Here is a 115,000-nt window from a genome sequence, read left to right on the forward strand (position 1 = left end):
TCCGGCTCACAAATGGGCCCTTAGACGGTCTCACCGTCTCGTAGCGGCGGCCGACCACCTCCACCGGAGGAGCGTCCCCCTGGACAGAGCCCAGCCACGTGTGGCGGGTGGGGGTGCCCCATGCCGGCCGTAAAACACCTGCGGGCCGTATGACAAAGGCCCGCAACGCACGCGCGGAGACCCGCCACGTGAGGGGGCCCGCCACGTGAGGGGATCCGCCACGGAGGGGGATCCGACACGCGCGGAGACCCGCCACGGGAGACGGCTTCTCGCACGAAGCCGCTTGCCATGCGGGATCGCCGGATCAGGGCAGGTTGGGACGAGATCGCCAGAGGCCGATCGCGGTGACGCGCGAGTCCACGCCGAGTTTGGCGTAGATGCGGTTGACATGGTTCTTGACCGTTTTCTCGCTGAGAAACAGCCGCTGCGCGATCTGCCCATTCGACTGTCCAGTGGCGATCAGGTCCATGACCTCGGTTTCGCGCTTGCTCAGGGACGTGAACACGCTATCGAACGCTGCGTCTTCGACTCTCATCCGGCCTCCGGGGGCGCGCGCAGACGGTCAGATCGCCGAGGCCCCCGCGCATCCGGCGTAAGCGGTAGACAGCGAGCATAACTCGCAATGTCATGTTTTGGGGACGTTGCCGTAGAAAAACGACAACGGCCGGTCCCGAAGGACCGGCCGCGTGCATGGGGTGAGTGAAGGGACTTGAACCCTCGACATCCAGGACCACAACCTGGCGCTCTACCAGCTGAGCTACACCCACCATCGGCCGCCGACGTGGCGGCACAGGAAAAGTGTAGCGGTCTTCGGGAGTCTTTACGCCACTCGATTAGCCGCTGACACGCTCGGCGACCGCTCTGGCGGTGGCCGAATCGGGGCCGGGCTGTCCGACGAAGATGGCCGCCCGGTAGTAGCGCAGCTCCCTGATGCTCTCCGTGATGTCGGCCAATGCGCGGTGCCCGCCCTGCTTCTCCGGGGCCGCGAAGTAGACCCGGGGGTACCAGCGGCGGGCCAGCTCCTTGATCGACGACACGTCGATCATCCGGTAGTGCAAATAGCCGTCGACCACGGGCATGTCGCGCGCGATGAACGTGCGGTCGGTGCCGATGGAGTTGCCGCAGAGCGGCGCCTTCTTCGGCTCGGGGATGTGGCGGCGGATGTAGTCGAGCACGAGCGACTCCGCCTCCGCCAGCGTCACCCCGCCCGCCATCGCGGGCAGCAGCCCCGAGGCGGTGTGCATCTCGCGGACCACCTGCGACATCTGCTCCAGCGACTCGGGCGGCGGCTTGATGACCACGTCGACGCCTTCGTCCAGCTGGTTGAGCTCGCTGTCGGTGATGATGCACGCCACCTCGACGAGCGCATCGCGACCCAGGTCGAGCCCGGTCATCTCGCAGTCGATCCAGACCAGCAAGTCACTCATTCGATCTCCTCGCCCAAGCGGCTCGGAGCCATCCGCCCGCCTGAATACCCCACCAGCCTAGTGCCACCGGTTACGCGGGCTTGAGCGAGCTGAGAACCTTCTCGACCACGTCGGTGCCCAAATTGTCCGGAACTGACACGTATACGAGGGCTGGGCTCTGGCCCGCGCCGCGATCCATCACCACGATCGCGCCGTTTTCCTTGTTCCACTTGTAACCTTTGGCCTTCGACTCCTTCGAGAAGTCGAGCTGGAACTGGAGCACCCAGGCGGACTTGTCGCCGATTTTGAGTGCTTTGTCCTGAATGATCTTGTTGGTGTGGGTGACCGGGTAGTACTGGGCGAAGTCCACGAACACCGTCTTGGCCACGTCACCCAGCCCGGCCGTCCCCGTGTAGGGGTATTTCTTGTTGAGCAGCCCCGTGTAGACGTTGCCGCTCCAGTCGTCCTTGCCGTTGTACTTCTCCTGCGAGGTCGCCCCCACGCCACTCGACCAGCTCTGCTGGGACGGGTCGGTGCCGTTCAGGGAACCGGCGGCCGGCACCTTCCAGCCTTCGGGCACCTGGTACGACAGGTTCGCCTGCGGGTCGGTGATGCGGCCGTCCTGGGGCTGTGGCAGCTCTGTGACGGTCGGTGGCGGCTCGGTGGTCTCCTGCTGCTGCGGCAGCTGCTCCGTCTCGCTGGGCGTCGGCGACGAGGCGAGGGTGCCGTCGGTGTTGCGGTTGACGAAGAAGATCCCGGCCACCACGATCAGGCCGACCACCACCAGCGCCGCCAGTCCGCCGAACACCCACGGCAGCGGATTGCTCTCCTTCGGCGGCGGACCGTAGCCGGGGCCGGGCAGCGGCGTGTCACCCCACTGGCCCTGCCCGTAGGGGCCCGATCCCTGACCGGGCTGCCCATAAGAGCCCTGCGAGGGCTGGCTGTAAGAAGGCTGGCCGTACGCGGGCTGGTCCTGCGTCGGTTGCCCGTACGCGGACTGTCCATATGTCGGCTGCCCGAACTGCCGCGTCGGGTTCGCCGGCGTGGCGGACCAGGCGGGGCCCGACTGCGGCTGCGGTCCGGACGGCGGTTGCTGCTGCGGTGACGCCCCCTGCTCCAGCGGGTGGGTGGCGTCCGTCCACTGGCCGCCGTCCCACCAACGGAGTTGGGGCGATCCGTACGGGTCGGGGTACCAGCCCGCGGGGGTCTGCGTGGTCATGTTCGTCAGCGTAGTAACAACAGCTTTGATATGCATTGCTGGCTCGGCATCAACCAGCACTCGGATCAGCCCGCGGCATCAGCACTTGTACGTGAAGCTCGCCTTGTCCGTCCTGAGCGGGCCGGGAGACAGCACCCGCAGAGTGGCCGTGGCCTTGACGGTGCTCTTGCCCTTGAGCGTCCACCGGAGCGGCACGGTGTAAGAGGTCTGGCCGGCGGTCGTCCGGAGCGTCTGCTTGACGACCTCCTTGTCCAGGTTCTTGCGCCACTCGTAGCTGATCTCGCCCGCCTCACCATTGGTGATGATCTTTCCGGTGACGACGACGGCACTGTCGCAGCCCTGCGTCTTCTTCGGGGCGACGACGTCGATCGACTTGATCGCCAGCTCCGGCGCGCCGCTCAGCTTGAGCCAGGCCAGGATCGCACCGCCCATGATGACCGCGAACAGCACCGCCGCGAGGATGGTCCGGCGCCGCCTCGCCCGTGCCGCCTTGCCCGGCTTGCCGCCGCGCTGGACCGTTCCGAGCCGCTCCCGCCCCTCGCGCCAGATCCGTTCGGCCGTGGTGCCGGCCTGCGGCGACTCCGTACTCACCCCTGAGCTGACACCGGGCCCGAAGTGCACCGGCGCCTGGTGGGGGCTGGGGACGGCGAGCAGCGTGACGATGTCGCCCTCGTCGAGCGGCGGCTGCGCCTCCACGGGAGGATGCGCGAACGCCGACCTGCCGCGGGCCGCCTGGGCCAGCCGATCGTGCCTGATCGCCCCGCCGGGCAGCGCTGCGGGCTCGGAGAGCACGACGGACCTGGCGGCGCCCAGGCCGTGCGTCGTCGTGGTGACCGCGGCCCGCTCGAACAAGGCCGCCGCGCGCGGGGCGCTCCGCGTGACCGAGGCGGCCAGCGCGCGCGCCAGGGACGCCCACCCCGCCACGTCCCGCTCCGGTGGGGAGACCTGGCCGCGGATGGCGTCGGATAAGCCGCGTTCCGACAGCAGCGCAGCGCCGTCGGCGGTGATGACCACCGAGCCGGGGTGCACCGAACCGTGGGTGACCCCGGCCGCGTGCAGCGCGAGGAGGGTCTGGGCGGTCTCCGCCAGTACGGACGCCGCGCCGCTCGCGTCGATCGCCCCCGAGGCCAGCAGGTCCGACAGCGTCGGGCTCACGGCCTGCGCGGTGAGCAGCCAGACCTGCTCGCCCGCCGCGACGACGTCGGCGACGGGGATCAGCCCGGCCAGGCCGCCCAGGACCAGCCGCTGGTCGGTCAGAACCGTCGCCACGACGCGCTCGCGCACCCCGGGCAGCCCGATGATCTTCGGGTCGAACAGCAGGGCCCCGGCCCGGCGTCCGTCGGGCGAGATCGCGTCGATCCAGTTGCCCAGTTCGGTGATCCACGTGTGCTCGGTGAGCCGGAAGCCGGCGATACCGTTTCTCGGGTTGTCCATCGCCGTAGCCCCCCGACGCCTTTCTAGCGCTTCCTCCGATGTCGTCCCGCCATGCGGCGCTCAACGGCAAGTGTGACGGGAAGTGAGCCGGACGTCACCAGCAGGAGCCCCAGGAGGGCACCGTCCTGCGGCGACGGAGTCCGCGTGGACCCTTCCCCGCTGCCGGGGCTGCTCGGCGGGTCGGAGGAGGGGGCCGGGCTGCTGAGGGTACGCGTCGGGCGGACGGTCGGCGGCGCGGTCGTGGGCGGCTTCGTGGCGGCGGTCGTGGCCCCCGACGGCGGGTCGTCGACCGTGCCGGTGATCTCGGGCTCGGCCGACTCGACCGGGGGCGGGGTCTTGATGGTGGTCTTCGACGGCCGGGGCTTCACGGTCCTGGTGGGCTTGCGTGTCGGCGTGGGCGTGGGCGTGGGCGTGGGCGTCGGCTTCGGCTTCGGGGTGGCGGTGGTGACGGGCGGTGGCGCGGTGCTGGCCGGGGTCGTCGGCTCCGGCGTCGTCTCCTTCACCGTCGGCGTGGGCTCCTCGGAAGGTTCCTCCTCCTCGGCCGCGGCGGACGGCTCTGGCGCCGTCGTGGTGGGCGTCACCTGCGTGGTCTGCGCCTGCAGGGCGGGCTCGCCGGACATCGTCTTCACCAGGACGACCGCCACGCCGATCAGCAGGCCCGTGCAGGCGGTGCCGACCAGGATCTTCGTGGAGAGCCTGCTCAGCAGGCCGCGCGGCTCGGTGAACCGGGTCTCGGCGAGCGAGGTCTGCGCCTCGGCCGGCACCTCGGGCGGGCTGGGGAACAGCATGAGCAGCAGGCCGGACAACCGGGCCAGGCGGCGCCTGCCGCGCTCCTCCCAGTCGGACCCGTACGCCCTGGCCGCGACCGCTTCCAGCTCCGTCAGGAACGCCTCGGCGGACGGCGGGCGGTCGAGGGCGTTCTTGGCCAGGCCGCGCTCGACCAGGTTCCGCAGCGGGCCGGGCACCTCCTCGATGGGCGGTGGCGAGCTCTGGTGCTGGCGGGCCAGCGCCGCGAGGTTGGGCGAGCGGAAGGGGCGGGTGCCGGTCAGGCACTCGAAGAAGACGATGGTGGCGGCGTACACGTCGGTGGCCGGCGCGGCGGAGGCGCCTGACCACTGCTCGGGCGCCATGTACGGCGGGGTGCCGGCGGCGCTCGCCTCCTCGCCGGTCCGGACCGCGATGCCGAAGTCGACGAGCTTGCTGGAGCCGTCGCCCTGGACCATGACGTTCTCGGGCTTGAAGTCGCGGTGCACGACGCCGATCGCGTGGGCCGCGGCCAGGCCCTGTAACGAGCCCTTGAGCACCAGCAGCGCGGCCTCCGGGCCCGTGGGACCCTCCGACCTGAGCAGCTCGCGTAACGAGACCCCGTTGACGAGCTCCATGACGATGGCCGCGCCCGCGCCGCTCTCGACATAGTCGATCAGGCGGGCGTTGTGCGGGCTGCGCATGGTGCCCAGCAGCCGGGCCTCGTGCCGGAACCGGGCCACGAAACCGACGTCGGACCGCAGCTCGTCGGACAGGTACTTGACGGCCACCTCCACGCCGTCATGGTCCCGCCGGGCCAGCACGACCCGCCCGGCGGATCCCGCGCCGAGTTGGCGAATCTCGGTGTAGCCCGGGACCCCCCACTGACCATGGTCGTCGTACATGCGGTCTCCCTCTGCGGTCCTCTGGGCCCCCACCCTCATCAGACGGACCGTAGCTTAACCAGAGGCGACCGCTTTCCCACAGTTAATGTCCGGACACAGTATGAATCCGGAGGTCAACCGATGGTTCCCGAATCGTCGTCCGAAGGAGCGTCGGGGGCCGGGGTCTTCGGTCCGTCCTTCGTGGGATCGTCCTTCGGCGGGTCGTCCTTGGGCGGGTCGTCGTCCGTGGGCGGGTCCTCCTGGCAGGCCGCGGTCGTGCCGCCCGAGCTGTCGCCGCCGCTGTCCGCCGCGGGCCGGGTGGCGGCCGTCACGAGCCAGGACGTGCCGCACGGCACCTTGTCGAAGGTGTAGCTCACGGTCCTGGTGTAGGAGGTGTCGCCCGACAGGGTCAGGGTCTCGGTGTGCGCGATCCGGCCGCCGAGGGAGAAGGCGACGTTGAGCCGTACGGGCTGGTCGTTGTCGGTGGTCACGGCGACGACCGCGGTGGCCGGGCCGTGCGGGCTGAGCGAGGCCCGCACGATCGACACCTTCCGCACGCTCGCCGGGCAGGTCACCCTGGTCCGGGCGGTGGCCGTCCGGTCGCCGGCGCGGACCACGACGGAGACGGTGGTGTCGCACGGACGGGACCTGAAGGCGTAGGTGAACGTCCGCGAGTAGGCCGTCCGGCCGGACAGGGTGGCCGAGCGGGTGGCGACCTGGTCGCCGTTCAGCGCGAACGCGGCCTCGACGGGTACCTCGGCGGTGCCGCTGGTGCTCACCCTGACCCGGGCCTGAGCCGTACGGCCGGGCGAGGCGGCCAGGTCGAGCGAGACCCGCAGGCCCGTCACCCGTGTGGGACAGGGCGGTACGTTCACCGTGGCCGTCCGCGCCCCGCCGGGAGCGGCGGGGAAGGTGGTAACGGTCAGCGTGACGGTCTTGCCGCACGGGCGCTCGTCCGCGGTGTAGCTGAGCGCGCGGTCATAGGACCGGTCGCCGCTCAGCCGCAGGGTCTGGCTGCGGACGCCGACGCCCCCCACGGTCCAGGCGGCGGTCGCCGTGACCGGTCCCATGCCGGTGGTGCGGATGGACAGCGAGGAACCGGCCACGTTGTCGTCGTTGAACGTCAGCCCGCCGAGCGTGAGCCCCGCGACCGAGGTCACCGGGGCCGGCGTCGGGGTCGGGGTCACCGTCGGCGTGGTCACGGTGACGACAGGCGTCGGCGTGATGGTCTTGGGCGGCTTGGGCGTCTTGGTCGGTGTGGGCTTACCGGGCTTGGTGACAGTGACCTTGGGCGTGGGCTTGGTGGTCGGTGGCGTGGTGGCCGCCACGGGCTCGGCGGTGTGCGGCTTGGGGCTGGGGGACGGCACGGCCAGCGCGGTCGGCTCGTCGCGGGGCAGGCCGACCGGGGACTCCTCGGGCGGCTGGCTCAACGTGACCGGTGTGGCCGGCGGGGAACCCTCCTCGGCCGGGCCCTGCGACTGCGAGGGCCTCGCCAGGGCCACTTCCACGGCCCGGTCGCGGCTCGACAGCACGACGATCACGGCGATGGTCGCGACCGCGGCCACTCCAACGCCCATGGCCAGCCGGGCCGCGTTGTGCTTGGCCGTACGGAGCGTCGTACGGAAGACGGTCTGCGCCAGCGAGGTCGTGACCTCGGCAGGAGGCGTCTGGGGCACGGGCAGGAGCAGGGCGAGCAGGGCCACCAGCCCGGCCAGCCGCCGCCTGCCGCGCTCCTCCCAGTCCTCGCCGTACGCGGCCCGCGCCGCCGCCTCCAGCTCGATGACGAACGCGGCGGCGCTGACGGGCCGCGCGGCCGGGTCCTTGGCCATTCCGCGGGTGATCAGCTCGCGCACCGGCTCGGGCGCGTCGTGGATCGGGATCGGCGCGTGCATGTGCTGGTAGCCGAGCACGCTCGGCTCGGTCGACCGGTAGGGCCGGTGCCCGGTCAGGCACTCGAAGAACACCGCCGTCGCCGCGTACACGTCGGTGGCGGGCGAGGCGGGCATGTTCTCCCACAGCTCGGGCGCCATGTACGGAGGCGTGCCCTCGGGGCGCGAGGCGGTCCCCTGCTGGACGGCGATGCCGAAGTCGACCAGCTTGCTGGCCCCGTCGTCGCGGACGATCACGTTCTCGGGCTTGTAGTCCTTGTGCACCAGCCCGTGCGAGTGGGCCCGGCCTAGGCCGAGCAGCGAGCCCTTGAGCACGGCCAGAGCCGCCTCCGGCCCCGTCGTCCCGTGCTCGCGCAGCAGCGCCCGCAGGGACACGCCGTTGACCAGCTCCATCACGATGGCCGCGCCGTAGCCGTCCTGGATGTACTCCCACAGCGTGGCGATGTGCTGGTCGCGCAGCGTGGTCAGCAGCCGCGCCTCCGACTGGAACCGGGCCAGGGCCACCGGATCGCCGAGTAACCGCTGCGAGAGGTATTTGATCGCGACCTTGACGCCGGTCTCATCGTGCACCGCGAGCACGACTCGGCCGCTGCCGCCCGCCCCGAGCTGCTTGATCTCCGTATAACCAGGAGCGTTCCACTCCATCGCCATCCCCCATCAGGAGTCGGGCCCACCTGATGAGACGTGTGATCAAGGAGAGAAGTTTGCCAGGTGGTTCCTGATTTATGGAACTACCTCCGGCCGCCGATGTGAACAGGTACGTCCATACCTTCTGGGAGTGCCGAATCCGGCTGGGGCTCGCCCCAGGACGTCACGAGCGGCAGAACCCCGGCCCAGACGGGCAGCTCATAGTCCTCCTCCTCGTCCAGGGGCCCGCCGCGCCGCATCTTCACCGACGCCTCTTCGAGCGACAGGGCCAGCACCGCCGTCGCGGCCAGCTCCTTGGGCGTCGGCTGCCGGACGTAGTCCCACTGGCCCGGCGCGAGCTGCTCGGAGACCGCGCGGAGCCCGGCCAGCCGCTCTTCCGGGTCCGTCAGCAGCCGGGCGCGGCCGTAGATGATCGCGGAGCGGTAGTTGACCGAGTGGTGGAAGATCGACCGGGCCAGCACGATGCCGTCGAGGTGGGTGACGGTGACGCACACGTCCGTGCCCTCGCTCGCGCGCAGCGACCGAGCCCCGGTGGAGCCGTGCAGGTAGAGGGTCTCGCCCAGGCGCCCGTATCCGGTGGGCACCACCATGGGGTGGCCGTCGACCACCACACCCAGGTGGCAGATCAGCCCGGCGTCGAGCACCTCGTACAGGTCGTTCCTGTCGCTGCTGCCACGCTCCTTCGAGCGGCCGAGCGTGGTGCGGGGAGTGGTGGAGAGCATGGGACCACGGTAATGAGAAAGTGGACATAGCTTGTAGGGCCACTAATGACCGCTTCCCGGAGACCACTTTCGTGCGCACCCTCGTCGACCTGCCCGTATCCCTGTCCAGGGAGTCGGGTGTCCCGCTCTCGGCACAGCTCACCGGCTGGCTGCGCCAGGCCATGCTGGCCGGGACGCTCCCGCCGGGGGAGCGCCTGCCGTCCTCGCGCGGGCTCGCGGAGCAGCTCGGCGTGAGCAGGACCGTGGTCACGGAGGCGTACCAGCAGCTGTACGCGGAGGGGTGGCTGGAGGGGCGGCACGGCTCCGGCACGTTCGTGGCCGCGCTGGAGACGTCACATCTGGCCGTCGAGCCCCCGGCCGCGCCCGAGCCACCGCCGCGCCCGCCGGCCGAACGGACGATCGACCTGACCCCCGGCACTCCCTGGGTGCGCCACTACGACCACGCGGCCTGGAAGCGGGCCTGGCGCCGGGCCGCCGACCTGCCTCCTGGCGACCACCCGGACCCGTACGGCCTGCCGTACCTGCGCGAACTGCTCGCCGACCACCTGCGGCGGGCCAGGGCCGTGACGGTCGGCCCCGAGAACGTCCTGGTCACCAGGGGCACCGGCAACGGCCTCGACCTGTGCGCGCTCGCGCTGCTGCGCGAGGGCGGCCGGGCGGGCGTCGAGGATCCCGGCTATCACGTGGCGCGCACGGTGTTCGGGGCCAGGGGCGCGAAGGTCGTGCCGTGCCCCGTCGACGAGGAGGGCGTGATCGTCGAGTCACTCCCCGACGACCTCCGCGTCCTCTACACCACACCCGCCCACCAGTACCCGCTCGGCGGGCGCCTGCCGATCCCGCGCAGGGAACGGCTGCTCGCCTGGGCCAGGAGCACCGGCGCGATCATCGTGGAGGACGACTACGACGCCGAGTTCCGTTACGACGTCGCGCCCCTCCCGGCCCTCTACGGCCTCGACCCGTCGCGCGTCGTCCTGCTCGGCACGCTCTCGAAGACGCTCTCCCCCGACATCGGCGTCGGCTGGCTGGTGGGGTCGCCCGAGCTGCTCGACCGGATCGCCGCCATCCGCGTCTCGATGTCCGACCGCACCAGCGGCCCGGTCCAGCAGGCCGTCGCGACCCTCCTGGAGCGCGGCGACCTCGACCGCCACCTGCGCAGGATGCGCCTGGAGTACGCCCGCAGGCGCGGCGCGATCGTCGAGATCCTGGGCCCGGTGTGCCGCCTGCGCGGCGACACGGCCGGCCTGCACGTGCTGGCGGAGCTGCCGCTCGAAACGGTCCCCGGGCTGGTCGCCGCCGCGCGGAGGCAAGGGGTGCTGCTCGACTCCACGGCCCGCCACCACTACGGTGCCGAGCGCCTGCACGGCCTGGTGATCGGGTACGGCTCGGCCACGCTGGCCGAGGTCAGGCGCGGCTGCCGGACGGTGGCCGAGCTGATCCGCTCAGCCACCGGCGCATAGCGGCAGCCACCGGCACGTAGCTCGGCCACCGGCACGTAGCGGCAGCCACCGGCGCGCGCGCCCGGCCATCGGCGTAGAGCCGTCTCAGGCGGGCTCGAGCTCGCGCAGGATCGGCAGGGAGCGCGCGGCGTAGACCGGGTCTACAGGCAGGGCGTGGCGGGCCCACCAGCGGGCCGGGGCCGGATCGGGGGAGGGGCCGGTGAAGGCGGGCGCGTAGTCGTCGTACGGCGGGTCGTAGAGGTAGCCCGTCACCACGCCGCGCCGCTCCAGCGCGGCGATCGCCGCGTCCCGGTCGCGCACCAGCAGCGGCACCCGGAACAACGGCTGGCCGGCATGATCCCGTACCCCCGCCGCCACCGACGGCAGCTCGGCCAGCGAGCGCACCCCCGCCAACCGGCGGGCCCGCTCCCCGGGCACCTTGGCCAGCCGCCTCGACTGGTACCAGCGGGCGAGCGCCCCTCTCCGGGCGCGGTAGTCGTGCAGGTCGGCACGGACCCACGGATCGAACGGCGGCAGCGACGGCACCTGCTTCATGGCCGCCGCGAGCTCGCCGGGCCGCAGCGGGATGCGGTAGCCCTCGCGCGGCTCCTCCATGCCCAGCATGCGGGAGAGCCGGAGCGCGGGCCGGACCAGGTCGAGCCGCAGAGCGGCCTGGCGGGCCATCGAGCCGGCCACGGCCAGCAGCTCGGCGCGGAAGGCGCCCGGCTCCAGCAGCGCGTCGCGGGCCCGTTCTAGCGCACGCAGGTCCGCCAGGCTCTCCACCGCGAGGACCCCGCCCGAGCCCGCGCCCGGGTGCTTGGACAGGCTGAAGACCCCGGCCTGGCCGAACGTGCCCAGGGGGCGGCCGGCGACGTTGGTCTCCATGGCGTGGGCGACATCCTCGATCAGGATTTTTCCCGTGAAGGCGGACACGTCGTCCGGCAGGCCGTACAGGTTGGTGGTCAGGACGGCGTCCACCTGGCCGAGGTTGACGCGGGTGGCGTCGATGTTGCCGTCACGGCGCGACAGCGGCGCGATCACCGGGCGCAGGCCCGCCGCCAGCACCAGGAAGAGGATCTCGTCGGCGGAGATCGGCGACATGAGCAGCCGCTGGCCCGGCGTGCACCAGTGACGCAGCGCGAGGTAGAGCCCGAGGCGGTTCGAGGGGAGCAGCAGGCAGTGGCGCCCGGTGCGCTCGGCGATCCCTCTCACGACTGCAGGGCCGTGCGCAGTCGCCCGAACGTCTTCAGCGCCCGGTCGGCCGTCCTGTGCAGCAGCGGGTTGGCCAGCACGGTGGCCCGGGTCTTGCGCGCGGGCACCCGCAGCAGCCAGTGGACGGCCGAGGCGGCGCCGACCGTGGCGACCCGGCCTTCGGCCACCTGGAACTCGCCGTTCTTGAGCTTCTCCTTGTACTCCTTCTCGCCCCGGCCCATGTCGATCACCTGGATGCCGGAACCGGCGGCCTGCTCGGCCATCGCCAGGTGGTGGATGAGGCCGGGGGAGTATTTGGCGTAGTGGGTGTCGTAGGCCGGGAACCAGCCCGCGAGCGTGGTGCGCGTGCGGAGCCCGAAATGCCCGGCCATCGGCAGGTCGTTCACATAGATCATGTCGAGCACCCCGGCGAAGCCCTCGGTCTGCGTGGCCAGCAGCCGCTCGACCAGCTCGACGATCCACTGCTGCGCGAACCGGTCGGTGCGCCCCGTCCGCCGGTATTGGTCGGTCTTCCAGCCGAGCAGCGTGTGCAGCGGCGCCGGGTCGGTGGTCGCGTAGTCGTGGCGGATCGGCCCGACGTCGCGCTGGAGCTTGCGCGACTTGGCCAGGGTCGTCTTGTACGTCTTGCTGGAGTGCAGGCGCAGGAACTCGGTGTAGGGGCCGTGTCCCTCACGCAGGTCGATGATCGGCGACGGGTGGCGCTCGTGCCGCCCGGCGATCAGCGGCTGGCCCGCGACCAGGTGGTCGAACTCGTATACCGACAGCCCGCACTGTTTGATCAACCGGCGCGGGTCGATCTCCAGGTCCTTGGCATGGACCAAGCCCTGCGCGTCGGTGAGCCCGGCCGCCACCGGCTTGCCGATGCCCATCGGATGGCGCTCGAACGGGAAGAACCCCACGATGTCGGGCCCGTCGTAGAGCACGGCGACGCGCACCATGTCTCGCAGCTCACCGACCGTGATCGTGAACTCGGGAGACAGGAACGGGTTGTCGAAGGCCGCGTGTCCCTCCTGGAGAGCCCGCCATCGGCTCAGCTCAGGTGCACCCAGCTCGCGAGGGTGAGCAAGTGTGACGCGCATGGGCTCCTACGTTCGGCATACCTTCAGTTAGTTTGGAGGTAGCTGTGTGTTTCCAGGGTAAGTGGTCTTGCATGATGGTCGTCTCCGCAGCTCCGGAACGTTACACAACTCTCAGCTAGCGTTCAGGACAGAGTGACGTTCTAATGTGTGTGCATGACCGTACCTGGGATTGACCGGCCCCGGCTGTTCGGCTGGATGGGCGCGAACGTGCCGGACGCGGGCGAGCCCCTGTCCGTCGCCCTGATCTCCGGCGGCAGGTCGAACCTCACGTACCTCATCGAGACCCGCGAACGCCGGGTGGTGCTGCGCCGGCCGCCCCTCGGTCACGTGCTGCCCACCGCGCACGACATGCGGCGCGAGTGGCGGGTCATCTCCGCGCTCGCCGGGACGCCGGTCCCGGTGCCGGAGCCGGTCGCGTTCTGCGCCGACGAGGAGGTCATCGGAGCGCCGTTCTACCTGATGGGGTACGTGGACGGCCTGGCCGCCAGGACCCGCGAGCAGCTCGGCGAGCCCGCGCCCGCCGAGACGCGGCGGCTGGCGGAGCGGCTCGCCGAGGTGCTGGCCGCCATCCACGCCGTCGACTACCAGGAGGTCGGGCTCGGCGACTTCGGCCGCCCGGACGGCTACCTGGCCAGGCAGCTCGGCCGGTGGTGCCAGCAGTGGGACCGCTCGAAGACGGCCGACCTGCCGGAGTACGACCGCCTGGTCACGCGGCTGCGCGCGTGCATGCCGGCCCGCTCGGCCAGCACCCTCGTGCACGGTGACTACCGCCTCGACAACACGCTCGTACGGCTGGCGCCCGGTCCGCCCGAGATCCTGGCGGTGGTCGACTGGGAGATGTCCACCCTCGGCGACCCGCTGGCCGACCTGGGGCTCACGCTCACCTACTGGCAGGACTCGGGTGACGAGGAGCGGGCGGGGATCCCGGTGGCCGGAGATGTGACGGTCGCCCCCGGGTTCCTCAACGCCGCCGAGTTCGCCGCCCACTACACGAAGGTCTCCGGCCGCGACATCTCGGACCTTCCGTTCTACGTGGCGTTCGGGAACTTCAAGCTCGCGGTCATAGTGGAGGGCATCCACGCCCGTTTCCGGCAGGGTAAGACCGTGGGTGAGGGCTTCGAGAACATCGGCTCCGCCGTACCCACGCTCATCGCCCGTGCGCACCGCATGCTGGACCAGCCCGTGAACTCCTGAGCCTGAACCGCCCGAGCATGAGCCCCTGAGGAGCCCACATGAGCACTGTGGCACTGATCACCGGAGCGGCGAGCGGCATCGGCGCCGCGGTGGCACGGCGGCTGTCGGCGGGTGGGGCCAAGTGCGTCCTGCTCGACCTCGACGCCGAAGGGGCCGAGCGCGTGGCGAAGGAGGTCGGCGGCGTCTGGGTGGCCGGTGACGTGGCCACCGAGGAGGCCTCGCGGCAGGCCGTCGCGCTCGCCGAGGAGACCTACGGCCGGCTCGACCTGGTGCACCTCAACGCGGGGATCTCGGGCGGGGTGGATCTCGCGGCGTTCGACGTCGAGCGGTATCGCGAGGTCATCGGGGTGAACGTGGACGGCGTGGTCTTCGGCGTCGCCGCCTGCCTGCCGTTGCTCAAGCGCTCGGGCGGCGGCGCGATCGTGGTCACCTCGTCGCTGGCCGGGCTCGTCGGCTTCGCCGGCGACCCCGTCTACACGATGACCAAGCACGCCGTGGTGGGGCTCGTCAGGGCGCTGGCCGCGCCGCTGGCCAAGGAGCGGATCCGGATCGGCGCGGTCTGCCCGGGTTTCACGGACACGCCGCTGGTGGCGGGAGCGCGCGAGATGTTCGTCAACGCGGGGTTCCCGCTGCTGAGCGCCGCCGATGTCGCCGCGGCCGTCGAGAGCGCCTTCTACGCCGACGAACCGGGCACGCTCCTCATCGTGCAACCGGGGAGGCAGCCAGTGCCGTACCGTTATGCGGGAGTTCCCGGACCGGCTGGAGGGCAGCGCCCGCCAGCGCCTTGATCGACCGCAAGTCCCTTGCAAGTACCGATATATACCGTGGGAAGGGCTGGGAGAGGCGTCCCGGCCCTTGTCCACGCGCGAGGGTGGAGGCACCGTGATTCCCACCGATGGCAAACACGCACGCAGACGGCCGCCATGGCCGCTCGCGCTCGGCGTGGGCATCCTGGCGATCGCACTGGTCGCGGCGATCATGGTGTACGCGGGCACGCGTGGCGGCCCGCGCGACGAGTACAAGGGCGGCGAGGTCGCCCAGACCCAGCCGAGTGAGCCGCCGCCCACGCTGGAGCAGCCGCCGGCCCTGGACGACTGGCCGCGCTGGGGCGTCACCCACACCCAGTACAGCGCCGACAACGCGCCTCGCGAGATCACCGAGCAGGCCAAGAACATCCTCGGCCGCGTCCCCCTGCTGCAGAACCAGCACATCATGGGCTGGGGCGTGGGCAACCCGGAGCCGAGCCCGGACCAGTACAACTTACGGGACCTCAACCGGCGGCTGAAGCTCATGGCCTCCTCGCGAGCCGTCCCGGTCATCACGCTGTGCTGCGCGCCCGACTGGATGAAGGGCGGCCAGCCCGGCCGTACGGACTGGTCCAAGAACCACACCGTCGCCCCCCAGCGCGAGCACTTCGACGACTACGCCAACCTCGCCGCGAAGATCGCCAGGCAGTATCCGACGGTGAAGTACTTCATGGTGTGGAACGAGTTCAAGGGCTTCTGGAACCCGTCCACGAACCGCTGGGACGCCGAGGGCTACACCGAGCTCTACAACAAGGTCTACGCGGCGCTGAAGAAGGTGAACGGCGACATCCAGGTCGGCGGTCCTTATATCCCGGTCGAGACCAACTCCGGCGGCGGCCCCTCGGAGCTCAGCGGCCCCTGGGGCACGGTCGACCAGCGCGCGCTCGACGCGATCGAATACTGGATCGAGCACAAGAAGGGCGCCGACTTCATCGTGGTCGACGGCGCCTCGATGACCAACGACAAGGCCAACGTCCCCAACGACTTCGCGGCCCAGGCCAAGTTCAGTGCGGTCACCGCCTGGCTCAGGCAGAAGAGCAACGACATGCCGGTGTGGTGGGCCGAGTGGTACGTCGAGCCCACCAACTCCGGCTGGAGCGAGGACAAGCGCACCGCCGTACAGGCCACGACGCTGATGGAGTTCGCCAGGAGCGGCGTAACGACGGCGCTCTACTGGAACCCGGAGCAGAAGGGCGGGACGGAGTGCCCCGGCTGCCTCTGGTCGTCCGGCACGGGCCAGGAACTGCCGATGGCGGGGCTGCTGAGCGGGTTCGCGAAGTGGTTCCCCGCCGGGGTGAAACTGGATCCGGTCACCAGCTCCGACCAGCGCATCAAGACGCTGGGCCAGGAGCGGCAGATGGTGATGGTCAACACGGCCGACACGAGCGTCACCGCCACCGTGGACGGCAAGCGGGTGACCTTGAAACCGTACGAGATCCAGTGGGCGGGGCGCGGCGCCTGAGGCCGGTCAAGGGCTCTGTTCGGCTGCTCGGACGGCCGGGCGGAGCCCTTCTCTCACCTTTCTTCGCAACAATGTTTGCCGTCCCCCGGAATTCCATTGCCTGGAGCGACTTGCGGTGGACGCAGAAACGTCGAACCGCTTTTCCACTTCTGTGGTGATCGAGGCGTCGGCTTGGGTTTGCCCAGGTCCCAGCGGGGTTTCCGTATGGCGCGGGATGTGCACGCTTTGTCGCTGATTTACATTTACCGCATGTGCAGATCTTTCCCATGAGCACCAGTCAAATCCGATCAAAGAACGCCCCCAAGCCCTGATTTTTCACCATTTGGGTGCTAGCGTCCTATTTTGAAAGTCGAAATAGTGCGACTAGCACAGGGGGGCATCATGACTCTCGGTAAGCTCTTCCCGGCTCACCGTAGCGACTGGTGGGGATGGGGTCGTCGCGGTTGCGGTCGGCGTCGGTGGGGTGGATGCGGCGGCGGCTGTGGTGGTGGATGGCGCAGGCGGTGGTGGTGGTAGAAGAGGTGCCACCTGAGAGCCGTCGGGTCTCCCAACGGCTCTCACTCTCCGCTCCGCCCCTGGCGCCGACGGTGTCCATCCGGAACACCTTCCGGGCCTTCTGGCCGGACACCCGTGGCGTCAGGGCGCTGTTCGCGGCTGGGATCGTGTTCGCGATCCTGGCCGCTCTGTGTGAGGTGGCCGCGATCGCCCTGTTCGGTTACATCACCGACAAGGTCCTCAGCGAACGGGACCTGGGCGCCTTCTGGGCTCCCGCGGCCGCCTGGCTCGGCCTGGCGGTTGTGGCCGGTCTGGTCTCCTTCGCCGGCGCGTACGTCACCGCCGCGGGCGCGGAACGCTTCCTCCTCAAGCTCCGCGACCGGGTCTTCGGTCACGTCCAGACCCTCACACCCGACTTCTTCGAGAACCGCCGCACGGGCGACCTGATGGCCCGGCTCACCGACGACGTCGAGGCCATCGAGGAGCTCGTCGGCTCCGGCCTGGTCAAGATGTTCACCACAGTGGCCAGCGTGATCTTCTTCGCCGGCGCGGCGTTCGTCATCAGGTGGGACCTGGCGCTGGTCACGTTCGCGCTGATCCCGGCGTTCCTGGTGGTCTCCAAGGTCTTCGCGTCCCGGTTCAGGAACGCGGCGGCCCGCGAGCGGACCAGCAACGGCACCATGAACAGCGTCATCGAGGAGAGCCTGTCCAACCAGTCGCTGGTCCAGGCCTACAACCAGCAGGAGACCGAGGCCAGGCACCTGCACCGCGAAGGCCGCACCTGGTTGCGCGCGAACCTGTCCCAGGCGTGGCTGTCCGGCCTCTACGGCCCCGCCGTACAGGTGCTCGAGACCATCTGCCTGATCGTCATCCTGGGCTTCGGCGCCTGGGAGATCACCCAAGGCCGCCTCACGCTCGGTGGCCTGCTCGCCTTCGCCGCCTACCTCGCCTACCTGTACCCCGCCGTCCAGGGTCTGGGCCAGCTGGCCCTCACCGTCTCAGAGGCCGCCGCCGGCTCGGACCGCGTCATGGAGGTCCTCTCCGTACGCCCGGCCGTCGTCGACCGTCCCACCGCCGTGCCGGTGGTGGGGCGCAGCAAGGGGCGGATCGAGTTCTCGCGGGTCGGCTTCACGTACCCGAAGCGGATCAGGGCGACACTGCGCGAGCTGTCTTTCGTGATCGAACCGGGGGAACTCGTCGTCTGCACCGGAGCCAGCGGTGCGGGCAAGTCCACGATCGCCAAGCTGCTCCTGCGTTTCTACGACCCGAACACCGGCCGCATCCTCCTGGACGGGGTGGACCTGCGCGACCTGACCCGGTCGTCGCTGCGCGACACCATCACGCTCCTGCACCAGGAGAACCTCCTGTTCTCCGGCACGGTGCGCGACAACATCGCCTACGGCTCTCCGGGTGCCGACGACGCCGCCGTGGTGCTGGCGGCCGAGCTGGCCGACGTACACGACTTCATCCAGACATTGCCCCAGAAGTACGACACGCCCATCGGCCAGCGGGGCCGCCTCATGTCCGGCGGCCAGCGCCAGCGCCTCGCCATCGCCCGCGCGATCCTGCGTGACACGCCGGTGCTGGTGCTGGACGAGCCGATGACCGGACTGGACGTGGTCACGGCCGAGCGGGTGATGGAGCCGTTGCGCCGGTTGATGGAGGGGCGGACGACGCTGCTCATCACCCATGATCTGCGGCATGTGCCGGAGGGGGTGCGACGGATCGACCTGGAACCGGTACGACGTTCGGACCGAATCCGGCTCCGGCCGAAACGAAGTGACCTCGGAGTGCACGGCGTGTCCTGACACCACAATTCACCGGCCTGGGTGGGAAACCGCCCAGGCCCTGTCATGTGAACGCCGCCCCCCGCTCCGGCCAACTGTGTCATGATCAACACCGCCGCGACCCACCGGGAGAACTCTCGCGAGCGCCGCTCAGTAGCCGAGAGCCTACTAATCCGGCATACTCCACACCGAGCAAGATCCGTTGTCAGATCCGGCGCCCGTGCTCAGGGAGATCATCATTGGGCATGAGCAGGCGACAATAGCCGCAATTGGTTACCAAGTGCCCACGCAAAGCGAAGATTCCCCTACAATCCGATCAAGACTTCCAGGCCGTATGTTTCTGACTTCCGACGAGGAACCGCTTGATGTCAGCAACTCACATACCTGTTCACCGTCGGGCCCTGCTCGTACCGCTTGGCGTCGCCGTCGTGGCCGGTGTCGCGTGCGTATGGGCGGTGGCCGAGGCGCCGGTCGCCGGACGGACGCTCGTGGCCTGGTGCCTGGGCATAGCCGCCCTGCTGCTGTGCGCCGCAGTCACCTACGGCTTGTACGGCCGGCAGCAGGCGAACCTGTTGCGCGACCGGCTCGCCATGCGGGAGGCGGACCTCGCCCAACTGGCCGACCACACGCTGCCCGCGCTGGTGAAGAGGTTGCGTGACGGGGCATCGGTCGACACCGCGCTGGCCGAGGTGCCCAGGCCCGCCGACCTGGCTCAGCAGCGCATCCTGTGGACGCTGGCGCAGGAGGTCGGCAGGGGAGACCGGATGCGGGCGGCCGCGATGTCGGCCTGCGCCAACGCCGCCGGCCGGGTTCAGGCGCTGGCGACCAGCATGCTGGCCGATCTCCGGGAGATGGAGGACCGGCATGACGAGAAGGTCCTCGGGGACCTGCTGAGGCTGGACCACAGCACCGCCCAGGCGGGCCGGCTGGCCGACAGCATCGCCGTGCTGACCGGTGCGCGTTCCGGGCGGCGCTGGACCAAGCCGATCGTGATGGAGAGCATCATGCGCGGCGCGGTGGGCCGGATCAGCGCCTACCAGCGGGTTCGGGTGCACTCGGCCAGCACCGTCGCGATCGCCGGACACGCCGCCGAGGGCGTCATGCACGCCCTCGCGGAGCTGATGGACAACGCCACCAGCTTCTCGCCTCCCTCCGAGGAGGTGCACGTGTACGTCGAAGAGGTGAGCACCGGCATCGTGATCACCATCGAGGACTGCGGTCTGGTCATGAGCCCCGTCGCGCTGGCCCGCGCGCGGCAGGCCGTCTCGTCCGAGCCCCTGGACCTGACGACGCTCTCCGGTACGCGCCTGGGCCTGGCGGTCGTGGGCTGTCTGGCTCGCAAGCACGGTCTGACCGTCTCCTTCAGGCCGTCCTCACGCGGAGGCACCGCAGTGGTGGTCATGATCCCGCAGAAACTGGTCACCCAGCCCGCACCGGCCCCCCAGGTGGAGGCCCCGCGTCCGCCGAGCGCCCCGGCCGTCCGCCGGGCCACGGCGGCCCCCGTCCCCGCGCAGGCCGATCCCGTCGCGGAGGGCGAGCTGCCCAGGCGCCGGCGCGGTCAAACGCTCGCGGCGGCGACGTCCACGACACCCGTGCCCGAGCAGGCTCCGGCGCGGTCCAGGCCGTCCCTCTCCGAGGCCGGAGCGAGATTCAGCGCTTTCCGCCAGGCCAGCCGGGGGACCGGCGCCGCACCCGCCGGCGCGGCGGTCCCGGAAGCGGAACAGCCGCAAGCAGAGGGCCCAGCAGCAGAAGGCCCGAAAGACGACACCCGGTGACCAACTTACAGATTGGAGGGAGGGCTGCTCGTCCGGCGACGCCGGATGACCGTCCCAGAATCTCGATGAGAACCTCAGACCGTGACCTCGCCTGGCTGCTGGAGAACCTCCTGGAGAGGACACCGCAGACCCGGCATGTCTTGGTGCTGTCGAAGGACGGCCTCAAGCTCTCCCACACCCACGGGCTGTCGGTGGACCGGGCCGATCAACTGGCCGCCATCGCCTCGGGCATCCAGAGCCTGGCCCACGGGGCGTCGATGGAGTTCGGCGACGGTTCCGGCGGGCTGCGGCAGTCGATGACGGAGTTCCACGGCGGGCTGCTGTTTATCGTGGAAGCGGGAGAAGGCGCCCATCTCGCCGTCGTGGCGAGCGATGACGCCGACCCCGGCATCATCGGTCACAACATGAACGAACTGGTCGAGCAGATCGGGGAGTATCTGACCGCTCCGCCGCGCGAACCTCAGCAGAGCAGCCGATCGCTATGATCTCGCCGCGAGTGGCCAGCGAGGACCCGGACCGGCTGTACACGGTCACCGGGGGACGCAGTCGCGCGGACGAGAGCGCCATGGACGTGGTCACGCTGATCGTGAGCGAATGCGATCCCACCCCCGGCATGCAGTCCGAGCACGTCAGGATCCTCCAGATGTGCCGCCGGCCGATGGCGGTCGTGGAGATCTCCTCGGAGCTGAGACTGCCCGTCAGCGTCGTACGGATCCTGCTGTGCGACCTGCTGGACACCGGACGCATCACCGCCCGCCATCCGCCCAAGGCCCCGGCCAGGGCGCAACTGCCCGATCCCGAAATCCTGGAGCAGGTGCTTGTTGGACTTCAGAACCTCTGACCCCCCGGCCCGTACACCGCTACGGAGCACGATGACCACCGGCCTCAAGATCGTGGTCGTCGGCGGGTTCGGCGTGGGCAAGACGACCATGGTCCGCTCGGTGAGCGAGATCCGGCCGCTGAGCACCGAAGAGACGATGACCCAGGCAGGCATGGGGATCGACGACGCGAGCGGCGTACAGACCAAGACCACGACCACGGTGGCCTTCGACTTCGGCCGCATCAGCCTGAACGAGCAGATGGTGCTCTACCTGTTCGGGGCGCCCGGCCAGGACCGGTTCTGGTTCCTGTGGGACCGGCTTTTCTCGGGGACCCTGGGCGCGGTCGTCCTGGTGGACGCCCGCCGCCTGGCCGACTCGTGGTACGCCATCGACCGGCTCGAACACCACGGAATGCCGTTCATCGTCGCGCGCAACAACTTCGACGAGCCGAAGCATCCCCTGGAGCGGATCCGGGAGGCGCTGGACCTGTCCGAGGAGGTTCCGCTGATCGACTGTGACGCCCGTCAACGTGACTCGAGCAAGGCCGTGCTGATCGCCCTCGTCAACCACCTCCACGCGATGTCCTCCGCCCGGGGGGTTACCCGATGACCGACGTCCACTCCACACCCGAGCCCGTCCGGATGTACGGGCCCCAGTTCCAGCGGGATCCGGAGCAGCTGTATCGCGATATGCGCAAGCTGCACGGACCGGTCGTCCCGGTCCTGCTCGAGGGCGATATACCCGCCTGGCTGGTGATCGGCTATCGCGAGCTGCGCTACGTCCTGGGCAATCCGCAGCTCTTCGCCCGCGACTCCCGCCGCTGGAACGCCTGGGACCGCATCCCGCCGGACTGGCCGCTGATGGCGTTCGTCGGCTACCAGCCGTCCATCCTGTTCACCGAAGGCGCCGAGCATCAGCGGCGGGCCGGCGCCCTCAGCGATGCCCTCGCCGCCGTCGACCAGTTCGAGCTGAGAGCCCGGACCGAACGGGCCGCCGACGGCCTGATCGACGCGTTCACCGGCCAGGGCCGCGCCGACCTGATCGCGCAGTACTCCCAGCCGATGCCGCTGCTGTCCATCTCCACGCTGTTCGGCCTGCCCGACGCCGAGACGCCACGCCTGGTGGCCGACGTGACCGAGTTGCTGAACACCGGCCCGGGCGTCGTGGAGGCGCATCAGCGAGTCCAGGCCACCATGAAGCGGCTGCTCGACAGCAAGCGCGAGCGCCCCGGCCCGGACCTGCCCTCGCGCCTGCTGGCCCATCCCGCGGGGCTCACTGACGAAGAGCTCGTCCAGGACCTGGTCGTGTTGATGAGCGGGGGCCAGGAACCGACCGCCAACTGGATCGGCAACACCCTGCGGCTGATGCTGACCGACGAACGGTTCGCCGTGACCCTGTCGGGCGGCCGACGCAGCGCCGGACAGGCGCTGAACGAGGTCATGTGGGAGGAGTCGCCCGCCCAGAACAGCCTGGGCCGCTGGGCGGTTCATGACACCCAGCTGGGCGGGCAGCGCATCCGGGCCGGCGACGCGCTCGTCATCGGCCTCGCCGCCGCGAACGCCGACCCGCAGGTACGGCCCGACTCCTACGGCGGCTCGGCCGGGAACCACGCGCACATGTCCTTCGGCCACGGCGAGCACGGCTGCCCGCACCCGGCGCCGGAGCTCGCCGAGGTCATCGCCTACACGGCCGTCGAGGTGCTTCTGGACCGGCTCCCGGACATGACGCTGTCGGTGCCCGCCGACCAACTCGTCTGGCGGCCGTCCTTCCGGCTGCGCGCCCTGACCACCCTGCCGGTGGAGTTCTCGCCCGGCTACCTCAGGGGAAACGGCTAGGACTGCCGGTCGTGTGTCCCCGACGTGCTGGGGGACACACCACCGGTCAGCTCGCCGTCAGTGGACCGGACGGCCCGTGATGGACAGCGGGGAGTCCTGCGGGGACAGTGCCGTCACGGGCGGTTCCGTCGGGAACTGCGTGGCGCAGTGCGTTCCGGCCGGGGGCATGGTGCCGTTGATCAGGTACTTCTCGATGTAGTCGCGCGCACAGGTGCTGTTGCGGAACTGGCCGTGGCCGACGCCGTCGTACTCCAGTACGACCGAGCGCGGGATCTGCCGTGCGGCGGCGTAGTTCCAGGCCGCCGGGGTGGCCACGTCGTCCTTCGCCTTGATGACCAGGATCGGCGGGGTGCCGCTGATCCTGAGGCGGTGCTGCGGGTTGGACGTCTTGCCCTGCCAGTTGAGGCAGGTCATGACATCGGTCCAGAACGGGGAGAGCTCCGTGTGCGGGGCGACGGCCTTGAGACGGCGCTTGTAGGCGTCGAGCTCGGCGAAGCCGCTGACGTTCCACCTCCAGTCGGAGCACCAGATGGCCGGGTAGGCGTAGTTGACGCCCTCGGCGGCCGGCGTCGAAGCCTCGGCCGAGGCCCTGGCCGTCGTCTTCGCCTCCGCCGATTCCGACGCCACCGGCTTGTCCGCGGCCTGCTGGGCCGCCTGGCCGGCCGCCAGCGACTTCAGCCGCTCAGCCAGCGGGAAGAAGCCCGTCCACGGCCGGTACATCGGCTCGAACACCTCGATCCGGAGCTCCTCGTCCGATATCTCGGCGCCGGTCTCCGGGTCCTTCAGGGAGCCGGTCCTGGCCTTGGCCAGCAGGCCGTCCAGGACCGCCGTGGCGTCCTGGCCGTGCAGCGCGCAGGCCGCCGTCTCGCCGCACCACTTCGCGAACGTCAGGTAGGAGCCTTCGAGGTCCTCGGTGGTGGTCTTCATGTACTGGTAGGCCGAGGTGATGCTGTGGTCCATGTTGGAGTCGATGGCCATCGCGCGCAGGTTCTTCGGGAACATCTCGGCGTACTGCTGGCCGACCTGCGTGCCGTACGAGATCGCGAAGAAGCTGATCCGGAGCTCGCCGAGCGCCGCGCGGATCGAGTCCACGTCGCGCACCGCGTTGGTGGTGCCGACGTGGTCGAACAGCGGGCCCGTGCGCTCGCGGCAGTCCTTCGACAGCTTGGCGTTGAAGGCCAGCCAGTTCTGATACTCCGCCTCGTTGGCCGGGTAGGTGAGCGGGGTCTCGTTGACCACGTCCTCCCCGCACAGGATGGGCGTGCTGCGGCCGACGCCGCGCGGGTCCACGCTGACGATGTCGAAGTACTGGCGCAGCGGGCTGTCGTCGGGGATGCCGCGGCCCATGATGTACGAGTTGAGGCCGGACGCGCCGGGACCACCCGGGTGTACGAACAACACGCCCTGCCGCTTGGCCGGGTCGAGCGCCTTCAACCGGCCGATGGCCAGGTCGATCGTCGCGCCATGGGGTTTGGCGTAGTCCATCGGCACCTTGATGGTCGCGCACTCGCCCTTGTACGTGGTGCCACATTCCGCCCAATCGATAGCGGTCGATGTGGCCGACCGGGCTGATGCCACTCCGGCGAGCTGGGTCACCAGCGCGGCACCAGCCAGTGCCGCCGTGAACAGTCTTAACCTCACTATCGCTCCTCCGTGATGTGTCAAGCGGGCACCTCGGCGCCTTTACCTGGCATGCCAGGTAAATACGTCGATGTGCCCCCGTTGATCATCCTGGCGAACGACAGTGCGATTTGCGGGGCTTTACGGAGTTTGTTGATGAAATATGAGCGCTAGACGTAATAGCCCTCGACCGGCACGCGCGCCTCGTCGTACAGCGCCGGTCCGTCGAGTCGCGCCCCGGTGTTCCCGGCGGGTGGCTTGAGCCCGCCGAGCTGCTCGGTGGACAGCGCGAACACCACCCGCCCGAGCCCCGACCGTTCGATGGCGCCCGTGCACATGCCGCAGGGCTGGCAGCTGGTGTACATGATGGTGGTCGCCGCGGCCTCGGGGCTGAGCTCACGGGCCGCCCAGCGGGCCAGCTTCAGCTCGGGGTGCGCGGTGATGTCGGCGTCGCTGATGGAGGTGTTGACGTCCTCGGCGAGCACACTGCCGTCCGGTCCCACCAGGAGCGAGCCGAAGGGCGGGTTGCCCGCCGCCCGCGCCTTGGCCGCCAGCCCGATGGCCCGGCGCAGGAACTGCTCGTCGTCGTGTGTCATGGTCGCTCCGTTCATGAGTGGTTCGCGTGGAGATCCCAGGAGGCGGCTACGGCCGCGAGGGCGTGCCAGGCCGCCTCGGGATGACACGTCTCCTGCGGGTCGCCGCCGAAGGGGTCGAGGACGACGGTGTCCGCGCCGAGGAGGCGTAGCTGTTCGAGGTCGTCCACGATCTGCTCGATCGTGCCCTCACCGGCGCGCCGGTCGGGATCGGTGATCGGGGACGTGGTGAGCCTGAGGATGATGCGGGGCGCATGGGCGGGCACGGGGCGGCCCTGCTCGTCGGCAAGGGATTTGAGGCGGACCAATGCCTCGCGCAGCCAGGGCAGGGTGTTGCGCAGCGGGTGCCAGGTCTCGCCGAGGCGCACCGCGCGGCGCAGACCGGCGTCGCTGTTGCCGCCGATCCAGATCGGCACCGGCCCGCCGCGGTAGTCCGCGCCGTCCGTCCAGGCGGCGCGCAGGGCGTCGAGGTAGTCGTCGGTCAGCGCCCCGCGCCGGTGGAACGGCACGCCGAGCGCCTCGAACTCCTGCCGCGCCCACCCCACGCCCACGCCGAGGACCAGCCGGCCTCCGCTGAGGTCGTTGAGGTTGGCGGCCATCCGGGCGACGAGCAGCGGATGCCGGTACGGCATGATCAGCACCGTGGTCCCGAGCCTGATGCGCTCGGTGATGCCCGCCAGCCAGGCCAGCGTGGTGAAGGGCTCGTAGAACGGGGCTGGATACTGCTGGGCCACATCGGGTGTCACCGCCACGTGGTCCGAGAGCATCAGCAGGTCGAACCCGAGGCCCTCCACCGTCCGCGCCCAGCCGCGCAGGACGTCGGGGTTGGTGCCTGGTCCGAAGTTCGGGACGTTCACGCCTATTCGCACCCGTGCAGGCTAGCCAATCGGTATCGCGGCAGGAAGAGGGTTTCTCCCGGCGTATGCGGCGATTGGCCAGGGAATTGCCGGTATTTTGGGCCTGGTCTACAGCCGGACGCCGCCCTATCGGGGGCCTCAGGCGCGCGCCGACTTCTGATGCGCGCCCCGGTGGCCCGGCCGGCTCCAGTACGTCACGGCGCGCAGCAGCCATTCCACCGGGCCGTACCGGTGCTCGCGCAGCCACCAATGGCTGAGGAAGACCTGCCCGACGAAGACGACCACCGCGATCACCACCTCCACCGGTGGGCTGACCCGGTCCACGAGCGCCAGGCCGTACCCCGTGAAGATCAGCGAGCAGATGAGCGATTGCCCCAGATAGTTGGACAGCGCCATCCGGCCCGGCGCCGCCAGCGCCCGCCCGATGCGCGGCAGGTGCGGCAGCAGCCGCAGGAACGTCGCCGCGTAGGCGGCGGCGAGCAGGGGAGCCGTGACCAGGTCCACGGCCTCGCCGAGGAACTTGTTCACGCTGCCGTGCCAGGCCGACAGCGTGTAGACGAACGCGCCGCCCAGCCCCACGGTGAACCCGACCCACTGCAGCCGGCGGAGCGTGGCCGTGTGCGCGGACACGTCGCGCAGCACGCCCAGCTTGCCGACCGCCAGCCCGATCAGGCAGGCGGCCAGGACGGCCGGACCCTGGAAGAGCACGCGCAGCACGACGATCAGGGAGAGCTTGCGCAGGTGCTCGCCGATGATCTGGAAGCCCGAGCCGCGCAGCGCCGAGTCGGAGTGCACCGCCTCCGCCACCCCGTGCGAGACCGTCCCGGCCGTGTCCAGACCCACCATCGCGAGGAGGGCCAGCAGCACGAAGCCCAGGGCCAGCATGGAGGTCAAGGCGATCGCGAGCATGACCGCGGTCCTGGGCGAGATCTTGCGGAGCAGCAGCAGGGCCAGGCCGACCGCGGCGTAGGTGGTGAGGATGTCACCCGGGAACAGCAGCACCGCGTGGGCCAGCCCGAGCAGGAACAGCCCGGCCAGGCGGCGCAGGAACATCGGCACGAACGCCTTGCCCCGCCGTACGGCCGAGTCGACCTGCAGCGTGAAGCTGTAGCCGAACAGGAAGGAGAACAATAAGTAGAACTTGTTCTCCATGAGCAGGGTCACGGTCCACCGCACCGCCCAGTCGAGCGGTGAGATGAACGCGGGCTCCGCCATTCCGGCCATCCGGTAGCCGGAGGCCAGGAAGGCGATGTTCACGACGAGGATGCCGAGCAGCGAGAAGCCGCGCAGGGCATCGACCGAAGTGATGCGTGTAGCCATGGATCGCCCAGGGGAAACGGCGGGATGTGTCCTCATCAGCGAACATCATTCCGCAAAACCTAAGGGTTTCCTGTGAATCTAGGTATTTGATGCGATATAGATAAATCGCTCGATGATCACGCCCACGGCCACGGCGAATGCCGGGATGGCCACCCACAGCAACCGCCTGCGCGCCTTGACCGCCCGGTTCGGCCCGTTGAGCCGGATCACCTCGTAGCCGAACAAAGTCACCCAGGTCAGGGCCAGTGCCCCGAGACCGACCGGGGTCCAGGGCGAGGTGGGGTCGCCGCGCCCCTTGAAGGCCTGGGGCTCCGGGATCTCGGTGCCCTTGACGAACTTCTTCCAGGTGTACAGGGCGGCGTCCTTGTTGGCGTAGACCCGCTTCACATCCGGCGAGGCGTCCAGCGCGGCCCTGAACCTGGGACCCCAGTCTTCCGGGAAGCCCTCATTGAGCTGCAGGTAGGCGATCTGACCGGTGCTGACAGCGAGATAGGTGTTGCGCGGGCTGGCCTTGAGCGTCGCGACCGCCTTGGCGATGTTCGTCGGATCCTGGTAGACGAGCGCCTGGCCGTTGAAGTTGACCAGCTCGATGTCCTTCTCGCCCCACGGCAGCGTCGGCGTGACCTCGGGGCCCTCCTTGGCCGTCAGGTAGAGGACCTTGGCGCTCGGCTTGTCGTGCGCGTAGATGTAGTGCATCGCGGCGACCTCGCCGGTCGTCACCCGCTCGAACTTCTCGTTGCCGTAGCGGGCGACCAGGAACGCCCCCGCGAACAGCACCGCGAAGCAGGCCGCGAGCACGACCGACAGCTTCCTGGTCAGCTCGGGGTTGAAGCGGACGTTCCGCTTGCGGATGGGTACGGTCTCCTCGCGCACGTCCGCGCTGTCGGCGGGCAGGTTCGGGAAGAACGCGTACGCGGCCAGCAGGCAGGCGCCGGGTAGCGCGAACATGTAGATGCGCAGCCCGATCTCGCCGCCGTAGCTCTGCAGCCCCAGCGCCAGCACCGGCACGCAGAGCAGGATCAGCGCCGCCCGGTCGAACACCCCGCGCCGCAGCCGCCTGAGCAGGCCGACCGCCGCCAGGGCGAGGATCACGACCAGGATGCCCAGCCGCGCCTGCAGCACCAGCGCGTGCGCCGGGTCGCTGCCCGCGATGCGGTCGCCGGTGTTGCGCTGCAGGTTCGTCAGAATCCGGCCCAGGCCGCCGAAGATCGCGTCGATCTGGCCCGCCCAGAATCCCACGGTCTCGTAGCTGATCCAGGCCAGCACGGCCAGGCCGAGGAAGAACGGCAGCGCCCAGGTCAGCTTGGTCCGCTTGAAGATGAGGAAGGCCGTCAGCACGCCGAGCATCATGAACGGCGTGATCTGGTGCGAGGCCGTCGCCGCGAAGAACAGCGCGAGCAGCATCAGCAGCATCAGCAGCCGGTCGGCCCGGAACGTGCCGGTGTTGGCGATCTCGCCCGGCGTCATCGCGTCGAGGCGGCCGAGCAGCTTGCGCAGCCCCTTCGGCGCGATCGGCTTGCTCCGCGGCTCCACCCGCCCGAACCAGCGCAACAGGATCGCGACAAAGGCCAGATAGAGCGCGAAGGTAAAGCCCTGCGGCGAGAAGTAGTCCTGCCCGATCCACTGCACCAGCACGAACAGCAGCGCCGCGTACCAGCGCGCCCGCGTGGTGGCCACCACCTGGCGCAGGATCAGCACGAACGGCAGCAGGTAGAGCAGGTTCGTCAGCAGCGGCGTCCACTGGAGGATCGTGGTCATGTCGCTGATGCCGGCGGCCTTCGTCACGAAGGCGAACAGCGCGAAGTAGCCCGGCCAGCCCATGCGGGCGTCGATGCTGATCGCGGTCTCGCCGGTGCGGCCGATGAAGTCGACGAAGCCCGCGTGAATGTACGCCGTGGGGAACCTGGGCTCGCTCGCCACCAGCGAACCGGCCCCGTGCAGGGCGAAGGTGATGACGGCGATCTGGAACAGCAGGAGGAACTTACGGTCCGTGCTCTGGGCGACGGTGACGAAGAACGACACCAGCATGATCAGGATCGCGGCGAACGCGCTGGCCGGGAGGGCCGCGATCAGGCCGAGGCCGTTGATGTCGGCCGGGTTCACGCCGCGCAGCGGGCCAGGGGCGACGCGCAGGGCGAGGACGTACATGATCAGGCCCTCGACCGTGAGCAGCGCGGGCAGCCACATGGGCGCGCTGCGCCCCAACCGCCGCAGCCGCTCGCCCAGGCCCGTCGCCTTGGCGGGGGCGGGTTTGGTAGCGGCGGGTTCGGCTGCGGGTGCCTTGGCCGGGGTCTTGGCGGGCGTTGAAGCGGGAGTCTCGGCGGGGGTCGCGGTGGGAGTCTCGGTGGGGGTGGTGGCGGGGGGCTCGGCGGGCGCTTTCGCGGGGGCCGGGGGAGCGTCCACGGTCAGACTCGCGGCCGGGGCGGCCGCCACCTTAGTCGGCACGGTCCCCGCCGCGTCGTCATCCTCGGCGGACGTCGCATCGTCCGCGCCCGGACCCTTGGCGCCCTCCGGCTCCTTCGCGGCCTTGGACTCCTTCGCGGCCTTGGGCTTCTGCGAGCCCTTGGGCTCCTTCGGGTCCTCGGTGTCCTCGGGGGCTTTCGGCGGCGTGCCGATGTGGAGGGTGGCGGGCAGGCGGATGGCGGGCAGGGTGCCCGTCTCCGCCTCGTCGTCACCGTCGGCGACGTCCGTGGCGGAGTCCGGCGCAGGGGCGGCCGGGCCCTCCACGACCGGCAGCCGGGGGATGACGCCCGTGGCGTCCGGATCGAAGGGCACGCCCGTTTCCCCCTCTGCCTCGGTGCCGTCCGTGGAGTCGCCCACGTGCTCGGAGGAGCCCGTGACCCCCGTTGTCATGCCATCGCCGTCGCGTTGCCTCACGTTGACCATCATGCGGCCCCGGACGACCCCTGAGTGACGGGGGTCCGCCGAGTATCGCCAAGAATGAGTATTTTGCGGAGAGATTTGAAGATCAAAAGGGCCATCAAAGTCTCGCTGAGCAACAAGCCGTACCCAACGGCATTGACTCCGGCGAACGGGAACAGCGCCAGGATCGCCACGAGAACGAGCACCGCGAGCCCGATCTGCACGATGGCCAGCTGCCGCGCGTCACTCCGCGCCCGCAGCACGCTCAGATAGACCTCGATCAGCACCCGGGGCAGCACGGCCAGCGCCATGAGCCGCAGCAGCGTCGTACCCTCCGCCGCGAAGCCTTCCCCGAAGACGCTCAGGATGAGCGGCGCGCCCGCGATCACCACGACGATGATCGGTACGATGATCATGAAGGCCCGCTGCAGCGCCCGGCGGCAGTTCGCGGCCAGTTGCGACCGGTCGAAGGAGCCCTCGACGGTCAGCGACACGGCCATGTTCATGGCCAGCAGCTCGATCATGCTGGCCAGCGTGTGCGCCATCGAGAAGCGCCCGAACGTGGCCTCGCCCACCCGGGTCGCGACGACGGTGGGCACGAGGTAGACGATGGCGAGGATCGACAGCGTGCCGGGGAAGTCGCCGGCCAGGAACCTGCCGATCTCGCGCAGCCGCGGCGGCTGCTGGACGGTCTCGGTCCGCTTCATGTGCCGGGGCACGACGACGCCGAAGATCAGCCAGTTGACCGGGATCAGTGCGAGCGCCGTCGGCACCATCCAGGAGGTGAAGATGCCGCCGTCGGGCAGCGCGCCGGCCATCGCGACCAGCAACCCCATCTTGGCCAGGCCGAAGACCAGGTTGTTGAGCGGCACCCAGGTGGCCTTGCGCAGTCCGGTCAGCACCACGTCCTGCAACGTGAACACCGACCAGACCAGCACCGAGCCGAGGAAGAACAGGCCGGGCCCGAACGCGCCGAGCACCGAGTAGGTCTTCCCCCACAGCGGCAGGGTCAGCAGGAAGCCGAGTGCCGCCACGCCGCCGGTCGCCGCCGCCAGGCCGTACCCCCGCAGGATGAGCTCGGGGATGCGGCGGCCCGCCAGCGGGAGGAAGCGGGACAGCGCGCCCACCAGGCCCAGCGCGGTCAGCGACGCGAACAGCCGCATCGCGGTGATCATCGCCTGGCCCCGGCCGAACTCCTCGGGCGTGTAGAAGTGGGCGGCCAGCAGCCAGTAGCCCATGCCGAGCGTCGCGGTGATGGCCGTGTTGGCCATCAGCGCGTAGCCGTTACGGAACAGCGGGCTACGGAAATCGTGCAGCACCCTGCCCCAGAGGCTAGACATTTCCACGCACCCGCTGCAGGCCGTACTTCGTGCGTCTGACGATCGCGTAGCCCTTGGTGAGGACCCGCTCCTTCAGGTAGATCAGCGGCACGCCGGTGCCCTCGACGGCCCGCTTGAACATGCTGATGGACGTGTGCCGCGCCACGGTCAGCCGGGGGATGGCCAGCATGTCGTGACGGTCGGCGGCGATCGAGTTGTTGACCGCGCAGGCGGCGAAGTAGCCGGCCTTGCGCACCTCGCGGCGCACGCGGGCGCTGGAGTAGCCGTAGGGGTAGGCCATGGTGGCGACCGGCGCGCCGATCTTCTCCTCCAGCAGGCCCTTGTTCTTGCGTAGTTCCTGGCGCAGCTCGTCGATGTGGAGCTGGTCGAGCTGCGGGTGGCTGTGGCTGTGGCCGCCGATCTCCATGCCGGCCTGGGCGGTCTCGCGGGCCTGGCCCCAGGTGAGCATGTCGTCGAGCGGCCGGCCCGCGGCGTCGTCGCCCGCGTCCGCCACCCAGCCACTGGTCAGGAAGACCGTGGCCGGGAACTTGTAGCGGTCGAGCAGCGGCAGCGCCCGGCTGTGGAAGTCGGCGTAGCCGTCGTCGAAGGTCAGGACGATGGGTTTGTCCGGCATGCACCTGCCGTTGTTCTTGTTCAGTGAGGCCACCAGATCGCCCAGCGTGAGCGCGGTGAACCCGCTCTCCGACAGGTAGGCGAGCTGCTCGTCGAGGTCCGACGGCCGTACCGAGTGAGGGAGCGTCTCCTCGTTCGGGGCGTCGGCGACGGAGTGGTACATCAATATCGGTACGCGGATCATCAGCGCACCGCCTTCAGCCGTGCGCGGCCGATCAGGTAACCCCAGGTGGTCCAGGCCAGGCCGACCACGATCGCGGCGGCCCGGCCGAGCCCGCCGACGTCGCCCCGGAACGCCTCGCCGACGCCCCGCAGCGCGCCGAGCGGCAGCGTCTTCAGCGCGTGCGCCCGCTCGCTGGCCAGCCCGTCCTGGGTGCCCACCTCCTGCGTCACCAGGGCCTTGGACAGTCCCTCCGCGTAGCACCTGGATCTGAAGTAGGCGAAACGCTCGCGCTGCCGCGACACCTTGTGCCCGATCAGCGCGCGCGGCTCGAACAGCATGACCGAGCCGGGCTTGCGCTGGCTCAGCCTGATGCAGAACTCGGTCTCCTCGCAGCCCAGCGGCCGGCTCTTGCGGCCCTGCACGCTGCGCCCGATGCCGCTGTGGAAGCCGCCCACCTCGGAGACGACCTCGCGCAGGAAGGCGGCGTTGCCGCCCATCACGTTGCGGATCGGCGCCCTGACCGCGGGCATGCCGCGGTAGGAGCAGCCGACCGTCCAGTCGAACTCGTAGGGGAACCAGCGCGGCCTGCGCTGGGACGCCCACAGTGGCTCGGTGCGACCGCCCACGCCGACGACACCCGGTTCCTGGAAGCCCTCCTCCAAAGCCTCCAGCCAGCCGGGGTCGGCGACCGCGTCGTCGTCGAGGTACGCGACGATGTCACCGGTGGCCGTGGCCACGCCGGTGTTCTTGCCGCCGGACAGCCCCTTCTCATGCGTGTTCTCCACCACAATGGCCTGTGGGTAGGCACGCTTGAGTTTCAGGTGCAGGTCCGGGTTGTAGTCGACGACCAGGATCAGCTCGTACGGTCGTCGCCGCTGATTCTCGACCGACTCGACGGCTTGCCTGATGTCCTCCCACCGCTCGTCGGTGTACACGCAGATGACAACAGACGTTTTCACAACGGACCTTCTTACGCGACACCCCGGTCCGCGGCCGGAGCAGTGGCGGGCTTGGGCAGCGGAGGTGCGGGCTGGCGGCGCCACTCTCGCAGGATGGTCTTCAGCACACGCATGCCGTCACGCACGACGCGCAGGTTGCTCTCGCCGTGGATCCGGTTGCGCTCGTGGCTCGGCACCTCGTGCACCTTCAATCCGGCCTTGGCGGCGCGGACGTTCAGCAGCGTCTCCACCTCGAAACCGTCGCAATCGAGGTCGAGCACCTCGAGGTGGCGGCTCCAGAAGGCGTTGTAGCCGTAGCACAAGTCGGTGTACTGCGTGCCGTACATCAGATTGACTATGCCGGTGAGGACCTTGTTGCCCAACCGGCGGCCGAAGGTCAGGTCGTCGCTGCCGCCACCGGCGGCGTAGCGGGAGCCCTTGACGAAGTCGGCGCCGGTCACCAGCGCACCGACGAACGTGATGATCTCGTGGCCGTCGGTGGAGCCGTCGGCGTCGATCATCACGATGATGTCGCCGCTGGCCGCGGCGAAGCCGGCGGCCAAGGCGTCACCCTTGCCCTTGCCGGTCTGGGTGACCACCTTCAGGTTGGGCCGCAGGCGTCTGGCCACCGCCACAGTGTCGTCGACGGAGTTGCCGTCGACCAGGATGATCTCATCGATCCACTGGGGCAACGTGGCGAAGACATGGGGCAGGTTGTCCGCCTCGTTCATGGCCGGGACCACGACGCTCACCGTCGGAGAGATGGCCAGGTGAGGGGTGACCGGTGTGAAACGCTCAATAGGGGGCATCGATCGCAGCGGCGCGATCTGCACTTTGCCGTTGTGCTTGGCGGTGTCGGGACTCATGGTGAGGGAATTCCTTCCGAGACCTACCACGCGGGCCGGACGCAGCCACTCCCGGGTGCAGGAGGAATGGCGGTGCTGCGAACGGTGCATGAAGGGTCCACTGGGAGCGAGGGTTGCGCGGGGCTTGCTAGGGCTGTACGGGTGGGAGCGCTAGCGCGCTCCCGTTGGTTCCTTGACGACTGCGTTGGATGACTCCTGGTGCAAAGAGCTGCGCACCCGACCGAAACCCTTCAGGACTCTGTCGGCTGCCCTATAGAGAGACGGCCGGTCCATGACAATTGTTCGGGCTTTGTTGAAAGGAGTTCTGCCCATCCAGTGCACCGCCGCCGACGCGGAAGGTCTGGAGACCCGGCCCTCGGCGACGTACAGCACCCCGCTCTTGAGCCAGTCCTTGTATTCCTTGCCGCCCTTGCCCATGTCCACCATGTGCAACCCGGCCGCCGCGGCGGCCTCTGCCATTTGCAGATGGTGCACGATGCCCGGTGAGTACCGGGCGAACTCGGTGTCGTAAGCGGGGAACCACCCGACGAGTGTGGTGGCCGTGCGCAGTCCGAAATGGCCGGCGACTGGCACGTCTCCCGCGTACAGCATGGTCAGGACGCCCGAGAAGTCGGCCGACTTCTCGGCGAACATCAGGTCGATCAGCTCGACGATCCAGGGCTGGGCGAACCGGTCGACCCGGCCCGTCCTTCTGTACTGGTCGGACTTCCACGCGAGCAGGGTGCGCAGCACCTCCGGATCGGCCGAAGCCCATTCGAAGCGCAGCCCACCGTGCTCCCTGCCGAACTTGCGCTCCTTGTAGCGCACGGTCTTCAGGTTCTTGGGGGAGTTGGTCTTCACCTGCTGGAGCCAGGCGTCGAAGCCCTGGGTGAAGTCCATGACCGGCGCCGGGCGCACGTCGCTCTCGTAAGGCGCGAACGTGGGCTGTCCCGCGACCAGGTGGTCGAAGTCGAAGACGCTGAGCTTGCAGGCCCTCAGCAGCGCGCGGGCCTCTAACTTCAGGTCCGGGACCGAGATCAGGCCGTGGCACGTGGTGAGGAAGCCGCCGAGCGGCTTGCCGATGCCGAAACTGTGGCGCTCGTACGGGAAGAAGCCGGCGATGCCGGTCTCGTCCTGGATGACCGCGACCCGGACCCGATCCCGCAGGCGGTCCATGGCCAAGGCGAATTCGACGGAGAGGAATGGATTGTCCAGGCTCGGGTCCGCCTTCTGGAGCGCGCGCCACCTGGCCCGCTCGGACTCTCCGAGGTCTCCGGGGCGAACCACTGTGATGTTCACCTTGCCCTGGCCCCCTGTTCGGTCTGCATGTTCTTCCCCCGGTACAACACGCGAAGCACGTACATGAAGCCTCCGAGCACGGCGACCGTTGCCACACCGGCCCGAGGCGACCATGCGTTGAACTGCAGCATGGCTTGGGCGAGGAGAACGTTAAGCACGAGACTTGCCGCAGCTCCTACTGATACTGCGGCAAGCGGGTCACGATCACGCAACAGTCCTACGACTGCGGCTCCTGGCACCACCAGAAGGAAAAGAGAGATGAGGAGCGGGCGCAGCGGTGTCTGGATGTCGAACAGCGCGATCACCGCTCCCGCGATGCAGGCGAGCGCGAGGAGCCACGTCAGCGCCCTGCGGTGCTTGAGCATCTACTGTCTTCTCTCCTGGGGCCTAGCTGGGTAAAGGCGCGATTGATCGCATTTCATGGGACCAATGCACCCCTGGACACGTCAATGCCGACGCTTGGCGACGCGCTCCGGTTTACCGGCAGGCAAATATTCTTCGTGTGTTTTTGAACACACGGTCATGCTCCGGCCTCCGTTGCGGTCCCCAAACCACAAGGATGCCCTACTTGCGGCGAGATCTTCGAGCTATGGTCCGTTATATCCCCACTTGTCACGTAAGTGTACTCCTGGCCCAGCGGTCACTGGCGTGGGGACGGCCATTTGACGGCCGGTGGTCAGAAATTTCTATGCCATATCAGGGGGAATGTCATCCCGGGCGCGGATACCGGAAGCTTGTCCCACGTCAGGATGGGTCCGCCTGGACGTTGTCCACGGACGTGCTCTGCGTCGGCCTGGGCGTCTCGCTCGGCTCGGGCCCGCTCGTCGGCTGGTCCGTGGGGGGCTCCGGGGTCTGCTCCGTGCCGCCCTGCCACGACAGCGAGCATCTCGCGCCGCCACCGTTGGACCTGAAGGACACCGAGCCGCTGCCACCGGTGCCGGGGTCGTCGACCGTCACCCAGATCGCCATCGAGCCGCCCGCCTTGATCGACCCGCTCGCGGGGAACACCTCCAGCCCCGCCGACGCGGTCGCGCTCCACGCGACGCCGGCGTTGCGCGCGGTCAGCCCGATCTTCGTGGCGTCCTCGACACCGTCCGGGCAGGAGACGGCGAACCGCGCGCCGCGCACGGTCTGCCGTCGGGTGGCCGTCGGGGCGGCCGCGGGCCTGGTGGTCGCGGTGGTGGCGGGTCTCGTGCTCGGCTGGCCGCTGCGGGACGAGGTGGGGGACGGATCGGGTGTGGGCGTGGTGTCGTCCGCCAGCGTGGGCTCCGGGGTGGTGCCGGTCAGGTCGTCAGGAGAGCCGTTCGCGTCGTCAGGAGAGTCGGAGGGGGCGGCTGAGGGCGCGGGGGCCACGCGCAGCGCGGTCTTGGCGGGGTCCCCGCCGTTCATCGCGACCATGGCGCCGGTCGCCGCGAGCACCGCCGCGCCGGCCAGCAGCACCGGTCCGAGGCAGCGCGACCTGCGGCGGCGCGAGCGCCGCTCGGCCGCCACCGGAAATCCCGTGCGGTCGAAGCTGTCGCCCCGGTCGGTGATCAGCGTCCGGGTCTGGTCCCGCTCCGGGTTGACACAGGTGTCGACCACCCTGCGGCGCAGCGAAATGGGGGGATAGGCCACCGGCACCATGTCGAGCAGCCGGGCGGCCGCCACCTGCCGGTGCCGCCCCTCGGTACACACCTCGCACCCTGAGATGTGTCCCGACAGCCGCCGCCGCAGCAGCGGGGTGAGCGGCCCTTCCCACGAGTCCAGCATCGCCGACAGATCAGGACAGTGCGCCCGTCCGGTCCTGGCCAGGATCACGGCGGCGGCGGCGTTCTCCAGATGGTCGCGGGCCCGGCCGAGCCGGGTGGCGGCCTGGCGAGAGGTCAGCCCGAGCACCGCCCCGGCCTCGGCCGGCGTGAGTCCGTGACGCAGCGACAGCTCCAGGACCTCGCGCTCGTTCCTGCGCAGCTCTCCGAGCGCCTCGTGCACCAACGCGGCGAGCTCGGGATCCTCCGGCTCGTCGAAGACCGGCAACGGCACGCTGTCGGTCTTGCCCGAGCCGCTCCGATGGGCGAGCCGGGCGGCGGCCTGGAACCTGGTCAGGGCGTACAACCAGGCTCTCAGCCGGCCGGTCTCCTTCAGTCGCGAGACGCACCCGTGCGCGGTGACAAGCGCGTCATGTACGGAATCGGCCGCGGCGTCGCGCTCCCCGGTAAGAGAGCACGCGTAGTCGTGCAACCGCTCGGCATAAGCGTCATAGAGCTTGGCCGCGCCTTCGACGGCACCCATCCGAAGCGCGTCGACCACCTGCTGATCGTCACCGCGGTCAACAGCCGGCCATCCAGACACGTTTCCTCCCCGCTGGTCGAAGGCGGAAGCCCTCACGGCGGGTAGGACGCCTCCCCGCTCGGGCGGGGTTACCACAGCGCGTCAGTTCATGCCTAACTAGCATGAGCTGGGAAAACAGTGTCAGATGTGACTAATGGGGTCAGCAACCTCTAATAGGTCAGCCATCGCAGCGTGGCGAGCAGAGGCGGCGCTGCATGCCCTGGAGGAAGAAGTCGCGTACCTGCAGCACGTTCTTGGCGATGTAAGCCTCGCCACCGGTCGCCTGCGCGAGCGCGTCCATCTGCTGCTTGCCCTTGGGAGCGTCCGGGCCGAAGGCGATGAGCAGGATGCTGACCGGGCGCTTGGGGTTATACGTCTTCTTGAGATAGTTCAGGATCTGCTGGTTGTTGAGCCCGCCGTCCGGATCGTCGTTGCCGGCGCCGTCGGTGAGGATCACGATCGTGTTGATCTTGTCTTCCTGGTACGACTTCGTCATCTCCGCGTAAGCGGCCTTGAGCGTGTCGTTCAGCCCCGTGTCGCCCGTGGCCTTGGCCTGGGCGGCCCCCAGCTGCCTGCTCAGCGCGTCCTTGCGGAGCACGCCGTTGACGCTCTCGCTGAGCGGCCCGACCGAGACCACCTCGCGCCAGTCCTTGCCCTGTCCGTCGAGGTGGGTGGAGAACGCCCACACCCCGATCTCCGCGTCGGCGGGGAACAGCCCGAGCCCCTCGACGGCGATCTTGCCGATGGCCTGCATGCGGGTCATCTTCGTACCGGGGACGGGCAGCGCCATCGTGCCGGAGACGTCGAGCAGGGTGAGCAGGCGGGTGCCCAGGTTCAACCGGGACCAGGTCTGCGCCATGCTCACCACCGTCTTGTCGTCCGGGGCGGGCAGCGCCGCGGGCTTGGCCGGGGTGAAGCCCTTGTCCTTGGACAGGACGTCGCCGGCCTTGCCGTCGGGCGTACGGAAGCCCTGCTCGCGCAGCGTCCGATGGGCCGACTCGGTGCCGAGCTCCTGCTGGAAGGCCGCGGCGGCCTTCTGCGTCGCCGCGTCCTTGGTGACGATCACGAGCGGGTAGTCGAGGCTGAGCGTGCCTTCGGCCGGGTAGAGCGGCACCACCGGGCTGTCAGGCTTTTTCGTGTTGTGGAGGTAGATGGTCTGCTCGGACGTGACGCCGATCGGGACCTTGCTCCCGGACTTCACGGTCAGGCTGGCCAGCAGCGCGGTCGGGTCGGCGACGAGCTGGCCCGACAGCTCCTTGAGCGCGCCCACCAGCGCCTTGCTCTGACCGGCCTGCTGGGCCGAGCCGGCGGCGGCCAGCAGCGCGGCCATCCCGGCCGAGTTCTTCTGCGGGTCGAGGGCCAGTACGCGGACCTTCTTGCCGGGTCCGTCCGGATTGGCGACGTTCGCCGCCGCGATGACGCCCGCCCAGCTCGGCTGGAGGCTGCTGGCCAGCTTGGCCGCCGCGGCCTTGGCCGCCACCAGCACGACCGGCGAGGTGGCGATCGAGCCGGTGGACTCCGGCAGGGCGGCGCCCGCGGCCTGGCCGCGGAGCCTGGACACGACGAGGCTGGAGTCGGCCACCCACAGATCGGCGTTGATCTTGCCGGCGGCCAGCGCGTTCGCGGTCCGCGCTGCGGCCTCCTTGGCCACCGTCACCTCGACGCAGCGGCTGTCGATCGAGTGCATGGCCTTGTTGTAGTTGCCGGCGATCTTGTTGAGCGCGGGCTGGATGTCCGGGCTCGCGACGACGCGCAGCGGCAACTTGCCGTTCGAGCAGTCATGGTCGCGGTTGAAGATGACGAACGCCGCGACGCCCAGCAGCACAGCGAGTGCGACCGCCCCGGCGAGCGGGACGAACACCTTGCCGCGGCCACCACCGTTCCCACGCTTACGGGGAGCCGGTTCCTGAGCCTGGTAGCCGCCGTCGAGCTCGTCTGTGCGGTGTCGCCCCACGATGTCCTCTTCGGTGTGTCGGGACCTTTCGGAGACCCTAGCGGGAGATGCTCCGCAATACTTCCGGAACGATACTCGGTGCGCTTACTGTGGCAAAACAGCCCGTTTGGTGCGACGATTACCTGGTGTGACGGTCAATGGCAGCATGAGTGACCGCGCCAGGCCCGAGTTCCCTCCCTCGTGGCGACCGCCGCCAGAGCCACCGCCACCACCGGATCGACCCACCACCAGCCGAGCGTGTTCAGCCACAATCCCGTCAGAACGCCCGCGGCCATCGCGGCGCAGATGAGGTTCTGGGTGCCTTCCCCCAAGGTCGCGGGGGACCCGAGCCGCCGGCCGAGCCGCCGCTTGACCAACCCCAGCGCCGGCATGCTGGCCAGGCTGACCGCGGTCACCACGATGCCGAGCACGGTCGGCACGGCCCGGTGGCCGGCATCGAGATCGTGGGCGACGTGGATGACCAGATAGGGCGCCAGCAACCAGAAGCTCACCGCGACCGCCCGCCCCGCCCGGCGCTCCGCGCTCGGCGACAGCGTGCGCGAGCCGGTGAACCGCCACACCACGATCAGGCTCGCCGCCGCCTCCACCAGAGCCGACAGACCCCAGCCGATCAGCGCCACCGAATGGGCCCCCAGGCCCGCGGCCAGGCCGAGCGTGCTCTCCACCGCCAGCCACACGAGAGTGAGCACCGAAAGGGAGCGAGCCACGCGCGCAGCGCGGAGCCAGTCGGCTGACGCGGCCGGATGAGCGTGAACTCGCTGTTCAGGCACCTTGAACCCCCGAATCCCGACTCCGGCCGTCGACAGCGATAAGTAAACTACCCATTACTTATAGTGACTTTAGGGTCTGCGGGCAAAGCTTGTTCAAGGTTCGCGAGGTAATCTTCGAAGATCAGCTACGGGGGAGGGGTTGGTGCCGGTGCCGTTCACGCCCAGTCATATCGCGGCGGTGCTTCCCCTGGTGTCGTCGCCGCTGTTCCGCAGGCTGGCCAACCCGTGGGCGCTGGCGATCGGTGCGATGGTCCCCGACCTGCCGATCTTCCTGCCGTTCCTGCCCGACTACACCGACTGGCACTCCTGGCACGGCGTCGTCACCACCGACCTGGCCGCCGTCCTCATCCTGCTGGCCCTGTTCCACCTCTTCTTCCGCGAGCCGCTGATCTCCCTGCTCCCACCCGCCTTCGCGGGCCGCGCCGCGACCCTGCTCCCGCCGCGCCTCCGCGATCTGCCGGCCGTCCTGGCCGGCGCCCTGATCGGCGCCGCCTCCCACGTCCTGTGGGACTCCTTCACCCACACCACCGGCCCCGCCGAGTGGGGCGCGTGGCTGGATGTGTCGGTGTTCGGGGTGATCAGGCTGTTCCGCCTGCTCCAGTACACCTCCTCGGTGGTGGGCCTGGCCATCGTGGTGTGGTGGGCCTGGCGCGGCCTCACCCGGATGGGCGCCGCGACCGTCCCCGACCGGCTGCGGCTCCACATGGGGGTACGACGGGCGGTCCTGGCCCTGTGCATGGCCGGCACCGTCGCGGGTGCCTTCCTGTGGCCCATGGTCGACGAGCCCGTCCCGGAGCTCGGCATGCCCAGCCTCATCACCAAGGTGGGCGCGGGCACGCTCGTGGGCCTCTGCCTGGTGCTCAGCTGCTATGCGGCCGTCTGGCAGGTCATGCGCCTCGTGGCAGTATCTGAAGGTGCCTGACTACGTAACGGACCCCGCCGACCCGCGCTTGACCGACTACACCCGGCTCAGGGACGTGGACCTGCGCAAGAGCCTGGAGGCGGAGCGCGGCCTGTTCGTGGCCGAGGGCGAGAAGGTGATCAGACGCGCGATCGGCGCCGGCTACCCGATCAGATCGGTCCTGACGACCGCGCGCTGGCTGGAACCGCTGGCGGACGTGCTCGGGGACGCGACGGTGTACGTGGTGAGCGACGAGACCATGCTGGGCGTCGCCGGGTTCCAGGTGCACCGGGGAGCGCTGGCGTCGATGGAACGCCTGCCGCTGCCGTCGGTGGAGCAGGTGCTGGCGGGCACCTCACGCATGGTGGTCCTGGAGGACCTCGTGGACCACTCGAACGTCGGCGCGATCTTCAGGTGCGCCGCAGCGCTGGGGGTGGGCGGGATCGTCCTGTCCCCCCGGTGCGCTGATCCGCTGTATCGGCGGTCGGTGAAGGTCTCGATGGGCGCGGTGTTCTCCATCCCGTACGCGCGGATGGACAACTGGTACAACGGGCTGGAGCAGATGCGTGACGCGGGCTATCAGCTGCTCGCGCTGACCCCTGATCAGAGCGCCACGCCGCTGGACGCGGTCAAGATGACGGATCGGGTGGCGCTGCTGCTGGGCTCGGAAGGCGACGGGCTCTCCTCGCGGTGGTCGCAGGAGGCTGACGAGCCCGTGTGCATTCCCATGAGCCCGGCGGCCATGGCGGCCGGCGTGGACTCGCTCAATGTGGTGGCCGCGGCCGCGATAGCCTGCCACGGCCTCATGCGGAGCGGCGCCCGGCTCTAGGGACCGCCCCTCTCGGACGCTCTGACCAGGGCGGACCGAAAGATCGGTATGGCTACCGATGCACATACGTATTTGCACGCCTGATCGCAGCGCTTAGCGTCTGGCGGCAGCAAGGTCAACGGTTCGTCGCTCGACCCGCTCCCTCACCCACCCCCCTTTTCCCGGTCGGTTCCGCGGCCCAGGCGATCCCTGAGGCGGCGTGGTCGGCGTGCGCGCGCACGCCGTGGCGTCCGGGAAACGCCGAAAGGAGCACCACGCGTGAAACGCACTGCCTTAGCCGCCGCGGCTGTGGGACTCGCCACTGCCGCGTCGATGGTCCTCGCCTCCCCCACCGCGTACGCTGCCCCGCCCGGAGCCGGCAAGGAAGACTCCGGCGCGCGAGCGGCGGCCGACCCGGCCTCGCTCGCGGCGGCGGTCGCCGACAAGGCCGTCTCCAGCGGGCTCGACAAGCTGGCCAAGGGGCCAGACGAGGCCTACAGCCGCGTGTCGGTCACCCGCGGCACCAGCGACATGTACTTCGTCGGCTACGAACGCTCCTACAAGGGGCTGCCGGTGGTCGGCGGCGACGCGGTCGTCGTCACCGACTCGGCGGGGCACGTCCGCGACACCGTCGCGGCCGGGCCGAGCGCGCAGGACGTGCGGACCACGGCCGCGATCAGCGCGGAGCGGGCGACGGAGGTGGCGAAGACCCGGCTCTCGCGCGTCGACGACTCCGCCGCCCCGCGCCTGGTGGTGCTCACCTGGAGCGGCACCCCCACGCTGAGCTGGGAGGCCGTCGTCAGCGGCCTGGTCAAGGGCCGGCCGAGCATCCAGCACGTGTTCGTGGACGCCCGGACCGGCAAGATCGCCGACTCCTACGACCTGGTACGTGAGGGCAGCGGCAACGGCTACTACTACGGCCAGGTCACCATCAACACGAGCGGCTCCGGCAGCTCGTACTCGATGACCGACACGACCAGGCCCGGCATCCAGTGCGGCGGGCAGGGCGGCTCCGCCTACACCGGCACCGACGACGCGTGGGGCAACGGCAGCGGCACCAACCTGGAGACCGGCTGCGTCGACGCGCTTTACTCCGTCCAGCGCGAGTGGGACATGCTGCGCGACTGGCTCGGCCGCAACGGCATCAACGGCAGCGGCAGGGGCTTCCCCGCCCGCGTCGGCCTGGCCGACGTCAACGCCTACTGGAACGGCAGCTACACCAACTTCGGCCACAACCAGGCCAACACCCGGCAGGCCACCAACATCGACGTGGTGGCGCACGAGTTCGGGCACGCCATCTTCCAGACCACGCCCGGCGGGGCCGGTTCCGGCAACGAGAACGGCGGCATCAACGAGGGCACCGGTGACATCTTCGGCGCCCTGACCGAGCACTACGCCAACAACCCCAACGACCCGCCGGACTACCTGGTCGGCGAGGAGGTGGACCTCGTCGGCGAGGGGCCGATCCGCAACATGTACAACCCGAGCGCGCTCGGCGACCCGAACTGCTATTCCTCCTCTATCCCCAGCACCGAGGTGCACGCGGCGGCCGGTCCGCTGAACCACTGGTTCTACCTGCTGGCCGAGGGCAACAACCCCGGCGGCGGCAAGCCGACCAGCCCGATCTGCTCCGGTGGTCCGTCGTCGGTGACCGGCGTCGGCGTGCAGAAGGCCGGCCAGATCTACCTGGGCGCCCTGAACCGCAAGACCTCCAGCTGGCGCTACACCAACGCCCGCGCGGCCTCCGTCGCGGCGGCGATCGAGCTGTTCGGCGCCAACAGCGCCGAGTGCAACACCACCAAGGCGGCGTGGAGCGCGGTGAGCGTGGCGGCGCAGTCGGGTGAGCCCGCCTGCGGCACTCCCGGCAACGACTTCTCGCTCTCGCTCAACCCGTCGACCGGCAGCGCGCAGCCCGGCCAGCAGGTGACCACCACGGTCAACACCCAGACCACGTCCGGCAGCGCCCAGACGGTCAACCTGACCGCGTCCGGGCAGCCCAGTGGCGTCACGGCGAGCTTCAGCCCGTCGTCGGTCACCTCGGGCAACTCCGCCACGCTGACCCTGTCGGTCGGCTCCTCGGTGGCGCAGGGCTCGTACCCGATCACCGTCACCGGCGCGGGGTCGGCCACGCACACCGCCGTCTACACCCTCCAGGTCGGCACGGCGACCCGCGACTTCTCGATCTCGGCCAACCCGACGTCCGGCACGGTGCAGGCCGGCTCCTCGGCCACCACCACGATCGGCACCACCACGACGGCCGGCACCGCGCAGGCCGTCAACCTGGCCGCGAGCGGTCTCCCCACGGGCGCCTCGGCCGCCTTCAACCCGGCCTCGGTGACCTCGGGCGGCTCGTCCACCCTGACGATCTCGACCGCGCCGACCACGCCCGCCGGCTCGTACACCGTGACCGTGACCGGCACCGGCGTGACGGCGACGCACACCACGACCTACGCGCTCACGGTGCAGGGCACCTCGGGCGGCAGGACGTTCACCAACGGCACCGACTACACCATCAACGACTTCAGCACCATACAGAGCCCGATCACCTCCACGGCGACGGGTACGGCGGTCTCGCCGGTCAAGCTGTCGGTCACCATCGCGCACACCTGCGCGGAGGATCTCGACATCCGGCTCCGCGGGCCGAACGGTACGTGGTACTCGGTCGACAGTTCCGGCGGCACCAGCTGCACCTCGTACGGCACCAGGACGTACTCGGTCCCGGTGAGCCAGCAGGCGGCGGGCACCTGGGTGCTCGAAGTCACCGACGACTACTTCCTTGACACCGGGCGCCTGGACACCTGGAGCATCACCCTCTGACACACGACACCAAAGCCCTGGCCGGTCATCCGGCCAGGGCTTTGGCTCATGGAGGGAGAGCCACTTCGTTACGAGTGCGGACGCCGAGTTTCTGCAGCACCCGCGCCACATGGGTGTCGACCGTGCGACGCGACAGGAACAGCACTTCGGCGATCTCCCTGTTGGTCCGGCCGAGCGCGACCAGCCTGGCCACCTCGCTCTCCCTGGGCGACAGCACCCCGCCGACCGGCTTCCGCCCCCGGCGCGGCCGGCCGCCCACGCCGATCTCCCGCAGCAGATGGCGGCAGCGCGCCGCGTCGTGGGTGGCGCCGAGCGTGGTGTAGCACTCGTCCGCGTGCGCGAGGATCTCCGCGGCGCCCGCCCGGTCGCCGAGCGCGAGCCGCGCGCCCGCCTCGGCCTCCGCCGCCCGAGCCGCCCCGTACGGCCTGGGCATCGCCTCGTAGGCGGCCCGCGCCCGGCCGTAGTAGCGGGCGGCCTCCTCGAACCGGCCACCCGCTCCGGCCAGCGCGCCGCGCGCCGACTCCAGCGCCGCCTCGGCCGCCGGCGCGGTCGTGCCCTCGACACCCGCCGCGAACTCGGCCACGAGCTCGGCGGCCTGGGCGGGCTGCCCTGCCCTGAGCAGCGCGGTGATGGCCACCGGCACCACCTGCTCGCCCCACACCCACACGCCCTTGCGCCGCAGCCTGGTCACCGCGCTGTCGGCCTCCGACAGCGCCTCGTCCATGGAGTCGCGGGTCAGGTGCAGCTCGACCAGCCCGCCGGAGGCGGCGGCCGCGACGGGGAGGAAGGCCGAGTCCGGCTCGCGCGGGCCGGCCGCCTCCAGGTGCTCGCCGGCCTCCTGCCACTCGCCCCTGGCCAGCGCCAGCATGCCCAGGACCAGCCGGGCGTCCACGCTGAGCAGCGGCGTCTCGGGGGTCATCTCGACCGCCGCGAGCGCCCGCTCCCGCAGGCCGTTCCAGCGTCCGGTCAGCCAGTCGAGCCTGATCGACGACACCTCCACCAGGTAGGCGGGGTACAGGGCGCCGGTCTCCCCGGCGATCCGCCTGCCCTCGCGCGCGAACCGGCCGGCCGGGCCGTAGTGGCCGAGCGCGGTCGCCGCGTCGCACAGGTTGGAGTAGCCGCGCGCGGCCTGCCTGCGTACCGCCGCCGACGGATCGCTCACGGGCAGCGTGTCGGCCAGCGCGAAGGCGTCCGGCGCGCCCACGAGCATGGCGAAGGTGACCTTGTTGACGTACACCGTGGCCGTCAGCTCGGGGTCCTCGTCGGCGACGGTGACGAGGAGGCTCTCGGCCTGGTCCATCCACTTCTTGTGGGTGGCGATCGGCTCGCCGCCCCAGGCGGGCATCGCCAGCAGGGCCAGCCCTCTGGCGGCGATGCCGGGCCGGCCGGACAGGTCGGGGAGCGCGGCGAGGACCTCCTGGCGTCCCGCCGCGATGTCGCCCGCCTGGTTGGCCAGCAGTACGCCCAGGTTCAGCCGGGCCTCGCCGCGGACGTCACCGGTCAGGAAGTCGTCCGACAGCAGGCGGCGGAGCATCCGTACGGCGCGCCGATGGGAGAGCCCGATCGTCGCGAGCCGGCTGAGCTGGAGGGCCAGCGGGCCGCGGGCCTCGCGCGGCAGCTTGGGGTCCGCCAGCATGCCCTCCAGCAGCTCGACCACGAGTGGGACGTCGCCCAGCGCCGCCGCCTGGTCCGCGGCGGCGACGCCGTGCCGGCGCCACGCCTCGTACTCGCCCGCGCGCCTGGCGTGGTAGGCGAGCTGTACGAGCGGCGGCGGGTCCAGCGTGGCCAGCGCCGCCATGGCCCGCCTGTGGGTGAGCTGCCTGTCGGGGCCGGGGATCGCGTCGTAGACGGCCTGCTGGGCGAGCGCGTGGCGGAAGCCGTACTGGCCGTCGGGGTGCTCCAGCAGGACGCCGGCCTTGAGCGCCTCGCGCAGGGCGACCCCGGCGGGCGCGGTGCTGGCGGGGACGGTGACGATCGGCGGTTCGCCGGTGGTGCTGGAGACGGCGGCGATCAGCGGCTCGTCGGCGGGTAGCTTGAGCACGGCGGCGGCGTGCACCGCGCGCAGCGCGGGCGGCGACAGGTCCGCCAGGCGCTCGGCCATCGCCTCGCGGAGCAGCAGCGGCACCGGGATGCGGTCGAGCGCCTCCGGCTCCTCCACGCCGCCGGGGAACTGGCCGTCGCCGTCGAGCAGCGAGCGGACGACCTCCTCGATGAGGAACGGTACGCCGGCGGTCCGTTCGCGCAGCCTGGCGGCGAAGCCCGCCGTCACCTGGGAGCGGCCGAGCAGCGTGCTGGTCAGGGCCCTGACGGCCTCGACGTCCAGCGGCTTGAGCGAGATCACCACGCTGTTGGCGCCCGGCGGATGCCGGTAGGCGTGGCCCAGCGGCAGCCCGGGCACGGGCAGGTCCTCTCGCCGGAAGGTCACCACCAGCGCCAGGCCCTCGGGCGGTTGCCGGGTGAGGAAGCGAAGCAGGTCGCGAGTGCCGTCGTCGGCCCAGTGCAGGTCCTCCACCACCAGGACGACCGGCGCCGCGGCGTCCAGCAGCGCGTGGACCGCGCGGAACAGGCGGTGCCGCTCGGCCCGCGGGTCGTCCACCGGCGGGGGAGGCAGCGAGGGCGGCAGGTGCCCGGCCAGTTCGGGCAGGTAGCCGCGCAGTGCCCCGGTCACCGGGTTGAGCGCCTCGGTGCCGGGCAGGGCGGCGGCGACGTGGCGCAGCGCGTCGAACACCGGTCCGTACGGGAACGGCTCCCTGAGCTGATGGCAGTGGCCGAGCAGCATGGTGCACCCGCCGTCGCGCAGGACGTCGAGGGCCGCCCGTACCAGCCGAGTCTTGCCGATCCCCGCCTCGCCCTCCACCAGGGCCACGGCGGGCGGTCGGGTGATCGCGCCGAGGAGTGCTCGCAATGGCGCTTCGCGTCCGACCATCGCGGGACTGGCGACACTCGTCATCGGCGTCTCCGAGGGTCCGGTTTTGATGCCCGTGCCGGAATACCGTTATCTACTACCAGTCATCTACGGTCAACCCTCGCTTTACTGACATATCATCCTTTAACGCTATAAAGCGGACGGGACGCCGGTGCTCGGCTCGGGGGGTTGTCGGCACGCTGACGAGGCTGTACGCATCGCGGTGGGCCCGAGTCGCTGCTCGCTCTGTTGGCCGAATCTGGCCGAGGCGGCGATCCAAGGATATGTCCCAAGCTTCTGCCGCTGTCCCGGGCTGTTCAGGTGGCCGATAAAGGGCGCCGCGTGATTTCAGCGGCAATCAGCATCATGATGTCAGGCGTGGTGTCGCGGCAATCCCCAAGTCTGGGTATGTGGGCGCGGTCGAATCCCTCCTAACTTAAAGGAGTCAGAAGCTCGTCGCCCTAAAAAGGGGAACAGAAATGCCCAGTAAAGGAATCGCCAGGCGCGGGATGCGCAGGCTCGGCAGTGCCCTCATCGCCACGGGGCTGTTGTCGGCCGGCCTGATCGCATCCGCGGCCGGCGCGAGTGCGAGCGCCGGCGCCGCTCGTTCGTTCTTCAGCTTCGAGGTCTTCTTGAGCAACAACACGGGCTGCGACCTGGTGCTCGTCACGGCACGGCTCGACCACGGCGAGTGGAGCAGGCGGCCGCCGGGCCGGATCAGGTCGGGCAGGCTCGTCAGCTGGGAATCCGAGTCGAACGGGGTCGGCACCGGAACCGAAGGAGAGGCCGACTACATCACCGAGAACTGCGATCCGTCGGGCAACAACACCAAGCGGATCCATGCGCACTGGGACAACCCGGCCGTCGGTAGCAATTCCGGCGACGCCGCCGGAACGGACCCCGCCTTCCGTACCAATGTCGTGATCGGCGGCGGTAACCACGCGGGCGGGCAGTTCACCTACTTCCTGCCTGAGTAATCCAGCCGGCAGGCGAACTACCAGCGGATTAACCGAGCGGTGGGCGCGGGGTTCCCCCGCGCCCACCGGCCATCACCGATGAGCAGGAGAGAGTCATGACCAGGAAGACGATCGGCCGCAGGGTTTTCGCCGCCTGTTTCTCGGCGTTGGCGACGACGGTGAGCCTGCCGGCTGTGGCCGGCGCGACCGCGACGACGGCCGTACGGTCGGCGGGCGCTGCGACAGCGGCCGCGCGGCCTGCGGGCGCCGCGATCGGGCGCGTGTCCGTCGACGTCAAGCTGGCGAACGATCGGTCGAGCCTCTGCGACCTCCACCTTGCGCGGATTCGTCTCGACCACGGCCAGTGGGTGTCCACCCCTCCCGACCTGATTCCGAAGGGTGTCACCGGCGTATGGAAATCCGAATCCAATGCGATTTTCGTGGGGACCGACGGGTCGGCCGAATACCTGACCGGCGACTGCCTGGACGGGCGGCTGAACTCACGAACCGTGCGCGTTAACTGGTTCATCTCCTCCTTCGCCGCCACTTCCTATGATGCCGGCGGCACCGATCCGGCCTTCCGGTTCGATATCAACGGCGATTCCGAAGAGCACGCGACTGTGCGGTTCACGCTGCGGGCGGCATAGCTTCAGGCCGGCAAGTTCCCGGCTTATTCAAAAAAGATGTGTGCTTGACGGTTTCCTGGGCCAAAGTTATTTTGTGCGCATGATCAGGAAGAAATCACGGAAGCGTACGTTATGAGGAGGCCGTTCCGCAGTCGGCGGCACGTGCTCACCACCCTCTTACTCGTGGCGGCGACCCTGGCCACAGGCCAGGGCGCCGCGTACGCCGACTACCCCGGCGACCTGTGCAACGAGGCGGCGCAGGACGACATCGTCACCGTCAGCGGCGAGATCTGGGAATGCGCCTACGACGGGGACATCGACGACTACATCTGGAAGCCCACGTTCGAGGAACAGGGACCGCCCGACTACTGGATCTTCAGCTACGGCTGGGCCACGTCCAGCGCGGGCAGCTACGAGCACGGCACCCGGTCACGGGTGGAGTTCCTGCCGGACGGCGTGCACACCGGGGCCGACGGCTTCTCCTACCGCAACGGCAACCGGTGGCGCACTACGCAGATCAGCGAGAGCCTCCTCTACTACTGGGACGGCGGCACCTGGGTGCAGTGCGGCGGTACCGGGCAGGTGTCGGGCTCGTCGTCCTTCACGTTCGCCCCGACCTGGGGCTGGGGCGGTGCCTGCGGCGAGAACCGCTACTACGCGACGACCGCCTGGTCGTGGCAGTGGACCGGGTCGGCGTGGAACGGCTCCTCGGCTTGGTCGGGTTTCCTCTGGGCGCCGTGCCGGGGGTGCCTGGCGGCGGCGGACCCGCCACCGCCACCTACGGGACGGCCCTCGGCCGAGCCGCCCGCGCCGCCGATCGGGCCACCCGGACGCCTGAAGCTGCGCCCGCCGACCGGCACGACCCCGGAATCGATCCGGATGTGAGGCGCGGCTGGGCGGCGGCCCGCTGAGCCTGGCCCGCCATGCAGAACGCCGCCACCCGGCGGGGTGGCGGCGACCTCTTCGGCGAAACGGGCTCTGGCCTCCGCCCTTTCCATCCGGTCGAGCCTGGGCGGCGTGATGGCCACCCGGGTGCCGCCCTTTTCGGAGACCTCGTAGACGGCTCCCTGTCCGCCGGAGCCGAGCCGTCCGCAGAGCCGGTAATCGCCCACCTGCCGGTCAGCTCCTTGGGCGAATGGTGCTTGAACCATCGAGCCCCCCGCTTTCGATGGAGGAAGCCACCACGCGCGCCTCGGGCCGCAGGTGGGATCCAGCGTAGATCGGGTGGCGGGCCGGGCACCTCAGGGCCCGACCAGGGGATAGCCCTAAAGCGGCACCACATCAGGGCGGTCCTTCGAGCCCCGGGTCGGTCGGCAACCGCTGTTCGCAGGGCCGTGCTGTCCTGCACGGGTCGGTCGGCACCGCTGGTCGGCGGGCCATGCTCCCTTGTACGGGCCGTGTTCTCCTATAGGGAGGTCCATCTCGATCGACGATGGAGGCGCGATGCCCGCAGGATCGACCGACCACGACGTGATCATCATCGGTGCCGGATTCGCCGGCCTGTACATGCTCCACCGCCTGCGCGGCCTCGGCATGGCGGCCCGCGTCCTGGAGGCGGGCGGCGGCGTCGGCGGCACCTGGTACTGGAACCGCTACCCCGGAGCCCGCTGCGACGTCGAGAGCCTGCAGTACTCCTACTCCTTCGCCGACGACCTCCAGCGCGAATGGACCTGGAGCGAGCGGTACGCCACCCAGCCCGAGATCCTCGGCTACCTCGACTACGTCGCCGACCGCTTCGACCTGCGCCCCGACATCCAGCTGGACACCCGCGTCACGGCCGCCTCCTGGGAGGCGCCCGGGGCATGGAGGGTCGAGACCGGCGGTGGCGAGCGTCTGTCGGCCCGCTACCTCGTCACCGCGGTCGGCTGCCTGTCCGTGGCCAACCTGCCCGTTCTGCCCGGTTCCTTCCGGGGGCCGAGCTATCACACGGGACGGTGGCCGGCCGAGGGCGTGGACCTGTCCGGGCGGCGGGTGGCGGTCATCGGCACCGGCTCGTCGGGCATCCAGTCCATTCCGGTCATCGCGGAGAGCGCCGAGCACGTGACGGTGTTCCAGCGGACGCCCAACTTCAGCGTCCCCGCGCACAACGGACCGCTGTCGCCGGAGTACGACCAGTGGTTCAAGGCCAACCACCAGGACCTCCGCCGTCAGCTGCGTACCTCCCACAGCGGTCTCCTGGTCAACCCGAACCCCGACTCCGCCTTGGCGGTGACGGAGGAGGCGCGGGGGCGGGAGTTCGAGGCGCGCTGGGAGCGTGGCGGCCTGGGCTTCCTCGGCTCGTTCTCCGACCTGATGATCAACGAGGAGGCGAACAGGACGGCCGCCGCCTTCGTCCACGGCAAGATCCGGGCCACGGTACAGAACCCGGAGGTGGCCGAGCGGCTCCTTCCCGGCGGCCACCCCATCGGAAGCAAGCGTCTCTGCGTCGACACGGGCTACTACGCCACGTACAACCGCCCGAACGTCACGCTCGCCGACCTCAGGACCGCGCCCATCAGGGAGCTGACCCCTGGCGGCGTGCGTACGGACGAGCGTGAGCACCCGGTGGAGGTGATCGTGTACGCGACGGGGTTCGACGCGATGACCGGGCCGCTGCTGGCCATCGACATCCGGGGCGAGGGTGGCCTGTCGCTGAGGGAGAAGTGGCGGGCGGGACCCAGGAGCTACCTCGGGCTGATGAGCGCCGGTTTCCCCAACCTGTTCACGATCACCGGGCCGGGGAGCCCGTCGGTGCTGAGCAACATGATCGTCTCGATCGAGCAGCATGTGGACTGGATCGCCGAGTGCCTGGACCGGTTGGGCGGGCGGGCCATCGACGCGGATCCGCAGGCCGAGGACGCGTGGGTGGAGCAGGTGAACGAGATCGCGGCGCTGACGCTGTTTCCGCGGGCCGGCTCCTGGTACATGGGGGCGAACATCCCCGGGAAGCCTCGGGTCTTCATGCCCTATGTCGGTGGGGTCGGCGTATATCGGGATAAATGCAGTGAGGTGGCCGCCAAGGACTACCAGGGATTTCTCCGCGGCTGAGGGGTCACCCGGCCCCTCGGTCACCCGGCCCCTCGGCCACCCGGCCACCAGGTCTCTCGGTCTCTCGGTCGCCCGGCCCGCCTCGCCGGGAGCGGTCGGGGGCTGGTGATGACCTGGCCGCTCACCAGGTCATCACCGATGCTCGGATCAGCTGCCGGCGATCTGCTCGCCCGCGTAGTCGAGGAGCTTCTCGGCGGTGCTGAAGCGGCGCGCGTCCTGGTCCCCGAGGAGTACGCCCACCACCTGCCGGCCGCCTCGCTCGCCCGCGAACAGCAGGCAGTAGCCCGCCGCGCTCGTATAGCCGGTCTTGACGCCCAGCACGCCATCAGCCCGCGTCAGCAGTTTGTTGGAGTTGTGCCAGGTGTGCGCCCGGTGCGCGGACGTCTTGGCCACCTTGTGCACAGTGCGCCCGACGACCGTCTTGAACGTCGTGTCACGGAGCGCCGCCTGTGCCAGCTTGGTCTGGTCGACGGCCGTGGAGTAGCCGCCGCCGCTGGGTACGGGCAGGCCGTCGGCGTTGGTGTAGCGGGTGTCGGCCAGGCGCAGCCGATTGGCCGCGGCGTTCATCTTGGCGACGAATGCCGCGTTGCCCGGCCCGTACGTCCTGGCCAGCGCGTTGGCGGCGTCGGCCCCCGACGGAAGCATGAGCCCGTACAGCAGGTCCCTGACCGTGAGCCGCTCGCCCTTCTTCAGCGAGGCGGTGGTGCCGCCGTACTTGGTCGCGTGCTTGACGTCAGCCGCGGTGATCGTGATGGTGTCGCCCAGTTTGGCCTCGCCGAGCACCACGTACGCCGTCATCACCTTGACGAGGCTGGCGACCGGGACGCGGCTCGTCTCCCGCTTGTTGAAGTGGATCGTTCCCGCTGAATCGACCACATACGCGGACTTTGCCGCCACAACGGGCGGGTCCGCCGCCTGCGCGGCCGCTGCGGGCGACGAGATCCCCACGACCACGGCGAGTGCGGCGCCGCCGATGAAACCCCCAATATGCATGCCGACATGGTCGCAGGTGATCATCGCTTAGTATGCCGAACTCTGTCGCAACTTAGGGACACTCAGGCGGCCGGCACCTTGTCCGCCCGCTTCTTCCGGCGCCACACGACGAACGCGATCGCCCCGCCGACGAACAGCACCGCCAGGACCGCCGCGGTGATCGGCGACCGCGCGGCGACCTGGAGCCAGGCCCAGACCAGCGCGCTCAGGCCGAACCACCACATGGGCGCCCAGGTCAGGCAGCCCAGCGCGCTGGCCACGAGGTACCAGGGGTAGGAGACGCGCAGGGCCCCGGCGACCCACGGCAGCGTGTGCCGGAGCATGGGCACCCAGAAGCACCCGTAGACCGCGAACGCGCCCCACTTCTCCACGACCCGCTCGACCTTCGCGATCCGCTCGCGGCCGAGGCGGACGCCGATGCGCGAGTCGTAGAGCTTCTCGCCGAGCCTGCGGCCGATCCAGTAGTACGCCTGGAACGCGCCGAACAGGGCGATGATCAGCACGATCCCCAGCCAGATCGGCCCCACGGGTTCGATGGTGATCGCCAGACCTCGCATCAAAGGACCCCACACCCCCGTCGCGTGCTTTAGGTCAGCCTTACCTTAGTTCAAGGGGCGAGCCGTCGCCACAGCAGGGTGCAACTCGCCGACAACCAGGGTTCAACCACCTTCGCGTACCACTGTAGGTGAGCAAGAAGGAGTGTTGATCATGGCAACGAGAAGCACCGCGGTTCTGGCCTCCGGCACGGCCAGCACGGCCAAGCTCTTCGTGGCGGCCCTCGCCTTCACCGGAGCCTATGTCGGTTTCTCGGCCTACGACACCGCCGCCTCCGCGCCGGACCCGGCGCAGACGGTCACCCTGTCGGCCCGCGAGCTGCCCATCACCTCCCCGACCACTCCCCGGACGCCCCAGGCCGCCGAGCCGGGCAAGATCAGCGTCAGCGCGCTGCCGGGCGAGGCCGGGTGTGTCAAGACGTTCGTGGCCCGCAGCGCGGTGGTCAACCCCGAGCCCGACCACACCGTTCTGTACGACTGGCAGCTGGCCCGCTGGAACCCCGGCACCAGAACCTGGCACCCCTACTTCGTCCTCTACGACGGCTTCGCCGGCGACAGCAAGACCGTGCGGTGGACCCCCAGCATCTCGAACAATCCAGGCTGGTATCGCGTCGAGCTCACCGTCGAGGGCTCCAAGACCATCAAGAGCGAGCGCTTCCAGGTGAGTTGCTGACCGACCGCCGCGCCGCCTCCACCCAGCGCGGCACGCCGACCCGCTCGGCCACCTCCAGCGCCTTCTCGTAGTGGGCCCGCGACGCGTCCGGCTGACCCAGCCGCACCGCCAGGTCGCCGAGCGTCAGGGCCACCGGCCAGAGCGCCACGACCCCGGTGCCGGCGCCCGCGATCCGGTCGGCGAACGGCTTGAGCTTGTCGTAGCAGTCGATCATCCGTTCGCGGTCGTCGAGCAGCATCCCGGCCAGCGCCCGCCAGGTCATCGCCAGCTCGTACAGGAAGTCGGGCCGCACCGGCGGGCGGACGGCGGCCACGGCCTTGGCGTCGGCCACGTGCCCCGCGGAGGCGAGCGCGAGGGCGTAGGCGTCGAGGGTCCACTTCGCGCCCCGCTGATGGGCCGCGGCGAGCAACTCGACCGTCTCGGCCGCCCGGCCGTCGACCAGGTGCAGGCAGAACGTGGTGATCAGCGGCAGGTCCTGGCGGCCCTCCAGCATGCCCGCGCGCTCGGTCATCCTGGCCGCGTCGCCGTAGGCCCGCTCGGCGCCGCGGTAGTCGCCGGCGATCATCAGCCGCTGACCGGAGTACCAGGCGCAGACGGCCGCCGGCGCCGACAGGTCGTACTGTCTGGCCAGCCGGTCGGCCGCGGCGGCGTGCTCGTCGGCGACGGCGAACTCGCCGCGGGCCGCCGCGCATTCGAGCAGCACCAGGTGGGCCAGCGCCTGCGTGGCCATCTGCCCGGAGCGCTGGGCGACCTCCAGCAGCTCGCGGCCGATGCTCTCGCGGGTGTCGACCGCCGGGATGTCGTAGGACTGGCGCAGCCGCCCGCTGAGGGCCGCCGCGAGCAGCGTCGGGTCGCCGCTCTGCCTGGCCAGCTCCAGCGCCTCCAGCGACGCCTGCCGCCCCCGCTCGGGCGAGGAGGAGCCCTCCAGCTCCAGCGCCAGCGTGGTGAGCAGGCTCGCGCGCAGCGTCTGCTCCCCTTCGGGGAGCTCCATCAGCGCCTTCTCGGTGACGTCGACGATCTCCCACGCGGTGCGGGTGAAGTCGCGGGCCATCCCCTTGTGCGGTACGGCGAGCGACGCCGCCACCCGTGCGGTGATCTCCAGGTCGCCCAGCGGCAGCGCGGAGTCCATGGCCTGGCGGCGCAGCAGCCGCGCCGCGGTCATGTCGCCGCACAGCGCCAGGGCCCGGATCTGGCGGAGCATGAGCTGCAGCCGGTCCTTGGTGTCGCCGCCGGTGCGGTCGAACGCCGCGATGGCCTGCTCCCACAGCGTGGCGGCCTCGCGGTGCGCGAACCTGCGCTCGGCCTGCTCGGCGGCCAGCCCGGCGTAGTGGACGGCCTTCTCGGCGGCGTCGGCGAGGAAGTAGTGGTGCGCCAGCGCCGCCACGTCGGACGGCGTGCGCCGCTCGATGACCGCCGCGACCGCCGCGTGCAGCCGGGTGCGGCGCAGCCGCGACGCGTCGGAGTAGATCGTGTCGCGCACCAGGTCGTGATCGAACCTGAGCAGCCCGGGCCCCGGCTCGGTCACCAGCCCGGCCAGCAGCGCCGCCTCGACCGCCTCCACCACGGCGTCCTCGTCGCCGGCCACGTCGACCAGCACGTCGACGTCGACGTCGCGGCCGATCACCGCCGCCTGCAGCAGGATCTGCTGGGCCCCGGCGGGCAGCCGGGAGATGCGCCGCCGCAGCACGTCGCGCACTCCGGAGGGCACGCGTGACAGCACCTCGACCGCGCTGGCCCGGTCGGCCGCCCCCTCGGAGTCGAGCAGGCGTACGGTCTCGCGCACGAAGAACGGGTTGCCGCCGGTGCGCTCGACGATGGATTCGACCGCGTCCTCGTCGATCTCGCGCACGCACGTGGCCCTGACCAGCTCGCCCACGGCCTTGGGGTCGAGGCCGGACAGCCCGACCCGCACCGGGCCGAGCCGGGCGAGCGCGGCCAGCACGTCGGACTGGCGGTCGTCGAGCTCGCTCTCCCTGCAGGTGACCACGAGCAGCACCCGGCTGGTGGCCAGCAGGCTGGGCAGCGCGCGCAGCAGCGCCAGCGTCTGGTCGTCGGCCCAGTGGAGGTCTTCGAGCGTGAGCAGCACCGGCGCGCGCCGCGCCACCCCCGCTAGGTAGCCGCCGACCGCCCGGTGCAGCCGGAAGCCGCCGGACACCTCGTCGTCGTCGGGATCGGGGTCGGCGTCGTCGAGCAGCGGCGCCAGCAGCTGGGCGTATTCGCCCGCGCCGGTCATCCCCACCAGGGCGCGCAGGATCTCCACCCACGCCCAGCCCGGCGGTGTCGCGCTGGAGTCGGGGCAGGCGCCGGAGGCAGTGATCCAGCCGTCGCCGGTGAGCTTGCCGTCGAGCTGGCGCAGCAGCGTGGTCTTGCCCGCGCCCGCGACGCCCGCGACGATCGCCACCTGGAACCTGCCGGTGCGGGCGGCGGCCGTGGTCAGCCTGGCCAGCTCGGCGTCCCGGCCGACGAACGGCTCGGGCTCCAGCGGCGGCGGCTCGACCGGGGCGGCGGCGGGCCGGGGTGGCCAGGTGTCGGTGGGCGTCTGCACGGGCCTGGACGGGCGCGGCGCGATGCTCAGCTCCAGCTCGGGCGCCTGGGCCAAGATGTCGGACTCCAGCTTGCGCAGCGCCGGCCCCGGGTCGATGCCCAGCTCGTCGGCCAGGATGCCTCTGGCCCGGCGCAGCGCCGCCAGCGCGTCGCCCTGCCGGCCGCAGCGGTAGAGGCCGAGGCCGAGCAGCCGCCAGCCCTCCTCGCGCAGCGGGTGCTCGGTGGTGAGCGCCTCCAGGTCGGGCACGGTCTCGGCGGGCAGGCCGAGGCGCAGCCCGGTGTCGGCGTGCCGCTCGCGCGCCACCAGCCGCAGCTCGGTCAGCCTGTTGACCTCGGCCTCCGCCCACTGCTGGTCGGCGAAGTCGGAGTAGGGGGTGCCCCGCCACAGGCCGAGCGCCTTCTCCAGGCGGGCGCGCGCGGACTGCGGATCGCCCTCTTCGAGGTGCTCGCCCGCCGCCCTGACCAACTGCTCGAACTTGAGCGCGTCGACCTGGTCGGGCGCCACCCGCAGCGCGTAGCCGGAGGCGACGGTCACCAGCAAGCGGTTGGGCCCGCCACGCGGACGGCCCGGCTCCAGCACCCGGCGCAGCCGGGAGATGTAAACCTGGAGCCCCGACTGGGCTCCCTTGGCCGTGTCGTCATCCCACAAGTCGTAAAGGAGCGTGTCAACCGGCACGACCTGACCTCTGGCCACGAGAAGCCGGGCGAGGACGGCCCGCTGCCGCAACCCGCCGAGGTCGAGTTCGTCGTCGTGTTCGTACGCCTCGACTGGCCCCAGAACTCGGAACGCCACCATGTCAGCCGCCACGCTATGCGGGCTTCCGAATCAGGCACAAGGGCCGTGATTGATTAACGCCTGTTCGGTTTGGGATTGTCACTAGGGGGCCTTCGAGATCGCGGACGGGGGCTCCGCGTCGGCGTTCCTGGCGTTGCGCCTGCGCAGTAGCGCCCACGCGCCTAGAGCGAGGCCGCCGAACGGGATCTCGATAGTGTAAGTCCAGAAGCCGAAAAGCAGTGCGGTCGCCGTCGCCGGGGCGGGTGCCACGCCGAAGGCGTAGAGCAGGGCGGCCACGCCGCTCTCCATGATCCCCGCGCCGCTCGGCGTGACCAGCGCGCTGGTCAGCACGCGCGACAGGGCGAAGACGGCGATCGACTGGGCCAGCCCTGGATAGGCGCCGGTGGCGTGCATGCAGACGACCATGATCGCCCACTGGAAGCCCAGGAAGAAGATCATGGCCAGCGACAGGCCGATCGAGCGTGACCTCACGATCTCGGCGGTGTCCTTGCGCAGCCGCTCGAGCGCCTCGGAGGCGTGGAACTTCAGCCTGAGCAGGCGGACGAGGAAGTCGAGGCCCTTGCCCAGGAGGGCGGCGGCGCGGTCCCAGTAGAGGGCGGCGGCCACGATCACGCAGAGCGCCAGGATCGACACCGCGCCCACCCAGCCGGCCCTGGCCACCGTCGGGTTGGGCGCCTTGCCGGCCGCCAGCAGCGCGATGATGCCGACGGCGGGCAGGATGAATCTGAACAGGGTGTTCCAGATGCCGCTGACCAGGGTCATCACCACGATCGAGCGGTTGGCGAACCCCCAGCCCCTGGTCATCGCGAACGTCAGCGCCACCCCGGCCGCGCCGCCGAACGGCAGCAGGTTGCTCACCGCGCTGCCCGCCGCGTTGAGCGAGAGCGCCTGCAGGTTGTTGAGACCCGGCAGCGAGTTGGTGAGCACGAAGGTGTAGGCCAGCAGGCTCAGCAGCCAGCACGCGGTCATCAGGGCGATCGTGCCCACGCTGAGGCTGTGGAAGAGCGCGCCGATCTCTCGCCAGGACACGGGCTTGCCGGTCAGCGTGTGGACGATCTGCGGCAGGTAGACCACGAGGGCCAGGGCCAGCGCCAGGGAGAGCGCCGACAGCGTGATCTGGAGCCATCTGTTCTTCATCGGGGTCCAGTCTGCCGGTCGCGGGGGCGGCCCGGATCATACTGGAGAATCATTTCGGCCATTGGTCCAGAGGATGACTGAGGCGGGTGCCGGGTGGAAGGTCACGCCGTACGTACCACTCGGTGCCGAAGACGAGCCGGTAGAGCGGGCCGGGCACCTTGAGCATCACGGCCAGCGTGCGGTCGCTGTCGCCGCCGGTCGCCTGGGAGGCGTGCGCGGACATGGACGCCCGCTTCTGTTTCGCATATTTCCGGACATTTACCCGGTGGGTGATCGTCTCACTCGCCGAATAGGCGCTCTCGAAGGTCCGTACGTCGAACTCGGGCGGGAACCGGTAGAACTTCCCCGCCAGCTTCAGCAGCCTGACCAGCGGGTCGCGGTTGACCGTCGCCTCCAGCACGACCGCCGTGCCCGCGATCTCCGCCGCGCGCCGACCCACCCGGTGCACCTGGACGTGGTCGGGATGGCCGTAGCCGCCCGCCGGGTCGTAGATCGACAGCAGGTCGGCCCGCTCCTCCTCCAGGATGGCGGCCAGCTTCCCGGCGGCCTTCTCGGAGTCGGCGTCGATGAAGGCGTCGTCGGGCCGCTCCTCGGCGCTGCCGCCCTGCGGGCTCAGGCCCGAGTCGCCATAGCCGAGGCACTCGACGCGGGCGCAGCCGAGCAGGGCCGCCGACTCGTACAGCTCCTTCAGCCGGGTCGCGCGCAACTCCTCACCGGGCCCCATCTCGGCCAGGCCGCGCTCGCCGGCGGTCGCCACCACGAGGACCACGCGGTGTCCCTCGGCCGCGAGCATCGCCATCGTGCCGGCCGTCAGCAGGGCCTCGTCGTCGGGATGGGCGTGGAAGAACACAGCGGTACGTGGAGGCACAACGCCCAGATTAGTCTGGGAGGGGTGCGGATCTTTCACGTGAGTGACTGTTACCTGCCGCGACTCGGGGGGATCGAGGTTCAGGTCGCCGACCTCGTGCGTACGCAGCGCGAGGCCGGCCACGCCGTCGATGTGGCGACCGCGACCCAGGGGGAGGCGCTGCCCGGCGTGCACCGGATCGTCGCCAGGATGCCCTTCGACCTGCCGGTCCACCCGTTCGGAGTGGGACATCTCAGGCGGCGGCTGACCTCCTCGCGGCCCGACGTGGTACACGTCCACATGGGCGCGGTCTCGCCGTTCGCCTGGATGGGGGTGCGGGCCGCGAAAAGGGCCGGAATTCCCTGTGTCGTGACCGTGCACAGCATGTGGGATCCCGTCACGCGCGGCGTCTACCGGTTGCTGCGCCTGGTCTACGGCTGGCAGAGCTGGGGGCTGGTGGCCACCACGGTCAGCAACGCGGCGGCGGCCCCGATCCGGTCGGTCGCGGGGGAGGGGGTGCCCGTGCACGTGGTGTCCAACGGCCTCGACCTGTCGGGCTGGCGGCTGTTCTCCGGGTCGCCGCCGGAGCCGCGCGAGGAGGTGCACATCGTGGCCGTGGGCCGTCTGGCGCCGCGCAAGCAGCCGGTCCGGCTGCTCAAGCTGCTCGACATGGTGCGCTCCCGGGTCCCCGCGGGCGTTCCGCTGCGCGCCACGGTGATCGGCGACGGCCCGGCCCGCGCCCAGATGGAGCGCTACCTGGCCAGGCACGGCATGACGGGCTGGGTCTCGCTGCCGGGACGCTACACCCGCGAGCAGATCGCCAAGGTGCTGGAGTCGGCCGACGTGTTCGTGGCGCCTGCGCCACGCGAGTCGTTCGGGATCGCCGCGCTGGAGGCCCGCGCCGCCGGGCTGCCCGTGGTGGCGCGGGCGCAGAGCGGGGTGGCCGACTTCGTCCGGCACGGCACGGAGGGGCTGCTCGGCCGCAGCCTGGGCGACCTGGCCGCCGCCGTGGCCCGCCTGGCCACGGATCCCGAGCTGCGGCAGCGCATGATCGCCCACAATCGCGCCGTCCCGCCGTCGGCGGGCACCTGGCCGACCGTCCTGGCGGGCTTCGACCGGGCGTACGCGGAGGCCATCGGATAAGCAGTCTGGGTCAGGCGGGCTGTTCCGTGCTGACTTAGGATGTACATTGTTACCATGGTAACAGTTGAACGCACGCAGACCGGGTTGCGGCTCGAGCGCAACCTGCTCAAGGTGCTCAAGGGCTTGGCCGAATATCTGGACATGTCGCTGGGAGACCTGGTGGAGGGGATCGCCTTGCACGCCTTCGAGGGGCAGGCGCCCTTCACACCCGAGACGCTGGGCAAGATCGAGCAGCTCAAGGCCGTCTACGGCCTCACGCTGACCGCCGCCGACGCGCACCGGATGGTGGAGAAGTGAGCGGGGCCCAGGTGCGGCTCAGCGGGCAGATCGCGGTGGCGCTGCCGCCTGCCGAGGCGTTCCGGCTGTTCACGCCCCGAGGAGAGGAGGAGTGGGTGGCCGGTTGGCTGCCCCGCTTCCCCGTCCCCGCCGACGACGACAGCGAGCCGGGCACCGTGTTCGAGACCGACGCCCACGGCGAGCGGACCACCTGGGTGGTGCTCGGCAGGGAGAGCGGGCGGCGTGTCTCGTACGCGCGGGTGACGCCGGGTTCGCGGGCCGGGACCGTCAGCGTGGCCGTTGGCGAAGGCGACGGCGGCGGGAGCGCCGTGCGGGTCACGTACGAGCTGACCGCGCTCTCGCCGGAAGGGGAGCGGGAGCTGCGGGAGTTCGCCGACGGCTACTCGGCCTTCCTCGCGGCATGGGAGCGGGATATCGCCGCCCGCTTCGGACCGGAAGCCTCGTCACGTACGACGTAGCACCACGTAACCATCGCGGTCGAACACCTTCGTATATCCCTCGGTCACCAGCCGGTCCACCTGGGCGCGCTGATCGTCGGGGGAACCGAACGGGAACTGCCAGCGGGCCGTGTCGGCCGCCACCCACGCGGCGCCGCGCGGCTGCCCGCTCCAGAGCAGGACGGTGGTGCGGGAGGTCAGCGCCGGGCCGAGCGAGTTGGCGGCCTCCACGGTGACGCCCGTGGGAACCGTGGCCACCGCCGCGGCGGCCGATTCGGTCCTGATGTCCTCCGCCTTGTAGAAGGCCGGATGGTAGAGCTGGTCCAGAGCGAACTTCGGCACCAGGGTGAGCGCGACCACGAGCGCGCCCGCCGACCAGGCCAGCTTGAGCGAGCGGTCGTCGGCGCGCTTGATCCGGCGCAGCAGCCTGGACAGCCCGTCGACCCCGGCGAGGAGCAGGATCACCACGGTGAAGGCGTTGTACTGAAAGTCCGCCCGCCACCACGGCTCGCGGTCCGACAGCATGCGTTCGAGCACGTGCGGCAGCGCGACCAGCGACAGGGGCGACAGCAGGCAGAGCAGCAGCGTCGGCCAGGCCAGCAGGAACAGCGTGTCGACCTTGGTCTCTTCGCTGAACGGCAGCAGCAGCGCGTTCAGCGGGTCACGCAGCAGCGTCAGGATCGCGCTCGGCACGTCGGGCCCCAGGTGGCCGTAGGCCCAGAAGTCCGCGCTCTGGCCGCCGAGCAGCGAGATGAGCGCGCCCCGGGTGAGCATGACCCCGCCGAGGCCGATCGCGGCGCAGCACATCCCGCGGAACCTGTCGCCGGTGAGGAAGAGGTAGAGGCCGAAGCCGATCACCGTGAGCCCCATGTCCTCCTTGACCAGGAGGAGCGCGCCCATCGCCGCGAACGCGGGCAGCAGCCGCCCCGCGTGGTAGCGCTCGATCATGATCGCGGTGAGCAGTGGGACGAACATCACCTCGTGCGCGTCGAACGCGATCGCCTGCGCGACGGGCCACGACAGCGCGTAGGCAACGGCGACCAGATAGGCCGGGGCGGTGCCCAGCATCCGCCTGGTGAACAGCCAGATGAACGGGATCGCGGCGGCGAACAGCAGCGCCTGGGCCACGATCAGCGAGGCCGGGCCGTCATGGATCCAGTAGAAGGGCGCCAGCAGCGCGTAGATGGGCGAGAAGTGGTCGGCGAGCTGGAGGTAGTCCAGCCCCCGGTCGTGGAAGGCGCCGACCATCGGGATGTACGGCGGCCGGAAGTGCGCGTAGTTGCGCACGGCCTGGTCCACGATCACCAGATCGAACGTGCTGGCGCGATAGGTGGCCAGCTTGACCAGGCCGAGCACGGCATAGACGGCGGCCGAGACCACGGCGATCAGCCCGACGCGCAGGCGGTTCGGCGTGATCCGGGCCGTCCAACGGGCAGCGCCGGCTGCCAGAGCTTCCCCCGTCACGGGCAGCAAGCGTAGACCGATTTCCCCCTGATCGCGTTCGCGGAAAAGTTCCCCCTGGACCGCGTACGCGACAAGGCCGCCGCGCCGCACCGCCCCCCGCGGGCGGCGCGGCGGCCATGGTTCATCAGCCGCAGGCGCTCTTGATCTTGGCCTCGATGGTCGGGATCTTCGACAGACCCTCGGTCGCGGAGGCCGGGTTCTTCATGTCGATCTTGATGCTCTCGAACACCGAGGCCAGGTCGTTCAGGGCCCCGGCCAGGTCGCCGTCGTACTTCGAGGCGAGCGTCTTGAGCTTGCCGGCCGTCTCCTGGCTGGCCTTCTCGATCGCCTTGGGATCGGTGGCCGCGCCGCTCATGGAGGTGGTGAACTCCTGAGTGATCTTGGTTACGTCGGTGCCGACCTGGTTGCAGTCGACAGCGTTGCCGATGGCACCACAGGCGGTGGTGAGGCCGGCAAGAGAAAGCGTCGCGATCGCGATGGCGATGCGACGACGAGGGGGAGTCATTTTCGTGCCCTTCGTTGCGTTAGCGAACGAAGCGACATTATGGAGTAAACCTTGACGAGTGCTTGCACCCCACTAGCACCATCAGTATCAAGTCGTTGTAAAGCGGGCGACCAGCTCTTGACAGCCCCTGGGGCCGACCAGACGATGTCGCATATAGAGCAACTCGGTGCGTAATGCGCAACAAGGGGTGCCGGTTGACCACATCGAGCTTGATCTCCACGCTACCCGGCCACGCCTACACCGACCCCGCTACGTTCGCCGAAGAGCAGGCCAAGATCTTCGAGAGCCTCTGGTTCTGCGCGGTCCGGTCCGGCGAGCTGGCCCGGCCGGGGGCGTTCAGGACGGTCCAGGTCGGAAGGGAGAGCGTGCTCGTGGTCCGCGGCCGCGACGGCGAGCTGCGCGCCTTCCTCAACGTCTGCCGGCATCGCGGCGCCCGCCTCTGCCTGGAGGACGCGGGCGAGGTCAGGCGGACGATCAGGTGCGCCTACCACGCCTGGTCGTACGACCTGGACGGCCGCCTCGCCGCCGCGCCGAACCTGGCGAAGATGCCCGACATCGACCGGGTGGAGTATGGGCTGGTCCCGGTGAGCCTGCGCGAGTGGCTCGGCTACGCCTGGGTCTGCCTGGCCGACCAGCCGCCCTCGTTCGAGGAGACGGTGACGAGCGCGGCCACCGAGCGGCTGGGCGACCCGGCCATGATCGAGCACTACCACGTCGACAAGCTCGACCTCGGGCGCCGCATCGTGTACGACGTCAAGGCCAACTGGAAGCTCATCGTCGAGAACTTCATGGAGTGCTACCACTGCGCCACGATCCACCCGGAGCTGACGGCCGTGCTGCCCGAGTTCGCCGGCGGCTACGCCGCGCAGTATTACGTGGGCCACGGAGCGGAGTTCGCCGAGCGGGCCGAGGGGTTCACCCTGGACGGGAGCCCGGGGTTCGGCAAGCTGCCCGACGTGTCGGCCGAGCAGGACCGGCGCTACTACGCGATCACCGTCAAGCCGCAGGTGTTCGTCAACCTGGTGCCCGACCACGTGATCCTGCACCGCATGGTGCCGCTGGCCGCCGACCGGACGATCGTGGAGTGCGACTGGCTGTATCACCCCGACGTGGTCGCCTCCGGCGCCGACCTGTCGCTCTCGGTCGAGCTGTTCCACCGGGTCAACGAGCAGGACTTCGCCGCCTGCGAGCGGACCCAGCCCGGTATGTCGTCACGCGCCTACCGGGCGGGCGGGGTGCTGGTGCCGAGCGAGCACCACATCGCGATCTTCCATCAGTGGGTGAACCAGCGCTTACGCGGATAGCGGATCGCCAGGCTGCCGTACTTCGCCTCGCCGCTCACCACCAGATAGAGGGCTCCCGGCTGAGGTCGGCCCGGCACCTCCGACGTCACGGTGTTGCCCCACTCCGTGCGGAACCTGTCGATGTCGGCCGCGGCGCCGTCCGGCAGCACGATCTTGGCCGAACCGTACTTGAGGTCGAGGTGGATCTCGACGACCGGATGGGAGATGACCGCCTCCGACAGGTCGAGCTCGACGCTGCCGTACTTGGAGGCGATCCTGAGCCGACGGGGAACCGCCCAGTCGCCTGATCGCTTGATGTGGCCGTTCTTGGACTCCAGTTCCACCACTTCGTCAACGACGGGCCCGTCCACCGCGGGCCCGTCAGCCGGCAGATCGGCGGTCAGTCCGGCCAGATCGCCGTAGGTTCGCGCGGTGAGGGCGAGTTCGAGCCGATCCTCCAGCTCCAGCTGGGTGAGACGGCCTTCCATGAACGCTTCCTGGAGCTTTCGCGCGCCACGCTCACGGTCGGCATCTGAGACGCGCATCTGTAAATCCGACATGTTCCGAGCATAGGTTCGCCCGCTTCAGAACGGGAGGCGTCGGCCGGAGGGCGTACGCAGATCGAGAGGGAGCGGCCGGGGGGAGGGCTTCGTCGGCCGGACGATCTGGAGTCTCTTCATAACACATGGATACCCAACGGATTGCCGTAAAGACCTCATGGCGGGGTAGCTTGAAGTGTGATGGTGGCAGACCCCTTCGTACACCCGGCACTCTTCTATCGAGGCGATCGGGAGTATGTGGCTGCCACCACGGCTTTCATCCGCGAGGGGCTCAGCTCGGGAGAGCCGGTCGCCGTCGCGGTTCCGCCCCGGAATCTCGCCCTGATCGAGGCCGGTCTGGGGCGCGACGCCGACGAGGTGCTCCTGCTCGACATGACCAGCGCCGGCCGCAATCCCGGACGCATCATCCCCGCCGTGCTCCGCGAGTTCGCGGACCGCCACCCCGTGGGTCACGTACGGATCATCGGCGAGCCCATCTGGCCGGGCCGCACGGTGACGGAATATCCCGCCTGCGCCCAGCACGAGGCCCTGATCAACTACGCCTTCACCGGCCGCCACGTCACGATCCTGTGCCCGTACGACCTCGACGGGCTCGACCCCGAGGTCATCCGCGAGGCCGAGCAGACCCATCCCGTGCTGCGCGACGGCTCCGGCGAGTGGCTCAGCGGCGACTACGCGCCCCAGAAGGTCGTCGACGGGCACAACCAGCCGCTGGACGAGCCCGCCGACTTCTTCTCGCTCCGCTTCGACCACACCAACCTGGCCGCCGCGCGCGGCCTGGCCGCCGGGCGGGCCGCCGAGCTCGGATTCAGCCGGTCCAGGCTCGACGACATCCGCCTGACGGTCGCCGAACTGGGCGCCAACAGCCTCGATCACGGCGGCGGCTCCGGGCTGATCAGGGTCTGGGCCGAAGCCGACCGGCTGGTGTGCGAGGTCAGCGACTCCGGCCACATCCTCGACCCGCTGGCCGGGCGGATGCCGGTGGATCCGCGCACTCCCGGTTCGCGTGGCCTGCTGATCGTCAACTTGCTCAGCGACCTGGTCCGCGTGCACACGCGAGCGGGCGCCACCGTGATCAGGGCCTACTTCGACCTGCCCGGTCCACGACTCCATCCCTGAGGTACCGCTGGCCCTACCAACCCTGATAGGGCGGGCTCGACCCAGGGGCGGATTCCCGCAGGTCAGCGGGCCGGTATCCGAAGTTCTACGACCTAGGTATTAAGGGGCGCTTCAGGGCCTGTTCGGGTCGATCTCCGATACTCCGGAAGCCCGTATTCCACGACCTTTGAAGCATGAAGGCATTGCTTGTCAGTGGATTCGCGGCCATCGGAACCGGCGCCGGCGCCATGCTCACCTTGCACGCGGAATCGGGGCTGGACCCCTTGCACAGTGTGATCAGTGAGTACGCTTTTCAGCCCTTGGGATGGCTGCTGCCGACCTCGCTGACGCTGTTCGCGGTCGGTTCGGCGCTGATCGCCGAGGCGCTGCGCCGGACGGGCGCGAGCGTCTGGGTCGTCCTGTTGCTGCTGGCATGGGGCGGGAGCATGTTCCTGATCGGCGCCTTTCCCACGGACCGTCCGGGCGTGCCGCTTTCCCTCTCGGGAGGCATCCACAGATATGCCGCCTTCGCCGCCTTCCTGGTGATGCCGGCCGCGGGGATGCTGCTGGCCAACGCGCGCATCCGGTACGCCAGGGCCGTGCGGGTGCTGAGCGCGGTGGCGCTGGGCGCGCTGCTGCTCGTCGTGGTCCCGTACGTGGTGCGCATGTTCGGTATCGAGCTGTCCAACGACGACATCCCCGCCGGACTCACCCAGCGGGTCGTGGTCCTCACCGAGATCGGGGTGCTGGCCCTGGCCGGGATGTCGATGCTCAAGCCCGCGGTTCAGCGCTCCCAGGGTGGCGTGTCGCCCATCTTGGCGTAGTACTTGGCCAGGTTCTTCTTGACCCGCTCGATGTCCCCCTGCGGGATCTTGACCCCGCCCCTGGCGCCGTCCACGACCCCGGCCGCGGCGATCACGGCCCGCGGGACGACTTTCAGCTCACCACCGACGACGTCGGCGATCGGCAGCTTGTAGGCGCCGAACTCGTCGGCGTCGTCGCTGTCGTACCAGAGGAAGGCATCCCGGTACTTCCCAGTGGGCCCGTTCTCGGCGTCCGCCCACTTCCGCACCCGTTTCTCGGCCGCCGCGGCGTCCCACTCGCGGTCACGGTCGGCGAGAGGCAGATCGTGGAACTGTGTGACTGTCATACCCGCTGGCTACCCAGCTCGTGGGCGTGAAACGGCCAGGCGGGGATAGGACCTCGGCTATGGAAGCAGCTGAGAAGACCATTCTGATCGCGTACGACGGCTCGGACGACGCCAAGGCGGCGATCGCCTTCGCGGGCACGCTGATGCCCGGCGCGCGCGCCGTCGTACTGACCGTGTGGGAACGCCTGGCCATGGCCTCGGCCCGGGCGTCGGCCGGGATGATGATGACCATCGGCGATTCGCCCGCCGAGGACGAGGCCGTCGGGCAGGCCATGAGGGAGCTGGCGGCACAGGGCGCGGAGCTGGCCAGACAGGCGGGACTCGACGCCTCGCCGCGGTGCGATCTGGACGCGGTCGCCGTGTGGTCGTCCATCGTGGACACGGCGGAGGATCTCGGCGCCATGTTGATCGTCACCGGGACGCGGGGGCAGGGCGGAGTGAAGTCATTGCTGCTCGGGAGCACGTCCGACCGGGTGCTGCACCACGCGAGCCGGCCGGTGCTGGTGGTGCCCGCGCCGGAGTAGTTCAGCCGCCGGTGTGGTGCGTATTTTCGGGTGCGCCGGTTCCATCCGGAACGTTACGATGAGCGCATGACGTCGCGACTGGTGATGATGGCCCCGTAGGGGCTTCCACCGACGACGTCTTGTTCGAGGCCCTGCGAGCGGGGCCTCTCATCGTGTCCGGGGCCCCTCGGGAGACACACGATGTACATCACGACCACCATCCCTTACGTCAACGCCCGCCCGCACCTGGGGCACGCCCTGGAGTTCGTGCAGGGCGACGTGCTGGCCCGGCACTACCGGGGGCGCGGTGAGCCCGTGCGCTTCCAGACCGGCACCGACGACAACTCGCTGAAGAACGTGCTGGCCGCCGAGGCGGAAGGCGTCCCGGTGCGCGAGCTGGTCGATCGCAACGCGGCCGCCTTCGAGGGGCTGCGCGAGTCGTACGACCTGTCCTTCGACGCCTTCATCCGGACGAGCCGTCATCCGGGGCATCGTCCGGGAGTCGAGCGGATCTGGCGGGCGATCGACGGCGACCTCTACCAGCGGCACTACGAAGGGCTCTACTGCGTCGGCTGCGAGCAGTTCTACGGCGAGGGGCCCTGCCCCGAGCACGAGGCGCCGTTACAGCACATCTCTGAGCGGAACTGGTTCTTCCGCCTCTCGCGCTACCAGGACGCGCTGCTGGACCTGATCCGCGGTGGGCGCCTCAGGATCGAGCCGGCGGCGCGGCGGAACGAGGTGCTGGCGTTCATCGAGGCGGGTCTGGCCGACATCAGTGTCTCGCGTGCCGCGGACCGGGCGCCCGGCTGGGGCATACCCGTGCCGGGCGATCCCTCCCAGGTGGTCTACGTGTGGTGGGACGCCCTGGCCAACTACGTCACCGCGCTGGACGGCGGCGACTACGACCGCTGGTGGGTGGCCGAGCCGCGCAAGATCCATCTGATGGGCAAGGGCGTGATCCGCTTCCACGCGGTGTACTGGCCCGCGATGCTGCTCGCGGCGGGCCTGCCGCTGCCCGCTGAGATCTTCGTGCACGACTACCTGACCGCCGGCGGCCGCAAGATCAGCAAGTCGGCCGGAACGCCCGCCGACGCCGAGGCGATCGCGCGGGCCTACGGCGCCGACGCGGTGCGGTGGTGGCTGCTGCGCGAGGTACCGCGGGTCGGCGACGCCGACTTCACCGTGGAACGGCTGGTCGCCAGGGCCGACGAGGATCTGGCCAACGGCGTCGGCAATCTGGTCAACCGGGTCGTCACCATGGTGCACCGCTTCCAGGACGGCGCGGTGCCCATCGTCGCCGTCGACGGGGACGCCGCACGTGGCCTCGTCGACGCCTGCGAGAGCGCGCCGGGGCGGGTGCACGAGGCATTGGAGGATTTCGACTTCCGCCGTGCCGCCGCGGCGGTCTGGACGATCGTCGAGGAGGCCAACAAGTACGTCGAACGCGTACAGCCGTGGCGGCAGGAGCCCGGTGACAGGGAGGCCTCGCTGGCGACGCTCGTCCACGCGTGCCGGGCGCTGGCCGGACAGCTGGCGCCCTTTCTGCCCACAGGGGCGGCACGGGTGGCGGCGGCGGTGAGCGGGGAACGGCTGCCCCGGCCCGAGCCGTTGTTCCCACGGCTGGCTGGTTGACGGGGGATAGGGGGCGGCCTAGGTTGGCGGCACCGACCAGCCGGTATGGAGGCGCTCATGCCCACCGTCAACACCGTTCGCGGTCCCGTCGACGTCGATGAGCTCGGTCAGACCCTGATGCACGAGCACGTCTTCGTCCTGTCCACGGAGTTTCTCGACAACTACGGCAAAGGTGCCTGGTGGGACGAGGAGTTCCGGGTCGCCGACGCGATCGGCAAGCTCCAGGCGGTGGCGGCGAAGGGCGTGCGGACGATCGTGGACCCGACGGTGTGGGGGCTCGGCCGGTACATCCCCCGCATCCAGCGCATCGCTGCCGAAGTGCCGGATCTGCACATCATCGCCGCGACCGGCATCTACAGCTTCGAAGAGCTGCCTCACCAGTACGACCACCGCGGCCCCGGCCTGCTCCTGGACATGCCCGATCCGATGATCGACGACTTCGTACGCGACCTCACCGAGGGCATCGCCGACACCGGGGTCAAGGCAGCGTTCCTCAAGTGCGTGGTCGAGCAGAAGGGCCTGACGCCCGGGGTCGAGCGGATCTGCCGGGCCGTCGCGCGGGCGCATGTGCGTACCGGCGCGCCGATCACCGTTCACACGAACTCCTTCGCGCAGAGCGGCCTGACCGCGCTCGACCTCTTCGCCAAGGAGGGCGTGGACCTGACGAAGGTCGTCGTCGGGCACGCGGGCGACACCAACGATCTCGACTACCTGATGCGTCTGGCCGACACGGGCGCCACGCTGGGGATGGATAGATTCGGGTTGGATGTCTACAACGCGACGCCCGACCGGGTGGCCACCATCGCCGCCCTCTGCCAGCGGGGATACGCTGATCGGATGGTCCTCAGCCACGACACCGCCTGCTTTATGGACTACTTTGTGGAGTCTTGGGATGAGGCACTTCGCACGATGGCGCCCAACTGGCGCTACGATCACATCCACGACGAGGTCTTGGCCGCACTGCGGGACTCGGGTGTGACCGGCGATCAGATCGAGCAGATGCTGGTGTCCAACCCAAGACGCTACTTCTCGTAAAGTGGTGACATCGGGCGAGCAATGCGGGTAGGTGGAACTGGGTGACTTCGGAGCAGGCCTTGTCGATCAGCCTCGGGCTCCAGGGACCGTGTGTCATCGCCAGGCTCACGGGAGACTTCGACTTCGGATCCGCGGCCGAGGTGCGCGATCGCGTCACCAAGGCGCTCGACCTGACCCAGCCACCCTTACTCGTCATCGACATGCAGGCGGTCAGCGTCTGCGATTCTTCCGGGCTTTCCGTGCTTGTTTATCTGCACAAGGCGGTGACCGCCTCCGGCGGCCGGCTGTTGCTTTCCGGGCTGAATGGCAGGTGTAAGCACCTTTTCGCGATCACTGCCCTCGACAAGTTCTTCGACATCCGCACCACCGCCGAACTCGCCATCGCCGAACTCAATGAACCGGGGAGTTCGCCGCCGTTTACCGGGTAGTCGCTTTGGTATGTCGGCCGCAGAGCCCGACCTGCTCGGCATGTATCTGGAGCAGATCGGAAAGACACCATTGCTCTCCGCCGCGGACGAAGTGGACCTGGCACGACGGATCGAGGCGGGCCTCTACTCGGGCTACCTGATCGGCCGTGGCGAGGGCACACCGGAGCTCGAATACGTCCGCCGCGACGGGCAGCGTGCTAAGGACCTGCTCATCAGGTCCAATCTCCGGCTGGTGGTGGCCGCCGCCAGACGCTACGCCTTTCGTGGGCTCCCACTCCTCGACGTCATCCAGGAGGGCAATCTCGGGTTGATCAGGGCCGTGGAGAAGTTCGACTACAAACGTGGCTACAAGTTCTCCACCTACGGGATGTGGTGGATCCGCCAGGCCATCGAACGCGGCATCCACGACAAGAGCCGCACCGTACGGCTGCCCACGCACGTCGCCGAAGAGCTGGCGCGACTGAGCAGGATCGCCCGGCAACTCGCCGCCGACCTGGGGCGCGAGCCCCGGGAGGCGGAGCTCGCCAAGGCCGCCGAACGCTCGCTCCGCCACGTCGCCGTGCTACGGCGGCTCGCCCAGGAGACGGTCAGCCTGGACGTGCCCGTCGGCGAGAACGGCGAGGGGAACATCGGCGACATGATCCCCGACGAGGACGGTCTCCAGGTGCAGGAGTTCACGGAGCGCCGCGCTTTGAACGCCGAACTGCACCAGGTGCTCACCTCGCTCCCGCCGCGAGAGGCCTTCGTCCTCAGACTCAGGTACGGCCTGGCGGGCCATGAAGCCCGCAGCTATACCGAAATCGCGGAACGGCTCGGGCTCACCAGAGAGCGCATCAGGCAACTGGAGAAACAGGCGTTGAAACGCCTGCGACAGCTGCGTCCCTTGCTCGCCTGGGCTTCATGACGAGGTAATAGGGATGTGGTGGGACGACCGATTGACTCGGCCATTTTCCTGACGGTTAATCGGGACCCTGATGCCGCTTTCAATAGCTTTCAACGGCTTTCGCCGGTTTTCGACGGGCGGAAGCGGCGGCATGTTGACGCTATGGGGGCAACATGGTCAAGGGTCTCGTCGTCTTCTTCTTAGCGGTCACGGTGCCGACCGCGGTGCTCGCGGCGCCGGCCGCTGGGGACGCCGCTTCTCCGGCACCCGCCTTCACGAGGGTGGCCGCTTTCACGGGGGCTTCCGCTTTTGCCGGGGTGGCCGCGAGCCCGACGGCCACCCTCTCCAGCACCGCCAAGCCGCACCTGGTCAAGTACAAGCTCTACTTTGGCCGATGCAAGGACACGTGCCTTGTCAAGGTGCGGATCACCAACATCTCCCGCAGAACCCTCTATGCCGTCAGCCTGAACGCCCGGCTCAAGGTCAACGGCAAGAAGGTCGGGTCCTGCTACGACTACGTCGGCACCATCCGTGCCAAGCGCACCCGCTGGGGGTCGTGCACCGTCAGAACTCGTACGCTCTCGAACATGTGGAACCGGTGGCTCGACGGCGGGATCCGCTTCGACCGTGACGTCACCACGGTGGTGCACTCCGAGTATTACCGCTGACCAGGACGCCAGGGGTCGCACCCGGTCCGGCCCCTGACCGTCAGGAGGTGACCATCAGAGCAAGGCCGATGAGGACCACGACCGGGACGAGCCAGACCACGGCCTCGGCGGCGAACTCCTTGTACATTACGTTGATCTCCCTTGAGACGCCCGTGCGGGGGCGGCGGTAAAACGTCCAGTGCGCAGCATAGCCGCCCGTACCTACTACTCCAGTTGTAGATCGTGATGTTCGTGGTCACTGCTGCGACTTGCCGCTGGTAGCGGACTTGCTCGGGGTGCCCGTTCCGTCTCGCCCTCTGAGAAGGGCGCGGCCTGCCTGTGGTTACCGGTCGTTCTGGGCCATACGTTTGCGGAGGCCCGCCAGCGACTCGTCGGCCATCAGGGCGGGCAGGCGCGGCGCGTCGGCCTCGATCTGCTGGAGCACCTCCGGCTCGGCGCCGTGGAAGCGGCTCCAGGCGCGGACCACCTCGGGCATGGCCGAGACGGCCGCGTCGGTCAGGATCGCCTCGCGCGGCAGCCACGAGGTGAGGAACCGTGAGGCCCGGGCCGGACTCCACCACAGGGGCCGATCACCCACGAACTCGACCAGCTTCCCGAACGCCTCCTGCGCTCCTGGCAGGTCCGGCAGATCCAGGAACCGGGACAAAGTGTCGTCGGGCGCCTGCCGTACCGGATCGGGGACGGCCTGCGCGCGGGCGAGCGCCAGCGGGCGGACGGCGGGCAGGCTCTCGGCGATCGGCGCCCCCATGACGAGGTCGGTCATCTCGAACGCGTCCAGCACCCGCCCCGCGACCACCGCCGGATCCGCCGGCCGCAGGTCCAGGTCGTCGAGGAACTTCGGCTCCTCGACCGTCGCATCGACCGCCAGGCCGCCGTTGACCTGGTCGATGCCTACGATCAGGACGTGCGGCTCCTTGCCGTCGGGGTAGCGGAAGCGCAGGGCGGCCAGGGTCTGCTCGCCGTAGCGGTCGGCCTTGCCGTACCACGCCTGCTCGCACTCCACCTGCCCCATCCGCCCGACCCACTCGGGCAGCCCCCGCGCGGCCTCTCTCCCGGCCTCCCGCAGAGTCTCTCGAAGCGTCTTGTCTCCTCCCGGCTCCTGCCCGGCCGGCCGCTCCGTCTCGTCGCCCAGAACTGCGGTCTCCACGTCGTCCTGGGTTGCGGTCTCGACGTCGTCCAGGGCGGTCTCTGCGGCTTCCAGAGCTGCGGTCTCCACGGTGGCCAGGGCGGCGAGGGTGAGACGGGCCTCCGGGCTACCGTCTTCGGTGAGCTGTCGTACGAGCGGCTGGACCTCGGCTGGGCTCAGTGTGGCCGTGAGCCGGGCCGCCCAGAGCTCGGTGCGCAGTGGTGAGCGCCACCTGAGCAGGTCGCGGGCCTGGGTGATCGCCGTGGTGTACGCAGTTGTGCTCACCCTTCGACCGTATCGCCCCAGCGGGCCTGGCCGACTCGCCGAAGTTCCGCCAGCAGCGGATCACCTGACGGCGGAAGTCAGCCGCCGTCTCCGGTCGATCCTGGCAACGGTCATCCGAAAAGCCGGATAAGTTCCGAATGTCTTACTGGGATCGCCCGCATGAAAAAGACGATGATGGCCGCGCGCGGCCCGTGGGTCGTCGTCCAGCCGGGTATAGACGGGCGGTCCGTCGCCACCTGCTCCGGCAAGCGCAAGGCCACCGGCCACGACTGGGAGATCAAGAAGTACTGACAGACCCTCGTGAGGTGCGGCCACTGGGTGGACCCAGCGGTCCAGTGCGGTGTATTCCTCCGCTACCGGCAGCGGACCACCTCGACGGCGGGTGGCCCTTGGCCCGGTGTGCGGTGAGGCCGTGCTGCTCGTCCACGACCCAGGCCCAAGGAGCGGGCACGGTGTGCGGCGAGGCCGTGCTGTCCGTCCACGGCCCAACCAAGAGGGCGGGCACGGCGTGTGGTGGCGCCGTGCCCGCTGCCCAAAGCGTAGGTCGAGGGCGGGAGTTACTGGTCGTCTCCGGTCAGGCCGGCCTTGCGGAGGGCTTCGGCCATGGCGCCTGAGGGAGCCGGGCGGCGTGCGCCGCCGCGCTGGCCGCCGTCCCCACGACCCCGCTGGCCGCCGTCGCCGCGCTGACCGGCGTCGCCCCGCCCGCGCTGACCGCCATCTCCGCGACCGCCGCCACCTCGTGCGCCGTCCCCGCGTCCGCCGGACCCGGCGCCTCGCGCGCCGTCACCGCGTCCGCCATCCCCACGTGCGCCGTCCCCATGACCGCCGGGCCCGTCACCGCGTCCGCCGTCACCCCGCGTGCCGCCTCGGGGTCCGCCGTCACCCCGCGTGCCGCCTCGGGGTCCGCCGTCGCCACGACCGGCCGCTGCTCCGCGTCCGCCCTCTCCGGCGCCGCCAGCCCCACGGCCCGCCGCGCCGCGCCCGCCGTTCCCGGCCGACGAGCCGCCGCGGGCACCGCCTGGGCCGCGACCACCCTCTCCGGCCGAGCCCCTGCCACCGTCTCCCGCTGAGCCGCGGCCCGCACCGCCCCCGCCGCGGGAAGCGCGGCCCTCAGAGGTGGTCTCGTCGTCCAGGCGCAAGGTCAGGGAGATGCGCTTGCGGGGGATGTCGACCTCGAGGACCTTGACGCGGACGATGTCGCCGGGCTTGGCGACGTCGCGGGGATCCTTCACGTAATTTCGGGACATGGCGGAGACGTGGACCAGGCCGTCCTGGTGTACGCCGACGTCCACGAACGCGCCGAAGGCGGCCACGTTCGTCACCACGCCCTCCAGGATCATGCCGGGCAGCAGGTCGGAGATCTTCTCCACGCCCTCCTTGAAGGTCGCGGTCTTGAACGCGGGACGCGGGTCACGGCCGGGCTTCTCCAACTCGCGCAGGATGTCGGTGACCGTGGGCAGGCCGAACGTGTCGTCCGTGAACTCCTGCGGCTTGATCGCCCGCAGCGTCGCCGTGTTGCCGATCAGCGTCTTGAGGTCGGTCTGGACCGAGCCGAGAATGCGCCGGACCACCGGATAGGCCTCGGGGTGCACGCTGGAGGCGTCGAGCGGGTCGTCGCCGCCCGCGATGCGCAGGAAGCCCGCGCACTGCTCGAACGCCTTGGGGCCGAGCCGGGCCACGTCCTTCAGGGCCGCGCGGGTCTTGAAGGGGCCGTTGGAGTCGCGGTGGCGCACGATGCTCTCGGCCAGCGTGGCGCCGATGCCCGACACGCGGGTGAGCAGCGGTGGCGACGCGGTGTTGACGTCGACGCCCACGGCGTTGACACAGTCTTCGACCACCGCGTCGAGCGAGCGCGACAGCTTGGTCTCGGCGAGGTCGTGCTGGTATTGGCCGACGCCGATCGACTTGGGGTCGATCTTGACCAGCTCGGCCAGCGGGTCCTGGAGGCGGCGCGCGATGGAGACCGCGCCGCGCAGCGACACGTCGAGATCGGGCAGCTCCGCAGAGGCGTACGCCGAGGCGGAGTAGACGGACGCGCCTGCCTCCGATACGACGATCTTGGTAACCGACGGCATGTGCTTGACCAGCTCACCGGCCAGCTTGTCGGTCTCGCGGGAGGCGGTGCCGTTGCCGATCGCGATCAGCTCGACACCGTGCTTCTGCGCCAGCGCGCCCAGGACGGCCAGCGACTGGTCCCACTGCCGCTTCGGCTCGTGCGGGTAGATGGTGGCGGTGTCGACGACCTTGCCGGTGGCGTCGACCACGGCCACCTTCACGCCGGTGCGCAGGCCCGGGTCGAGGCCCATGGTCGTGCGGGTGCCGGCGGGGGCGGCCAGCAGCAGGTCGCGCAGGTTGGTGGCGAACACCCGCACCGCCTCGTCCTCGGCCGCCTGCCACAGCCGCATCCGGATGTCGATGCCCAGGTGCACGAGGATGCGGGTGCGCCAGGCCCAGCGCACGGTCTCGTTGAGCCAGCGGTCGGCCGGGCGGCCCTGGTCGGAGACACCGAAGCGGGAGGCGATGCGCATCTCGTATTCGGGGCTGTCGTCGGGCTCCAGCGTGACGGAGAGGATCTCCTCCTTCTCGCCCCGGAACATGGCCAGGATCCGATGCGAGGGCAACTTGGTGAACGGCTCCCCGAACTCGAAGTAGTCGGAGAACTTCGCCCCCACCTCCTCCTTGCCCTCACGGACCGTGGAGAGCAGCCGGCCGCGGCTCCAGAGCTGCTCGCGCAGGCCGCCGATGAGGTCGGCGTCCTCGGCGAAGCGCTCGATGAGAATCGCCCGCGCGCCTTCCAGCGCGGCGGCCGCGTCGGCGACGCCCTCGGTCACGAACGTCTCCGCCAGCGTGGCGGGGTCGAGCGAGGGATCGGCGAGCAGTTGGTCGGCCAGCGGCTCCAGGCCCAGCTCGCGGGCGATCTGCGCCTTGGTGCGCCGCTTGGGCTTGTAGGGGAGGTAGATGTCCTCGAGCCGGGCCTTGGTGTCGGCCGCCATGATCTGGGCCCGCAGCTCGTCGTCGAGCTTGCCCTGGGACTCGATCGACTCCAGGATCGCCGTCCTGCGCTCCTCCAGCTCGCGCAGGTAGCGCAGCCGCTCTTCGAGCGTGCGCAGCTGGGCGTCGTCGAGGGCGCCGGTGACCTCCTTGCGGTAGCGGGCGATGAACGGCACCGTCGCGCCGCCGTCGAGCAGCTCGACGGCCGACAGCACCTGCCCGTCGCGTACGCCGAGCTCTTCCGCGATCCGCTGGTGAATAGAGAGCACTTGCCTGCCTTTCGATGGTCCCGCCGGTCAATTGTGCAGGACGGTGCCGTCTTTCATGACCAGAGTGCGCGCCGGGTGCGTGATCACGGCCTCGGCCGCGCCGCTCGCGGGGACGACGACGAGGTCGGCCCGGTCGCCGGGAGCCAGCCCGTAGGCGTCGAGGCCGAGCACGCGGGCGCCGCCGTAGGTGGCCGCCTCCAGCGCGAGCTCGATGTCCTCGTCCCTGCGGAACGTGCTGCGGTAGGCCACGTGCATGGCGCGTTCGAGCATGTCGCCGCTGCCATAAGGGCCCCACAGGTCGCGGATGCCGTCGTGACCGCACGCCACCGTGACGCCGGCGGCCCGGAGCTTCTTGACCGGCGGCACCGGGAAGCTGTAGACGGCGGCCGTCACCAGCGCCACCCCGGCCTCGGCGAAGCCCTGGGCCAGGCGGTCCTGGTAGCCCTCGTCCACCTGGCCGAGCGCGTACGCGTGACTGACCGTCACCCTGCCCGCCAGCCCGAGCACCCTGGTGCGCTCGGTGATGAGCTCCAGCTCCCAGGCACCGAGCGAGCCGCCGTCGTGGAGGTGGATGTCGAGATGCGCGCCGTAGCGCTCCGCCAGCCCGAAGACGATGTCGAGGTGGCGCACCGGGTCGCGGTCGATGCCCGCCGGGTCGAGCCCGCCGACCGCCTCGACACCGCTCTTGAGCGCCGCTTCGAGCAGCTCGGCCGTGCCGGGGTGGGTGAGCACGCCGTGCTGCGGGAAGGCGACCTGGCGCACGTCGATGGGCGAGCCCGCCGCCGCCTCCCGCACGGCCTCCACGCCGCGCAGGCCGACCAGCGGGTCGATGTCGGTGTGGGTACGGACATGGGTGGTGCCGTAGGCGCTCATCCGCGCCAGCAGCGCGGCGACGCGTTCGACGCTCGGCACGCCGAGCTCGGCGCGGCGGCCCAGGTCGTTGCCGATGCGACCGGCCAGCGTGTCGGCGGCGGAGTGGGGCACCCAGGGCCCTCCGTAGAGGGTCTTGTCGAGATGGCAGTGCGCCTCGACGAGGCCGGGCAGCACGAGGCCCCCGGTGATGTCGAACGATTGCGCCGCGGGCGCGTCGATCCCGGCCGCGACCCGCTCGATACGGCCGTCGCGGACGAGAATGTCGGCAGGCGCCTCGTGACCCCACGGCCGCCCGCCGTGGAGGAGCACATCCGTCATGCCCAGCACCCTAAAGGGCGGCACCGACGTTTCCGCGATTCCGCCCAAGGTCATTTCCCGTACGGCGGGTCGCCGTCAGATCGTGTCGAGGTGGGAGACGTTGGCCTGGTCTGTGGCGTCCGTGCTCGGCACACCGGCCAGCCAGGCGTCGAGGATCTCGTCGAGCACCACCTCCGACGTCAGCCGCAGACTCAGCGCCAGTACGTTGGCGTCGTTCCACTTGCGGGCCCCGTCTGCCGTGTAGGCGTCGACGCAGAGCGCCGCCCGTACACCCGGCACCTTGTTCGCCGCGATCGAGGCGCCCGTGCCGGTCCAGCAGCACACGACGGCCTGGTCGGCGCGTCCCTCGCTCACGTCGCGCGCGGCTAGTTCGGACGCCCATGCCCAGTCGTCGCGTTCCTCCGGGTTGAGCGCGCCGTGCGTGACCACCTCGTGCCCGCGCGTGCGCAGCAGCTTCACGACGCGCTCGGCCACGCCGTCCAGGCTGTCGGTCGCCACCGAAATTCGCATGCTCGCTCCCCTTTCCGGATATGTCGGGACGGCACCCATGCCGCCGCCACGGCGCCTGTACCGCCGCGACCCACGGCACTTGGACCGCCGCGACCCACAGCGCCTGTGCCGCCCGCTACTACGGCGCCGATGCCGTCGCCGCCACAGCAGGTATGCCCGCCACGAGCTTCGCCGCGCGCACCCGGATCGCGCAATCGAATGGCGCGCTCGGATGGCGCGCTCGGTTCGCCGGTTCGCGGACTTGAGTCGGTTCCCGTGACCCGTTCGCCGCCCCAAGTCGGTCCCCGTGGCCCGGTTCGCCGCCCCAAAACGGTCTCCATAACCCGGTTCACAGTCCCGAGTCGGTCCTCGTAACGCCGACCTGACTGGCGCAATGAGTGGCTATGTGCTTGGTTGTGTCGCCATATGACCATCGACATCAGTGACATTCCCGCCCTCGCCCGGGGATGTGCCGTCCTGGGCACCGGAGGCGGAGGGGACGTGCGTACCGGGTCGCTGGCGGCGATCCGGGCGATCCAGACGTACGGGCCGGTGCCGCTCATCGAGCTGGCGGACCTGCCCGCCGACGCGCTGGTCGTGCCGCTGTCCGGCATCGGCGCGCCGACCGTCAGCCACGAGATGATCCACGGTGAGGACGAGCCCAAGCGGATCGCGGAGGAGATCGAGCGGATCTTCGGCCGCCCGCCCGCCGCGGTCATGTCGTCGGAGATCGGCGGGGCGAACGGTGTCGCGCCCGTCGCCTGGGCCGCCCAGCTCGGCCTGCCGCTGCTCGACGCCGACGGTATGGGGCGGGCGTTTCCCGAGGTGCAGATGGTGTCGATGTACGTGGCGGGGCTGCCTGCCGACCTCGTCATCATGTCCGACATCGTGGGGAACATCGTGACCATCCGCCCCATCGACGGCCTCTGGTCCGAGCGTCTGGCGCGCGCCGTCTGCGTGGCGGCGGGCTCGCACGCGCTGATGGCCGACTACGTGCTCACCGCCGCACAGGCGCGCGGCGCGGTCATCGAGGGCACGGTCACCCGCGCGCTGGCCGTCGGCCGGGCCACCGAGGGCACGGCGGAGCCGCTGCGCGCCCTGGCGGAACGGCTCGGCGCGGCCCGGCTGATCACCGGCAAGCTGACGGACGTCGAACGGCGCACCACCGGCGGGTTCGTCAGGGGCACGGCCACGATCGAGGGCACCGGTGACGACCGGGGCCGCACGCTCACGCTGGAGCTCCAGAACGAGAACCTCGTCGCCCTCGAAAACGGCCGGCCCCGGGCCATGGTGCCCGACCTGATCACGGTGGTCGACACCGAGACGGCCGCCGCCGTACAGACCGAGGGTCTGCGCTACGGCCAGCGCGTCACGGTGCTCGCCTGGCCGTGCGACCCGCTCTGGCGGACGCCCAAGGGGCTGGAGACGGCGGGGCCGCGCGCGTTCGGCTACGACCTGGAGTACGTGCCGATCGAGGAACTGGTGAAGGGGGAACTGCGTGGCTGAGGGCGCGTTACGGATCGGGATCGACGTCGGCGGCACGAACACGGACGCCGTCGTGCTGGACGCCGCCGACCGGGTGGTGGCGAAGGCCAAGCGGCCGACGACGCCGGACGTGACCGAAGGGTTACAGGCGGCCCTGGACGCGGTGCTGGCCGACGTGACCGCGTGGGAGCGGATCACCCGGGTCATGCTGGGCACCACGCACGCGACCAACGCGATCCTGGAGCGCAGGAACCTCGGCCGGGTGGCCGTGCTCCGGCTCGGCGCGCCCGCCACCACCGCCGTGCCGCCGCTCTCCGACTGGCCGGACGACCTGCGCAAGGCCGTGTCCGCCGGTGAAGTCATCGTGCCTGGCGGTCACTACGTCGACGGCCGCGAGATCGGCCCGCTCGACCTCGGCGCGATCCGCCGGTTCCTGGACGGCGTGCGGGCCGACGCCGTGGCGGTGACCGGGGTGTTCAGCCCGGCCAGCGCCGACCACGAGCGGGCGGTCGAGGAGCTGGTCCGGGACGAGTACGGGCTGCCCGTCTCGGTGAGCCATGAGATCGGCTCACTCGGGCTGCTGGAGCGGGAGAACGCGGCCGTGCTCAACGCCGCCCTGTACGGGGTGGCGGCGCAGGTGACCGAGGCCCTGGTGGCGGCGCTGGCCGAACGGGGGCTGGGGGCGCGGCCGTACCTCGCCCAGAACGACGGCACGCTCATGACAGTGGCGCACGCCGCGCGGCTGCCGGTGTCCACGATCGGCTCCGGACCGGCGAACTCGCTGCGCGGGGCGGCGTTCCTGTCGGGGGTACGCGACGCGATCGTGGCCGACGTGGGCGGCACCTCCACGGACCTGGGCGTGCTCGTCGGCGGCTTCCCGAGGGAGTCGGCGGCGGCGGTGGAGATCGGCGGGGTGCTGACGAACTTCCGGATGCCGGACATCCTGGCCATCGCCCTAGGCGGCGGCACGGTCGTGAGGTCGGGCGGTACCGGCGTGCGGGTGGGGCCGGACTCAGTGGGGTACCGGATCGCGGAGGAGGCGCTGGTCTTCGGCGGCGCCACGTCGACGGTCACCGACGCCGCCGTGGCGGGTGGCCGCGTCCCGGCGAACGCGGCCGACTGGCGCGAACGACTGGAAGCCGCCGCCCGCGCGGCGCGGGCGGGCGAGGCCGCGAAGCCCGCGGGAACGGCGCCGTACGGCGCGGGCGACATGTCGGAAACATTCAGCGACACTCTGCAAAGCGCGCTGGCCGTCGCCGACGCCATGGTGATCGACGCCGTGGACCGGATGGCGCTCGGCCGGGCCGACCGTCCGCTGGTGGCGGTGGGTGGCGGCGCGTTCCTGCTGCCCGCCGAGATCCCCGGTGTGAGCGGCGTCATCCGTCCCGAGCACGCCGAGGTGGCCAACGCGGTCGGTGCGGCCATCGCCCTCGCGAGCGGCAGAGTCGATACGATCTCGCCTGCGGGCGAAAGCCGGGCAAAGGCGATCGAAAGAGTCAAAGAGGAGGCGGCGGCTCGTGCCGTGGCGGCGGGTGCGGACCCGGCCAGGGTGGAGATCGTCGACCTGCTCGAGGTGCCGCTGAGCTACCTCTCAGAACCCGCGGTGCGGGTACACGTCAAAGCCGCCGGACCTCTGTCCCGGTGACAGATCGAAAGGACTCCCCACCCATGCGCTGGCACAAGCGTCTGCTCGTCGCCGGGGTCGCCGGGGCCGTGGCCATGACCGCAACCGCGTGCGCGGGCGGCCAGGTGCGCGGTGCTGATCGGACCCCGAAGCCGAGCGCCACGACGAGCGAGTCCGCCGCCGCGGCCACCAAGGCCAACGACGCCACTTTCGTCTACGCGCCCAACCTCGACGTGGTCACGGACTGGGACCCGGCGACCTCGTACTCCAACGAGATCATCGCCATGTCCAACATCTACGAGGGCCTGACCAGGTACAACACCCAGTCGCAGAAGCCCGAGCCGCGGCTGGCCACCGAGTGGACGTCGGCCGACGGCGGCAAGCAGTGGACGTTCAAGCTGCGCCAGGGCGTGAAGTTCCACACCGGCGCGCCCATGGACGCCGGGGCGGCCAAGAAGGCCATCGAGCGCACGATCAAGATGAACGCCGGCGCCGCCTATATCTGGGGCTCGGTCAAGACGATCGAGACGCCCGACCCGGCGACACTGACGTTCACGCTCAAGTACGCGGCACCGCTGGACCTGATCGCCTCCTCCGGCTACGCCGCCTACATCTATGACACGGCCGCCGCCGACAAGCTCAAGGACGGCAAGACCGACGCCGGCACCGGCCCGTACACCATCGACACCTGGCAGAAGGGCAAGGAGACCGAGCTCACGCTGAAGGCGTACGAGGACTACTGGGGCGGCTGGAAGCCCGAGCAGTACAAGAAGATCGCCTTCCGGGTCACCCCCGAGATCACCACCGCCTGGCAGCTGCTGCAGAAGGGGGAGGTGAACTTCGTCGAGCGCCTCAACCCGCAGCTCTTCGAGAAGGCGGGCGCGACCCAGGGCGTGCAGACCTCGCAGACGCCGTCCTTCCAGAACCTCCTGCTGCTGTTCAACACCGCCACCGGCCCGATGAAGGACGTCAGGATCCGGCAGGCGCTCCAGCTCGCGCTCGACTACGACGGCCTCGTGGCGGCGCTGAAGGGCGCGGGCAAGAAGAGCACCGGCCTGGTGCCGCAGGGCCTCATCGGCTACACCGCCAACCTGGAACCCAAGCAGGACCTGCCCAAGGCGCAGGAGCTGCTGGCCGAGGCGGGTTACGGCCGCGACCTGCCCGAGCTGAAGCTGAAGATGACCTACGCCCAGGGCGACGAGGACCAGAAGCTCCTGGTGACGCTGCTCAGCTCGGCGCTGAAGGAGCTCAACGTGAGCCTGGAGGCCAAGCCGATGGCCTGGAACGCGCAGTGGGACCAGGGCAAGAAGCAGGGCCAGGACATCTTCGTCATGTACTGGTATCCCGACTACGCCGACGCCTACTCGTGGTTCCTCAACGTGTTCAGGAGCGCGGACAAGCCGCAGTTCAACCTCTCCTACCTGAAGAACACCGAGATCGACAAGGAGATCGACGCGCTGCCGCAGCTCACGGCCACCGACAAGTTCGCCGCCGAGCAGTCGTACGCGACCATCCAGAAGCAGATCATCCAGGACCAGGCCGCGGTGGCGGTGCCGTACGTGCAGACCTACCAGCGCGCGCTGACGGCGGACGTGCAGGGGTACGTCGACAACCCGGCTTATCCCAACGTGGTCTTCTTCTACGATCTCAAGCCCGCAAGCTGACCCGTGCCGCGCTATCTGGCCCGCCGCCTCGGCCAGGCCGTCCTGGTCGTGGCCGGGGTGGTCGTGCTGACGTTCGCCATCATGCGGCTGGTGCCCGGCGATCCGGCCGTCGCGTTCGCCGGGCCGAAGGCGACGGCCGAGGAGCTCGCCGCGGCCCGGCTGCGGTTCGGGCTGGACGACGCGATCCCTGTGCAGCTCTGGAACTACGTCAGGGACCTGGTCACGGGAGACTGGGGCATCAGCCTGCGGACCCGGCAGCCGGTCCGCGAGGACCTGCTGCTCGCCTTCCCCGCCTCGCTGGAGCTGGTCGGTGCGGCGCTGCTCATCGCGATCGCGGTGGGCATCCCGGTCGGCGTGCTCGCCGCCCGCTATAAGACGAAATTTCCGGACTTTGGGGTGCGGGTCGCGAGCATGCTGGCCGTCTCGGTGCCGGTGTTCTGGCTGGCCCTGGCCCTGCAGACGGTGTTCGCCAGCAACCTCGGCTGGTTCCCGGTCGCCGGAGAGTACGACTCCGTGCTCGACACCACCAGCCCCCTGACGCTCTGGACCAACATCACCGTCGTCGACGCGCTCATCACCGGCAACTGGCCCATCTTCACCAGCACGCTCGAACACCTGGTGCTGCCCGCGCTGGTCGTGGCCGCCTACCCGGCGGGCGTGATCGCGCAGATGACCAGGGCGGCGCTCATCGAGGAGTCCGGGCAGGACCACGCCCGGCTGGAGCGGGCGCTCGGCTTCGGGGAGACGTCGATCCTGACCAGGTTCGCGCTGCGGCCCGCGCTGAACCCGGTGCTGTCCCTGATCGCCCTGGTCTTCGCGTACGCGATCGTGAACGGCTTCCTGGTCGAGGCGGTGTTCAACTGGCCGGGGCTGGGCCGGTACGCCGTCGAGTCGATCCACAGCCTCGACACCCCGGCCATCGCGGGCGTCACGCTGCTGGTCGCGATGGTCTATGTGCTGGCCAACCTCGTCGTGGACCTCCTCCAGGGCGTGGTCGATCCGAGGGCGAGGGCCCGATGACGCAGACGCGGGTGGCCGAGGAGCCGGTGCGGTTGCGCCGTACGCTGCCGAAGATCACCGACCGGTTCGCCGCCGCCGGGGCGGTGCTCATCGTGCTCGTCCTGCTGGCCACGATCCTGGCCCCGTGGCTCGCGCCGTACCCCGTGGACCGGCTCGCTCCCGTCGACGCGCTGCTCCCGCCGAGCGGCGCGCACTGGTTCGGGACCGACAAGGTCGGGCGGGACGTGCTCACGCGGGTCCTGTACGGCGGGCGGACCTCCCTGACCATCGCCGTGGCGGTGCTGGCGATGTCGGCGGCCGTGGGCGTCACGCTGGGCGTGGTGGCGGGCTACGCCGGCGGCTGGGTGCGGGATACGATCATGCGCGTCACCGACGTCTTCCTGGCCTTCCCCGCGCTGCTGCTCTCGCTGGCACTGGCCGTGGTGCTGCAGCCCAGCGTGACGACCGCGATCGTGGCCATCGCGGCGACCTGGTGGCCCTGGTACGCCCGGCTGTCCGCCTCCGTGGCGGCCTCCATCTCGACGCGTGGCTACGTGGACGCCGCCCGCTGCCTGGGCGTGCCCGCGCCCATGATCGTCCTGAGGCACGTCCTGCCGAACTCGCTCACCCCCGTCCTGGTCCAGATCTCCCTCGACGCGGGCGGGGTGATCCTCACCGCCGCCGCGCTGTCGTACCTGGGGCTCGGCGCGCAGGAGCCGACGGCGGAGTGGGGGCTGATGGTGGAGCAGGGACAGACGCTGTTCACCACGAACTGGTGGGTCGTGACCTTTCCCGGGCTGGCGATCCTGGTGACGGCGTTCGCCTTCAACGTGCTGGGGGAAGGGCTGCGCAACGCCCTGGACCCCCGAAGGGTCGTCAAGTGATCGAGGTCAGGGATCTTCAGGTGCGGTACGGCGAGCGGGTGGTCGCGAGCGTGCCGGAGCTGGACGTGCATGCGGGGGAGTGCGTGGCGATCGTGGGGGAGAGCGGGTCGGGCAAGTCGACCACGCTGCTCGCACTGCTGGGCCTCACCGAGGGCGCCCACGTGTCCGGAAATATCCGGGTCTGTGGGGTGGAGGTGCTCCAGGCACCGGAACGGCGGCTCCGCGAGATCAGGGGCGCCAGGGTGGCCCTCGTGATGCAGTCACCCCAGGCCGCGCTCAGCCCCACGACCCGCCTGGGCACCCTGATGCGCCGTGCGCTGAAACTGCACGGTCGCGGCGAGCAGGCGGCCCAGCGCGGGACCGTGCAAGGGGATGGGCGGGGGAAGGTGCGGCGGATCATGGTGGAGGCCGTAGAGGCGGTCATGCTCGATCCGGGGATCCTGCGCCGCTATCCGCACGAGATCTCCGGCGGCCAGGCGCAGCGGTTCGCGATCGCGCTGGCCATCGCGCTCGGCGCCGAGGTGATCCTGGCCGACGAGCCCACCAGCGCGCTCGACGTCACCGTGCAGGCCGAGGTCGTCGGCGTGCTGCGGCGGCTGCGCGCGGAGCGCGGCCTGGCCCTGCTGCTCGTCTCCCACGACCTGGCCCTGGTCTCCACGATCGCCGACCGGGTGCTGGTCATGAAGGACGGCGCGGTCGTGGAGAGCGGCCCGGCCGGCGAGGTGCTCGCCGAGCCGTCCCACCCGTACACCCGTGAGCTGCTGGAGGCGCTGCCGTGACGATGCTCAGGGCGGAGGGGGTGACGCTCGGGTACGGCCGGACGCCCGTCGTGCACGACGTCACGCTCGACCTCACTGACGGCGGCGTCGGCCTGATCGGGGAGAGCGGCTCGGGCAAGACCACGCTGGCGCGGGCCTTCCTGGGCCTGCTAACCCCCACATCCGGAAATATCTGGTACGGCCAGCAAACCCTGAAAAAAGCTGACATGAGGGCGTTTCGCAGAGACGTCCAACCGGTCTTCCAGGCCGAAGCCCTCGACCCCAGGATGCGCGTCGGCGCCTCCATAGCCGAGGCCCTGCCCAGAAGCGCCAGGTACCGCGTCCCCGAGCTCCTGGACCAGGTCGGCCTCTCCCCGGACCTGGCCACCAGGCGTCCGCACCAGCTCTCGGGCGGCCAGCGCCAGCGCGTGGTCATCGCCAGGGCGCTCGCGGTCGGCCCACGGCTGCTCATCCTCGACGAGCCCACCAGCGCGCTCGACGTGACCGTCCAGGCCAGGATCCTCGACCTGCTGGCCGGCCTGGACACCGAACATCTGCTCATCACCCACAACCTGGCCGTGGTCGGCCGGCTCTGCCGCACCTCGCACGTGCTGTTCGCGGGCCGCGTGGTGGAGTCGGGCCCGACGGCCGACATTCTGGCCAGGCCCGCTCACCCGTACACGCTGGCGCTGCGTGACGCCGTACCGAAGCTCGGGGGAGAGCCGCCCGTGGCCAGGGGCAGGACGGAGGCGCGGCCGGCGGAGACGGGCTGCGCGTTCCGGCTGCGCTGCCCGCTGGCCGCGCCGGAGTGCGCGACGGCGCCCGCCCTCAAAGAGGTCGAGGGCCGCCAGGTGGCCTGCCACCGCGCCGAAGACGTGCTGGGCTGAGCACGCTCACCCAGCTGGGACGGGCTGAGGGCGCTTACTTGGCCGTGCTGTCCGCGAAGCGGCCCTGGAGGTGGGCGCACAGATCGTCGGAGAGTTTGGACAGCAGCCGCTCCAGCTCCGCCCGCTCGTCCGTGGGCCAGTCGGCGATCGCGGCGTCGAACCAGTCGACGGTGATGCGGCGGCATCGGGTGGCCGCCTCGGCGCCCTCATCGGTGAGCGCGATCCGCCAGGCCCGGCCGTCGTCGGGGTCCTTGACCCGGGACAGCAGCCCGCGCTGCTCCAGCGACGAGACGTGCCGGGTCACGTGCGGGCTCTCCACCTGCAGGCCCTCGGCGATCGCGCCCACCCTGCGCGGCTCACCGGCGTCGAGGAGATAGACGAGGATCTGCACGTCAGGACGGTCGAGCCGGACGCCGGCCGCCTGGGTCAGCTGATCATGCGTCTTGGCGCGGTTGAGGGTGGTCACCAACCGCCTGAAGGCCGACACCGTCTTGCTGAGATCTTCACCCATCGCTTTGATTACCTAACTTACGTATGTATCATCGTCTCTCGGTTACTTACCCAAGTTATCTAAGGAGCCGACATGGCGACAATCGTCGCTTCCGCGCCGCCTGAGACGTCCGAGCGGAGCCCGTGGCCCGCGGTGGTCGCGCTCGCGTTCGCGGCCTCCATCGCCGCCTTGCAGAACACGGCCGTGGTCCCCTTGCTTCCCGTGCTCCAGCGTGAGCTGCACACCTCGCTCTCCGCCGTGAGCTGGACGCTCACGCTGAGCCTGCTGGTCGGCGCGGTGTCCACGCCGCTGCTGTCCAGGTTCGGCGACATGTACGGCAGGCGGCCGATGATCCTCGGCGCGCTGGCCCTCCTGGTGATCGGCTCTGTCATCGGGGGACTGGCCACCTCGTTGCCGTGGTTGCTCGTGGGCCGGGTCCTGCAAGGGTTCGTGGCGGCGCTGGTGCCACTGGCGATCGGGGTGGTCCGAGACCTGGTGCCCAGGCAGCAGCTGGCCACCGGCATCGGGGTGCTCAGCGCCACGATGGGGTTCGGCAGCGGTGGCGGGATGATCCTCGCGGGGCTCGCCTCGGGCGACTACCACGCCGTGTTCTGGATCACCGCCGCGATCACGGTGGTCGCCGCGGTGATCGTCGCCTTCCTGGTCCGTGACCAGGCTCCGGGTCGCGGCGGGCGGCCGGACCTGGCCGGGGCGTTCCTGCTGACCGTGTGGCTCGTGGCGCTGCTGCTGGCCATCAGCGAGGGCGGATCGTGGGGCTGGGGCTCGCCGGGGGTGCTCGGGCTGTTCGCGGCCGCGGTGGTGGTCGCGGTGGTCTGGGTGGCCGTCGAGCGGCGGGTGGCCGAGCCGCTGGTGCAGATGTCGATGCTGGTGCAGCGCGGCACGGTCGGCGCGACGGTGGCCTCGATGCTGCTCGGGTTCGCCTTCTTCACCGTCATGACCGGCATCTCGGGCTTCACCCAGGCGCCGGCCTCGGGTCTGCGGGCCTCCACCTTGGAGGTGGGGTTCTACCTGCTGCCCAGCACGCTGTTCATGCTGGTGATCTCGCTGTTCGCCGGGCGGTTCATGCGCAGGTTCTCGGCCTCGTCGATGGTGGCGGCCGGTGCCGGGATCGTCGCGCTCGCGGCGGTCTGGCTGGTCTTCGCGCACCGGACCGGAGGTGACATCTACGTGGCGACGTCGCTGCTGGGCATCGGGCTCGGGGTGGGTTACGCGGCTCTCGGCACCATGGCGGTCGAGCACGTCGCCCCGGACAAGACGGCGCTGGCCGCCGGGGTCAACGCGCTGGTACGCATCGTGGGCGGCAGCACCGCGGGCGCGGTCATCGCCGCCGTCCTGGCCGCCCAGCCGGGCGTACTCGGATATCAGTGGGTCTTCGGGGTCGCCGCCGTCGCGGGCGGGGTGGCGGCGGCCTTCGCCGCCGTGTTCGGCCTGCTCAACCGCCGCGTGGCCGTCGCGACGGCCTGAACACGACAGCCCGCGGGGGGTGATGCGGCCTGGGGGCGCTCAGAGCGCCTTCAGGCCGCTGATCACCTCCAGCAGCACCGTGGCGTCGGGCGCGGCGCGCGGCGGCTCGACCTGGACGAGCTGCTGCGCGTGCAGGTCGCCGACGAGCACCCGGACCACACCGATGGGCAGGTTCAGCTCGGCGGCCACGTCCACGAGCCGGGTCGGTTTCGTGCACTTCTGCATGATGATCAGATGCTCGGGGCCGAGCCCGGCCGGCGGCGTCAGGCCGCCGGCCGTGATGATCACCGCGATGAGGTCGATGGCCTTGCTCGCGGGGACGGTCCGGCCCCTGGTCAGTAAGTAGGCGGGGACGATAGGACCAGCGTCCTCGTCCAGCCACCGCTCGTCATTCACTGGGCACCACCCGCATGGGCCGGGCGGCGGGCTCCTTGGCGCGGCTCTCCGGCTCGGCCGGCGGGTCGCTCACGTGTTCTGCCGGGATCAACACGATCGCGGTGGTCCCTCCATATGGTGAACCGCGTAACGTGACGCGGATGTCATGCCTGGCGGCCAGGCGGGAGACGACGAAAAGGCCGAGCTCGTCACTGTCGGCCAGGTCGAACTCCGGTGGGCTGGCCAGGCGCTCGTTGCACTCGGCCAGCTTCTCTTCGCTCATCCCGAGACCGCGGTCCTCCACCTCGAAGACGAAGCCGCGGGCCGCCGCCTCGCCGCGCACGACGACCGTGGTGTGCGGCGGGGAGCTGACGGTGGCGTTCTCGATGAGCTCGGCGATCAAGTGAATCACATCGCCGACCACCGGGCCGGCCAGGCGCTGCCCGGGCATCGGCTCGACGGTGACGCGCTGGTAGTCCTCGACCTCGGCCGCCGCGCCGCGGGCCACGTCCAGCAGCGGCACGGGCTTGCTCCAGCCGCGGCCGGGGGTGGCGCCCGACAGGATGATCAGGCCCTCGGCGTGCCGGCGCATGCGGGTGGTCAGGTGGTCGAGGCGGAACAGGTCGTCGAGGGCGTGCGGATCGGTCGTACGGTGCTGCATGCCCTCGAGCTGGATCCGCTGGCGGTGCAGCAGCGTCTGGCTGCGCCTGGCCAGATTGCGGAAGACGTGGCCGACACCGTCGCGCAGCTGCGACTGCCCGACCGCGGCCTCCACGGCCGTCTGCTGGACGGTGGAGAACGCCTGGCCGACGTCGGCGATCTCGACGGTCGTGCTCGCCACCGACAGCTCGGGCACCTCGACCGTCTCACCCTTGCGCAACTTGGCCACCACCTGCGGCAGCCGTTCCTGGGCCACTTCGAGCGCGGCCTGCCGGAGCGCGAGCAGCTCCTTGGACAGCCGCGTACCCATCCGCAGGGAGAAGGCGATCGACACGATCACCAGGACGAAACACGTCCCCGCCAGCACGAACGACTGGTAGAGCACCGAGTCCGCCACCGGCTCCGCCCGCGCGGAGAGCATCGTGCTCGCCTGCATCTGGGCTTCCTGGAACGACTTGGCCATCGCGTCGGCCGTGGTCAGCCAGGACTTCGGGGCGCCGCCCGCGATGATCTGGTCCTCCATGAGCCGCATCCGCTGATAGGCGGCCGAGGTGATCAGCGACACCTGCGTGTCGCGCAGGCGCGGGTCGAGCTCGCCGAGCGCCTGGTCGATGAGGAAGCGCCGGTTGCCGACCCACTGGGTGAACAGCCTGCGCTCGGCGACCGAGGTCGGCCCGACCGCGATGGCCTGCTCCCTGGTGAGCAGCTCCTTGGCGTACCCCATGTCGATGACGATGCGCGACTGCTCGTAGATGGGGATGTCGTCGATGAACGCCACCCGCCGGTGCAGGCCGAAGAGCGCGTCGGTCATCGCGTTGTAGGACTCGACCGCGCGCAGGCGGTCGGACAGGCCCGCGTCGATCTCGGCCCTGATCGCGTCCAGCCGGTCCATCTGCGTGAGCACCGAGTCGACCTGGGTCCTGATCATCTCCGAGGAGTTCATGGACAGGCTGGAGAGCTTCTTGAAGTCCGCGTCGGCCGCGTCGGTCTTGGTGCGCTGCGCCGCGATGGCCGACCGGTCGGCCGAACTCCCCGTACGCAGCAGCTTCACCGAGGCCAGGCGCTCGCGCTGGATCTCGTTGATGAGCTTGTACGCGGGCAGCCGCAGGTTGGTCCAGAGCGTCTTGTACTGGCGCAGTTCCAAGCTCTGGCTGGCACTGACGGCAGTGATGACTCCCCACAGCACCACCATCGAGGCAAGCGGAACCAGCAGTAGGCCGATGATCTTCATGCGGATCGTTCGGCTACGACCCATGGCACCTCATTCCGGTCGGTCCCCTGCTGGCAACCCCGGACGGGACAAGCCCAGAGGATAGCAATTCGATCTCTGGATTGGCTAATTTTTCGGGACTTTTGGACTTTTGGCGGGCATCGTGCAGTAAGTTTCGGCGTACATCCGTCACAGAGGGAGATGCGTTGCGCCGTCGTCTCGCAGCGGTCGCCGCGCTGGTGCTCTCCATCGCCGCGTGTTCGACCCCTACAGAGGTACGGCAGGCACCGGCCGGAGAGTCGCCGTTCGTCTACGTCCAGAACCTGGACGTGATCACCGACTGGGACCCCAGCCGCTCGTACTCCAACGAGATCATCGCCCTGCAGAACGTCTACGAGACGCTGACCGTCTGGAACCCGGTGACCAAGAAGTCCAGCCCCCGGCTGGCCACCGCGTGGCGCTCGTCGCCGGACGGCAAGACGTGGACGTTCACGCTCCGTTCGGGAGTCACCTTCCACACCGGCCGGCCCCTGGATGCCGCGGCGGTGAAGGCGTCGATCGAGCGGACCATCAAGGGCGCGACCGGGGCGTCCTACATCTGGGACGCGGTGTCCGGCATCCGGGCCGACGACCCGGAGACCGTGACGTTCACCCTCAAGTACCCGGTCCCGCTGGACCTGGTCGCCTCCTCCGGCTACGCGGCCTACATCTACGACACCCAGGCCGCGCCCGATCTCGGCAAGTGGTTCCAGGAGGGCCGGGACGCGGGCTCGGGGCCGTACACGGTCGCGAGCTGGCGCAAGGGCAAGGAGAAGGAGCTCACGCTCAAGTCGTACGACGGCTACTGGGGCGGCTGGAGCCAGCCCCACTACCGCACGGTCGAGTTCCGCGTCATACCCGACCCGGAGCGGGCCTGGAAGATGCTGGTCCGCGGCGACGTGAGCTTCGTGGACCGGCTCAACCCGCGCCTGTTCGCCAGGGCGTCGGTCACGCCGGGCCTGCGGACGTCCGAGCGGGCGTCGTTCCAGACGATGATGCTGCTGTTCAACACGGCCGCGGGCCCCATGGCCGACGTACGGGTACGGCGCGCGGTGCAGAAGGCCGTCGACTACCAGGGCATCATCCGGGCGCTCAAGGGCGCCGCCTCACCGTCCAGCGGCATCGTGCCGGAAGGGCTGCCCGGCCACACCCCGGGACGGGTGCCGAAGCAGGACCTCGTTGAGGCCGCGCGGCAGCTCCAGTTGGCGGGTTACGGTCCCACCGGCCGGCCCCTGCGGCTACGGCTCACCTACGCGGAGGGCGACAACGACGAGCGACTGCTCGTCACGAGGCTGCAGGCCACGCTCAAGGCGCTCAACGTCACGCTGGACGCGCGGGCGATGCCGTGGAACGCCCAATGGGAGCTGGGCAAGAAGCGCGGCCAGGACATCTTCGTCATGTACTGGTGGCCGGACTACGCCGACGGCTACTCGTGGTTCGGCAACGTCTTCCACAGCGCCGAGCCGCCCGTCTTCAACCTGGCCTATCTGAAGGACAAGAAGACGGACACGCTGCTCGACACGCTGCCCGAGCTCACGGTGACCGACAAGGCCGCCGCCCAGCGGGGCTTCGCGCAGGCCACGAACCGCATATTGGACCAGCGGGTGGCCGGGGCGCTGCCGTGGGTGGTCAACTACCAGCGGGCGTATCTTGGCGGCATCCAGAACTATGACGACAACCCGGCGTATCCGGACGTGGTGTTCGTCTACGACCTGCGGCCGGCCGGCTGAGTTGTGTTCATCGACTCACTTCGTCAGACGCTTGGACGCGGTCGCGCAGCCGTTGCTTGATCTCTTCAGGGGTGTAGGCGCGGCGGCGTCGTTCGGCCCGCGCGATCGCCACCCCGGTGGCCGCGACTCCCGCGACCCCGGCCAATCCGAGTACCTTCCACCAGCGCATGTGCCTAGGCTAGCGGTGTGCTGACTCTCGACGAGGCCGTGAGCCTGACCAGGACCGGTGATCTGTGGGTCTTCCGCGGGCGCTCGGTGCCGGACCGCGCCATCCAGACGATGACCAACAGCCCGATCAACCACGTCGGCATGGCGATCGTCGTCGAGGACCTGCCGCCCATGATGTGGCACGCCGAGCTCGGCAGGTCGCTGCCCGATCTCTGGTCGGGCACCCACCAGCGTGGGGTTCAGCTGCACGACCTGCGCGACGCGGTCACCGTCTGGGCCAACAGGTACGGCCAGCGGGCCTGGCTCCGCCAGCTCGAACCCGAGGCGACCCCCGAGATGGAGGACGCGGCCCTGCGCGCGGTGGCCCGGCTCGACGGCACCCCGTTCCCCTCCACCGCGAGGTTGGCGGCCCGCTGGGCCAGGGGACGGGTCCCGCAGTTGCGGCGCCGGCTGGGGGAGAGCACGCTGGAGAGCGCTTACTGCGCCGAGATCGTCGCGGTGACGTACGAGGAGATGGGGCTGCTGCCCGGCGGGCGCCGGCCCAACTGGTACGACCCGGGCCGGTTCTGGAGCGGCGACTCTCTCGACCTCGTGGGCGAGCACAAGCTGGGCAACGAGATCACGGTGGGCGTCGAGCGGACCGGCTGACCCGCGTTTTTCAGCGGGTACGCCGCAGGGCCAGCGGCAGGGTGGCGGCGACCAGCGCCGCGGTCACGGCGAAGCCCACGGGGTAACCCGTGTGACCGATGAACAGGCCGAACCCCATCGCGCCGACACCCATCCCCGCGTCGTAGGCGAGGTTCCACAGGGCGCTGACCGGGCCGGATGGGCCGCGTTCGAGCATGAGCGCCAGCGTGGCGTTCTGCAGCACCCCGAACCCGACGCCGAACAGCGCCATCCCGGCCACCACCGCGACCGGCTCGGCGGACCAGACCTGGAGGGCGACGCCCACGGCGGTGACGAGGACGCCGGGCACCAGCAGCCGCTCCGAGCCGTGCCCGTCCCCGATCTTGCCCGCCCACCAGCGGGCCAGTGGCGTGCCGAGCGACTGGGCGAGCAGCGCGCCCGAGGCCAGCTCCGGCGACCCGGCCAGCGGCAGGAACGTCACCAGCACGCCGACGGCCAGCGTGACGGCGGCGAAGATCAGGGTGGGCCGCATCTGGCTCCGCAGATCGAACGTCGCGGACGGCTCGACGCTGGGCCCGGCGGCGGGCTTTATGGCGGGTCTGAGGGCGGGCAGTCCGAGTACCGCGACCAGTCCGGCCAGCGGGATCAGGCCGCCCACGACGAGCACCGGGGTGAAGCCGAGCACTCCGGCCGCCCACAGGCCCAGCGGCAGCCCGATGACCGACGGGACACCCACCGCCACGCCGTACAGGCCGAGTCCCTCGCCACGCCGTTCGGTGGGCACCAGCTCGGCGGCCAGCGCGGTGCCCGCGACGACCAGGATGCCGAGCCCGCCGCCGCGCAGCAGGGCCACCGCGAGGACCAGCGGCAACCCCGCGGACAGGGGGAGCAGCAAGGCGGGCAGGCCGAGCAGCACCAGACCGAGCGCCAGCACGGCGCGGTAGCCGTACCTCGACAGCAGCCACGGGACGGCCAGCTCCAGCAGGACCGTGGACAGCATCATGACGCCGGTCGTCAGCCCCACACCGGTCTCGCCCGCGCCGCCTGACGCGGCGTAGAGCGGCATGGCCGCGAACAGCAGGTAGAACCCGAGCAGCCCACCGGCCGCGGCGGCCATGGTCATGAGCAGCGGACGGGTGAGCAGCGAGCCAGATGGGGCGGGGTGGGTCAACATAACTCAAACGGTGCCGGAGGCGCGTCCTAGGCACATCCGGCATGATGCGTAGCCGCCTCTTCATAATGGGGATGTGTTCGTCGGACGTCAGAAGCAGCTCGCCGCGCTGGCGGCCGCCCTGGAACGCACACCGGGCGCGGTGCTCGTCGTCGGGGAGGCGGGCATCGGCAAATCGGCCCTGGTACGCGAGTTCACGGGCGGCGTCGATGCGCTGGTGGCCGAGGGCGGCGCCGACCCGGGGACGGCCCTTCAGACGGCGGCCGCGCATGGGGTTCAGGCGGGCGTGCATGGTGTTCAGGGCGGTATGCCGTACGCGGTGTTCGTGCCGGTGCTGCGCCGCCTGGTCCGGGAGTACGGTGCCGAGCTCGTTCCCGGCGGCGGCCGGAATGGGCTGGCTCGGCTGCTGCCCGATCTCGGCGAGCTGGAGGAGCACCCGGAGCTGGGGCGGGCCCGGCTGTTCGAGGAGGTGCTGTTGCTGGTCGAGCGGGCGGCCGAGCGGCGGCCCGTCGTCCTCGTACTGGAAGATCTGCACTGGGTCGACCAGGCCAGCCGCGACCTGCTGGTCTTCCTGCTGCGCAACCTGACCCGGCCCGGCGTGCTGGTGATCGCGACCTCGCGGGAGCCGCTGCGCCTGCCCATGGCCGAGGTGCTCAAGGTCCCGCCGCTGGGCCGCGACGAGGTGGCGCGCATGCTCGGCGGCAGCGAGGGTGAGCAGGCCGACATCGACCGGATCGTGGCGCGTAGTGAGGGCAACCCGCTGTTCGTGGAGGCGCTGGCCGACGCGGGCCCCGCCACCACGCCCGCGTCGCTGCGCGAGGTGCTGCTCGCCGGAGCCGAGCGGCTCGGCCGGGCCAGTCTGGACGTGCTGCGGATCGCCGCCGTGTCGTCGTCGGTGTCGCCCTCGTACGGGGCGAGCAGGACGCCGCACGAGGTGCTGCGGTCCGTGGCGGGGCTGGACGATCTGGCGCTCGACGAGGCGCTGCGGCCGGTCGTCCGGGCTCGGTTGCTGCTGGTGGACGGGGACGGCTACGTGTTCAGGCACACGTTGATCCGGGACGCCGTCTACGACGACCTGCTGCCGGGGGAGCGCATCCGGCTGCACACCCGCTGCGCCGAGGCGCGGCCCGAGCTGGCCGCCGACCACTGGTACGCGGCGGGCGACCGGCGCCGCGCCTTCGAAGCGGCCTGGCGGGCGGGCCGGTGGGAGCGCGTACTGGAACTGTGGGATCAGTCCGACTCACCTGATGACGGTTCCGACGGCGGTATGGATCACGCGGCGGTGCTGGAGCTGGCCGCCAAGGACGCGCTGCACGCGGGCGACGCCGAGCGGGCCGAGGAGCTCGCGAGCCGGGCGCTGGACGAGGTTCGCGACCCGCTGCGGGCCGCCCACCTGCTGGAGCTGCGGGTGGCCATCCGCGACCTGCTCGGTGAGGAGGGGCTGGCGGACCTGCGGGAGGCGATCCGGCTGGCGCCGCGCGAGGCCCGGCTGATCGGCGCCCTGGCCAACACGCTGGCCTGGAACGGCCAGGACGCCGAGGCCCGTACCCATGCCGAGGACGCGCTGGCGCTCGGCGACGCCAGGTCCCTGGTCACGCTGGCCGCGCTCACCGCGCTCGAAGGAGACCTGGCGACCGCGTCGCGACTGCACGCCGAGGCGCGGGCCGCCGCGCCCGACGACGACACGGTGCTGGCCGCGTACGCCGGCGAGGCCGACGTGCTGGAGGCGGCGGGCGAGCACGCCAGGGCGGAGGCGGTCGCGCGCCGGGGGATGGCGCAGGCCAAGCGCCTGGGCATGGCCCGCTCGCGCGGCGCCCACATCGCCGCGAACCTGGCCGAACCCCTGGCCTCGCTCGGTCGCTGGAAGGAGGCGCGCGAGGTCATCGACGCGGCCTTGGCGCTCGACCCGCCGCCGATCCACCGGGCCTGGCTGCTGATGGTGCTCGGCACGGTCGCGGTGTGGGAGGGGTCGCTGGAGGAGGCGGCCGACGTTCTGGATCGGGCCAGGCCGCTGATGCGCGGGCGCTCACGCGGCTACGATTCGTGCCTGGAGCCGGACCTGCTCGAAGGCAGGCTCGCCGTCGCCGCCGGTGACGTGGAGCGGGCCGGGCGGCTGGCCGACCATGTGCTGTCCGCGCACGACCTGACGCTCAGCCGCCGTTACGCCTGGCCGCTGCTCGTGATCGCCGCGCGTACGGGCCGGGTGCGCCAGGCGCCCGCGGGCATGGAGACGACGGGGCGGGTTCAGGAGGCGTACCGGGCGACGTTCGAGGCCGAGTGCGGGGGCTCGTGGGCGGCCGCCGTGGCCGCCTGGCGGACGGTCGGCCAGCCGTACGCGCTGGGACAGGCCCTGGTCAGGGCGGCCGAGCAGGATCCGGAGTCCGCACGCGAGCTGCTGCGTGAGGCCGCCGCGATCGCCGAGCGGCTGGGCTCGGCGCCGTTGCGGCAGGAGGTCGAGGCGGCCGCGGCCAGCGGCAGGGTGCGCCTGACGGCCGAGCCGGGGCTGTCGGCGCGGGAGCTGGAGGTGCTGGAGCTGGTGGCCGAGGGGCTGAGCAACAGGCAGATCGCCGAGCGGCTGTTCATCTCGGCCAGGACCTCGGGCGTCCATGTGTCCAACATCATGGCCAAGCTCGGCGTGGCCTCCCGGGTCGAGGCGGCGGCACTGGCCCGCCGTACCGGGCTCCTGTAAGGCGCTGTCGTCGGCGTCCGATCGTGGCTAGCCGCCGCGCTCCGGGCCACGTCACAGTGGGTCGGGTGATGGATGCGGACAATCTGTACGCGGTGCTCAGGAGCCGCGATCGGCGCTTCGACGGGCGGTTCTTCGTCGGGGTCGTCACCACGGGCGTCTACTGCCGGCCGAGCTGCCCGGCGGCCATGCCCAAGCCGGAGAACCTGCGGCTCTACCCCTCAGCCGCGGCCGCCCAGCAGGCGGGCCACCGGGCCTGCAAGCGCTGCCGGCCCGACGCGGCGCCCGGCTCGCCCGACTGGAACCTGCGGGCCGACGTGGCCGGCCGGGCGATACGGCTGATCGCCGACGGGCTGGTGGACCGGGAGGGCGTCTCTGGGCTGGCCGCCCGGCTCGGCTACAGCGAGCGGCAGCTGCACCGGCTCCTGCTGGCCGAGCTGGGCGCCGGGCCGCAGGCGCTGGCCAGAGCGCAGCGGGCGCAGACCGCGCGGGTCCTGCTGGAGTCGACGGGGTTGGGGGCGGGGGAGGTGGCGTTCGCGGCGGGGTTCGCGAGCATCAGGCAGTTCAACCAGACGATCAGGCAGCTGTACGGGCTGACGCCGACCGAGCTGCGGCCGCGAGCTTTTGGGTACCCTGCGACCGAGCGGGGCTCCGTGGAAGGCTCGCGGGCTGTCCGGGTCGAGGTGCGGCTGGCCTACCGGCCGCCGCTGGACGAGGAGGCGCTGTTCACCTACCTGGCGAGGCAGGCCGTGCCCGGGGTCGAGGAGGGCGGGGCCGGGTTCTACCGAAGGTCGCTGCGCCTGCCGCACGGGACAGGAGTGGTCGGCGTCATGGACGGCGGCGATCACATGCGGTGCGAGCTGCTGCTGGCGGACGTCAGGGACCTGGCCGTCGCCGTGCGGCGGTGCCGGGTGCTGCTCGACCTCGACGCCGACCCGCGCGAGATCGAGGAGGTGCTCGGTGCGGACCCGGTGCTCGCCCCGCTGGTCACGGCCCGTCCAGGGCTGCGCGCGCCGGGCCACGTGGACCCGGCCGAGCTGGCCGTACGCGCGATGTGCGGGCAGGGGGAGGAGCTGGCGGAACTGGTCGAGCGCTTCGGCGAGCCGCTGGGCAGCCCGGCCGGGGCCGTGACCCACCTGTTCCCGCCGATGGCGGCGCTGGCCGAGGTCGTCCCGATCGCCGAGGCACTGGTCACCGGGCGGCTCACGCTCGATCCGGGCGCCGATCGGGACGAGGCCGAGCGGCAACTGCGCGCCGTACCCGGCGTGGACGAGCGGACCGCCGCCTACATCCGCATGCGCGCGCTCGCCGACCCCGACGTCTTCCTGCCCACCCAGCGGGTACGGCAGGCGCCCGCGAGCTGGCGCCCCTGGCGCTCCTACGCCATGCACCACCTGTGGGCCGCGGCGTGACGCTCACCGTTCTGGTCGCGCGGGACTTCCGCAGGCTGTGGATCGGCTCGTCCATCTCGCTGATCGGCGACGGCATGACGCTCGTGGCCCTGTCCTGGCTGGTGCTCAACGGGCCGGGCGGTGTCGGCGCGCTCAGCCTGCTGGCCGCCTGCTACACCGCTCCGGTGCTGGCCGGCGGGCTGGCCGTGGGCCCGCTGCTCGACCGCTTCGACAAGCGGCACGTGCTGGCCGCCGACAGCCTGATCAGGGGCGTCGCGGTGGCCACCGTGCCGCTGACGGCCGTGCTGGGCGGCGTGCCGGGGTGGCTGCCGTTCGTCGTGGCGGCCCTGCACGGCCTGCTCAAGATGGTGCCCATGGCCGGTGTGCCCGCCGCCATCCCGGACCTCGTCGAGCCGGACGCGCTCGACAAGGCCAACGCGCTGGAGTCCCTGGCGTACGCCGTGTCCGGAATCGTGGGCTATGCCCTGGCCGGGACGTTGATCGAGGCCATTGGCGCGGTGAACGTCCTCGCTCTCGACGCGGCCAGCTACCTGTGCTTCGCCGTGGCCGCGCTGCTGGTCCGCACGCCACTGCGGCCGCACGCGACGCCGGAGACGGGCCGGTCGCGCCTGGGCCACCTGCTGCGCGATCGGGCGCTGGTGCGCACGACGCTGGCGTTCATGGCGTTCAACATCGCCGAGGGTGCCCTGGTGCTGGTCGCCGGGCCGTGGTTGGCCAAGGACCAGGTGCCCGGCGGCCCGGCCACGTTGGCGCTGCTGCTGAGCGCCCTGTCGGTAGGGGAGCTGGTGGGCGGGTTCCTGGCCGGGTTGTGGAAGCCGGGCGTCAGCCGGATGCGGGCGATCGGGTTGGCGCAGCTCGTCGCGGCGGCCGGATTCCTGGCGCTGCTGGCCGTACCTCAGCGGTGGGTGCTCGCGGCCGGGTTCCTGCTGATCGGGGCGGCGGGCGTGGTGATGACCATCTGGGCCCAGTCGCTGCGCATGGAGCTGATCCCGCCCGCCCTGCGCGGCCGCGCGTTCAGCGTGCTCCGTACGCTCATGCAGGCCACACCGCCGGTCGGCGCCGCCGCCGTCGCCCCGCTCCTGGCCGGCGGGAACCTCACGCTGACCGCCGTCCTCATGGCCGCTCTGGCCGGGATGCCCGCTCTCCTCCTGCTCCTGCCGCGCGGCTGAGCCGGGGCACGCTGTCGAGGAGCTTGCGCGTGTACGGGTGGGCGGGGGAGCCGAGTACGGCCAGGGTGGGGCCCTGCTCGACGACGCGTCCGCGTTCGAGCACGGCCGTGTCCCGGCAGAGGGCCGCCACCACGGTCAGGTCGTGCGAGACCATCACCACTGCCATGCCCCGGCTCTCGCCCAGCTCGGCCAGCAGCTCGACGACACGTACCCGGGTCGAGACGTCGAGCGCGCTGACCGGCTCGTCGGCGAGCAGCACCTTCGGCTCGCAGACGATGGCCCTGGCGATCGCGATGCGCTGCCGTTGCCCGCCCGAGAACTCGTGCGGGTAGCGGCGCGCCGCGTCGGCGGGCAGCCCGACCGCCCGCAGCGCCTCGGCCACCCGATCCCCCGCCTCGTCGCGCGAGCCGAGCAGTCTCAGCGAGCGCAGCGGCTCGGAGACGATCCGGCCCACACGCTGCCGGGGATCGAGGGAGGAGTACGGGTCCTGGAACACGGGCTGCACGTTCCGCCGGAACTCGCGGCCACTGGGCTCCCCGCCGTCGAACAGGATCCGGCCACTGCTCGGCCTGGCCAGGCCGAGCAGCAGCCGTAGCAGCGTCGTCTTGCCCGCGCCGGACTCGCCGACCAGGGCCAGGCTGCGCCCAGGGGAGACGGCGACCGACACGCCGGTGAGCACGGGGGCCGCCTTCCGGTAGGCGAATCCCACGTCGCGAGCCTCCAGCACCGCGCTGCCCCCGGATCCTGCGCGGGCGGCGTTCGCGGCGTCATGCGATTCTGCGCGATCGGCGTTCTCGGCGTCATCCGGTCCGGCTCCAGCGGGGTTCATGGCGCCATCCGATCCAGCTCGCCTTCCAGCTCCCACGCGCTGTTCACCAGCGAGCGGGTGTACGCGTGCCGGGGCTCGTACACGATGTCGCGCACGCTGCCCGACTCGACCGCCACCCCCTCCTTCAGCACCACGATCCGGTCCGTAACCCCCGCCACGACGGCCAGGTCGTGACTGATGAACAACAACGCCATCCCCCTGCTCGCGACCAGCCCGTCGAGCAGCGTCAGCACCTCGGCCTGGACGGTGACGTCCAAGGCCGTGGTCGGCTCGTCGGCGATCAGCAGCTTCGGCCGGCAGGCCAGGGCCATGGCGATGGCCACCCGTTGCCGCTGGCCGCCGGAGATCTCGTGCGGGTACGCCCGCGCCACGCGCTCGTCGAGCCGCACCTCGGCCAAGGCCGCCATGACCGCGGCGCGCAGCGGGCCGCCGCGTAGCCGCTGGTGGCGGCGGAGCGGCTCGGCGAGCTGGTGGCCGACGCGCATCAGCGGGTCGAGCGCCGTGAGCGGCTCCTGGAAGACGACGGCCGCCGCCCGGCCGCGCACCCCGTCGAGCTTGCCGTCCCGCGCGCCGACGATCTCCGTGCCGTCCAGTACGGCACTGCCGTGCGCGGTCATGCCGGCCGGGAGCAGGCCCATGACGGCCAGCGCGGTCAGCGACTTGCCGGAGCCGGACTCGCCGATCAGGCCGAGCCGGTCACCGGTGCCCACGGTGAAGGACACGCCGGTGACCAGCTCGCGGCCGTCCGCCCGTCGTACCGTGAGGTCCTTGACGTCCAGCAGGCTCATCGGCTCCTCCGGCGGGTCGGATCGGCCAGGTCTCTGAAGCCGTCGGCGACCAGGTTCACGCCCACGACGAGCACAACGAGCAGCACGCCCGGCGCGATGGCGCCGGTCGGCGCGGTGAGCACGGTGGCCTGGGCCTCCTGCAGCAGCCGTCCCCATGAGGCGTTCGGCGGCGGGGGGCCGAGGCCGAGGTAGGACAGGGACGCCTCGGCCAGTACGGCCAGACCGAGCTGCAGGGCCAGGTTGACCAGCAGCGTCGGCCAGATGTTCGGCAGCACGTGCTCGGTCACGACGCGCGGCCACGAGGTGCCCGAGGTACGGGAGGCCGTGATGTAGTCCTGGGCCAGGACCCGCTTGACCAGCACCCGCGTCAGCCGCGCGACGATCGCCGACATCGCCAGCCCGATCGCCAGCACGGCCGAGCCCAGCGACGCCTGCCGTACCGCGACCACCAGCATGGCCAGCAGCAGCGTGGGGAAGGCGATGAGGATGTCGAGCACGGCGGAGATCGTGTCGTCCAGCCACCGGGTCGCGAACCCGGCCAGCAGCCCGGCGGTCACCCCGAGCACGCCGCCGACCAGCACGGAGCCGAAGCCGACCGTCAAAGCGATGCGCGCGCCGACCATGAGCCGGCTGAGCAGGTCGCGGCCGAGCTTGTCGGTGCCGAGCCAGTGCGCGCCGCCGGGCGGGACGAGCCGCCCGCCCGAGGTGTCGGACGGGTCGTACGGCAGCCAGAGCAGCGAGACCACGGCGACCGCGCACACCAGCGCCACCAGCACACAGCCGATCAGGAACGTCGGCGACCTCTTCACGGCCCGCCCCCGCTTCTCATGGCCGGCCTCCGGCGAGGTGGGCGCGGAGTCGCGGATCGACGAGCCGCTGCACCAGGTCGGCGGCGAACCCGATCACCAGCACCGCGAAGGTGCTGACCACCAGAACGCCCTGGATGACCGGATAGTCGTGCTCGGCGATCCCCTTCACCAGCATCCCGCCCAGCCCCGGCAGCGCGAACACGCTCTCCACCACCACCGCGCCGAGGAACGTGGTGGCCAGCTCGATGCCGAGGATCGAGATGACCGGGACAGCCGCGTTGCGCAGCCCGTGCCGCCACATCGCGCCGACGAAGGACGAGCCGAGCGCTCTGGCCGTACGCAGATAGTCGGCGCCGAGCACGTCCACCGTGGCCGAGCGGACGTAGCGGATCAGCGAGGCCGACATGACCAGCGCGATCGTCACCACGGGCAGGGCCAGTGAGGTCAGCGCGGCGGCCGGGTCTTCCCACTCGTGCCGGGGGAACCCACCGGCCGGCAGCACCCGCAGCCGCAGCGCGAACACCGTGACCAGCAGCATCCCGATCCAGAAGACCGGCACCGCGATGCCGAGCTGCGACACCCCGTTCAGCAGCGGCCCGTACCAGCGGTCCGCCCGGTAGGCGGCCAGAAAGCCGACCGGCACCGCGACCACCACCGCCAGCAGGAACGACAGCAGCGTCAGCGGCACCGTCACCACCAGCCGGGAGGCGATCTCCTGCCCCACGGGCAGCGTGCTGACGAACGAGGTGCCCAGGTCGAACCGGGCCAGCCCGCCCAGCCAGGAGCCGAACTGCTCGGGCAACGGCCGGTCCGACCCGATCTGGTGCCGGGCCGCCGCGATCTGCTCCGGCGTGGCCCCGACCGACAGCAGCGAGTTCGCCGGATCACCGGGCAGCAGCCGGAGCAGCAGGAACAGCAGCGTCGCCGCCAGCAGCAGCGAGCCCAGCAGGAAGGCCGTCCGGCGCAGCAGGTAGCGCGCCATCAGCCCTTCTTGATGCCGTAGACGTAGAACTGCGAGTTCAGGCCGTTGATCGGGTAGCCCGACAGGTCCGACGACGCCACCACGATCTGCGGATAGAGGTAGAGCCAGTCGCTCGCCGCGTCCTCGGCGATCTGCCGGTTGACCTTCTTCAGCAGTTCGGTCTGCACCTCGGTGGTCTCGGCCTGCTCGGCCTCCGCGACCCACTTGGTGACCTGCGGGTTGTCGTAGCCCCAGTAGAAGTCCGGGTCGCCGTACCAGACCACATCCCTGTCGTTGACGTGCTCCTGGAGGGTGGCGGCGAAGTCGCGGTTCTTGTACACCTTCGAGTACCACTCGTCGGCGGTGATGACGTTGATGGTGACGGTGATGCCGACCTTGGCCAGCTCGCTCTTGATGAACGCCGCCGCCGTGGGGTGCGGGTCGTAGTTGGGCGTGTCGAGCGTGAAGGCGAAGCCCTTGGCGTAGCCGGCCTCGGCGAGTTCCTTCTTTGCCAGGTTCACGTCATATGGATTGACCTTGGTCAGGTCCTCGTACCATGGGTCGGTCGGCGGCACCATCGAGCCGATCAGGCTGCCGTAACCTGCCCAGATCGACTCCAGCAGCTTGGCGTTGTCGATGGCCGAGGTGACGGCCTTGCGCACCAGCGGCTTGTCGAACGGCGCCTTCCGGTCGTTGAAGGCCAGCAGTAGCTTGGTCGTGGAATGACCGTCACTGACCCGGTAATCCTTGTTGTCCTTGAACTGCGCGAGGGCGTCAGGGCTCTGCTCACTGGTGACGATGTCGACGGCGTTGGTGAGCAGCGCGTTGTTCAGCGCGGTCGCGTCGGTGAAGTAGTGGAACACGACGCCCTTGTTCGTGGGCTTGGCGCCCCAGTAGCCGTCGAACCGGTCGAGGCTCAGCGTGGAGCCGCGCTTCCATGCGCCCAGCTTGTACGGGCCGGTGCCGTCCTCGGTGGTCGTGAGGTTCTTCGCCGCCGAATTGATGATCCACACGTAGCTGAGGTTGTAGACCAGCGAGATCGACCGGCTCGCCAGCTTCACCACCACGGTCGCGTCGTCCGGGGTCTCGATGCTCTTGACCGGCTTGAAGCCGCTCTTGCGCGCCGACTGCGAGTCCTTCGCCGTCACCTTCTCGATGCTGTACTTCACATCGGCCGAGGTCAGCGGCTTGCCGGAGTGGAACTTCACACCCTTGCGCAGCGTGAAGGTATAGGTGAGGCCGTCGGGGCTCACCTTGTGGCTCTCGGCGAGCAGGTTCTCGACCTTGCCGGCGTCGGTCAGCTTGAACAGGCCCTCGTAGACGTTGCCGTTGAACACCTCCGTCACGCCCTGGCCGCCGCCGGCGGTGTTGTCGAGGTTCTGCGGCTCGTAGAGGGAGCCGATCTCGATGGTCGCGGCGGCTGGTGGAGCGGTGCTGGTGGTGCCGCCCGACCCGGTGCCGCAGGCGGCGAGAGCTAGGCTGAGGACGAGGGCCGCACCGACGATCTTGCTGCTCACGAGGATCCCTGACATTTGGGTACTAAAGCGGTAGGTTTAGTAGAGTATAGCTGGGCTCGTGGACCGGTGCCGGACGGGGTGTGACCTCGCCTTTCTCCACATTTATGACCTGTAATGGGGTGCGCAATTCACTACTGCACAAAGCGGCTTATCTGAGTACTCTGGAGCCTTCAGCTTGTGCGGGGGCACACAACTCCTTGACTCTCGAAGGAGCGTCTCCATGGACGCGTCCGACAGCCGCGTTGTCGTCTTATTCATCATCGTCGCGCTCGCCCTGTTCGTCGCGGGACGTCGCTTCCAGTCCATGGTCTCGGCCCGGCAGGCCTGGCGGCACTCCATGCGGGCCGTACCGATCAGGCGGCAGTCCACGGGGAGCGCGGTCAAGGTGATGCTCGGGGTCGGCGTGATCGTGATGATCGCATTCTGGTTCGTCACGAACCTGCAGAGCCTGACGTAGGCCCTCTTAGCGGCGGCGGCGCAGGCCCCAGGCGGCCAGTACCGCGATTCCGGCGGCGGTCAGGCTCACCGCGCGGGTGAGGCGTACCGCGCGCCGGACGTCCGCGGGCTCGGGCTTGGGGCCGTCGCCCATGGTCGGCCGGTGCTCGGTTCTGCCGCCGTAGACGTTCGTGCCGCCCAGCGTGAGGTCGAGCGCTCCGGCGAACGCGGCCTCGCACCTGCCCGCGTTGGGGCTGGGATGGCGGTGCCCGTCTCTGCGCAGTACGGCCAGCGCCCGAGCCCGGTTCGGCGCGACCAGTACGGTGATCAGCCCCGTGAGCCGGGCCGGCAGGTAGTTGGCCACGTCGTCGAGCCTGGCCGCCGCCCACCCGAAACGTTCGTAGCGGGGGGAGTGGTGGCCGATCATCGCGTCCAGCGTGTTGATCGCCCGGTAGGCCAGCAGCCCCGGGACGCCCGCTACGGCACCCCAGAAAAGCGGGGCCACGACGGCGTCCGAGGTGTTCTCGGCCAGCGACTCGACGGTGGCCCTGGCGATCTCGGGCGCTTCCAGCGCGGCGGGGTCGCGGCCGCACAGGTGGGGGAGGCGGGCGCGGGCCCTGGTCAGGTCGTCGTCCTCCAGCGCGGCGGCCAGGTAGGCGCCCTCGCGGGCCAGCGTGGTGCCGCCGAGCACCGCCCAGGTGGCGACGGCCGTCAGCGTCGTACGGACAACGGGGTTCGCGACGCGTTCGGCGAGCACGCCCAGGCCCGTGGCCGCGCCCGCGCAGAGGGCGACGTGGACGACGCCGTTCGGTCTGGCGTCGCCGTAGAGGGCCCGCTCCAGCCTGGTGGCGGCACGGCCGAACAGCGCGACGGGGTGGGCCGCGCGCGGGTCACCGATGACGGCGTCGAGCGCCACCCCCAACGCGATGCCCACCGGCCTGGAGGCGTCTCCGGCCGGGCGGGACTTGCCGTTAGTGCGGTGGAACTCGTTGGTGCGGTGGGACTTAACCAACCAGTCGTCCGTGCGGTGGGACTTAGCTGACCAAATGCGCATGGAGCTTATCTTCGTGCTTGTCGAGCCAGGCGGCCGCCCGGCGGATGCGCTCGCCCGCGCCGCCCGCCCACATCCTGGCCCAGCTCCCGCCCGTCGCCGCCCGGTCGCGCATGACCATGTACGAGCGCTGGAACCGGAGCCTGGCCAGCTCCAGCAGCCGTCGGCGATCGCGCGGCGGCAACCCGTACGCGTCGCAGAACAGCCGCAGCCGCGCCCCCACATCCAGCCCGCGCTGGAGCGGCGCCAGGTCGACCGGGTCGCCGATGGGCGCCCAGTGCCTGAGCGTCGTGACGACGTCGAACAGCCGGGTCGTCGGCCGGGCCAGATCGAAGTCGATCAACGCCCGGGGCCTTCCGTCGCGAAATATCACGTTTTGAACGGTTAAATCGCAGTGGCCGATGACCTCCGGGGCGGCGTCGTCGTTCGAACCGCCCTCCCATCCGCCGCGCGTCAGCGGGAAGCCCCGCGTCGCGTCGTGGAAGTCGCGCAGCAGCTCGGCCAGCCGTACCAGAGCCTCGTCGGTGACCGTCACCAGGCCGAGCCCGGTCGTACCCGGAATATAGGTGAGGACCTCGCGCCCGAGCCCGTCCATGCCCACGACGCGCGGCGCGCCCTCGAACCCGGCGGCTTCCAGGTGGCGGAGCAGAGCGTGCACGGCGGGCGTCGACGGGCTCGCCGGTCTGCGGACGGTGTCACCGACCCGGACCACCCCGTCCGTCACGTCCCCGCCCTGCAAGGGGATCTCGTGCAGGAGCGTCGCGACCATGCCGAGAAAGCTTAGACCCTATTGCACCCCTCCCGCCTGGCGTTTTAGCGTGTCGCGACTCTGTGACGCGCACGCGCCCCCTAGCCTGGAGCCTCATGCCGATCATGCTGTCGTTCGCGGCATTCCTGATGACGCTGCTCGGCGGGCTGGTCGCGCATCGAGTCAGGGAACGCCGTCACCTCGTCCTCGGCGCCGCCGCCGGCGTCATGCTCGGCGTGGTGACGTTCGACCTGCTGCCGGAGGCGCTCTCCCGCGACCCGGCACAGGTCGGCGGGGTGCCGGTGCCGATGCTGATGTTCGCGCTGGCGTTCCTGGGCATCCACAGCGTCGAACGCTCGATGGGCATGCACGACGCCCACGAAGGCGACTACGCCTCACACCGCCACTCGCACGCGGGCGTCGGCCTCGTCGCGGGCGCCGCGCTCGTCGTCCACAGCTTCCTCGACGGCGCCGCGATCGGCGCCGCCTTTCAGACCGACACCACGCTCGCGGTCGCAGTGGCGATCGGCGTCATCGCGCACGACTTCACGGACGGGTTCAACACCTACACGATCACTTCCCTGTACGGGAACGCGCGCCGCCGGGCGCTGATTCTGCTGGGCCTGGATGCTCTGGCACCGGTGACGGGGGCTACGTTGACGTCGCTGATCGCGATTCCGGCGGGGGTGCTGGGGGCGTATCTGGGGATGTTCGCCGGGTTCCTGCTGTACTTGGCGACGTCGGACATCCTGCCCGAGGCCCACACCACCAGCCGCGCCGCGGGTCCGACGCTGCTGGCCACGGTGGCGGGGGCGGCGTTCATGTGGCTGGTGATCGCACTGACGGACTGACGCACTGGCGCCGTGTGCGGTCCGCTTCAGGCGTTCGGCACCGAGGTTTCGTGGCGTTCGGCGGCGCTGAGGTATCGGCGGGCCATCTCCACGCTCTTCCACCCGGTGATCCGCATCAGATCGAGCGGATCGCCGCCCTTCTCCAGATAGTCGTCGGCCATCGTCTGCCGGAACCGGTGCGGATGCAGCCGCCCCGGGATTCCCGCCTCCCGGCCCCGCCGTTCCAGCATCTGCTGTATGCCCGTCGCGGTCAGCCGCCGCTGCCCACCCTCGGCCGTGATACCGCGTACCGGAAGCCAGAGCCAGGGTGACGCCGCGTGCGGATGCCGCGTACGGGCCCGCAGATACCGATCGATCGCCGCGGCGGTCTTCGGCCCGATCGGCACCAGAAGCGCGTCCTCGCCTTTACGGACGATCCGCAGCAGCCGCCGATCCAACCACACATCCCCGACCCGCTCAGCGTCGGCCTGCCCGGCTTGAGTATCGTCCCGCTGTTCACCGGTAGGCCCGTGCCGGAGCCCGGCCAGCCAGGACAGCCGCATCCCGTTGTCCATGAGCACCCGCACGATCGCGGTATCCCGACGATCCACCCAAGACCCCCCGGAACACACCTCCAGCAACGCCTCAAGCTCCCGATCAGCCAGCAACTCGACCGTACGACTGGCCCCCTTCGGCGGATCGATCCCGTCCATGGGCGTCCCCGAGATCCGCTCCTCTTCCGCGATCAGCCAGTTGAAGAACACCCGGAGGTTGCGAAAATGCTTGCGCGCGTTCCCGGAACTGGTCGCGGCCGTACTGGCATCGAGAAACGCGCGCACGTTCGCGGCGTCGACCGCCTCCACCTCCACGGGCATCCCGCGCTCGGAGAGAAACCGGGCCAGGACGCGTACGCTGTCGAGGTAGCTCCGGATCGTTCCGGGTGACTTGTCAGCCGCCTGAAGGGACAATTCCCAGGAGGGCACCATGTCGAGCAGGGGAGGCGAAGGGGGCATCTGTCTTCGGGATCTCGCCATGGCTTCTCCAAATCCGATACTGTTCGATCGGTGTATGATTATGCTACCGTCTCTCCTGGTCGGCTGACATGCAGGTCAGACGCCGAATTCGAGCGCCCTTAGCTCAGCTGGATAGAGCATCGGACTTCTAATCCGACGGTCGCAGGTTCGAATCCTGCAGGGCGCGCTTCACTCAAGCCTTGGATCTGCGCTTCTTGGGGGAGCGAGAATCTGATGGCCTAGTAGAGCGGATCGGGGAGACCGAAGGGAGACCTTCAGTTTCGGACGGCTCCCCCCACGGTTGCCTGCCGCGAGACTGAGCGTGGCGGCTCCGTGCCGGAGGTCGTGGAAACGGATCGGCGGCAGGCCGGCCGCGAATGTCAGCCGCTCGAAGTACTCGCTCAGCCAATCGGCGCGCCGCTGCCCTGCGTCTTCGGCCGCCCCTCCTCCACCTCGCGATCTACGATCGTGGGCTGCTCGGCCACCGCGGGTCGCCTATCCCGAGCCTGTTCGGCCATGCCGCGAACCGTACGTTCCCGAAGACGCCGAGATGGTGAAATAGGGCGAAAAGTTGGAGGCCCGACCACGCGGCGGTGCCGCTGCAGGCGGGCCTCTGCTCATGTCAGGATGCGGACAGGTGATCGCCTCCGGCCATTGTCGGCTGCGGCCTTCCCCGGCCACATCCTCTACGCCGTCTTAGCGTGAGCCAACCGGGTCAGATCGGCAGGCAGTCCCGCCGGATGAAGAACCAGCCTTGGTGGCCCTTGCCGTTGCTTTCCCCGTACTTGGTCGCGTAGATCAAGGCGTACGCTCCGTCGCGGGTGACGTATCGCCATTTGACGGTGTTGTGGTTGTTTGTCGCCGCGTCATCGACTCCGACGGTGAGTGCTCCCGCGAGCCTGCGGGAGGGTCTGGACACCGCCCTCCACGGTTCGACGTTGCCCCAGCCGTCGATCTTCCCGTTCTGCACCGCGCACGCGCCATGAGGCTGGAGTTTGACGGGATGCCCATTGTTGCCCTGCTTGTTGGAGCCGATCATGCCGTTGGTGAACCGCCGCTTGAACTCCTCACCGCTCGGATACTTGCGAGGAGGGCCGCAGGCCTTCGACATGGTGCGCCCACCTGGAACGGTCGCGTCGTAGAAGATCCAGAAGCATCGATTCAGGTTGCCGCCCACGCGGGCCCAGGTGTAGGTCTGCTGCCCTCCGTCGACGCGTACGGACCAGGGCTTGTACGCGGTGCCGATCATGAAGCTGCCCGGTGCGCTGCGCAGGAGCGTGTAGTCGCTGTCCACCTTCCTCGGCGCGGGATCGGCCGAGGCGGGGCTGGCGATGGCGAGGATGAGAAGCGGTGTCGCGAGCCACAGTCGCATGGGATGTCTCCTTTGCCGATCAGCGGTCAGTGGCAGGCGGGAAGGTGCATGGCCTCGACGTAGCCCCAGCGGCCGGCGGCGGGCGCGTACCCGAGGATCCACTCTTCTGGACCGTGGTGGCCGCAGGTCGCGGTGGTGATGTAGAGCGCGTCGCCGGCGCGCAGGTTACCGATCACAAAGGACCTCGGCTCGCTGCGGAAGGAACCGACGGAGCCGAGGTGGATCGGTGTGCCGGTCGGCGATCCGGTGTGCGCCGCGCTGAGCGGAACGGCCTTGACCTGGTTGTTGCCGCCGATGGCCTGCAGATCAGGCAGTGGCGCGCCACTGTCGCCCTGGCTGCGCGCGGACGGGTCGGCGAGGCAGGACTTGGCGATGAAACCCCAGTTGGGGCTCTCGTGCTTGGCGTAGTCGAGGACCATCGCGTAGTCGTTGTAGGTATAGCGCACCCCCACGGCTTGGCCATTGCCCTTGCTCCAAGTCCGATCGGGGACATTCGGCTGGGGGTAGTTCTCGTGGATCGCGCAGTTCGCCTGCAGGATCGCGCGGTGGGTGTAGTGCGTGTCCGCCGCCGTCGCGGGCACCGCCGGCGTGCCGAGCTGGGCGGCCAGGGCGATACCCAGGATCAGCGCGCTCTTACGCGGGAAGCGGGTGACGATTTTCTGACTCAAGATCTTGCTCCTTTGTCGAGGAGAGTTGTGTCGGAATAAAGTTCCGGATCGCTTGTGCGACCGCTCCGCATTCTTTACGGAGCTCCGCCGAATCGGCGAGCGTTTTCCGCGAGAAAAATTCAGAAAGCGTGTGCAAATCGCTGAAAGGCCGCCTAACCTGGGGGATCTCGTCGGGGGCCGCCGCTTGACCGAGAGGCTTGAAATGGACAATTTTCACGAAAACGGCACCGCTTCGGCGATCGTAAACGGGCAGACGGGAGAGGAGGTAAGGAGAGCGCGAGAAGCCGCAAAGATGACTCAAGCGGACATCGTGCGCGCGCTTGCACGGATAGATGTGGAAATGTCCGTTTCCACGTTGTCTCGTAGCGAGAGCGGCACCCGGGAGTTCAAGAAAGCCGAGCTCCAGGCCATCAGGGAGGTCCTCGAAGCCGAGAACGTGGCGCTGCACCTGGCTGAGATATCGGATTCGAAGCCACCGCACAGGGTCCGTGAATTCCTCCGCCGCCGCGCAATCATGATCGGTGTTTCCGGGGCATTGATAGGCGCCTTGGGGCTCCTGGGATTAATCGTGACATTGAATGGTGTCCCATCGGTCAACCATTCAGATGCGCCGTCGGCCGTGACCGGCTGCAACCATTATCGCATCGCTGCGCGAGATCTGTGGTTGCGCGACCAATACGGCGAAACGGTCGAGCAGTTGCCCCACGACCTCGATGTCACGTACCTGGGAAAGCAGAACAGAGCGGGTCACTGGGAGATCACCACGACCGACGGGAGACACGGCTGGGTGGACTCTTCCTTCTTGAAACCCCGGTGCTGAACTACGGCCGTATTCGCACGCCTTCGGTGTCCGTCTGAGGGCGGCGCGCGGAAGGTCGGCGCTCATCGAGCTGCGTCCGCGTCCAGGCAGGTAGGGCAACCCGCTCGGCCGACGTCAGCGGCGCACCAGTTCCCGCAGTTCCTCCATCAGCCTCTGCTCCGCCAGAAAGTTGGCCAGCTTCCCAGCGGTGGCGAGATCGCCGCAGTCGTGACCTTTTCCGGCAAGGGCTCCCGTCGGTAGCAAGCCGTATTGAAGGACCCACCCGGACACTCCGCGAAACTGCCAAGCGTGCCTTGGTCAGCTCCACGAGTGAGGCTAAATGTCGGTGCCCGTTGATAACTATGGCCCATCACGTTGACCGACCGACGACGATGGAGCCCCCCATGGCCACGGCCCCGTTCAGAGACGAGAGCGCTACCCGCAGGTGCTCAGTCGAGATCCCCTTCCCGCTCGGCCCGACGTGAGCCCGGCGCGCGAGCTCGTCCGCCTCGTGCCGCGGGCCGGAGGCTGACATGGGCGTCCTCGACAACTTTCCCCAGTCCCAGGGCTACCTGCTCAATCACCACATCGAGGGGCTGCCGCGTGAGCTGTTCGCCCGGTACGACGTGGGCGGGCTGCCCGGCACCGACGAGACCGGGCGCAGGGCGTTCGGCATATGGGCGCAACTGCGGCTCAGCCTGGGTGACAAGGGCGGCTACCAGTACTCCGAGGAGGTGCTCCGGCTGGTGCGAGAGGTGGCCGATGGCGACATCCCCTGGACGTTCGAGGACACGCGCTCTCTGTGGGGGATCGCCGACGCGCTGTCGAGCTGCGGTCACACCGGCCACGCCGAGCTGTACCGGATTCCGCTGGCCGCCATCGCGACGCTCGGATACCCCGAGCGCCGTCAGATTCTTGATGACGTGCCGCCGTGGCACCCGGCCCACCGCAGCCCGGGCCGGGCCGCGTTACGCAAGGACCTGGAACGCGTCCTGACCGAGCCCCCGGAGCACGGGCCGGCCGGGGTTGTGCGCAGCCTGGTCTGGGACGGCGACCCCATCGCCCGTGCCATGGCAGGAAAGTATGCCGTCCGGCTGACTGACCCCGCCGTGCTGCCTCTGCTGAAACACTGGCGCAAGGCCAAGGCCAGAAGGCCCAGCGAAGCCTGGCTCGCCAAGGTCCGCACGCTGCTCACCGACGACGGCGTGGCGGTGCTGCGCGAGATCCTCTTCCGCGTGGCCACCCACCGCGAGAGCCGCGAGCCCGGCGGCAGGGTCTTCCTCGCTCGCCGCACCGCCCTCCCGCTGCGCGGCATGCTGTGGACCTGCGAGGTGATCGACGAGCCCTGGGTGTCCACGCTGCTCGGCGACGTCGCCACGAACTGCGGCCTCGGGCGCAACGGCACCAGGGGCGCCGCCGTCTGCCGTAACGAGAGACTGGCCAACGCCGCACTGAACGTGCTGGCCAAGCGGGGCGGCCTCGACACGGTGGGCATACTCGCGCGTGTGCCAGCCAAGCTGCGCAGACCGGCCCTGCTGGCGAAGGCGTTCGACGCCCTCGACGCGGTGGCCGTCCAAGAGGGGCTGAGCCACGAACAGCTCGTCGACCGGACGGTCCCCGCCTTCGGGCTCGGCCCCCGACGGGGTCCGGGAGGAGCAGGCCGGCGACTGCGTCGTCCGGCTCGACATCGACGGGCCGGTGCTGCGGTTCGTCAACGCGTCCGGGCGCGTCGTCAAGTCGGCGCCCCAGTCCATCCGCGAGGATCCAGTACTCGCCGATCCCACTTCTGACCGTTTCAAGGGCCACTTCGTGCGCTACAGGCAGGCCAAGGCGCTGCTGGAGCAGCGCGGCTGGAGCGGGCTGTCGATCGGTCGGTACTACGAGAGCGGCGGCGACATAGGGGCGGCCGTCAAGACGCTCGCCGGCTGGCAGGCCAGCTGGGGCATGCGGGTCGCCTCCGACCCCGCGCAGGATGACTGGGGCACGGCCTCCTGCGCCGCCACCGACGCGATTCGGTTCCGCCACGCGGATCTTCCCGGCGACGCGCCGCTCACCGAAGTGCCGCCGCTGGTGTTGTCGGCACTGATGCGCGACGCCGACCTCGCCGTGGGGTCGGGTTCCTGGGGCTCGACCAGCAGGAGGCGGCCGGGCATGACGGCTACTGGCAGTCGTACGGGTTCGGCGAGCTGAGCGAGACCGCTCGCACGCGGCGTGACGCGCTGGCCCGGCTGCTGCCCCGGATGAAGCTCGCCGACCGTGTGGAGCTGACCGACCGGTTCCTGCGCGTGCGGGGGCAACTGCGCACCTA

102 protein-coding genes and 2 tRNA genes (1 of these 104 only partly in view) are annotated in these 115,000 nt (G+C 70.2%); 51 read left to right on the top strand and 53 right to left on the bottom strand.

Annotated elements, in window-relative coordinates; all coding sequences use genetic code 11:
- Positions 1-304: 304 nt before the first annotated feature.
- From LDL49_RS18440 to LDL49_RS18475, 8 genes are all read right to left on the bottom strand, one after another.
- Entirely contained in the window at positions 305-535 is a 231-nt protein-coding gene (locus LDL49_RS18440; protein ID WP_225292318.1) for a helix-turn-helix domain-containing protein, read from the bottom strand.
- Between the two features lie 156 nt (positions 536-691).
- Positions 692-767: transfer RNA gene (locus tag LDL49_RS18445), tRNA-His, on the bottom strand.
- A gap of 66 nt (positions 768-833) precedes the next feature.
- Complete coding sequence (gene orn, locus LDL49_RS18450) at positions 834-1,427, bottom strand: oligoribonuclease (RefSeq protein ID WP_225292319.1); 594 nt, start codon at positions 1,425-1,427, stop codon at positions 834-836.
- A gap of 70 nt (positions 1,428-1,497) precedes the next feature.
- Entirely contained in the window at positions 1,498-2,625 is a 1,128-nt protein-coding gene (locus LDL49_RS18455) for a DUF2510 domain-containing protein (RefSeq protein ID WP_225292320.1), read from the bottom strand.
- Between the two features lie 78 nt (positions 2,626-2,703).
- Positions 2,704-4,059, bottom strand: coding sequence for a protein kinase family protein (locus LDL49_RS18460; RefSeq protein ID WP_225292321.1), 1,356 nt, complete (start codon positions 4,057-4,059; stop codon positions 2,704-2,706).
- Between the two features lie 23 nt (positions 4,060-4,082).
- Positions 4,083-5,708, bottom strand: coding sequence for a serine/threonine-protein kinase (locus LDL49_RS18465; protein WP_225292322.1), 1,626 nt, complete (start codon positions 5,706-5,708; stop codon positions 4,083-4,085).
- A gap of 113 nt (positions 5,709-5,821) precedes the next feature.
- Positions 5,822-8,221, bottom strand: coding sequence for a serine/threonine-protein kinase (locus LDL49_RS18470; RefSeq protein WP_225292323.1), 2,400 nt, complete (start codon positions 8,219-8,221; stop codon positions 5,822-5,824).
- An 86-nt stretch (positions 8,222-8,307) separates the two neighbouring features.
- Positions 8,308-8,946: a pyridoxamine 5'-phosphate oxidase family protein gene (locus tag LDL49_RS18475; RefSeq protein WP_225292324.1), complete on the bottom strand. Its 639-nt coding sequence runs from the start codon at positions 8,944-8,946 to the stop codon at positions 8,308-8,310.
- Between the two features lie 71 nt (positions 8,947-9,017).
- Between LDL49_RS18475 and pdxR the strand changes: the two genes are divergently transcribed.
- Entirely contained in the window at positions 9,018-10,403 is a 1,386-nt protein-coding gene (pdxR, locus tag LDL49_RS18480; RefSeq protein ID WP_225292325.1) for a MocR-like pyridoxine biosynthesis transcription factor PdxR, read from the top strand.
- A gap of 84 nt (positions 10,404-10,487) precedes the next feature.
- On the opposite strand, the gene LDL49_RS18485 is transcribed toward pdxR, so the two are convergent.
- Both LDL49_RS18485 and LDL49_RS18490 read right to left on the bottom strand, forming a co-directional pair.
- Complete coding sequence (locus LDL49_RS18485; protein ID WP_225292326.1) at positions 10,488-11,594, bottom strand: DegT/DnrJ/EryC1/StrS family aminotransferase; 1,107 nt, start codon at positions 11,592-11,594, stop codon at positions 10,488-10,490.
- Positions 11,591-12,673 (bottom strand): GNAT family N-acetyltransferase, encoded by a 1,083-nt coding sequence (locus tag LDL49_RS18490; RefSeq protein ID WP_225292327.1) that lies wholly within the window; start codon positions 12,671-12,673, stop codon positions 11,591-11,593. The genes LDL49_RS18485 and LDL49_RS18490 overlap by 4 nt, the downstream gene beginning before the upstream one ends.
- A 153-nt stretch (positions 12,674-12,826) precedes the next feature.
- On the opposite strand from LDL49_RS18490, the gene LDL49_RS18495 reads away from it, so the two are divergent.
- The 9 genes from LDL49_RS18495 (at position 12,827) to LDL49_RS18535 (ending at position 22,848) form a co-directional block, all read left to right on the top strand.
- A complete protein-coding gene (locus tag LDL49_RS18495) occupies positions 12,827-13,867 on the top strand; it encodes a phosphotransferase family protein (protein ID WP_225292328.1) in 1,041 nt (346 codons plus the stop codon).
- Between the two features lie 38 nt (positions 13,868-13,905).
- The gene (locus tag LDL49_RS18500) at positions 13,906-14,655 is read left to right on the top strand and encodes an SDR family oxidoreductase (protein ID WP_225292329.1); all 750 of its coding nucleotides are present in this window, start codon (positions 13,906-13,908) and stop codon (positions 14,653-14,655) included.
- 94 nt (positions 14,656-14,749) lie between these two features.
- Positions 14,750-16,135, top strand: coding sequence for a GH39 family glycosyl hydrolase (locus LDL49_RS18505; protein ID WP_225292330.1), 1,386 nt, complete (start codon positions 14,750-14,752; stop codon positions 16,133-16,135).
- 467 nt (positions 16,136-16,602) lie between these two features.
- Entirely contained in the window at positions 16,603-18,438 is a 1,836-nt protein-coding gene (locus LDL49_RS18510; RefSeq protein ID WP_225292331.1) for an ABC transporter ATP-binding protein, read from the top strand.
- A gap of 407 nt (positions 18,439-18,845) precedes the next feature.
- Positions 18,846-20,192 carry a sensor histidine kinase gene (locus LDL49_RS18515; RefSeq protein WP_225292332.1) on the top strand — a complete coding sequence of 449 codons (1,347 nt, stop codon included), beginning with the start codon at positions 18,846-18,848 and terminating at the stop codon, positions 20,190-20,192.
- A gap of 65 nt (positions 20,193-20,257) precedes the next feature.
- Positions 20,258-20,677 carry a roadblock/LC7 domain-containing protein gene (locus LDL49_RS18520; protein WP_225292333.1) on the top strand — a complete coding sequence of 140 codons (420 nt, stop codon included), beginning with the start codon at positions 20,258-20,260 and terminating at the stop codon, positions 20,675-20,677.
- Positions 20,674-21,033, top strand: coding sequence for a DUF742 domain-containing protein (locus LDL49_RS18525; RefSeq protein WP_225292334.1), 360 nt, complete (start codon positions 20,674-20,676; stop codon positions 21,031-21,033). Before LDL49_RS18520 ends, LDL49_RS18525 begins: the two co-directional genes overlap by 4 nt.
- 31 nt (positions 21,034-21,064) lie before the next feature.
- Complete coding sequence (locus LDL49_RS18530; RefSeq protein ID WP_225292335.1) at positions 21,065-21,622, top strand: GTP-binding protein; 558 nt, start codon at positions 21,065-21,067, stop codon at positions 21,620-21,622.
- Positions 21,619-22,848, top strand: coding sequence for a cytochrome P450 (locus tag LDL49_RS18535; RefSeq protein WP_225292336.1), 1,230 nt, complete (start codon positions 21,619-21,621; stop codon positions 22,846-22,848). The genes LDL49_RS18530 and LDL49_RS18535 overlap by 4 nt, the downstream gene beginning before the upstream one ends.
- A gap of 57 nt (positions 22,849-22,905) precedes the next feature.
- On the opposite strand, the gene LDL49_RS18540 is transcribed toward LDL49_RS18535, so the two are convergent.
- The 14 genes from LDL49_RS18540 to LDL49_RS18605 form a co-directional block, all read right to left on the bottom strand.
- A complete protein-coding gene (locus tag LDL49_RS18540; protein WP_225292337.1) occupies positions 22,906-24,489 on the bottom strand; it encodes an alpha/beta hydrolase in 1,584 nt (527 codons plus the stop codon).
- Positions 24,490-24,638: 149 nt separating this feature from the next.
- The gene (locus LDL49_RS18545; RefSeq protein WP_225292338.1) at positions 24,639-25,064 is read right to left on the bottom strand and encodes a nucleoside deaminase; all 426 of its coding nucleotides are present in this window, start codon (positions 25,062-25,064) and stop codon (positions 24,639-24,641) included.
- Positions 25,065-25,075: 11 nt separating this feature from the next.
- On the bottom strand, positions 25,076-25,930 hold the full coding sequence (locus LDL49_RS18550; protein WP_225292339.1) for an LLM class flavin-dependent oxidoreductase: 855 nt from the start codon (positions 25,928-25,930) through the stop codon (positions 25,076-25,078).
- A gap of 126 nt (positions 25,931-26,056) precedes the next feature.
- Positions 26,057-27,238, bottom strand: a complete 1,182-nt coding sequence (locus LDL49_RS18555) for a DUF418 domain-containing protein (RefSeq protein WP_225292340.1) — start codon at positions 27,236-27,238, stop codon at positions 26,057-26,059.
- Between the two features lie 78 nt (positions 27,239-27,316).
- A complete protein-coding gene (locus LDL49_RS18560; RefSeq protein ID WP_225292341.1) occupies positions 27,317-30,115 on the bottom strand; it encodes an ICP22 family protein in 2,799 nt (932 codons plus the stop codon).
- 8 nt (positions 30,116-30,123) lie between these two features.
- On the bottom strand, positions 30,124-31,440 hold the full coding sequence (locus tag LDL49_RS18565; RefSeq protein ID WP_225292342.1) for a lipopolysaccharide biosynthesis protein: 1,317 nt from the start codon (positions 31,438-31,440) through the stop codon (positions 30,124-30,126).
- A complete protein-coding gene (locus LDL49_RS18570) occupies positions 31,433-32,236 on the bottom strand; it encodes a polysaccharide deacetylase family protein (RefSeq protein WP_225292343.1) in 804 nt (267 codons plus the stop codon). The genes LDL49_RS18565 and LDL49_RS18570 overlap by 8 nt, the downstream gene beginning before the upstream one ends.
- Entirely contained in the window at positions 32,236-33,174 is a 939-nt protein-coding gene (locus tag LDL49_RS18575; RefSeq protein ID WP_225292344.1) for a glycosyltransferase family 2 protein, read from the bottom strand. Before LDL49_RS18575 ends, LDL49_RS18570 begins: the two co-directional genes overlap by 1 nt.
- A gap of 11 nt (positions 33,175-33,185) precedes the next feature.
- Entirely contained in the window at positions 33,186-34,019 is an 834-nt protein-coding gene (locus tag LDL49_RS18580) for a glycosyltransferase family 2 protein (RefSeq protein ID WP_225292345.1), read from the bottom strand.
- A 150-nt stretch (positions 34,020-34,169) separates the two neighbouring features.
- Positions 34,170-35,285, bottom strand: coding sequence for a GNAT family N-acetyltransferase (locus LDL49_RS18585; RefSeq protein ID WP_308016146.1), 1,116 nt, complete (start codon positions 35,283-35,285; stop codon positions 34,170-34,172).
- 8 nt (positions 35,286-35,293) lie between these two features.
- A complete protein-coding gene (locus LDL49_RS18590; RefSeq protein ID WP_225292347.1) occupies positions 35,294-35,662 on the bottom strand; it encodes a hypothetical protein in 369 nt (122 codons plus the stop codon).
- 379 nt (positions 35,663-36,041) lie between these two features.
- On the bottom strand, positions 36,042-37,583 hold the full coding sequence (locus tag LDL49_RS18595; RefSeq protein ID WP_225292348.1) for an RNA polymerase sigma factor: 1,542 nt from the start codon (positions 37,581-37,583) through the stop codon (positions 36,042-36,044).
- 199 nt (positions 37,584-37,782) lie between these two features.
- Positions 37,783-39,558 carry a substrate-binding domain-containing protein gene (locus LDL49_RS18600; protein ID WP_225292349.1) on the bottom strand — a complete coding sequence of 592 codons (1,776 nt, stop codon included), beginning with the start codon at positions 39,556-39,558 and terminating at the stop codon, positions 37,783-37,785.
- 134 nt (positions 39,559-39,692) lie between these two features.
- Entirely contained in the window at positions 39,693-40,265 is a 573-nt protein-coding gene (locus tag LDL49_RS18605) for a cation efflux transmembrane domain-containing protein (protein WP_225292350.1), read from the bottom strand.
- A 205-nt stretch (positions 40,266-40,470) separates the two neighbouring features.
- Between LDL49_RS18605 and LDL49_RS18610 the strand changes: the two genes are divergently transcribed.
- The 3 genes from LDL49_RS18610 (at position 40,471) to LDL49_RS18620 (ending at position 44,854) form a co-directional block, all read left to right on the top strand.
- Entirely contained in the window at positions 40,471-41,250 is a 780-nt protein-coding gene (locus tag LDL49_RS18610; RefSeq protein ID WP_225292351.1) for a DUF4184 family protein, read from the top strand.
- On the top strand, positions 41,243-42,058 hold the full coding sequence (locus LDL49_RS18615; protein WP_372470376.1) for a TrmH family RNA methyltransferase: 816 nt from the start codon (positions 41,243-41,245) through the stop codon (positions 42,056-42,058). The genes LDL49_RS18610 and LDL49_RS18615 overlap by 8 nt, the downstream gene beginning before the upstream one ends.
- A 258-nt stretch (positions 42,059-42,316) precedes the next feature.
- Positions 42,317-44,854 (top strand): M4 family metallopeptidase, encoded by a 2,538-nt coding sequence (locus LDL49_RS18620; RefSeq protein WP_225292353.1) that lies wholly within the window; start codon positions 42,317-42,319, stop codon positions 44,852-44,854.
- A gap of 46 nt (positions 44,855-44,900) precedes the next feature.
- Here LDL49_RS18620 and LDL49_RS18625 read toward each other — a convergent pair whose 3' ends face one another.
- Positions 44,901-47,804 (bottom strand): ATP-binding protein, encoded by a 2,904-nt coding sequence (locus LDL49_RS18625; protein WP_225292354.1) that lies wholly within the window; start codon positions 47,802-47,804, stop codon positions 44,901-44,903.
- Positions 47,805-48,238: 434 nt separating this feature from the next.
- Here LDL49_RS18625 and LDL49_RS18630 point away from each other — a divergent pair, with 434 nt between their 5' ends.
- The 4 genes from LDL49_RS18630 to LDL49_RS18645 all read left to right on the top strand — a co-directional run bounded on the left by LDL49_RS18630 (position 48,239) and on the right by LDL49_RS18645 (position 52,368).
- Complete coding sequence (locus tag LDL49_RS18630; protein WP_225292355.1) at positions 48,239-48,736, top strand: aegerolysin family protein; 498 nt, start codon at positions 48,239-48,241, stop codon at positions 48,734-48,736.
- A 95-nt stretch (positions 48,737-48,831) separates the two neighbouring features.
- Positions 48,832-49,362: a hypothetical protein gene (locus tag LDL49_RS18635; RefSeq protein ID WP_225292356.1), complete on the top strand. Its 531-nt coding sequence runs from the start codon at positions 48,832-48,834 to the stop codon at positions 49,360-49,362.
- Between the two features lie 162 nt (positions 49,363-49,524).
- On the top strand, positions 49,525-50,226 hold the full coding sequence (locus LDL49_RS18640; RefSeq protein WP_225292357.1) for a hypothetical protein: 702 nt from the start codon (positions 49,525-49,527) through the stop codon (positions 50,224-50,226).
- A 558-nt stretch (positions 50,227-50,784) separates the two neighbouring features.
- A complete protein-coding gene (locus LDL49_RS18645; protein WP_225292358.1) occupies positions 50,785-52,368 on the top strand; it encodes a flavin-containing monooxygenase in 1,584 nt (527 codons plus the stop codon).
- 147 nt (positions 52,369-52,515) lie between these two features.
- On the opposite strand, the gene LDL49_RS18650 is transcribed toward LDL49_RS18645, so the two are convergent.
- A complete protein-coding gene (locus LDL49_RS18650) occupies positions 52,516-53,361 on the bottom strand; it encodes a D-alanyl-D-alanine carboxypeptidase family protein (RefSeq protein WP_225292359.1) in 846 nt (281 codons plus the stop codon).
- A 62-nt stretch (positions 53,362-53,423) separates the two neighbouring features.
- Positions 53,424-53,918, bottom strand: coding sequence for a DedA family protein (locus LDL49_RS18655; RefSeq protein WP_225292360.1), 495 nt, complete (start codon positions 53,916-53,918; stop codon positions 53,424-53,426).
- Positions 53,919-54,069: 151 nt separating this feature from the next.
- On the opposite strand from LDL49_RS18655, the gene LDL49_RS56975 reads away from it, so the two are divergent.
- The gene (locus LDL49_RS56975) at positions 54,070-54,588 is read left to right on the top strand and encodes a hypothetical protein (RefSeq protein ID WP_263655226.1); all 519 of its coding nucleotides are present in this window, start codon (positions 54,070-54,072) and stop codon (positions 54,586-54,588) included.
- Here LDL49_RS56975 and LDL49_RS18665 read toward each other — a convergent pair.
- The 3 genes from LDL49_RS18665 to LDL49_RS18675 form a co-directional block, all read right to left on the bottom strand.
- Positions 54,557-57,928: an ATP-binding protein gene (locus LDL49_RS18665; RefSeq protein WP_225292361.1), complete on the bottom strand. Its 3,372-nt coding sequence runs from the start codon at positions 57,926-57,928 to the stop codon at positions 54,557-54,559. The genes LDL49_RS56975 and LDL49_RS18665 overlap by 32 nt on opposite strands.
- Before the next feature lie 81 nt (positions 57,929-58,009).
- A complete protein-coding gene (locus tag LDL49_RS18670) occupies positions 58,010-59,065 on the bottom strand; it encodes a lysylphosphatidylglycerol synthase domain-containing protein (protein WP_225292362.1) in 1,056 nt (351 codons plus the stop codon).
- A 49-nt stretch (positions 59,066-59,114) separates the two neighbouring features.
- On the bottom strand, positions 59,115-59,933 hold the full coding sequence (locus LDL49_RS18675) for a PIG-L deacetylase family protein (RefSeq protein ID WP_225292363.1): 819 nt from the start codon (positions 59,931-59,933) through the stop codon (positions 59,115-59,117).
- A gap of 39 nt (positions 59,934-59,972) precedes the next feature.
- Between LDL49_RS18675 and LDL49_RS18680 the strand changes: the two genes are divergently transcribed.
- The 3 genes from LDL49_RS18680 to LDL49_RS18690 are packed head-to-tail and all read left to right on the top strand — an operon-like array spanning position 59,973 to position 61,810.
- Positions 59,973-61,055 (top strand): glycosyltransferase family 4 protein, encoded by a 1,083-nt coding sequence (locus LDL49_RS18680; RefSeq protein WP_225292364.1) that lies wholly within the window; start codon positions 59,973-59,975, stop codon positions 61,053-61,055.
- Positions 61,056-61,109: 54 nt separating this feature from the next.
- Positions 61,110-61,352: a hypothetical protein gene (locus tag LDL49_RS18685; protein WP_225292365.1), complete on the top strand. Its 243-nt coding sequence runs from the start codon at positions 61,110-61,112 to the stop codon at positions 61,350-61,352.
- Positions 61,349-61,810, top strand: a complete 462-nt coding sequence (locus LDL49_RS18690; RefSeq protein WP_225292366.1) for an SRPBCC family protein — start codon at positions 61,349-61,351, stop codon at positions 61,808-61,810. The genes LDL49_RS18685 and LDL49_RS18690 overlap by 4 nt, the downstream gene beginning before the upstream one ends.
- On the opposite strand, the gene LDL49_RS18695 is transcribed toward LDL49_RS18690, so the two are convergent.
- Positions 61,796-63,253, bottom strand: coding sequence for a DUF2079 domain-containing protein (locus LDL49_RS18695; protein WP_225292367.1), 1,458 nt, complete (start codon positions 63,251-63,253; stop codon positions 61,796-61,798). The two genes, LDL49_RS18690 and LDL49_RS18695, sit on opposite strands and share 15 nt — an antisense overlap.
- A 124-nt stretch (positions 63,254-63,377) precedes the next feature.
- Entirely contained in the window at positions 63,378-63,758 is a 381-nt protein-coding gene (locus LDL49_RS18700) for a DUF8711 family protein (RefSeq protein WP_225292368.1), read from the bottom strand.
- A gap of 194 nt (positions 63,759-63,952) precedes the next feature.
- On the opposite strand from LDL49_RS18700, the gene LDL49_RS18705 reads away from it, so the two are divergent.
- On the top strand, positions 63,953-65,062 hold the full coding sequence (locus tag LDL49_RS18705) for an aromatic ring-hydroxylating oxygenase subunit alpha (protein WP_225292369.1): 1,110 nt from the start codon (positions 63,953-63,955) through the stop codon (positions 65,060-65,062).
- Here LDL49_RS18705 and LDL49_RS18710 read toward each other — a convergent pair.
- Positions 65,032-65,601 (bottom strand): DUF1707 SHOCT-like domain-containing protein, encoded by a 570-nt coding sequence (locus LDL49_RS18710; protein ID WP_225292370.1) that lies wholly within the window; start codon positions 65,599-65,601, stop codon positions 65,032-65,034. The two genes, LDL49_RS18705 and LDL49_RS18710, sit on opposite strands and share 31 nt — an antisense overlap.
- A gap of 180 nt (positions 65,602-65,781) precedes the next feature.
- Between LDL49_RS18710 and LDL49_RS18715 the strand changes: the two genes are divergently transcribed.
- Together LDL49_RS18715 and LDL49_RS18720 are read left to right on the top strand one after the other, a co-directional pair.
- Complete coding sequence (locus LDL49_RS18715) at positions 65,782-66,720, top strand: anti-sigma factor RsbA family regulatory protein (protein WP_225292371.1); 939 nt, start codon at positions 65,782-65,784, stop codon at positions 66,718-66,720.
- A gap of 173 nt (positions 66,721-66,893) precedes the next feature.
- Positions 66,894-67,523, top strand: a complete 630-nt coding sequence (locus LDL49_RS18720) for a DUF998 domain-containing protein (protein ID WP_225292372.1) — start codon at positions 66,894-66,896, stop codon at positions 67,521-67,523.
- Here the strand turns inward: LDL49_RS18720 and LDL49_RS18725 are convergent.
- Positions 67,484-67,849 (bottom strand): hypothetical protein, encoded by a 366-nt coding sequence (locus tag LDL49_RS18725; protein WP_225292373.1) that lies wholly within the window; start codon positions 67,847-67,849, stop codon positions 67,484-67,486. The genes LDL49_RS18720 and LDL49_RS18725 overlap by 40 nt on opposite strands.
- Positions 67,850-67,908: 59 nt before the next feature.
- Here LDL49_RS18725 and LDL49_RS18730 point away from each other — a divergent pair, with 59 nt between their 5' ends.
- From LDL49_RS18730 to LDL49_RS18755, 6 genes are all read left to right on the top strand, one after another.
- Positions 67,909-68,373 (top strand): universal stress protein, encoded by a 465-nt coding sequence (locus tag LDL49_RS18730; RefSeq protein ID WP_225292374.1) that lies wholly within the window; start codon positions 67,909-67,911, stop codon positions 68,371-68,373.
- Between the two features lie 180 nt (positions 68,374-68,553).
- Entirely contained in the window at positions 68,554-69,984 is a 1,431-nt protein-coding gene (gene metG, locus LDL49_RS18735; RefSeq protein WP_225292375.1) for a methionine--tRNA ligase, read from the top strand.
- A gap of 57 nt (positions 69,985-70,041) precedes the next feature.
- Positions 70,042-71,019 (top strand): phosphotriesterase family protein, encoded by a 978-nt coding sequence (locus LDL49_RS18740; RefSeq protein WP_225292376.1) that lies wholly within the window; start codon positions 70,042-70,044, stop codon positions 71,017-71,019.
- Between the two features lie 41 nt (positions 71,020-71,060).
- The gene (locus tag LDL49_RS18745; RefSeq protein WP_219530398.1) at positions 71,061-71,447 is read left to right on the top strand and encodes an STAS domain-containing protein; all 387 of its coding nucleotides are present in this window, start codon (positions 71,061-71,063) and stop codon (positions 71,445-71,447) included.
- A 10-nt stretch (positions 71,448-71,457) separates the two neighbouring features.
- Positions 71,458-72,351, top strand: a complete 894-nt coding sequence (locus tag LDL49_RS18750) for a sigma-70 family RNA polymerase sigma factor (RefSeq protein WP_225292377.1) — start codon at positions 71,458-71,460, stop codon at positions 72,349-72,351.
- Between the two features lie 152 nt (positions 72,352-72,503).
- Positions 72,504-72,998 carry a hypothetical protein gene (locus tag LDL49_RS18755; RefSeq protein WP_225292378.1) on the top strand — a complete coding sequence of 165 codons (495 nt, stop codon included), beginning with the start codon at positions 72,504-72,506 and terminating at the stop codon, positions 72,996-72,998.
- A gap of 322 nt (positions 72,999-73,320) precedes the next feature.
- Here LDL49_RS18755 and LDL49_RS18760 read toward each other — a convergent pair whose 3' ends face one another.
- Positions 73,321-74,409, bottom strand: coding sequence for a hypothetical protein (locus LDL49_RS18760; RefSeq protein WP_225292379.1), 1,089 nt, complete (start codon positions 74,407-74,409; stop codon positions 73,321-73,323).
- Between the two features lie 159 nt (positions 74,410-74,568).
- On the opposite strand from LDL49_RS18760, the gene LDL49_RS56980 reads away from it, so the two are divergent.
- Entirely contained in the window at positions 74,569-74,700 is a 132-nt protein-coding gene (locus LDL49_RS56980) for a hypothetical protein (protein WP_263655228.1), read from the top strand.
- A gap of 266 nt (positions 74,701-74,966) precedes the next feature.
- Here LDL49_RS56980 and LDL49_RS18765 read toward each other — a convergent pair whose 3' ends face one another.
- From LDL49_RS18765 to LDL49_RS18775, 3 genes are all read right to left on the bottom strand, one after another.
- Positions 74,967-77,669: a Tex family protein gene (locus LDL49_RS18765; RefSeq protein ID WP_225292380.1), complete on the bottom strand. Its 2,703-nt coding sequence runs from the start codon at positions 77,667-77,669 to the stop codon at positions 74,967-74,969.
- A gap of 27 nt (positions 77,670-77,696) precedes the next feature.
- A complete protein-coding gene (locus tag LDL49_RS18770) occupies positions 77,697-78,860 on the bottom strand; it encodes an amidohydrolase (protein ID WP_225292381.1) in 1,164 nt (387 codons plus the stop codon).
- Positions 78,861-78,935: 75 nt separating this feature from the next.
- On the bottom strand, positions 78,936-79,370 hold the full coding sequence (locus tag LDL49_RS18775) for an RpiB/LacA/LacB family sugar-phosphate isomerase (protein ID WP_225292382.1): 435 nt from the start codon (positions 79,368-79,370) through the stop codon (positions 78,936-78,938).
- A gap of 405 nt (positions 79,371-79,775) precedes the next feature.
- On the opposite strand from LDL49_RS18775, the gene LDL49_RS18780 reads away from it, so the two are divergent.
- The 7 genes from LDL49_RS18780 to LDL49_RS18810 are packed head-to-tail and all read left to right on the top strand — an operon-like array spanning position 79,776 to position 87,650.
- On the top strand, positions 79,776-80,855 hold the full coding sequence (locus LDL49_RS18780) for an S-methyl thiohydantoin desulfurase family protein (protein ID WP_225292383.1): 1,080 nt from the start codon (positions 79,776-79,778) through the stop codon (positions 80,853-80,855).
- Positions 80,848-82,479, top strand: a complete 1,632-nt coding sequence (locus tag LDL49_RS18785; protein ID WP_225292384.1) for a hydantoinase/oxoprolinase N-terminal domain-containing protein — start codon at positions 80,848-80,850, stop codon at positions 82,477-82,479. The genes LDL49_RS18780 and LDL49_RS18785 overlap by 8 nt, the downstream gene beginning before the upstream one ends.
- Before the next feature lie 23 nt (positions 82,480-82,502).
- Positions 82,503-84,122: an ABC transporter substrate-binding protein gene (locus LDL49_RS18790; protein WP_225292385.1), complete on the top strand. Its 1,620-nt coding sequence runs from the start codon at positions 82,503-82,505 to the stop codon at positions 84,120-84,122.
- A 3-nt stretch (positions 84,123-84,125) separates the two neighbouring features.
- Positions 84,126-85,142, top strand: coding sequence for an ABC transporter permease (locus LDL49_RS18795; protein WP_225292386.1), 1,017 nt, complete (start codon positions 84,126-84,128; stop codon positions 85,140-85,142).
- Positions 85,139-86,005, top strand: a complete 867-nt coding sequence (locus LDL49_RS18800; protein WP_225292387.1) for an ABC transporter permease — start codon at positions 85,139-85,141, stop codon at positions 86,003-86,005. The genes LDL49_RS18795 and LDL49_RS18800 overlap by 4 nt, the downstream gene beginning before the upstream one ends.
- The gene (locus LDL49_RS18805) at positions 86,002-86,784 is read left to right on the top strand and encodes an ATP-binding cassette domain-containing protein (RefSeq protein WP_225292388.1); all 783 of its coding nucleotides are present in this window, start codon (positions 86,002-86,004) and stop codon (positions 86,782-86,784) included. The genes LDL49_RS18800 and LDL49_RS18805 overlap by 4 nt, the downstream gene beginning before the upstream one ends.
- Before the next feature lie 2 nt (positions 86,785-86,786).
- The gene (locus tag LDL49_RS18810) at positions 86,787-87,650 is read left to right on the top strand and encodes an ABC transporter ATP-binding protein (protein ID WP_225292611.1); all 864 of its coding nucleotides are present in this window, start codon (positions 86,787-86,789) and stop codon (positions 87,648-87,650) included.
- Between the two features lie 34 nt (positions 87,651-87,684).
- Here the strand turns inward: LDL49_RS18810 and LDL49_RS18815 are convergent, their stop codons facing one another.
- Positions 87,685-88,161 carry a MarR family winged helix-turn-helix transcriptional regulator gene (locus LDL49_RS18815; protein ID WP_225292389.1) on the bottom strand — a complete coding sequence of 159 codons (477 nt, stop codon included), beginning with the start codon at positions 88,159-88,161 and terminating at the stop codon, positions 87,685-87,687.
- Between the two features lie 72 nt (positions 88,162-88,233).
- Here LDL49_RS18815 and LDL49_RS18820 point away from each other — a divergent pair, with 72 nt between their 5' ends.
- Entirely contained in the window at positions 88,234-89,625 is a 1,392-nt protein-coding gene (locus tag LDL49_RS18820; protein WP_225292390.1) for an MFS transporter, read from the top strand.
- Positions 89,626-89,664: 39 nt separating this feature from the next.
- Here the strand turns inward: LDL49_RS18820 and LDL49_RS18825 are convergent, their stop codons facing one another.
- Positions 89,665-90,021: a DUF742 domain-containing protein gene (locus LDL49_RS18825; RefSeq protein ID WP_225292391.1), complete on the bottom strand. Its 357-nt coding sequence runs from the start codon at positions 90,019-90,021 to the stop codon at positions 89,665-89,667.
- The gene (locus tag LDL49_RS18830) at positions 90,014-91,915 is read right to left on the bottom strand and encodes a sensor histidine kinase (protein ID WP_225292392.1); all 1,902 of its coding nucleotides are present in this window, start codon (positions 91,913-91,915) and stop codon (positions 90,014-90,016) included. The genes LDL49_RS18825 and LDL49_RS18830 overlap by 8 nt, the downstream gene beginning before the upstream one ends.
- Positions 91,916-92,076: 161 nt before the next feature.
- On the opposite strand from LDL49_RS18830, the gene LDL49_RS18835 reads away from it, so the two are divergent.
- A complete protein-coding gene (locus tag LDL49_RS18835) occupies positions 92,077-93,639 on the top strand; it encodes an ABC transporter substrate-binding protein (protein WP_225292393.1) in 1,563 nt (520 codons plus the stop codon).
- Positions 93,640-93,646: 7 nt separating this feature from the next.
- Here the strand turns inward: LDL49_RS18835 and LDL49_RS18840 are convergent, their stop codons facing one another.
- Positions 93,647-93,808, bottom strand: coding sequence for a hypothetical protein (locus LDL49_RS18840; RefSeq protein WP_225292621.1), 162 nt, complete (start codon positions 93,806-93,808; stop codon positions 93,647-93,649).
- 20 nt (positions 93,809-93,828) lie between these two features.
- Here LDL49_RS18840 and LDL49_RS18845 point away from each other — a divergent pair, with 20 nt between their 5' ends.
- The gene (locus LDL49_RS18845; RefSeq protein WP_225292612.1) at positions 93,829-94,455 is read left to right on the top strand and encodes a hypothetical protein; all 627 of its coding nucleotides are present in this window, start codon (positions 93,829-93,831) and stop codon (positions 94,453-94,455) included.
- 10 nt (positions 94,456-94,465) lie between these two features.
- Here LDL49_RS18845 and LDL49_RS18850 read toward each other — a convergent pair whose 3' ends face one another.
- Entirely contained in the window at positions 94,466-95,608 is a 1,143-nt protein-coding gene (locus LDL49_RS18850; protein WP_225292394.1) for an MFS transporter, read from the bottom strand.
- A 73-nt stretch (positions 95,609-95,681) separates the two neighbouring features.
- Between LDL49_RS18850 and LDL49_RS58400 the strand changes: the two genes are divergently transcribed.
- The 3 genes from LDL49_RS58400 to LDL49_RS18870 all read left to right on the top strand — a co-directional run bounded on the left by LDL49_RS58400 (position 95,682) and on the right by LDL49_RS18870 (position 100,872).
- Positions 95,682-98,294: an ATP-binding protein gene (locus LDL49_RS58400; protein ID WP_308016148.1), complete on the top strand. Its 2,613-nt coding sequence runs from the start codon at positions 95,682-95,684 to the stop codon at positions 98,292-98,294.
- A gap of 68 nt (positions 98,295-98,362) precedes the next feature.
- Complete coding sequence (locus LDL49_RS18865) at positions 98,363-99,703, top strand: DNA-3-methyladenine glycosylase 2 family protein (protein ID WP_225292613.1); 1,341 nt, start codon at positions 98,363-98,365, stop codon at positions 99,701-99,703.
- Positions 99,700-100,872: an MFS transporter gene (locus tag LDL49_RS18870; protein WP_225292395.1), complete on the top strand. Its 1,173-nt coding sequence runs from the start codon at positions 99,700-99,702 to the stop codon at positions 100,870-100,872. The genes LDL49_RS18865 and LDL49_RS18870 overlap by 4 nt, the downstream gene beginning before the upstream one ends.
- Here the strand turns inward: LDL49_RS18870 and LDL49_RS18875 are convergent.
- From LDL49_RS18875 to LDL49_RS18895, 5 genes are read right to left on the bottom strand one after another with little or no spacing between them, the layout of a single operon-like run.
- Positions 100,817-101,701 carry an ABC transporter ATP-binding protein gene (locus LDL49_RS18875; RefSeq protein WP_225292396.1) on the bottom strand — a complete coding sequence of 295 codons (885 nt, stop codon included), beginning with the start codon at positions 101,699-101,701 and terminating at the stop codon, positions 100,817-100,819. The genes LDL49_RS18870 and LDL49_RS18875 overlap by 56 nt on opposite strands.
- On the bottom strand, positions 101,698-102,489 hold the full coding sequence (locus LDL49_RS18880; RefSeq protein WP_225292397.1) for an ABC transporter ATP-binding protein: 792 nt from the start codon (positions 102,487-102,489) through the stop codon (positions 101,698-101,700). Before LDL49_RS18880 ends, LDL49_RS18875 begins: the two co-directional genes overlap by 4 nt.
- Positions 102,486-103,298 (bottom strand): ABC transporter permease, encoded by an 813-nt coding sequence (locus LDL49_RS18885; protein ID WP_225292398.1) that lies wholly within the window; start codon positions 103,296-103,298, stop codon positions 102,486-102,488. The genes LDL49_RS18880 and LDL49_RS18885 overlap by 4 nt, the downstream gene beginning before the upstream one ends.
- A 16-nt stretch (positions 103,299-103,314) precedes the next feature.
- Positions 103,315-104,280: an ABC transporter permease gene (locus LDL49_RS18890; protein ID WP_225292399.1), complete on the bottom strand. Its 966-nt coding sequence runs from the start codon at positions 104,278-104,280 to the stop codon at positions 103,315-103,317.
- Entirely contained in the window at positions 104,280-105,776 is a 1,497-nt protein-coding gene (locus LDL49_RS18895) for an ABC transporter substrate-binding protein (RefSeq protein WP_225292400.1), read from the bottom strand. Before LDL49_RS18895 ends, LDL49_RS18890 begins: the two co-directional genes overlap by 1 nt.
- Before the next feature lie 220 nt (positions 105,777-105,996).
- Here LDL49_RS18895 and LDL49_RS18900 point away from each other — a divergent pair, with 220 nt between their 5' ends.
- Positions 105,997-106,233, top strand: coding sequence for a hypothetical protein (locus LDL49_RS18900; RefSeq protein ID WP_225292401.1), 237 nt, complete (start codon positions 105,997-105,999; stop codon positions 106,231-106,233).
- A gap of 6 nt (positions 106,234-106,239) precedes the next feature.
- Here the strand turns inward: LDL49_RS18900 and LDL49_RS18905 are convergent, their stop codons facing one another.
- Positions 106,240-107,145: a cobalamin biosynthesis protein gene (locus LDL49_RS18905; RefSeq protein WP_225292614.1), complete on the bottom strand. Its 906-nt coding sequence runs from the start codon at positions 107,143-107,145 to the stop codon at positions 106,240-106,242.
- A 100-nt stretch (positions 107,146-107,245) separates the two neighbouring features.
- Complete coding sequence (locus tag LDL49_RS18910) at positions 107,246-108,031, bottom strand: aminoglycoside phosphotransferase family protein (protein ID WP_225292402.1); 786 nt, start codon at positions 108,029-108,031, stop codon at positions 107,246-107,248.
- A gap of 95 nt (positions 108,032-108,126) precedes the next feature.
- Here LDL49_RS18910 and LDL49_RS18915 point away from each other — a divergent pair, with 95 nt between their 5' ends.
- On the top strand, positions 108,127-108,861 hold the full coding sequence (locus tag LDL49_RS18915) for a ZIP family metal transporter (protein ID WP_225292403.1): 735 nt from the start codon (positions 108,127-108,129) through the stop codon (positions 108,859-108,861).
- 26 nt (positions 108,862-108,887) lie between these two features.
- Here LDL49_RS18915 and LDL49_RS18920 read toward each other — a convergent pair whose 3' ends face one another.
- Positions 108,888-109,874 (bottom strand): tyrosine-type recombinase/integrase, encoded by a 987-nt coding sequence (locus LDL49_RS18920; RefSeq protein WP_308016149.1) that lies wholly within the window; start codon positions 109,872-109,874, stop codon positions 108,888-108,890.
- 92 nt (positions 109,875-109,966) lie between these two features.
- Here LDL49_RS18920 and LDL49_RS18925 point away from each other — a divergent pair.
- Positions 109,967-110,040, top strand: a tRNA-Arg gene (locus tag LDL49_RS18925).
- A 528-nt stretch (positions 110,041-110,568) separates the two neighbouring features.
- Here the strand turns inward: LDL49_RS18925 and LDL49_RS18930 are convergent.
- On the bottom strand, positions 110,569-111,225 hold the full coding sequence (locus tag LDL49_RS18930; protein ID WP_225292404.1) for a hypothetical protein: 657 nt from the start codon (positions 111,223-111,225) through the stop codon (positions 110,569-110,571).
- Between the two features lie 26 nt (positions 111,226-111,251).
- Positions 111,252-111,893, bottom strand: a complete 642-nt coding sequence (locus LDL49_RS18935) for a hypothetical protein (protein WP_225292405.1) — start codon at positions 111,891-111,893, stop codon at positions 111,252-111,254.
- 184 nt (positions 111,894-112,077) lie between these two features.
- On the opposite strand from LDL49_RS18935, the gene LDL49_RS18940 reads away from it, so the two are divergent.
- From LDL49_RS18940 to LDL49_RS18955, 4 genes are all read left to right on the top strand, one after another.
- A complete protein-coding gene (locus tag LDL49_RS18940; RefSeq protein WP_225292406.1) occupies positions 112,078-112,713 on the top strand; it encodes a helix-turn-helix domain-containing protein in 636 nt (211 codons plus the stop codon).
- 512 nt (positions 112,714-113,225) lie between these two features.
- The gene (locus LDL49_RS18945; RefSeq protein WP_225292407.1) at positions 113,226-114,482 is read left to right on the top strand and encodes a hypothetical protein; all 1,257 of its coding nucleotides are present in this window, start codon (positions 113,226-113,228) and stop codon (positions 114,480-114,482) included.
- 19 nt (positions 114,483-114,501) lie between these two features.
- Positions 114,502-114,882: a hypothetical protein gene (locus tag LDL49_RS18950; RefSeq protein ID WP_225292408.1), complete on the top strand. Its 381-nt coding sequence runs from the start codon at positions 114,502-114,504 to the stop codon at positions 114,880-114,882.
- Positions 114,879-115,000, top strand: the start of a protein-coding gene (locus LDL49_RS18955) for a DUF7737 domain-containing protein (protein ID WP_443689879.1). The gene runs 214 nt beyond the window's last position; the window shows 122 of its 336 coding nt (coding positions 1-122); its start codon is at positions 114,879-114,881; its stop codon lies off the right edge, out of view. Before LDL49_RS18950 ends, LDL49_RS18955 begins: the two co-directional genes overlap by 4 nt.

The organism is Nonomuraea aurantiaca (assembly GCF_020215705.1).
Taxonomy (GTDB): Bacteria; Actinomycetota; Actinomycetes; order Streptosporangiales; family Streptosporangiaceae; genus Nonomuraea; species Nonomuraea aurantiaca.

Bases quoted from the DNA above. Each gene is read 5' to 3' on its own strand.
- LDL49_RS18455 (WP_225292320.1), bottom strand. From the start codon at position 2,625: ATGACCACGCAGACCCCCGCGGGCTGGTACCCCGACCCGTACGGATCG.
- LDL49_RS56975 (WP_263655226.1), top strand. From the start codon at position 54,070: ATGGCAACGAGAAGCACCGCGGTTCTGGCCTCCGGCACGGCCAGCACG.
- LDL49_RS18755 (WP_225292378.1), top strand. From the start codon at position 72,504: ATGGTCAAGGGTCTCGTCGTCTTCTTCTTAGCGGTCACGGTGCCGACC.
- LDL49_RS18900 (WP_225292401.1), top strand. From the start codon at position 105,997: ATGGACGCGTCCGACAGCCGCGTTGTCGTCTTATTCATCATCGTCGCG.
- LDL49_RS18460 (WP_225292321.1), bottom strand. From the start codon at position 4,059: ATGGACAACCCGAGAAACGGTATCGCCGGCTTCCGGCTCACCGAGCAC.
- LDL49_RS18770 (WP_225292381.1), bottom strand. From the start codon at position 78,860: ATGACGGATGTGCTCCTCCACGGCGGGCGGCCGTGGGGTCACGAGGCG.
- LDL49_RS18730 (WP_225292374.1), top strand. From the start codon at position 67,909: ATGGAAGCAGCTGAGAAGACCATTCTGATCGCGTACGACGGCTCGGAC.
- LDL49_RS18865 (WP_225292613.1), top strand. From the start codon at position 98,363: ATGGATGCGGACAATCTGTACGCGGTGCTCAGGAGCCGCGATCGGCGC.
- LDL49_RS18715 (WP_225292371.1), top strand. From the start codon at position 65,782: ATGGTGGCAGACCCCTTCGTACACCCGGCACTCTTCTATCGAGGCGAT.
- LDL49_RS18500 (WP_225292329.1), top strand. From the start codon at position 13,906: ATGAGCACTGTGGCACTGATCACCGGAGCGGCGAGCGGCATCGGCGCC.
- LDL49_RS18465 (WP_225292322.1), bottom strand. From the start codon at position 5,708: ATGTACGACGACCATGGTCAGTGGGGGGTCCCGGGCTACACCGAGATT.
- LDL49_RS18630 (WP_225292355.1), top strand. From the start codon at position 48,239: ATGCCCAGTAAAGGAATCGCCAGGCGCGGGATGCGCAGGCTCGGCAGT.
- LDL49_RS18645 (WP_225292358.1), top strand. From the start codon at position 50,785: ATGCCCGCAGGATCGACCGACCACGACGTGATCATCATCGGTGCCGGA.
- LDL49_RS18535 (WP_225292336.1), top strand. From the start codon at position 21,619: ATGACCGACGTCCACTCCACACCCGAGCCCGTCCGGATGTACGGGCCC.
- LDL49_RS18725 (WP_225292373.1), bottom strand. From the start codon at position 67,849: ATGACAGTCACACAGTTCCACGATCTGCCTCTCGCCGACCGTGACCGC.
- LDL49_RS18700 (WP_225292368.1), bottom strand. From the start codon at position 63,758: ATGACTCCCCCTCGTCGTCGCATCGCCATCGCGATCGCGACGCTTTCT.
- LDL49_RS18910 (WP_225292402.1), bottom strand. From the start codon at position 108,031: ATGGTCGCGACGCTCCTGCACGAGATCCCCTTGCAGGGCGGGGACGTG.
- LDL49_RS18685 (WP_225292365.1), top strand. From the start codon at position 61,110: ATGGTAACAGTTGAACGCACGCAGACCGGGTTGCGGCTCGAGCGCAAC.
- LDL49_RS18545 (WP_225292338.1), bottom strand. From the start codon at position 25,064: ATGACACACGACGACGAGCAGTTCCTGCGCCGGGCCATCGGGCTGGCG.
- LDL49_RS18915 (WP_225292403.1), top strand. From the start codon at position 108,127: ATGCCGATCATGCTGTCGTTCGCGGCATTCCTGATGACGCTGCTCGGC.
- LDL49_RS18740 (WP_225292376.1), top strand. From the start codon at position 70,042: ATGCCCACCGTCAACACCGTTCGCGGTCCCGTCGACGTCGATGAGCTC.
- LDL49_RS18625 (WP_225292354.1), bottom strand. From the start codon at position 47,804: ATGACGAGTGTCGCCAGTCCCGCGATGGTCGGACGCGAAGCGCCATTG.
- LDL49_RS18475 (WP_225292324.1), bottom strand. From the start codon at position 8,946: ATGCTCTCCACCACTCCCCGCACCACGCTCGGCCGCTCGAAGGAGCGT.
- LDL49_RS56980 (WP_263655228.1), top strand. From the start codon at position 74,569: ATGAAAAAGACGATGATGGCCGCGCGCGGCCCGTGGGTCGTCGTCCAG.
- LDL49_RS18775 (WP_225292382.1), bottom strand. From the start codon at position 79,370: ATGCGAATTTCGGTGGCGACCGACAGCCTGGACGGCGTGGCCGAGCGC.
- LDL49_RS18850 (WP_225292394.1), bottom strand. From the start codon at position 95,608: ATGTTGACCCACCCCGCCCCATCTGGCTCGCTGCTCACCCGTCCGCTG.
- LDL49_RS18555 (WP_225292340.1), bottom strand. From the start codon at position 27,238: ATGGCTACACGCATCACTTCGGTCGATGCCCTGCGCGGCTTCTCGCTG.
- LDL49_RS18880 (WP_225292397.1), bottom strand. From the start codon at position 102,489: ATGAGCCTGCTGGACGTCAAGGACCTCACGGTACGACGGGCGGACGGC.
- LDL49_RS18815 (WP_225292389.1), bottom strand. From the start codon at position 88,161: ATGGGTGAAGATCTCAGCAAGACGGTGTCGGCCTTCAGGCGGTTGGTG.
- LDL49_RS18780 (WP_225292383.1), top strand. From the start codon at position 79,776: ATGACCATCGACATCAGTGACATTCCCGCCCTCGCCCGGGGATGTGCC.
- LDL49_RS18635 (WP_225292356.1), top strand. From the start codon at position 48,832: ATGACCAGGAAGACGATCGGCCGCAGGGTTTTCGCCGCCTGTTTCTCG.
- LDL49_RS18875 (WP_225292396.1), bottom strand. From the start codon at position 101,701: ATGAACCCCGCTGGAGCCGGACCGGATGACGCCGAGAACGCCGATCGC.
- LDL49_RS18920 (WP_308016149.1), bottom strand. From the start codon at position 109,874: ATGGCGAGATCCCGAAGACAGATGCCCCCTTCGCCTCCCCTGCTCGAC.
- LDL49_RS18790 (WP_225292385.1), top strand. From the start codon at position 82,503: ATGCGCTGGCACAAGCGTCTGCTCGTCGCCGGGGTCGCCGGGGCCGTG.
- LDL49_RS18570 (WP_225292343.1), bottom strand. From the start codon at position 32,236: ATGATCCGCGTACCGATATTGATGTACCACTCCGTCGCCGACGCCCCG.
- LDL49_RS18890 (WP_225292399.1), bottom strand. From the start codon at position 104,280: ATGGCGCGCTACCTGCTGCGCCGGACGGCCTTCCTGCTGGGCTCGCTG.
- LDL49_RS18490 (WP_225292327.1), bottom strand. From the start codon at position 12,673: ATGCGCGTCACACTTGCTCACCCTCGCGAGCTGGGTGCACCTGAGCTG.
- LDL49_RS18590 (WP_225292347.1), bottom strand. From the start codon at position 35,662: ATGCTCAAGCACCGCAGGGCGCTGACGTGGCTCCTCGCGCTCGCCTGC.
- LDL49_RS18820 (WP_225292390.1), top strand. From the start codon at position 88,234: ATGGCGACAATCGTCGCTTCCGCGCCGCCTGAGACGTCCGAGCGGAGC.
- LDL49_RS18655 (WP_225292360.1), bottom strand. From the start codon at position 53,918: ATGCGAGGTCTGGCGATCACCATCGAACCCGTGGGGCCGATCTGGCTG.
- LDL49_RS18800 (WP_225292387.1), top strand. From the start codon at position 85,139: ATGACGCAGACGCGGGTGGCCGAGGAGCCGGTGCGGTTGCGCCGTACG.
- LDL49_RS18670 (WP_225292362.1), bottom strand. From the start codon at position 59,065: ATGAAGAACAGATGGCTCCAGATCACGCTGTCGGCGCTCTCCCTGGCG.
- LDL49_RS18580 (WP_225292345.1), bottom strand. From the start codon at position 34,019: ATGAGTCCCGACACCGCCAAGCACAACGGCAAAGTGCAGATCGCGCCG.
- LDL49_RS18525 (WP_225292334.1), top strand. From the start codon at position 20,674: ATGATCTCGCCGCGAGTGGCCAGCGAGGACCCGGACCGGCTGTACACG.
- LDL49_RS18520 (WP_225292333.1), top strand. From the start codon at position 20,258: ATGAGAACCTCAGACCGTGACCTCGCCTGGCTGCTGGAGAACCTCCTG.
- LDL49_RS18565 (WP_225292342.1), bottom strand. From the start codon at position 31,440: ATGTCTAGCCTCTGGGGCAGGGTGCTGCACGATTTCCGTAGCCCGCTG.
- LDL49_RS18665 (WP_225292361.1), bottom strand. From the start codon at position 57,928: ATGGTGGCGTTCCGAGTTCTGGGGCCAGTCGAGGCGTACGAACACGAC.
- LDL49_RS18720 (WP_225292372.1), top strand. From the start codon at position 66,894: ATGAAGGCATTGCTTGTCAGTGGATTCGCGGCCATCGGAACCGGCGCC.
- LDL49_RS18830 (WP_225292392.1), bottom strand. From the start codon at position 91,915: ATGGGTCGTAGCCGAACGATCCGCATGAAGATCATCGGCCTACTGCTG.
- LDL49_RS18840 (WP_225292621.1), bottom strand. From the start codon at position 93,808: ATGCGCTGGTGGAAGGTACTCGGATTGGCCGGGGTCGCGGGAGTCGCG.
- LDL49_RS18930 (WP_225292404.1), bottom strand. From the start codon at position 111,225: ATGCGACTGTGGCTCGCGACACCGCTTCTCATCCTCGCCATCGCCAGC.
- LDL49_RS18945 (WP_225292407.1), top strand. From the start codon at position 113,226: ATGGGCGTCCTCGACAACTTTCCCCAGTCCCAGGGCTACCTGCTCAAT.
- LDL49_RS18495 (WP_225292328.1), top strand. From the start codon at position 12,827: ATGACCGTACCTGGGATTGACCGGCCCCGGCTGTTCGGCTGGATGGGC.
- metG (WP_225292375.1), top strand. From the start codon at position 68,554: ATGTACATCACGACCACCATCCCTTACGTCAACGCCCGCCCGCACCTG.
- LDL49_RS18440 (WP_225292318.1), bottom strand. From the start codon at position 535: ATGAGAGTCGAAGACGCAGCGTTCGATAGCGTGTTCACGTCCCTGAGC.
- LDL49_RS18470 (WP_225292323.1), bottom strand. From the start codon at position 8,221: ATGGAGTGGAACGCTCCTGGTTATACGGAGATCAAGCAGCTCGGGGCG.
- LDL49_RS18750 (WP_225292377.1), top strand. From the start codon at position 71,458: ATGTCGGCCGCAGAGCCCGACCTGCTCGGCATGTATCTGGAGCAGATC.
- LDL49_RS18650 (WP_225292359.1), bottom strand. From the start codon at position 53,361: ATGCATATTGGGGGTTTCATCGGCGGCGCCGCACTCGCCGTGGTCGTG.
- LDL49_RS18510 (WP_225292331.1), top strand. From the start codon at position 16,603: ATGCGGCGGCGGCTGTGGTGGTGGATGGCGCAGGCGGTGGTGGTGGTA.
- orn (WP_225292319.1), bottom strand. From the start codon at position 1,427: ATGAGTGACTTGCTGGTCTGGATCGACTGCGAGATGACCGGGCTCGAC.
- LDL49_RS18710 (WP_225292370.1), bottom strand. From the start codon at position 65,601: ATGTCGGATTTACAGATGCGCGTCTCAGATGCCGACCGTGAGCGTGGC.
- LDL49_RS18810 (WP_225292611.1), top strand. From the start codon at position 86,787: ATGCTCAGGGCGGAGGGGGTGACGCTCGGGTACGGCCGGACGCCCGTC.
- LDL49_RS18530 (WP_225292335.1), top strand. From the start codon at position 21,065: ATGACCACCGGCCTCAAGATCGTGGTCGTCGGCGGGTTCGGCGTGGGC.